The 104,473-nt window shown below is 68.4% G+C and carries 104 protein-coding genes and 1 riboswitch; of the genes, 51 read left to right on the top strand and 53 right to left on the bottom strand.

Annotated features, from left to right (window positions below):
- Nucleotides 1–379: 379 nt before the first annotated feature.
- Entirely contained in the window at nt 380–1,258 is an 879-nt protein-coding gene (locus HCC78_RS13510; protein WP_172329311.1) for a branched-chain amino acid aminotransferase, read from the bottom strand.
- A 260-nt stretch (nt 1,259–1,518) separates the two neighbouring features.
- Between HCC78_RS13510 and HCC78_RS13505 the strand changes: the two genes are divergently transcribed.
- Nucleotides 1,519–2,421: a hypothetical protein gene (locus tag HCC78_RS13505; RefSeq protein ID WP_172329310.1), complete on the top strand. Its 903-nt coding sequence runs from the start codon at nt 1,519–1,521 to the stop codon at nt 2,419–2,421.
- Between the two features lie 18 nt (nt 2,422–2,439).
- Here the strand turns inward: HCC78_RS13505 and trpS are convergent, their stop codons facing one another.
- On the bottom strand, nt 2,440–3,489 hold the full coding sequence (gene trpS / locus HCC78_RS13500) for a tryptophan--tRNA ligase (RefSeq protein WP_172329309.1): 1,050 nt from the start codon (nt 3,487–3,489) through the stop codon (nt 2,440–2,442).
- 89 nt (nt 3,490–3,578) lie between these two features.
- On the opposite strand from trpS, the gene HCC78_RS13495 reads away from it, so the two are divergent.
- Nucleotides 3,579–4,271 carry a rhomboid family intramembrane serine protease gene (locus HCC78_RS13495; protein ID WP_172329308.1) on the top strand — a complete coding sequence of 231 codons (693 nt, stop codon included), beginning with the start codon at nt 3,579–3,581 and terminating at the stop codon, nt 4,269–4,271.
- 16 nt (nt 4,272–4,287) lie between these two features.
- Here the strand turns inward: HCC78_RS13495 and HCC78_RS13490 are convergent, their stop codons facing one another.
- On the bottom strand, nt 4,288–5,886 hold the full coding sequence (locus HCC78_RS13490; protein WP_172329307.1) for a sulfotransferase: 1,599 nt from the start codon (nt 5,884–5,886) through the stop codon (nt 4,288–4,290).
- 194 nt (nt 5,887–6,080) lie between these two features.
- Between HCC78_RS13490 and HCC78_RS13485 the strand changes: the two genes are divergently transcribed.
- Genes HCC78_RS13485 through HCC78_RS13470 form a run of 4 tightly spaced genes read left to right on the top strand, consistent with a single transcriptional unit; the run spans nt 6,081 to nt 10,117 of the window.
- Entirely contained in the window at nt 6,081–7,496 is a 1,416-nt protein-coding gene (locus HCC78_RS13485) for a circularly permuted type 2 ATP-grasp protein (protein WP_172329306.1), read from the top strand.
- Between the two features lie 10 nt (nt 7,497–7,506).
- Nucleotides 7,507–8,460 carry an alpha-E domain-containing protein gene (locus HCC78_RS13480; RefSeq protein ID WP_172329305.1) on the top strand — a complete coding sequence of 318 codons (954 nt, stop codon included), beginning with the start codon at nt 7,507–7,509 and terminating at the stop codon, nt 8,458–8,460.
- Nucleotides 8,461–8,479: 19 nt separating this feature from the next.
- Entirely contained in the window at nt 8,480–9,343 is an 864-nt protein-coding gene (locus HCC78_RS13475; RefSeq protein ID WP_172329304.1) for a transglutaminase family protein, read from the top strand.
- Nucleotides 9,344–9,388: 45 nt separating this feature from the next.
- Complete coding sequence (locus HCC78_RS13470) at nt 9,389–10,117, top strand: proteasome-type protease (protein WP_172329303.1); 729 nt, start codon at nt 9,389–9,391, stop codon at nt 10,115–10,117.
- A gap of 38 nt (nt 10,118–10,155) precedes the next feature.
- Here the strand turns inward: HCC78_RS13470 and HCC78_RS13465 are convergent, their stop codons facing one another.
- Nucleotides 10,156–11,196: a CAP domain-containing protein gene (locus tag HCC78_RS13465; RefSeq protein ID WP_172329302.1), complete on the bottom strand. Its 1,041-nt coding sequence runs from the start codon at nt 11,194–11,196 to the stop codon at nt 10,156–10,158.
- Between the two features lie 203 nt (nt 11,197–11,399).
- Between HCC78_RS13465 and HCC78_RS13460 the strand changes: the two genes are divergently transcribed.
- Nucleotides 11,400–11,885, top strand: a complete 486-nt coding sequence (locus tag HCC78_RS13460) for a GNAT family N-acetyltransferase (RefSeq protein ID WP_172329301.1) — start codon at nt 11,400–11,402, stop codon at nt 11,883–11,885.
- Nucleotides 11,886–11,915: 30 nt separating this feature from the next.
- On the opposite strand, the gene HCC78_RS13455 is transcribed toward HCC78_RS13460, so the two are convergent.
- The 3 genes from HCC78_RS13455 to HCC78_RS13445 form a co-directional block, all read right to left on the bottom strand.
- Nucleotides 11,916–12,995, bottom strand: coding sequence for a 5-(carboxyamino)imidazole ribonucleotide synthase (locus tag HCC78_RS13455; RefSeq protein WP_172329300.1), 1,080 nt, complete (start codon nt 12,993–12,995; stop codon nt 11,916–11,918).
- On the bottom strand, nt 12,988–13,494 hold the full coding sequence (gene purE, locus HCC78_RS13450) for a 5-(carboxyamino)imidazole ribonucleotide mutase (RefSeq protein WP_172329318.1): 507 nt from the start codon (nt 13,492–13,494) through the stop codon (nt 12,988–12,990). Before purE ends, HCC78_RS13455 begins: the two co-directional genes overlap by 8 nt.
- A 125-nt stretch (nt 13,495–13,619) precedes the next feature.
- Complete coding sequence (locus tag HCC78_RS13445; protein WP_172329299.1) at nt 13,620–13,838, bottom strand: YdcH family protein; 219 nt, start codon at nt 13,836–13,838, stop codon at nt 13,620–13,622.
- A gap of 167 nt (nt 13,839–14,005) precedes the next feature.
- Between HCC78_RS13445 and HCC78_RS13440 the strand changes: the two genes are divergently transcribed.
- Both HCC78_RS13440 and HCC78_RS13435 read left to right on the top strand, forming a co-directional pair.
- Nucleotides 14,006–14,419, top strand: a complete 414-nt coding sequence (locus tag HCC78_RS13440; protein ID WP_172329298.1) for an Hsp20 family protein — start codon at nt 14,006–14,008, stop codon at nt 14,417–14,419.
- A gap of 5 nt (nt 14,420–14,424) precedes the next feature.
- Nucleotides 14,425–14,664 carry a DUF1150 family protein gene (locus HCC78_RS13435; RefSeq protein ID WP_172329297.1) on the top strand — a complete coding sequence of 80 codons (240 nt, stop codon included), beginning with the start codon at nt 14,425–14,427 and terminating at the stop codon, nt 14,662–14,664.
- Between the two features lie 29 nt (nt 14,665–14,693).
- On the opposite strand, the gene HCC78_RS13430 is transcribed toward HCC78_RS13435, so the two are convergent.
- Together HCC78_RS13430 and trxB are read right to left on the bottom strand one after the other, a co-directional pair.
- Complete coding sequence (locus tag HCC78_RS13430) at nt 14,694–14,909, bottom strand: hypothetical protein (RefSeq protein WP_172329296.1); 216 nt, start codon at nt 14,907–14,909, stop codon at nt 14,694–14,696.
- A 256-nt stretch (nt 14,910–15,165) separates the two neighbouring features.
- A complete protein-coding gene (trxB, locus tag HCC78_RS13425) occupies nt 15,166–16,110 on the bottom strand; it encodes a thioredoxin-disulfide reductase (RefSeq protein WP_172329295.1) in 945 nt (314 codons plus the stop codon).
- Nucleotides 16,111–16,326: 216 nt separating this feature from the next.
- On the opposite strand from trxB, the gene HCC78_RS13420 reads away from it, so the two are divergent.
- Complete coding sequence (locus tag HCC78_RS13420) at nt 16,327–16,827, top strand: Lrp/AsnC family transcriptional regulator (RefSeq protein WP_172329294.1); 501 nt, start codon at nt 16,327–16,329, stop codon at nt 16,825–16,827.
- Between the two features lie 166 nt (nt 16,828–16,993).
- Here the strand turns inward: HCC78_RS13420 and pgeF are convergent, their stop codons facing one another.
- From pgeF to lgt, 3 genes are read right to left on the bottom strand one after another with little or no spacing between them, the layout of a single operon-like run.
- Complete coding sequence (gene pgeF, locus HCC78_RS13415; protein WP_172329293.1) at nt 16,994–17,755, bottom strand: peptidoglycan editing factor PgeF; 762 nt, start codon at nt 17,753–17,755, stop codon at nt 16,994–16,996.
- Nucleotides 17,746–18,816 (bottom strand): class I SAM-dependent methyltransferase, encoded by a 1,071-nt coding sequence (locus HCC78_RS13410; protein ID WP_172329292.1) that lies wholly within the window; start codon nt 18,814–18,816, stop codon nt 17,746–17,748. The genes pgeF and HCC78_RS13410 overlap by 10 nt, the downstream gene beginning before the upstream one ends.
- Nucleotides 18,813–19,703: a prolipoprotein diacylglyceryl transferase gene (gene lgt / locus HCC78_RS13405; protein ID WP_172329291.1), complete on the bottom strand. Its 891-nt coding sequence runs from the start codon at nt 19,701–19,703 to the stop codon at nt 18,813–18,815. Before lgt ends, HCC78_RS13410 begins: the two co-directional genes overlap by 4 nt.
- A 150-nt stretch (nt 19,704–19,853) precedes the next feature.
- Here lgt and HCC78_RS13400 point away from each other — a divergent pair, with 150 nt between their 5' ends.
- Complete coding sequence (locus HCC78_RS13400; protein ID WP_172329290.1) at nt 19,854–20,099, top strand: accessory factor UbiK family protein; 246 nt, start codon at nt 19,854–19,856, stop codon at nt 20,097–20,099.
- Nucleotides 20,100–20,730: 631 nt separating this feature from the next.
- On the opposite strand, the gene HCC78_RS13395 is transcribed toward HCC78_RS13400, so the two are convergent.
- Complete coding sequence (locus HCC78_RS13395; protein WP_172329289.1) at nt 20,731–21,672, bottom strand: L-threonylcarbamoyladenylate synthase; 942 nt, start codon at nt 21,670–21,672, stop codon at nt 20,731–20,733.
- A 114-nt stretch (nt 21,673–21,786) separates the two neighbouring features.
- On the opposite strand from HCC78_RS13395, the gene HCC78_RS13390 reads away from it, so the two are divergent.
- The 4 genes from HCC78_RS13390 to HCC78_RS13375 all read left to right on the top strand — a co-directional run bounded on the left by HCC78_RS13390 (nt 21,787) and on the right by HCC78_RS13375 (nt 25,506).
- Nucleotides 21,787–23,481: an acyl-CoA dehydrogenase gene (locus HCC78_RS13390; RefSeq protein ID WP_172329288.1), complete on the top strand. Its 1,695-nt coding sequence runs from the start codon at nt 21,787–21,789 to the stop codon at nt 23,479–23,481.
- A gap of 104 nt (nt 23,482–23,585) precedes the next feature.
- Complete coding sequence (locus tag HCC78_RS13385; RefSeq protein ID WP_216671145.1) at nt 23,586–24,638, top strand: MBL fold metallo-hydrolase; 1,053 nt, start codon at nt 23,586–23,588, stop codon at nt 24,636–24,638.
- An 86-nt stretch (nt 24,639–24,724) separates the two neighbouring features.
- A complete protein-coding gene (locus tag HCC78_RS13380; protein ID WP_172329287.1) occupies nt 24,725–24,859 on the top strand; it encodes an aa3-type cytochrome c oxidase subunit IV in 135 nt (44 codons plus the stop codon).
- 65 nt (nt 24,860–24,924) lie between these two features.
- A complete protein-coding gene (locus tag HCC78_RS13375; protein ID WP_172329286.1) occupies nt 24,925–25,506 on the top strand; it encodes a hypothetical protein in 582 nt (193 codons plus the stop codon).
- Between the two features lie 27 nt (nt 25,507–25,533).
- Here the strand turns inward: HCC78_RS13375 and HCC78_RS13370 are convergent, their stop codons facing one another.
- Complete coding sequence (locus tag HCC78_RS13370; RefSeq protein WP_172329285.1) at nt 25,534–25,863, bottom strand: AzlD domain-containing protein; 330 nt, start codon at nt 25,861–25,863, stop codon at nt 25,534–25,536.
- Nucleotides 25,860–26,564 (bottom strand): AzlC family ABC transporter permease, encoded by a 705-nt coding sequence (locus HCC78_RS13365; protein WP_172329284.1) that lies wholly within the window; start codon nt 26,562–26,564, stop codon nt 25,860–25,862. Before HCC78_RS13365 ends, HCC78_RS13370 begins: the two co-directional genes overlap by 4 nt.
- A gap of 123 nt (nt 26,565–26,687) precedes the next feature.
- Between HCC78_RS13365 and mobA the strand changes: the two genes are divergently transcribed.
- Nucleotides 26,688–27,299: a molybdenum cofactor guanylyltransferase MobA gene (mobA, locus tag HCC78_RS13360; RefSeq protein ID WP_172329283.1), complete on the top strand. Its 612-nt coding sequence runs from the start codon at nt 26,688–26,690 to the stop codon at nt 27,297–27,299.
- A gap of 66 nt (nt 27,300–27,365) precedes the next feature.
- On the opposite strand, the gene HCC78_RS13355 is transcribed toward mobA, so the two are convergent.
- Together HCC78_RS13355 and greA are read right to left on the bottom strand one after the other, a co-directional pair.
- Nucleotides 27,366–28,337, bottom strand: a complete 972-nt coding sequence (locus tag HCC78_RS13355) for a hypothetical protein (RefSeq protein ID WP_172329282.1) — start codon at nt 28,335–28,337, stop codon at nt 27,366–27,368.
- Between the two features lie 158 nt (nt 28,338–28,495).
- The gene (gene greA / locus HCC78_RS13350) at nt 28,496–28,966 is read right to left on the bottom strand and encodes a transcription elongation factor GreA (RefSeq protein ID WP_172329281.1); all 471 of its coding nucleotides are present in this window, start codon (nt 28,964–28,966) and stop codon (nt 28,496–28,498) included.
- A gap of 387 nt (nt 28,967–29,353) precedes the next feature.
- On the opposite strand from greA, the gene HCC78_RS13345 reads away from it, so the two are divergent.
- Both HCC78_RS13345 and HCC78_RS13340 read left to right on the top strand, forming a co-directional pair.
- On the top strand, nt 29,354–30,997 hold the full coding sequence (locus HCC78_RS13345) for an electron transfer flavoprotein-ubiquinone oxidoreductase (protein ID WP_172329280.1): 1,644 nt from the start codon (nt 29,354–29,356) through the stop codon (nt 30,995–30,997).
- Nucleotides 30,998–31,112: 115 nt separating this feature from the next.
- Nucleotides 31,113–31,952, top strand: a complete 840-nt coding sequence (locus tag HCC78_RS13340; RefSeq protein ID WP_172329279.1) for a calcium-binding protein — start codon at nt 31,113–31,115, stop codon at nt 31,950–31,952.
- Between the two features lie 18 nt (nt 31,953–31,970).
- On the opposite strand, the gene HCC78_RS13335 is transcribed toward HCC78_RS13340, so the two are convergent.
- Nucleotides 31,971–32,249, bottom strand: coding sequence for a hypothetical protein (locus HCC78_RS13335; protein ID WP_172329278.1), 279 nt, complete (start codon nt 32,247–32,249; stop codon nt 31,971–31,973).
- Between the two features lie 178 nt (nt 32,250–32,427).
- Between HCC78_RS13335 and grxB the strand changes: the two genes are divergently transcribed.
- From grxB to HCC78_RS13320, 3 genes are all read left to right on the top strand, one after another.
- Nucleotides 32,428–33,072 carry a glutaredoxin 2 gene (gene grxB / locus HCC78_RS13330; protein WP_172329277.1) on the top strand — a complete coding sequence of 215 codons (645 nt, stop codon included), beginning with the start codon at nt 32,428–32,430 and terminating at the stop codon, nt 33,070–33,072.
- A gap of 94 nt (nt 33,073–33,166) precedes the next feature.
- Nucleotides 33,167–34,888 carry a tetratricopeptide repeat protein gene (locus HCC78_RS13325; RefSeq protein ID WP_371743830.1) on the top strand — a complete coding sequence of 574 codons (1,722 nt, stop codon included), beginning with the start codon at nt 33,167–33,169 and terminating at the stop codon, nt 34,886–34,888.
- On the top strand, nt 34,863–35,702 hold the full coding sequence (locus tag HCC78_RS13320) for a 4-(cytidine 5'-diphospho)-2-C-methyl-D-erythritol kinase (RefSeq protein ID WP_172329276.1): 840 nt from the start codon (nt 34,863–34,865) through the stop codon (nt 35,700–35,702). The genes HCC78_RS13325 and HCC78_RS13320 overlap by 26 nt, the downstream gene beginning before the upstream one ends.
- A gap of 74 nt (nt 35,703–35,776) precedes the next feature.
- Here the strand turns inward: HCC78_RS13320 and HCC78_RS13315 are convergent, their stop codons facing one another.
- Entirely contained in the window at nt 35,777–36,778 is a 1,002-nt protein-coding gene (locus tag HCC78_RS13315) for a polyprenyl synthetase family protein (protein ID WP_172329275.1), read from the bottom strand.
- A gap of 55 nt (nt 36,779–36,833) precedes the next feature.
- Between HCC78_RS13315 and HCC78_RS13310 the strand changes: the two genes are divergently transcribed.
- From HCC78_RS13310 to HCC78_RS13300, 3 genes are all read left to right on the top strand, one after another.
- Nucleotides 36,834–37,049 (top strand): DUF2007 domain-containing protein, encoded by a 216-nt coding sequence (locus HCC78_RS13310; protein ID WP_172329274.1) that lies wholly within the window; start codon nt 36,834–36,836, stop codon nt 37,047–37,049.
- A gap of 5 nt (nt 37,050–37,054) precedes the next feature.
- Nucleotides 37,055–37,816 (top strand): tRNA1(Val) (adenine(37)-N6)-methyltransferase, encoded by a 762-nt coding sequence (locus HCC78_RS13305; RefSeq protein WP_172329273.1) that lies wholly within the window; start codon nt 37,055–37,057, stop codon nt 37,814–37,816.
- A 118-nt stretch (nt 37,817–37,934) separates the two neighbouring features.
- Entirely contained in the window at nt 37,935–38,102 is a 168-nt protein-coding gene (locus HCC78_RS13300; RefSeq protein ID WP_172329272.1) for a YdcH family protein, read from the top strand.
- A gap of 447 nt (nt 38,103–38,549) precedes the next feature.
- Here HCC78_RS13300 and moaB read toward each other — a convergent pair whose 3' ends face one another.
- From moaB to HCC78_RS13270, 6 genes are all read right to left on the bottom strand, one after another.
- Entirely contained in the window at nt 38,550–39,080 is a 531-nt protein-coding gene (moaB, locus tag HCC78_RS13295) for a molybdenum cofactor biosynthesis protein B (protein WP_172329271.1), read from the bottom strand.
- A 1-nt stretch (nt 39,081) separates the two neighbouring features.
- Entirely contained in the window at nt 39,082–39,672 is a 591-nt protein-coding gene (locus HCC78_RS13290) for a metallophosphoesterase family protein (protein ID WP_172329270.1), read from the bottom strand.
- Nucleotides 39,669–40,466, bottom strand: coding sequence for a uracil-DNA glycosylase family protein (locus tag HCC78_RS13285; RefSeq protein WP_172329269.1), 798 nt, complete (start codon nt 40,464–40,466; stop codon nt 39,669–39,671). Before HCC78_RS13285 ends, HCC78_RS13290 begins: the two co-directional genes overlap by 4 nt.
- A 122-nt stretch (nt 40,467–40,588) precedes the next feature.
- Nucleotides 40,589–41,311, bottom strand: a complete 723-nt coding sequence (phbB, locus tag HCC78_RS13280) for an acetoacetyl-CoA reductase (RefSeq protein ID WP_172329268.1) — start codon at nt 41,309–41,311, stop codon at nt 40,589–40,591.
- A 116-nt stretch (nt 41,312–41,427) separates the two neighbouring features.
- On the bottom strand, nt 41,428–42,603 hold the full coding sequence (locus HCC78_RS13275; protein ID WP_172329267.1) for an acetyl-CoA C-acetyltransferase: 1,176 nt from the start codon (nt 42,601–42,603) through the stop codon (nt 41,428–41,430).
- Nucleotides 42,604–42,785: 182 nt separating this feature from the next.
- The gene (locus HCC78_RS13270; RefSeq protein WP_172329266.1) at nt 42,786–43,613 is read right to left on the bottom strand and encodes an EAL domain-containing protein; all 828 of its coding nucleotides are present in this window, start codon (nt 43,611–43,613) and stop codon (nt 42,786–42,788) included.
- Nucleotides 43,614–43,709: 96 nt separating this feature from the next.
- On the opposite strand from HCC78_RS13270, the gene HCC78_RS13265 reads away from it, so the two are divergent.
- Together HCC78_RS13265 and HCC78_RS13260 are read left to right on the top strand one after the other, a co-directional pair.
- Nucleotides 43,710–44,276, top strand: a complete 567-nt coding sequence (locus HCC78_RS13265) for a DNA-3-methyladenine glycosylase I (protein WP_172329265.1) — start codon at nt 43,710–43,712, stop codon at nt 44,274–44,276.
- 44 nt (nt 44,277–44,320) lie between these two features.
- Nucleotides 44,321–44,536: riboswitch (cobalamin riboswitch) on the top strand.
- Between the two features lie 45 nt (nt 44,537–44,581).
- On the top strand, nt 44,582–45,253 hold the full coding sequence (locus tag HCC78_RS13260) for an energy-coupling factor ABC transporter permease (protein ID WP_172329264.1): 672 nt from the start codon (nt 44,582–44,584) through the stop codon (nt 45,251–45,253).
- A 75-nt stretch (nt 45,254–45,328) separates the two neighbouring features.
- Here HCC78_RS13260 and HCC78_RS13255 read toward each other — a convergent pair whose 3' ends face one another.
- The 4 genes from HCC78_RS13255 to HCC78_RS13240 form a co-directional block, all read right to left on the bottom strand.
- Nucleotides 45,329–45,838 carry a helix-turn-helix transcriptional regulator gene (locus HCC78_RS13255; RefSeq protein ID WP_172329263.1) on the bottom strand — a complete coding sequence of 170 codons (510 nt, stop codon included), beginning with the start codon at nt 45,836–45,838 and terminating at the stop codon, nt 45,329–45,331.
- Nucleotides 45,835–46,407 carry a cytochrome b/b6 domain-containing protein gene (locus HCC78_RS13250; protein ID WP_172329262.1) on the bottom strand — a complete coding sequence of 191 codons (573 nt, stop codon included), beginning with the start codon at nt 46,405–46,407 and terminating at the stop codon, nt 45,835–45,837. Before HCC78_RS13250 ends, HCC78_RS13255 begins: the two co-directional genes overlap by 4 nt.
- 7 nt (nt 46,408–46,414) lie before the next feature.
- A complete protein-coding gene (locus HCC78_RS13245; protein WP_172329261.1) occupies nt 46,415–46,669 on the bottom strand; it encodes a PepSY domain-containing protein in 255 nt (84 codons plus the stop codon).
- 228 nt (nt 46,670–46,897) lie between these two features.
- A complete protein-coding gene (locus HCC78_RS13240) occupies nt 46,898–47,458 on the bottom strand; it encodes a TlpA disulfide reductase family protein (protein ID WP_172329260.1) in 561 nt (186 codons plus the stop codon).
- 31 nt (nt 47,459–47,489) lie between these two features.
- Between HCC78_RS13240 and argH the strand changes: the two genes are divergently transcribed.
- From argH to HCC78_RS13225, 3 genes are read left to right on the top strand one after another with little or no spacing between them, the layout of a single operon-like run.
- Nucleotides 47,490–48,881 carry an argininosuccinate lyase gene (gene argH / locus HCC78_RS13235; RefSeq protein ID WP_172329259.1) on the top strand — a complete coding sequence of 464 codons (1,392 nt, stop codon included), beginning with the start codon at nt 47,490–47,492 and terminating at the stop codon, nt 48,879–48,881.
- Complete coding sequence (locus HCC78_RS13230) at nt 48,878–49,171, top strand: hypothetical protein (RefSeq protein ID WP_172329258.1); 294 nt, start codon at nt 48,878–48,880, stop codon at nt 49,169–49,171. Before argH ends, HCC78_RS13230 begins: the two co-directional genes overlap by 4 nt.
- Nucleotides 49,171–49,341: a hypothetical protein gene (locus tag HCC78_RS13225; RefSeq protein ID WP_172329257.1), complete on the top strand. Its 171-nt coding sequence runs from the start codon at nt 49,171–49,173 to the stop codon at nt 49,339–49,341. Before HCC78_RS13230 ends, HCC78_RS13225 begins: the two co-directional genes overlap by 1 nt.
- On the opposite strand, the gene HCC78_RS13220 is transcribed toward HCC78_RS13225, so the two are convergent.
- Nucleotides 49,331–49,990: a hypothetical protein gene (locus HCC78_RS13220; RefSeq protein ID WP_172329256.1), complete on the bottom strand. Its 660-nt coding sequence runs from the start codon at nt 49,988–49,990 to the stop codon at nt 49,331–49,333. The two genes, HCC78_RS13225 and HCC78_RS13220, sit on opposite strands and share 11 nt — an antisense overlap.
- Nucleotides 49,991–50,177: 187 nt before the next feature.
- Here HCC78_RS13220 and HCC78_RS13215 point away from each other — a divergent pair, with 187 nt between their 5' ends.
- The 4 genes from HCC78_RS13215 to aspS all read left to right on the top strand — a co-directional run bounded on the left by HCC78_RS13215 (nt 50,178) and on the right by aspS (nt 57,650).
- Nucleotides 50,178–50,900, top strand: coding sequence for a peptidoglycan-binding protein (locus HCC78_RS13215; protein ID WP_172329255.1), 723 nt, complete (start codon nt 50,178–50,180; stop codon nt 50,898–50,900).
- A gap of 76 nt (nt 50,901–50,976) precedes the next feature.
- Entirely contained in the window at nt 50,977–52,254 is a 1,278-nt protein-coding gene (lysA, locus tag HCC78_RS13210) for a diaminopimelate decarboxylase (protein ID WP_172329254.1), read from the top strand.
- Between the two features lie 146 nt (nt 52,255–52,400).
- Nucleotides 52,401–54,935: a TIGR02302 family protein gene (locus HCC78_RS13205; RefSeq protein WP_253949161.1), complete on the top strand. Its 2,535-nt coding sequence runs from the start codon at nt 52,401–52,403 to the stop codon at nt 54,933–54,935.
- 939 nt (nt 54,936–55,874) lie between these two features.
- Nucleotides 55,875–57,650 carry an aspartate--tRNA ligase gene (aspS, locus tag HCC78_RS13200; protein ID WP_172329253.1) on the top strand — a complete coding sequence of 592 codons (1,776 nt, stop codon included), beginning with the start codon at nt 55,875–55,877 and terminating at the stop codon, nt 57,648–57,650.
- 127 nt (nt 57,651–57,777) lie between these two features.
- Here aspS and HCC78_RS13195 read toward each other — a convergent pair whose 3' ends face one another.
- The 5 genes from HCC78_RS13195 to HCC78_RS13175 all read right to left on the bottom strand — a co-directional run bounded on the left by HCC78_RS13195 (nt 57,778) and on the right by HCC78_RS13175 (nt 63,481).
- Nucleotides 57,778–60,141: a pentapeptide repeat-containing protein gene (locus HCC78_RS13195; RefSeq protein WP_172329252.1), complete on the bottom strand. Its 2,364-nt coding sequence runs from the start codon at nt 60,139–60,141 to the stop codon at nt 57,778–57,780.
- A gap of 68 nt (nt 60,142–60,209) precedes the next feature.
- Entirely contained in the window at nt 60,210–61,052 is an 843-nt protein-coding gene (locus HCC78_RS13190) for an NgoMIV family type II restriction endonuclease (RefSeq protein WP_172329251.1), read from the bottom strand.
- A gap of 1 nt (nt 61,053) precedes the next feature.
- On the bottom strand, nt 61,054–62,031 hold the full coding sequence (locus HCC78_RS13185) for a DNA cytosine methyltransferase (protein WP_253949160.1): 978 nt from the start codon (nt 62,029–62,031) through the stop codon (nt 61,054–61,056).
- A gap of 5 nt (nt 62,032–62,036) precedes the next feature.
- The gene (locus HCC78_RS13180; protein ID WP_172329250.1) at nt 62,037–62,669 is read right to left on the bottom strand and encodes an MT-A70 family methyltransferase; all 633 of its coding nucleotides are present in this window, start codon (nt 62,667–62,669) and stop codon (nt 62,037–62,039) included.
- Between the two features lie 92 nt (nt 62,670–62,761).
- Nucleotides 62,762–63,481, bottom strand: a complete 720-nt coding sequence (locus HCC78_RS13175; RefSeq protein ID WP_172329313.1) for a response regulator — start codon at nt 63,479–63,481, stop codon at nt 62,762–62,764.
- Between the two features lie 150 nt (nt 63,482–63,631).
- Here HCC78_RS13175 and mce point away from each other — a divergent pair, with 150 nt between their 5' ends.
- From mce to HCC78_RS13160, 3 genes are all read left to right on the top strand, one after another.
- Nucleotides 63,632–64,036 carry a methylmalonyl-CoA epimerase gene (mce, locus tag HCC78_RS13170; RefSeq protein WP_172329249.1) on the top strand — a complete coding sequence of 135 codons (405 nt, stop codon included), beginning with the start codon at nt 63,632–63,634 and terminating at the stop codon, nt 64,034–64,036.
- A gap of 3 nt (nt 64,037–64,039) precedes the next feature.
- Nucleotides 64,040–64,327 carry a DUF1467 family protein gene (locus HCC78_RS13165; protein ID WP_172329248.1) on the top strand — a complete coding sequence of 96 codons (288 nt, stop codon included), beginning with the start codon at nt 64,040–64,042 and terminating at the stop codon, nt 64,325–64,327.
- Nucleotides 64,328–64,450: 123 nt separating this feature from the next.
- On the top strand, nt 64,451–65,674 hold the full coding sequence (locus HCC78_RS13160; protein WP_172329247.1) for a M10 family metallopeptidase C-terminal domain-containing protein: 1,224 nt from the start codon (nt 64,451–64,453) through the stop codon (nt 65,672–65,674).
- Nucleotides 65,675–65,742: 68 nt separating this feature from the next.
- On the opposite strand, the gene HCC78_RS13155 is transcribed toward HCC78_RS13160, so the two are convergent.
- The 4 genes from HCC78_RS13155 to HCC78_RS13140 form a co-directional block, all read right to left on the bottom strand.
- Nucleotides 65,743–68,895, bottom strand: a complete 3,153-nt coding sequence (locus tag HCC78_RS13155; RefSeq protein WP_172329246.1) for an efflux RND transporter permease subunit — start codon at nt 68,893–68,895, stop codon at nt 65,743–65,745.
- A gap of 4 nt (nt 68,896–68,899) precedes the next feature.
- On the bottom strand, nt 68,900–70,036 hold the full coding sequence (locus tag HCC78_RS13150) for an efflux RND transporter periplasmic adaptor subunit (RefSeq protein WP_172329245.1): 1,137 nt from the start codon (nt 70,034–70,036) through the stop codon (nt 68,900–68,902).
- An 86-nt stretch (nt 70,037–70,122) separates the two neighbouring features.
- Nucleotides 70,123–70,368 carry a hypothetical protein gene (locus HCC78_RS13145; protein WP_172329244.1) on the bottom strand — a complete coding sequence of 82 codons (246 nt, stop codon included), beginning with the start codon at nt 70,366–70,368 and terminating at the stop codon, nt 70,123–70,125.
- Entirely contained in the window at nt 70,365–71,681 is a 1,317-nt protein-coding gene (locus HCC78_RS13140) for a hypothetical protein (RefSeq protein WP_172329243.1), read from the bottom strand. The genes HCC78_RS13145 and HCC78_RS13140 overlap by 4 nt, the downstream gene beginning before the upstream one ends.
- A gap of 377 nt (nt 71,682–72,058) precedes the next feature.
- Between HCC78_RS13140 and HCC78_RS13135 the strand changes: the two genes are divergently transcribed.
- On the top strand, nt 72,059–73,243 hold the full coding sequence (locus tag HCC78_RS13135; protein ID WP_172329242.1) for a DegT/DnrJ/EryC1/StrS aminotransferase family protein: 1,185 nt from the start codon (nt 72,059–72,061) through the stop codon (nt 73,241–73,243).
- 74 nt (nt 73,244–73,317) lie between these two features.
- On the opposite strand, the gene HCC78_RS13130 is transcribed toward HCC78_RS13135, so the two are convergent.
- Nucleotides 73,318–74,673, bottom strand: coding sequence for an ammonium transporter (locus HCC78_RS13130; protein WP_172329241.1), 1,356 nt, complete (start codon nt 74,671–74,673; stop codon nt 73,318–73,320).
- 31 nt (nt 74,674–74,704) lie between these two features.
- Nucleotides 74,705–75,043: a P-II family nitrogen regulator gene (locus HCC78_RS13125; protein ID WP_172329240.1), complete on the bottom strand. Its 339-nt coding sequence runs from the start codon at nt 75,041–75,043 to the stop codon at nt 74,705–74,707.
- A 287-nt stretch (nt 75,044–75,330) separates the two neighbouring features.
- On the opposite strand from HCC78_RS13125, the gene HCC78_RS13120 reads away from it, so the two are divergent.
- Nucleotides 75,331–77,568, top strand: a complete 2,238-nt coding sequence (locus tag HCC78_RS13120; protein ID WP_172329239.1) for a transglycosylase domain-containing protein — start codon at nt 75,331–75,333, stop codon at nt 77,566–77,568.
- A gap of 2,355 nt (nt 77,569–79,923) precedes the next feature.
- Here HCC78_RS13120 and HCC78_RS13115 read toward each other — a convergent pair.
- From HCC78_RS13115 to smpB, 3 genes are all read right to left on the bottom strand, one after another.
- On the bottom strand, nt 79,924–81,318 hold the full coding sequence (locus HCC78_RS13115; RefSeq protein ID WP_216671144.1) for an aminotransferase class I/II-fold pyridoxal phosphate-dependent enzyme: 1,395 nt from the start codon (nt 81,316–81,318) through the stop codon (nt 79,924–79,926).
- Nucleotides 81,319–81,434: 116 nt separating this feature from the next.
- Complete coding sequence (gene sseA, locus HCC78_RS13110; RefSeq protein WP_172329237.1) at nt 81,435–82,286, bottom strand: 3-mercaptopyruvate sulfurtransferase; 852 nt, start codon at nt 82,284–82,286, stop codon at nt 81,435–81,437.
- Between the two features lie 201 nt (nt 82,287–82,487).
- Nucleotides 82,488–82,961, bottom strand: coding sequence for an SsrA-binding protein SmpB (smpB, locus tag HCC78_RS13105; protein ID WP_172329236.1), 474 nt, complete (start codon nt 82,959–82,961; stop codon nt 82,488–82,490).
- A 199-nt stretch (nt 82,962–83,160) separates the two neighbouring features.
- On the opposite strand from smpB, the gene HCC78_RS13100 reads away from it, so the two are divergent.
- The gene (locus tag HCC78_RS13100) at nt 83,161–83,592 is read left to right on the top strand and encodes a hypothetical protein (RefSeq protein ID WP_172329235.1); all 432 of its coding nucleotides are present in this window, start codon (nt 83,161–83,163) and stop codon (nt 83,590–83,592) included.
- Nucleotides 83,593–83,680: 88 nt separating this feature from the next.
- Nucleotides 83,681–84,469, top strand: a complete 789-nt coding sequence (locus HCC78_RS13095) for a peptidoglycan-binding protein (protein WP_172329234.1) — start codon at nt 83,681–83,683, stop codon at nt 84,467–84,469.
- Between the two features lie 106 nt (nt 84,470–84,575).
- Here the strand turns inward: HCC78_RS13095 and HCC78_RS34470 are convergent, their stop codons facing one another.
- Entirely contained in the window at nt 84,576–85,067 is a 492-nt protein-coding gene (locus HCC78_RS34470; protein WP_172329233.1) for a TrmO family methyltransferase, read from the bottom strand.
- A complete protein-coding gene (dapA, locus tag HCC78_RS13085; protein ID WP_172329232.1) occupies nt 85,064–85,936 on the bottom strand; it encodes a 4-hydroxy-tetrahydrodipicolinate synthase in 873 nt (290 codons plus the stop codon). The genes HCC78_RS34470 and dapA overlap by 4 nt, the downstream gene beginning before the upstream one ends.
- Nucleotides 85,937–86,117: 181 nt before the next feature.
- Here dapA and HCC78_RS13080 point away from each other — a divergent pair, with 181 nt between their 5' ends.
- Nucleotides 86,118–88,055, top strand: coding sequence for a lytic transglycosylase domain-containing protein (locus tag HCC78_RS13080; RefSeq protein ID WP_172329231.1), 1,938 nt, complete (start codon nt 86,118–86,120; stop codon nt 88,053–88,055).
- A gap of 65 nt (nt 88,056–88,120) precedes the next feature.
- Here the strand turns inward: HCC78_RS13080 and HCC78_RS13075 are convergent, their stop codons facing one another.
- Nucleotides 88,121–89,002, bottom strand: a complete 882-nt coding sequence (locus tag HCC78_RS13075; protein ID WP_172329230.1) for a DMT family transporter — start codon at nt 89,000–89,002, stop codon at nt 88,121–88,123.
- Entirely contained in the window at nt 88,999–89,673 is a 675-nt protein-coding gene (gene mnmD, locus HCC78_RS13070; protein ID WP_172329229.1) for a tRNA (5-methylaminomethyl-2-thiouridine)(34)-methyltransferase MnmD, read from the bottom strand. The genes HCC78_RS13075 and mnmD overlap by 4 nt, the downstream gene beginning before the upstream one ends.
- 48 nt (nt 89,674–89,721) lie before the next feature.
- Here mnmD and HCC78_RS13065 point away from each other — a divergent pair, with 48 nt between their 5' ends.
- From HCC78_RS13065 to HCC78_RS13050, 4 genes are all read left to right on the top strand, one after another.
- Nucleotides 89,722–90,765 carry an FAD-binding oxidoreductase gene (locus tag HCC78_RS13065; protein ID WP_172329228.1) on the top strand — a complete coding sequence of 348 codons (1,044 nt, stop codon included), beginning with the start codon at nt 89,722–89,724 and terminating at the stop codon, nt 90,763–90,765.
- A 119-nt stretch (nt 90,766–90,884) separates the two neighbouring features.
- On the top strand, nt 90,885–91,841 hold the full coding sequence (gene ppk2 / locus HCC78_RS13060; protein ID WP_172329227.1) for a polyphosphate kinase 2: 957 nt from the start codon (nt 90,885–90,887) through the stop codon (nt 91,839–91,841).
- A 77-nt stretch (nt 91,842–91,918) separates the two neighbouring features.
- On the top strand, nt 91,919–93,265 hold the full coding sequence (locus HCC78_RS13055; protein ID WP_172329226.1) for an MATE family efflux transporter: 1,347 nt from the start codon (nt 91,919–91,921) through the stop codon (nt 93,263–93,265).
- A gap of 125 nt (nt 93,266–93,390) precedes the next feature.
- Nucleotides 93,391–93,957: a flavodoxin family protein gene (locus tag HCC78_RS13050; RefSeq protein WP_172329225.1), complete on the top strand. Its 567-nt coding sequence runs from the start codon at nt 93,391–93,393 to the stop codon at nt 93,955–93,957.
- A 106-nt stretch (nt 93,958–94,063) separates the two neighbouring features.
- Here the strand turns inward: HCC78_RS13050 and HCC78_RS13045 are convergent, their stop codons facing one another.
- The gene (locus HCC78_RS13045) at nt 94,064–95,266 is read right to left on the bottom strand and encodes a pyridoxal phosphate-dependent aminotransferase (protein ID WP_172329224.1); all 1,203 of its coding nucleotides are present in this window, start codon (nt 95,264–95,266) and stop codon (nt 94,064–94,066) included.
- 76 nt (nt 95,267–95,342) lie between these two features.
- Here HCC78_RS13045 and HCC78_RS13040 point away from each other — a divergent pair, with 76 nt between their 5' ends.
- From HCC78_RS13040 to HCC78_RS13030, 3 genes are all read left to right on the top strand, one after another.
- On the top strand, nt 95,343–95,744 hold the full coding sequence (locus HCC78_RS13040) for a helix-turn-helix transcriptional regulator (RefSeq protein WP_253949159.1): 402 nt from the start codon (nt 95,343–95,345) through the stop codon (nt 95,742–95,744).
- A gap of 4 nt (nt 95,745–95,748) precedes the next feature.
- On the top strand, nt 95,749–96,015 hold the full coding sequence (locus tag HCC78_RS13035; RefSeq protein WP_172329223.1) for a succinate dehydrogenase assembly factor 2: 267 nt from the start codon (nt 95,749–95,751) through the stop codon (nt 96,013–96,015).
- Between the two features lie 105 nt (nt 96,016–96,120).
- Nucleotides 96,121–96,618: a MarR family winged helix-turn-helix transcriptional regulator gene (locus HCC78_RS13030; protein WP_108258026.1), complete on the top strand. Its 498-nt coding sequence runs from the start codon at nt 96,121–96,123 to the stop codon at nt 96,616–96,618.
- 198 nt (nt 96,619–96,816) lie between these two features.
- Here the strand turns inward: HCC78_RS13030 and HCC78_RS13025 are convergent, their stop codons facing one another.
- Entirely contained in the window at nt 96,817–97,245 is a 429-nt protein-coding gene (locus HCC78_RS13025; RefSeq protein ID WP_172329222.1) for a VOC family protein, read from the bottom strand.
- Between the two features lie 197 nt (nt 97,246–97,442).
- Between HCC78_RS13025 and thyX the strand changes: the two genes are divergently transcribed.
- Nucleotides 97,443–98,360, top strand: a complete 918-nt coding sequence (thyX, locus tag HCC78_RS13020; RefSeq protein WP_172329221.1) for an FAD-dependent thymidylate synthase — start codon at nt 97,443–97,445, stop codon at nt 98,358–98,360.
- 26 nt (nt 98,361–98,386) lie between these two features.
- On the opposite strand, the gene HCC78_RS13015 is transcribed toward thyX, so the two are convergent.
- Nucleotides 98,387–98,593, bottom strand: coding sequence for a cold-shock protein (locus HCC78_RS13015; protein ID WP_108258023.1), 207 nt, complete (start codon nt 98,591–98,593; stop codon nt 98,387–98,389).
- Between the two features lie 184 nt (nt 98,594–98,777).
- Here HCC78_RS13015 and HCC78_RS13010 point away from each other — a divergent pair, with 184 nt between their 5' ends.
- On the top strand, nt 98,778–99,101 hold the full coding sequence (locus tag HCC78_RS13010) for an arsenate reductase family protein (RefSeq protein ID WP_172329220.1): 324 nt from the start codon (nt 98,778–98,780) through the stop codon (nt 99,099–99,101).
- Nucleotides 99,102–99,103: 2 nt separating this feature from the next.
- On the opposite strand, the gene HCC78_RS13005 is transcribed toward HCC78_RS13010, so the two are convergent.
- Both HCC78_RS13005 and thrS read right to left on the bottom strand, forming a co-directional pair.
- Nucleotides 99,104–99,643, bottom strand: coding sequence for a hypothetical protein (locus HCC78_RS13005; RefSeq protein WP_172329219.1), 540 nt, complete (start codon nt 99,641–99,643; stop codon nt 99,104–99,106).
- A complete protein-coding gene (gene thrS, locus HCC78_RS13000) occupies nt 99,640–101,586 on the bottom strand; it encodes a threonine--tRNA ligase (RefSeq protein WP_172329218.1) in 1,947 nt (648 codons plus the stop codon). Before thrS ends, HCC78_RS13005 begins: the two co-directional genes overlap by 4 nt.
- Before the next feature lie 243 nt (nt 101,587–101,829).
- Here thrS and HCC78_RS12995 point away from each other — a divergent pair, with 243 nt between their 5' ends.
- On the top strand, nt 101,830–103,557 hold the full coding sequence (locus tag HCC78_RS12995; protein WP_172329217.1) for a calcium-binding protein: 1,728 nt from the start codon (nt 101,830–101,832) through the stop codon (nt 103,555–103,557).
- The last annotated feature ends 916 nt before the right edge of the window (nt 103,558–104,473 follow it).

Here is a 104,473-nt window from a genome sequence, read left to right as displayed (position 1 = left end):
GCATAGTGCCCTCGGATATCGGGCGCCCGCGCCCGAGGTCTTCATTCCAGTAGATCGAAGGCCGACCATGCATTAGCATTTGACCCGGACCACTCGCTGGGGTCAGTTCATTCGGTGCGAAGGCGCCGCCCAGCATCAGGATGCAGAGCCCGGCCGGCCATCCCAGCAAGGGCGGCATTCAATCCGGCAGGGCCAGCACCGCCAGAAGCGCCCCGACCAAGCTGACGATCAGCGAGAAGGCCGTTCCGGCAAGGGCGGAGGCATCGGCCGCGCCGGGGGTGGCATTCACGGAAACGGGCTCGGGGCGGGAAATGGCGGGCTCCGGCGGACATCAGGCGGGATCAATGTCCCGCCACGTTAGCCGCGCCCGCCGCTCAGGTCACGCCGGAACGGTCGCCGCCGCGTCGGCCTTGGCCCAGTCCCAGTAGAGCTGCAGCACGCGCTTCGTCACCGGGCCGTGCTTGTAGAAGGTGCCGTCGAATTCGCTGACCGGGGTCACCTTGTTGAGGTTGCCCGAGAGGAACACCTCGTCGGCGCCGCGGATGTCGTCATAGGTCAGCACGGCCTCGCGGACCTTGACGCCGTCGGCGCGCAGGTTGGCGATGTGGCGGGCCCGCGTGATCCCCGACAGGAAGGTGCCGTTGGCGATCGGCGTGTAGACCTCGCCGTCCTTGACCATGAAGACGTTGGCGGTTGCGGTCTCGGCGACGTTGCCTGCGGCATCGGTCACCAGCGCGTTGTCGTAGCCCTTGGACCGCGCCTCGGCCAGCATCCGGCCGTTGTTCGGATAGAGGCAGCCCGCCTTGGCGTTGCAGACCGCGACCTCCAGCGTCGGGCGGCGGAAGCGCGTGGTGGTCAGGCGCTGCGCGGCTTCCGGCGGAGCCATCGGCACGGTCTCTAGGCAGATCGCGAAGCCCGCCGAGCCGTCGGGCTGGACTGCGGTCTCGTTGCCGTCGATGCCCCAGTACATCGGGCGGATGTAGATGGCGGAGCCTTCGGGGAACAGCGCGCAGCCTTCGAGCGCGAGGCGCATGATCTCCGCGGCGGAATGGGTCGGCTCCAGCAGCAGCGCCTTGGCCGAGCGGTTCACGCGCTCGCAATGCGCCAGCAGGTCGGGCGCCATGCCGTCCACGTAGCGCGCGCCGTCGAAGACGGTGGAGGCCAGCCAGGCGCCGTGATCCGCCGCGCGCATGACCGCGACATCGCCTTCGTGCCAGGTGCCGTTGAAATAGGTGCGGATCTCTTTGCTGATGGCCATGGGGGACTCCTGCGTCTGCCGCCGATACCCATGGACCCGGCTGCCGCGGGATGCAAGCCGCGGGCCGGGGCCGTCCCGGCAAGTTCGGCCTTTGTGGCGCCGGGCGTCCGGTGTAGCGTCGTCGGCGTGTCCGGCCGGATGCGGGGGCGGACGCCGCCCCGGCAGAGCGTGAGCGGTGTTCAGGAGCGGGCGGGCCCGGGGCGGGGGCCATGCGCCGGGACCGGCCCGCGGCTGCGGTCCGGCAGGAGGAGCGCAGGCAGATGCCGGGAAAACGCAGGCTGGACGATGCAGGGGAGGCGCCGGCCAAGCGCCGCAAGACCGCGCGCGAGCACATGGAGCCTAGTCCGGGGGCGGTCGTGCTGGCGGGCACGCTGCGCGAGGCGATCGTCGGCCACACCAAGGAGCGCATCCGGCATTTCTTCCTGTTCCTCTACACCTTCCGCATCCTGATGCACGTGCTGAAGCTGCCCGCGGGGGACTGGGCCGGGCTGGTGGCGGTCGCAGCCACCCACCAGGTCGATGCCGGGCTGCGCCGCGACGAGGGCTGGGACCAGGTCTTCGCCAAGACCGACGGCAGCATGCTGGACCTTCCCGCGACCGCCTTCCGCAAGGTGGATGCGGCGCATTACTGCAATCTCGGCCTGGCGCCGCGGCTGGCGGGCCTGTGCAGCGCCTCGGAGGATGTCCGGGCGGAGCCGCTGCTGAACGCGCTGAAGCTGATCTGCGGCAACACGCGGCTGATGCCGCAGCGGATCAACATCGGCCCGGACCGGGTTATCGACAAGCTGCACGGCGATCTGTGCATGGCCTATCTGAAGCAGATGGGGCAGGGCGCCGCTGCGATCAGCCCGGCCTTCTTCGACGGCTACCGCGCGGCGGCGCTGGAGCGGCTGGAAGAGTATGCCAAGGGGCAGGCGGAGGCCGGGAATGCGGCGGTGGCCGCGGCGGCCCGGCTCTATGCGGCGGTGCTGGCCGAGACGGACGCCCCGCAGGAGCTGCGGCAGGCGGGCACGGCCTCGCGGATGGTCAACCTGCGCCCGGCGCATTGCGACGAGGTCTGGACGACGCTGGCGGGGAATGCCTCGGCGGATTTCTTCGCGCTCGGCCTCCGGGAGGATCCGGAGGCGAGCCTCGGCATGCTCTGGACGCGCCGGGTCCATTGACGGACCCGGCGCGGCCGGTCAGCCGACCATGCCCACGATGTCGTAGACCTTCTTTAGGATCGGATGCGCGACCTCGCGGGCGCGGGCCGAGCCCTCGGCGAGGATGCGGTCGATCTCGCCCTTGTCCTGCATCAGCCGCGCCATCTCGCCGGAGATCGGCGAGAGTTTCGACACGGCCAGATCCGCGAGCTTCGGCTTGAATTCCGAGAACTGCAGCCCGCCGACTTCGGCCAGGACGGCCGCCGGGGTCGTGCCGGACAGCGCCGCGTAGATGTTGACCAGGTTCTTTGCCTCGGCGCGGCCGTCCAGCCCGCCGACCTCGGAGGGCAGGGCCTCGGGATCGGTCTTGGCCTTGCGGATCTTCTGGGCGATGGCGTCGGCGTCATCGGTCAGGTTGATCCGGCTCATGTCCGAGGGATCGCTCTTCGACATCTTCTTTGTGCCGTCGCGCAGGGACATGACGCGGGTCGCCGAGCCCTCGATCACCGGTTCCGGGATCGGGAAGAAGTCGACGCCATAGTCCGTGTTGAACTTGATCGCGGTATCGCGCGCCAGCTCGACATGCTGCTTCTGGTCCTCTCCCACCGGAACATGGGTGGCGTGGTAGACCAGGATGTCGGCGGACATCAGGTTCGGATAGACGAAGAGCCCGGTCGAGGCGCTGTCGCGGTTCTTGCCGGACTTGTCCTTGAACTGGGTCATGCGGTTCAGCCAGCCCATCCGCGCCACGCAGTTGAAGATCCAGGCCAGCTGGGTGTGCTCGGGCACCCCGGACTGGTTGAACAGGATCGACTTGGCAGGATCGACGCCGGTGGCGATGAAGCCCGCGGTCAGCATCCGCGTCGCGTCGCGCAGCTTGTCGGGATCCTGCCAGACGGTGATCGCGTGGAGGTCGACGATGCAGTAGATCGTCTCGTAGTCCTCCTCCTGCATCTCCCCGAAGCGCTTCAGCGCGCCCAGGTAGTTGCCGAGGGTCAGGTGTCCCGAGGGCTGGATGCCGGAAAACACGCGCGGGGTGAAGCCGGCGCTACCTGCAGGGCCTTCGGATGGCGTTTGGACCGCATCCATGGGATTTTGCCTCCTTTGGGCATGGAATGTTAGGCAGGGGTCGCTTATCCGTGGGCCTGCCCTTGGTCAATCGTTCCCGGAGTCCCTGCATGTCCTCCCGTCCGCGCCCGCCTTCCGCCGTCAACCCGCTGCCCGCCTCGGTGACTGCTCTGGCAGTGGTGATCTTCGGCATCGAGTGCCTGTTCAGCCTGGCGGACCGGGGCATCATCGGCGGCGGCGGGGCCGGCCTGGGGCTGCGCCTGCGGGCGCTGGAGCATTTCGCCTTCTACGGCCAGGCCTTCGACTGGATGCTGACCAACCACCGCTTCCCGCCGGAGCTGCTGTCGCAGTTCGTCACCTATCCGCTGCTGCATGTCAGCTTCGTGCAGGCGGTGATGGCCTGCGTCTTCATCCTGGCGATCGGCAAGATGGTGGGCGAGGCCTTCGGCAACATCGCGGTGCTGGCGATCTTCTTCGGCGCCTCGGTCGGCGGCGCGCTGGCCTACGGGCTCCTTCTGAACGAGACCTTCCCGCTGATCGGCGCCTTTCCGGGGGTCTACGGGCTGATCGGCGGCTTCACCTTCATGCAATGGGTGCGCCAGAAGGCGGTGGGCGAAAGCCAGATGCGGGCCTTCCAGCTGATCGCGTTCCTCCTGGGCGCGCAGCTGGTCTTCGGCGCGCTCTTCGGGGCGCGCAACGACTGGGTGGCGGATATCGCGGGCTTTGCCTGCGGCTTCGGTCTGTCCTTCCTCTTCGTGCCGGGCGGCTGGGCGCGGCTGCGCGACCGCCTGCGCAACCGCTGAGGGCCGCTGCCGGGGCTCAGGTCCCGGCAGCGGCCTGCAGCCGGGCCTCGTGCGCGCGGATCTCGGAGGCGAGCAGCTCCGCAAGGACGGCGAGCTCCGCCTCATGGACCCGCCAGGTGTCTGTTCCGCTGCTGCGGATCGGGCCGCGGGCCTGGCGCGCGGAGGCGGTGCGCACCGGCGCGCCGCTGTCGGCGCTGCCGAAGCAGGCGGGATCCGGGTCCAGTCCGCAGAAGTCCAGCAGCCGGGCGATCTGCGTGGCGGGGTCGGCGGCCAGCCGCTCGAACAGGCATTCATGGATGCGGCCGGGATGCGCGGCGCGCCAGCCGTCCATCGCGGTTTCGGTGGCGCGGAACTCCTCGGCGATCTCGGCGAGCCTGTAGGACCACGCCTGTTTCGCGCCGAAATGGGTGCGGAAGCAGGAGAAGCCCGCCGCCATCGGGTGGCGCCGCATCCAGATGACCCGGACCTCCGGCAGGGCGGCGAGCGCGTGGCCGGCGAGATAGGCGTTGGCCGGCATCTTGTCGGTGGCGGCGGACGCGTTCCCGGCCGCGGCGGCGATGGCGGCACGGTAGCTTGCGGCAAAGGCGGCCGAGGCCTCCGGTGGCCAGCGGCGCGGTTCCTTCAGCAGCGGCGCCAGCGCGGCCTCCATCGCGACCATCTCGCCGCCCGCGGCGACCTGAGGATGGCGCGCCAGGATCTGCTCGGCCAGCGAGGTGCCCGAGCGCGGCATGCCGACGATCAGCAGCGCCCGCGGCGCTCCGGGCGGCGGCGGCACCGGCTGCAGCTCCGCGGCGCGGGGCAGGGCGGCGGCGATGGCGGCGCGGCGGCGGGCCGGCAGCCCGGGCGGCAGGGCGGCGGCAATCGCGGCATTGGCGCGGGCGAGCATGGCGAAGCTTTCCTCCGCCTTGCCGCGGTCGGACAGCGCCTTGGAGAGCGCCAGGTCGAACATCGCCGCCTCGGAGGCCGGGGCGGCGGCACGGGCCGTGCCGAGCGCGGCAAGGCAGGCCCCGTCGCGGGCGAAATCGACATGGCCGGCGAGATTGTGCCATACCTGCCCGGGCGCGCCCGGAATGGCCGCGGCCTGCCGGAAGGCGGCCTCCGCCCCGGCGAGGTCGCCGGTCACTTCGCGGCAGCGGCCCAGCAGGTTGAGCGTATCGGCATCGCCGGCGCCCGCCGCCAGCGCCTCCGCCGCCTCGGCGAAGCGGCCCAGCCGGTGCAGCGCTGCGCCCTTGGCCGACATCAGCTCCGGCAGGCCGGGGCTGGTTTCCAGCGCGGCGCGGGCCAGTTCCAGCGCCGGGCCGGGCCGCCCGGAGAGGATCAGCGCCCGGGCGGCCATGGCGGCGGCCTCCGCATCGGTGGGGCGGGCATGGGCCAGGGGCAGCAGCAGCGCCAGCGCGGTGCCCAGATCGCCTGCGCCCGCCAGTGCCGCGGCCCGCGACCGGACCAGATTGCAGTCCGCGTCAGAAAGCGCGGCCAGCGCGGCCGCGGCGGGTCCGTCGGCGGGGTCGAGGGCCAGCGCCCGGCCGCAGCGCAGGACGGTTCCGGCCGGGTCCGGGCCCGGCGGCGGGCCATCCCGGAAGCGCCGCTTCGCCTTTTCCCTTGCCTTGCGAGCCATCCGCCGCGTCTCCTTTTCCCTGAAGCGTCTAGCCCGGAATGGTTAACGGGGGTTTTCCGCATGGCTTTTGCCGAGAGGGGCATCATGTGATGAAATATTGTGCAAAACCTGGGAATTGCCGACATGAGGCAATCTCGCAGCTTTTACTCCCCGGTCACGCGTGCCACGCATTGGGCGAGGGATAGAGGGTTCTGATGAGCACGACGTATTTCAACGAGATGTATGACGGCAGCGAAATCCGCCTGCCCTACGCCAATCTCGAATCCTGGCAGCGGGACATGCCGCAGGAACTGCGCAACCTCAAGCAGGCCGAGGCCGAGGCGCTGTTCCGGAGGATCGGGATCACCTTTGCCGTCTACGGCGAGGGCGGCGATCCGGACCGGCTGATTCCGTTCGACATGTTTCCGCGGGTCTTCACGCATGGCGAATGGGCGCGGCTGGAGCGCGGCATCAAGCAGCGGGCCCGCGCGCTCAACGCCTTCCTCTGCGATGTCTACAACCGCGGCGAGATCGTCCGAGCGGGCAAGATCCCGGCGCGGCTGGTCTACCAGAACGAAGCCTTCGAAAAGGCCGTCTGCGGCATCAAGCCCTCGAAGAACGTCTACAGCCACATCGTCGGCATCGACCTGGTCCGCACCGGGCCGGACGACTTCTACGTTCTCGAGGACAACTGCCGCACGCCGTCCGGCGTCTCCTACATGCTGGAGAACCGCGAGATCATGATGCGCATGTTCCCGGACCTGTTCCGCGGCAACCGCATCGCCCCGGTGGAGCGCTATCCCGACCTCCTGCGCAAGACGCTGGCCTCGGTGGCGCCGGCGAAATGCGACAGCGACCCGACCGTGGTCATCCTGACGCCCGGCCATTTCAACTCCGCCTATTACGAGCACAGCTTCCTCGCCGACCTGATGGGCGTGGAACTGGTCGAGGGCGCGGATCTGTATGTCGAGGGCGACTTCTGCTGGATGCGCACCACCCAGGGGCCGAAGAAGGTGGACGTGATCTACCGCCGGATCGACGACAGCTTCCTCGATCCGCTGTGCTTCCGGCCCGACTCCATGCTGGGCATCCCCGGCCTCATGAACGTCTACCGCTCGGGCGGCGTGCAGATCTGCTCCGCCCCCGGCGCGGGCGTGGCCGACGACAAGGCGATCTACACCTTCGTCCCCGAGATGGTGCGCTTCTATCTCGGCGAGGAGCCGATCCTGCAGAACGTGCCGACCTGGCAATGCGCGATCCCCGAGGATTTTGCCTATGTGATGGCCAATCTCGAGGATCTGGTGATCAAGGAAGTCCACGGCTCGGGCGGCTACGGCATGCTGATCGGCCCGCGCGCCTCCAAGGGCGAGATCGAGGCCTTCGCCCACAAGATACGCGAGCGGCCCGACAACTACATCGCGCAGCCGACGCTGTCGCTGTCGACCTGCCCGACCTTCGTCAAGGACGGGGTGGCGCCGCGCCATGTCGACCTGCGCCCCTACTGCCTGGTGGGCGACACGATCGAGCTGGTGCCGGGCGGGCTGACCCGCGTGGCGCTGACCGAGGGCTCGCTGGTGGTGAACTCGTCGCAGGGCGGCGGGGTCAAGGACACCTGGGTCCTGGCGGAGTGAGGAAAGACCAATGCTGAGCCGGACGGCAGAGAACCTTTACTGGATGGCGCGCTATCTCGAGCGCGCCGACACCATGGCGCGCCTGGTGGAGCTGGGCACGCGGATGCGGCTGATGCCCGACGCGGTGGACGGATACCGCAACGAATGGGACTCGATCCTGCAGGCCTCGGGCACGGCGGACGGGTTCGGGCGCAAGTACAAGGACACGGTGGAGCGCAACCTCGTCTCCTACCTGTTCTTCGACCAGGAGAACCCCTCCTCGGTCTTCTCCTGCCTGCTGCAGGCGCGGGAGAACGCGCGGATCGTGCGCACCGCACTGACCTCGCCTGTCTGGGACGCGCTGAACGTCGCCTACCAGGAGATGAAGGAATACCAGCGCCGCCCGCGCAGCGAGATGGACATCTCGGAAATGACCGAATGGACCACGCGGCAGACTGCGCTGGTGCAGGGCGCCATGGCGGCGACGATGCTGAGGAACGACGGCTACGACTTCCTCAACCTCGGCTACCTGATCGAGCGGGCCGACAACACCGCGCGCCTCCTCGACGTGAAATACTACGTGCTGCTGCCGGATGCGGGCTTCGTCGGCTCGGGTCTCGACAACTACCAGTGGACGGTGATCCTGCGCGCGATGCAGATGCACCGGGCCTTCCACTGGGCCTATGGCGGCGAGACGACCGCGGCCAAGATCCTCGACATGCTGATCCTCAACCCGCAATGCCCGCGGTCCATCCTGGCCGCGGTGCAGGGGGTCAACGACCATCTCGACCGCCTGGCCCGCAGCTACGGCAAGTCGACCGAGGCGCAGACCAAGGCGCGCGCCCTGCTGGCGGAGCTGCTGGAGACCCAGGTCACCGGCATCTTCGATGAGGGGCTCCACGAATTCCTCGAGCGCTACATGCGCGAGATGGCCGATCTGGGGAACGCCGTGCACAGCTGCTATCTCCGCGGCAGCGTGATGTGAGCGGAGAAAGGGACAAGACATGAAACTGACCGTTTCGCACCGGATCGTCACCCGCTTCGACCCGCCGCGCCGCCGCCTGCTGCAGAGCCTGCGCACCTACCCGACCGACTGCGCCAGCCAGAAGGTGCTGAGCTGGGACGTCTCGGTCGCCGATGCCATCACCGGCGCCGAATTCACCGACGGGGCGGGCGACCGCACCGTGACCTTCTCCTCGCCCGGCGAGGTGTCCGAGGTCGTGGTGGAGATCAAGGGCGAGGTCCAGACCTTCGACACTCTCGGCGTGGTGCGCGACCTGAAGGAGAAGGTCCCGCCGATCGCCTACCAGACCTCGACCCGCATGGTCCGCGCCGATGCCGCGATCAACGCGCTGGCCGCCGAGGCGGTGGCGGGCGTCGCCGAGGCGAAGGGGCTCGACCGGGCGCACAACCTGGCCCAGGCCGTCACCGGCGCGATGAGCAAGAACCGCGAGCCGGCCAGGGAGCTGATGACCGCGGCCGAGGCTTTGGAGGCCGGCAAGGGCGGGGCGGCGGATTACGCCCACCTGCTGATCGCCGCGGCCCATTCGCTCGGCCTGCCGGCCCGCTTCGTCTACGGCTACTACATGCGCAACAGCGCCGAGTTCGAGATCGAGGTCGAGGCCGAGGACCAGGTCGGCGCGACGGTGTCGGGCCTGTGGTCGGCGCATGCCTGGGCCGAGATCTGGGTCGATGGCATGGGCTGGGTCGGCTTCGATCCGATGGAGGAATGCTGCCCGGACGAAGCCTATGTGCGGCTGTGCTCGGGGCGCGACGGCCATGACGCCATGCCGGTCCGCGCGGTTGCGCTCGGCATGGGGGCCGGGGCGCATGCCGTGGCACTGGACGTAGCGGGAACGGAGCAGTAGAAGGCCTCCGATCAAAGGATCGGGATCACGATCTCCGGGGGTAACATGACTTACTGCGTGGGGCTGCTGCTGAAGGCGGGCATCGTCCTTCTGAGCGACACGAGAACGAATGCGGGGCTGGACAACATCGCCTGCTACCGCAAGAGCTTTGCCTTCGAGGTGCCCGGTGAGCGCGTGATCGCGATCCTCACGGCAGGCAGCCTGTCGGTGACCCAGACGGCCATCGCGCGGCTGCGCGAGATGGCGGACGACCCGGAGGCGGACGAGAAGTCCTCGATCCTGAAGGCGCGCACCATGCTCGACGTGGCCGAGATCGTCGGGCAGGTCCTATCGGACGTGCGCGCCGACATCACAGCCAAGCTGGAGCGGATGAGCCAGGCGACCGCCTCGGCCTCGATGATCGTCGCGGGGCAGCGCAAGGGCGGCGAGATGCGCCTGTTCCTGGTCTACCCCGAGGGAAATTTCATAGAGGCCACCGAGGACACGCCCTTCCTGCAGATCGGCGAGCACAAGTACGGCAAGCCGATCCTCGACCGGGTGGTGACGACGGACACGCCTTTGGCCGATGCCAAGAAGGCGGTGCTGCTGAGCATGGACTCGACGCTGCGCTCGAACCTGTCGGTGGGCATGCCGCTCGACATGATGGTGATCGAGACCGATGCCTGCCAGGTGACCGAGTACCGGCGCATCGAGGCGGATGATCCGACTTTCCGTGAGATGAGCACCGCCTGGTCGAACGCGCTGCGCCAGGCCTTCACCGAAGTGGTGATCTGAGCGCCGCGTCCCGCCCGGCGCGGGACGCCCTGCGCCGGTCAGGCGACGAACATGAGGTGGTCCGCGATTTCGGCGAAATCGTGGATGCCGCGCAGCGTGACGGCATCCTCGCCGAATTGCAGCACCAGCCCGGCGGCGCTGTCCGCAGCTGCCGCCGCGACTCCGGAGGCATCCGTTGCCAGCGCCGAGGCGAAGCGCAGCCGGTCCTCGGCGGTGAAATCGAGCACCAGGTCCCGGCCGAACCCGTCCTCGAAGATGAACGTGTCGGGCCCGTGGCCGCCCTTCAGCGTGTCCTCTCCGTCCCCGCCGATCAGCCGGTCGCCGCCGATCCCGCCGCGCAGGTAGTCGTCGCCGCTGCCGCCCTTCAGCTGGTCCCAGCCCGCGCCGCCGATCAGCAGGTCGTCGTCGCCATGGCCGAGCAGCCGGTCCGGACCGCGTCCGCCGGCCAGCGTGTCCTCGCCCCGTCCGCCGCGCAGCTCGTCGCCGCCATGGCCGCCGAGGAGTTCGTCGTCGCCGTGTCCGCCCGCGAGCGTGTCGAAGCCCGCGCCGCCGTCGAGGTAGTCGTCGCCGTTGCCGCCCGCGATGGTTTCCGAGGCGTCGCTTCCCATGACCTGCAGGGCGGCAGTGCCCTCGGTATAGCCGAAATGCTGCGTCACCATCAGAGAGACCCGGTCGTCGAACTGGGCATAGGGGGCGATCTCGATGCCGAGACCGATCAGCTCGAAATCCGGATCGAGGATGTTTTCGCGGTGGCTGGTGCTGGCCATCAGGGCGTCGAAGACCAGTTCCAGCACCTCCGAGAGGCTCTGGCCCTCCTCGTCGGCGGTGCGCACGCCCAGGTTCTCGCCGGTGCCCCAGGGCGCCGCCAGGTCGAAGTCGGCGGCGGCGATCCGCTCTCTCGGGGTGGTGCCGTCCGGGCCGGTATGGCTGAACGTGCCGGTTTCCAGCAGCACGCCGCTGTAGATCGCGGCGGATTCGTTGAGGTTGCGTTCCAGCGCCAGCGCGTCCAGCCCTTCGGCCAGCCGGGCGGCGTTCACGAGGCCGAAAAGCTCGAGTTCCAGCGTGTCGGCGATCTGCATCCGGGTCTCCCGCTCCTCCGCCGCGGGCCCGCGCGGCGCTCCACGTCCTTCCTAGCGCGATCGGTGCCCGCCCGTCAGCGGTATTCTGGTCGGGGCGGGGCAGGGACCCGGTGTCGCGGTCGCCGGAGCGGCGCTGCAGAACACTTGCTTTCGCAGGCAAACGCCGTGCACAACGGATCAGTAATTTTTCGAAAGGCCATACAGTGCTCCAGATCAGGCGGGTGCGGCCCGAGGATCGTACCGAAATCAGCGTGCTGGTCGTGTCGACCTTCGGCCAGAACAACGAGCACAGGCTCATCGAGGCGCTGCGCGATGCAGGCGCGGTGGCGCTGGAACTGGTGGGGATCATGGACGGCCGCATCGTGGGCCATGTGTGCTTCTCGCAGCTCGACGTGCCGACGGGGTGGTGGGCACTGGCGCCGGTCTCGGTGAGCAGCGCTCACCAGAACCAGGGAATCGGCAGCGAGCTGGTGCGCTACGGGCTGGACGAGGCGCGGCAGTCAAGGGCGGCGGCGGTCGTGGTGGTCGGCAATCCGCTCTATTACCGCCGCTTCGGCTTCGTCTTCGGCGGGCCCGCCCAGCTGGCGAGCCCCTATCCAGAGCAGTATACCGGCCTCTATCCGATCGATCCGGCAACCGCCTCGGCCTCGGTGGCGCTGCGCTATCCGCGGCCCTTCGAGGAGGTCTGACAGGGCCGCGGCGGCCCTGCCGGGCGCGCCTCAGCCCTGGGCGGGCAGGATGCGGTTCACATGGCCCATCTTGCGGCCCGGCCGGGCTTCGGCCTTGCCGTAGAGGTGGATTGCCGTCGCGCCGTCGGCGGCAAATTCCTGCACCTTCAGCACGTCGTCGCCGATCAGGTTCAGCATCTCGACATCGCTGTGGCGCTCGGCGCGGCCCAGCGGCCAGCCCGCGACGGCGCGGACGTGCTGCTCGAACTGGCAGATCGAACAGCCGGTCTGGGTCCAGTGGCCGGAATTGTGGACGCGCGGCGCGATCTCGTTGACGACAAGCCCCGAGGGCGTGGCGAAGAGCTCCACCCCCATGACGCCGACATAGTCGAGCGCCGACAGGATGCGGCCCGCCAGCAGAACCGCGTCGGTGCGCAGCCGCGCCGGGATCTTCGCGGGCACGGTGGTGGTGTGCAGGATGCCGTCGAGATGGACGTTCTCGCCGGGATCGTAGCAGGCGACGGCGCCGTCGGTGCCGCGCGCGCCGATCACCGAGATCTCGCAGGAGAATTTGACGAAGCCTTCGAGGATCGCGGGCGCGCCCTTCAGCGCGGCGAAGGCCTCGGCGGCCTCGGACGGGTCCTTGATGCGGACCTGGCCCTTGCCGTCATAGCCGAAGCGGCGTGTCTTCAGGATCGCGGGCGTGCCGATCTCCGCCAGCGCGGCTTCCAGCGCCGCCAGGTCGGGAATGTCGGCGAAGGGCGCGGTGGCGAGGCCGAGACCCTCCAGGAAGGACTTCTCGGTCAGCCGGTCCTGCGAGACTTCCAGCGCGCGGCGGCCGGGGCGGATCGGCGCCAGCCCGCCGAGCAGGTCGAGCGCCGCCGTCGGGATGTTCTCGAACTCGTAGGTGATGACGTCGACCGACTTGCCGAAGGCTTCCAGCGCGGCGGCGTCGTCATAGGACGCCGCGGTGTGGCGGTCGGCGACCTGCGCGGCAGGACAGTCCGCGGCCGGTTCGTAGATGTGGCATTTCAGGCCGAGACGGGCCGCGGCCAGGGCCAGCATGCGGCCGAGCTGGCCGCCGCCGAGGATGCCGATGGTCGATCCGGGGGCGAGGGGCGCGTCACTCATCGACCGGCACCTCCGGGATCGAAGCCGAGAGCGCCTCGCGCCAGGCGGTCAGCCGCTCGGCGATGCCGGGGTTCGAGGTGGCGAGGATGCCCGCCGCCATCAGCCCGGCATTGGCGCCGCCCGCCGCGCCGATCGCCATGGTCGCGACCGGGAAGCCCTTGGGCATCTGGACGATGGAATAGAGGCTGTCGACGCCCGAGAGCGCGCGGGTCTGGATCGGCACGCCGACCACCGGGACCCAGGTCTTGGAGGCCATCATGCCCGGCAGGTGCGCCGCGCCGCCGGCGCCCGCGATGATCACCTTCAGCCCGCGCCCGGCGGCTTCCTTGCCGTAGGCCCAGAGCCGGTCGGGGGTGCGGTGCGCCGAGACGATCCGGGTCTCGTAGGCGATGCCCAGCTCGTCGAGAATGTCCGCTGCCAGCTTCATGGTCGGCCAGTCCGACTGGCTGCCCATGATGATTCCGACCTCAACCTTGTCCGTCACCGCTCCACCTCGCATCGCCTGCTGCACGAAGCCCGGCATATAGCGGCTTCGCGGGAGGCTGAAAACAGGGAACTGCACCGCTCGGGCGGACGCTTGCGCCGGATCCGCGCTCCTCCCGCGTCCGGGGCGGTCAGGCGCGGTCAGGCGATGATGTCGGGGTAGAGCCGGTCCTCGATCCGCTGGATCTGGTCCTTCAGCGCGAGCTTCTGCTTCTTGAAGCGGCGCAGCGCCAGCTGGTCGGCCCGGCCGGTATCTTCGAGGGCGGCAATCGCATGGTCGAGATCGCGATGCTCGCGGCGCAGCACTTCGATCTTGACCTTCAGAACTTCCTCTTCGGTCATTTCAATGTGCGCGTTCATGCTAAACCCGTAATCCAGGAACTGGTAGCGTCCAATATAGCGGAGGAAACAGCGTCTGGGAAGCGCCTCGTGGCGGGCGCGCTTGCATGGGCCCCGTTCGTCCCCATATGATTCAGGCAGGCCGCCGCAAGGGGCCGCGCATCCGTCGCTTTATCCAAGGACGAGACATGACCAAGACGACACTGGGGACGCATCCGTTCCTGCTGGGCTTCGAGCAGCTGGAGCGGCTGGTGGAACGCACCGCCAAGAGCGGCAACGAGGGCTACCCGCCCTACAATATCGAACAGACTTCCGACCGGTCCTACCGCATCACCCTGGCCGTCGCCGGGTTCAGCGAGGACGACCTGTCGATCACCGTCGAGGACCGCCAGCTGGTGGTCCGCGGGCGGCTGAGCGACGATCCGAGCGAGCGGGTCTTCCTGCACCGCGGCATTGCCGGGCGCCAGTTCCAGCGCAGCTTCGTTCTGGCGGACGGCGTGGAGGTCCGCAGCGCCTCGATGGAGCACGGGCTTCTGCATATCGACCTGTCCCGGCCCGAGCTGGAGAACGTGATCCAGCGGATCGAGATCAACAAGGGGTGAGCATCATGGCCGAACCGAGGGAAATCCACGCACCGAAACCGGAGTTCCGGGGGCCGAAGACCGTCTATGTGCGGGCGGTCGACAAGTCGACCCTTCCGGCCGAGCTGCAGGACGCGACGGCGGACATTCCGGCGCCCTATTCCGTCCACGCGCCGAACGGCGACCGGCTGGCCATCGTCCGCGACCAGAAGCTCGCCTTCATCCTGGCGCGCCAGAACGACCTGACGCCGGTCTACGTCAACTGAGGCCGGAAGCCTGCGCCGCGGGGCCGGGGCTACTCGGGCTGCAGCGGCGCGGGCATGGCCGGAACCAGCTCGCCCGGCACCGGGCGGGGCTTGGGATCGGGGTCGAACGGGGCGGGCTGCGGAAGGTAGCTGTCCTGCGGAATGCCGAAGGTGCCGTCCATGATCGAGCTGCCGAGGCCCGGATCGCCGATGTCCGGCGAGATGTCTGCCTCTTCCTGGACGGGCGAGGGGGCGCAGCCGAACACGCATGTTCCGCCGCCTTGCCCCAGCGTTGCAGCCGCCGGGGGGCTGCACCAAAGGGCAAGCCACGCTGCAGCCGCCAGAAGCGGAGCAATATGCGTCGTCATGGCCGTCACGGATCTTCCCCTTCCCCGAGCATCCGCATAGCAGGTTAGGGCCAGGATTGCTTCGGAGAAGTTAGCATCCCCGCCATTCCGTTGCGGAAACTGCCGGGCCCTGCAGGCTCCGGAACCGCTGCCGGTTCCGGAGCGCGGGGCAGGATCAGCCCTCGTTTTCCGCGAGGAAGCGCTCGGCCTCCAGCGCGGCCATGCAGCCCATGCCGGCCGAGGTCACCGCCTGGCGGTAGACATGGTCGGTCAGGTCGCCCGCGGCGAAGACGCCGGGGATCGAGGTCGCGGCGCTGCCCGGAACGGTCTTCACGTAGCCGCCGTGATGGGTTTCCAGCTGGTTCTTGACCAGTTCGGAGGCCGGCGCATGGCCGATCGCCACGAAGAAGCCCGCGCAGGGGATTTCGGTGATCTCGCCGGTCTCCACGTGCTTGGCGCGCACCGCTTCGACGCCCAGCGGGTTCTCGGTGCCGGTCACTTCCTCGATCGAGTGGTTCCACAGGACCTCGACCTTGGGGTTCTTGAACAGCCGGTCCTGCAGGATCTTTTCCGCCCGCAGCGAGTCGCGGCGGTGCACCAGCGTCACCTTGGAGGCGAAATTGGTGAGGAACAGCGCCTCTTCCACGGCGGTGTTTCCGCCGCCGATCACCACGACCTCCTTGCCGCGGTAGAAGAACCCGTCGCAGGTCGCGCAGGCGGAGACACCGAAGCCCTTGAACTTCTCTTCCGAGGGCAGGCCCAGCCAGCGGGCCTGGGCGCCGGTCGCCAGGATCAGCGCGTCGGCGGTATAGACCGTGCCGCTGTCGGACTGGGCGGTGAAGGGGCGCTTGGACAGATCGAGCGAGGTGATGTAGTCCGAGACGATCTCGGCCCCCATCTCGCTTGCATGGGCTTCCATCTTGACCATCAGGTCGGGGCCCATGATCGAGGCTTCGCCGGGCCAGTTCTCGACATCGGTGGTGATGGTGAGCTGGCCGCCCGGCTGCAGGCCCTGCACCAGAACGGGGTTGAGCATGGCGCGCGCAGAATATACGGCTGCCGTGTAGCCGGCCGGTCCCGAGCCGATGATCAGTACCTTGCTGTGTTTCGTGTCGCCCATGGTCGGTCCACCCCGTTTTTCTGGCTGCGGCTGGCCATATAGGCGCGATGGAACCGCTAGGGAACCCCCGCCATTGCAGCCCTGTCATGTTAGCGTGCGAAGAAAAGATGGCGCGGAGATATTGGAATTAATCCATAGAATCTTCGCCCATGAAGAAATAATATTGCGCGCCTTCCCGGTTTTTTCTAGGTTGGCATCGCAAAGGAGAGTGACGAGATGGCCGGATCCAAGCTTGACCCGATCGACCGTAAGATACTTGCGGAGCTTCAGTCCGATGGACGCATGACAAACGTGGAGCTGGCCAAGCGGGTGGGCATCTCGGCGCCGCCCTGCCTGCGCCGGATGCGGACGCTGGAGGAGAGCGGCTACATCCGCGGCTACCATGCCCAGGTGGACAGCCGGGAACTCGGGTTCGAGGTCCAGGTCTTCGCCATGGTCGGGCTGGAGTCGCAGGCCGAGTCCGACCTGTCCGCCTTCGAGCAGAAATGCCGCGACTGGCCGCTGGTCCGCGAATGCCACATGCTCAACGGCGAGGTCGATTTCATCCTGAAATGCGTCGCGCCCGACCTGTCGACCTTCCACAGCTTCCTCATGAGCGATCTGACCGCGGCGGCGAACGTTGCCAGTGTAAAGACCTCGCTGGTGATCCGCTCCGCGAAGGAAGAGCCCGGCGTGCCCTTCGAAGTGCTGGAGGAGCGGCTGAGCAAGAGCGCCTGAGCACCGTAAAAACGAAAGGGCCGGCACCCTCAGGTACCGGCCCGAAACTCGTGACCACGTACTCGTCACCAACCACACTGTTTGTATGGTACGGATAATCGTTTCCATCAAGCGAAAATTTTCTGCGTTGCAGAATGGATTGCCCGGTGTGGTGGAAAACGTGACCCTAAAGTCGGATTCCGGCCGCCAGCCGCCCATAATCCGCTTCGCGCTGATGAAAGCTTCGGCGGAACGAGAAGAAGCGCGACGGGTCGCTGTAGGTGCAGTGGCGGGACCATTCCGCCTCGCCGATTCCCGCCTCGCGCAGCCGGTGCGCGGCAAAGCCCGGCAGGTCGAACTGGTACTTGTCCGCCGCTTTTCCGCCGGCAAAGAACCGCTGGTAGGCCGGGTCCTCGTCGAGGAAGCGTTCCAGGAATTCCTGCCCGACCTCGTAGGCGGCCTGGCTGATCGTCGGGCCGATCACCGCGCGGACGGAGCCGCGTTTCGCGCCGAGCGATTCCATCGCGTCCAGGGTCGCTTCCAGCACTCCGCCGATCGCGCCGCGCCAGCCCGCATGGGCCGCCGCGACCACGCCGGATTCTGCATCTGCGAAAAGAACCGGCGCGCAGTCGGCGGTCAGGATCATCAGCACCACGCCGGGCGTCGCGGTGGCGATCCCGTCCGCTTCGGCGAGCGGTTTCGAGGTCGGCGCGTCGACGGTGATGGCGGTGGCCGAATGCACCTGGCTGACCGCGGCGATGTCCTCGGCATGGGCGTCCAGCGCACCGGCGGCGCGCGTGCGGTTGATCTTCACGACCTCCGACTGGTCCGATGACCCGAATCCGCAGTTCAGCCCCGAATAGATGCCGGAGGAGGCGCCGCCCTTGCGGGTGAAGAAGCCGTGGCGGACGGGGGAGAGCAGATCGGAAGTGATTATTTCTAGGGCCATGGATGCAGTCCGGGGAGCGGGACGCTTCCTGCGGAAGCGATGCCGAGCGTCTTGAATACCGTTCCCATTTCGCCGGGATGGGTCAAGCGCCGATGTGCCGCGACATGGCTGTCCAGCCGCGCGCCGGAGAGGCCGCGGGCCAGTGCCTGCGCGCGTTCGGTGATGCCGAGCCGCTCCAGAAACACCCCCTGCGGCACAAGCGCCGAGACCGCGCAGCCCTCCGCGGCGCGCGCCAGCGCCTCGAAATCGACATGTGCGGTCAGGTCGGCCTCGCCGGGATCGTCCAGCGGATCGGCGCGGCCGTGGCGCCGCACCGCCTGCAGCGTGTCGCCGCGCGAATGCCAGCCGCCGTAGTCGACGAACAGGGCCGCGCCGCCATGGGCGCGGATGCGCCGGGCGACCTCGCCGGCGATGGCGGGCAGGGCGGGGCAGATCTCGACCACCTCGCCGGGGGCGGTGTCGTCCAGCCGGCGGTCCAGCGCGGCGATCGGCGCGGCGGGGCCGAGCCCGAAAGCCAGCCTGCCGTCCTGCGCTCCGACCTGGCGCTCCCGCCAGCCGCCCGGATCGCGGACGAACTGCCGGATCGGCAGCGCGTCGAAAAATTCGTTGGCGACGAGGAACAGCGGCAGGTCCGGCAGGTCCTCGGCCCGGTCCGCCCATCTTGGCGCGGCATCGGCGAGCGCCGCGGCCTGCAGGCGGCGCAGTTTCGGCGAGGCTTCCACCAGCAGGATCCGGGCCGCTTCGCGGAAGCCCGGCACCGCGCGGGCCACGCGCCAGATATCGGCCATCAGCGTGCCGCGTCCCGGCCCGAGCTCGGCCAGGCAGAACGGGGCGGGGCGGCCGCGGTCGATCCAGGCCTGGGCCAGCCAGAGCCCGGCCATCTCGCCGAAAAGCTGGCTGATTTCGGGGGCGGTGGTGAAATCGCCCTGCGCGCCGAAGGGCTCGCGCGCGGTATAGTAGCCGTGCTCGGGATGCAGCAGGCAGTCGGCCATGTACTCGGCCACCGAGATCGGCCCCCCGGCCGCGATGCGGCGCAGCAGGAGATCGCCCAGCGGCGTCATGCCTTCGGGCGGCGCAGCGTCACCGCGAGGATCGCGAGTCCGAGCAGGAGCATCGGCAGGGACAGCGTCTGGCCCTGGGTCAGGCCCCAGTCGCCGATCCGGATTACATGGCCCCAGGGATTGTCCGGGGTGATGAACTGGGCATCGGCCTGGCGGAAGTTCTCGACGAAGACCCGCGCCGCGCCGTAGCCGGTGAAGAACAGCCCCGCGACCCGGCCGGGCGAGCGCAGCCAGCGCAGCTTGACGGCGACGAACCAGATGGCTGTGCCGAGCAGCAGTCCCTCCAGCCCCGCCTCGTAGAGCTGCGAGGGATGGCGCGCGCAGGCCTCGGTGGCGGTGGCGCAGGACTGGGCCTCGTAGCCGGGGAAGATCACGCCCCACGGGACATCCGTCGGGCGGCCCCAGAGTTCGGCATTGATGAAATTCGCGATCCGCCCGAGGAACAGCCCCGGCGTCACGGCCAGCGCCATGCAGTCCGCGACCGAGGCGACCGGCACCTTGTAGCGTCGGCAGAACAGCAGCCCGGCGATGGCAACGCCGAGCAGCCCGCCATGGAAGGACATGCCGCCCTGCCAGAGCTTCAGGACCTCGGCCGGGTGGGCCAGGTACCAGGAAGGCTGGTAGAACAGCACGAAGCCCAGCCGGCCGCCGAGGATCACGCCGAGGATCACCCAGGTCAGCATCGCCTCGGCCAGGTCCGGCCCCATCGGCGGGCGGCCCTCCGGCCAGAGCGGCGGGCGGCTGACCGCGCGGCGGATGATGAACAGGCCGGCCAGGAGGCCGGCGATATAGGCGAGCGCGTACCAGCGGAGCGCAAAGGCAAAGCCGCCGATCTCGAAGGAGAAGATCTCGGGGGAGAGATCGGGAAAGGGAATCGCGAGCAGCATGGCCGCCTGATGGAAGCCCGCGCCCCCCAAGTCAACGCGGTTCCTCGCGCGCGGCGGCGCGGCGGCGGTGCGACGCCTTTTCCCCGCGGGCGGACTCCCCTACATGTGATGGGGAGTGTTCGTGCAAATCACCCGAGATCAGAGGTTCCCATGCAGACCCGCAACCGCATCTTCGACGACCTGTCCCAGCTGATGACCAACGCGATGGGCGTGGCCCAGGGCGCAAAGGACGAGGCCGAGACCGCCATGAAGGGCATGATCGACCGCTGGCTGGCCGACCGCGATTTCGTCACCCGCGAGGAATTCGATGCCGTCCGCGCCATGGCGCAGAAGGCCCGCGAGGAGAACGAGGCGCTGAAGGCCCGTCTCGACGCGCTGGAAGCCGCGAAGGGCTGATCCTTCGCCTGCGCCCGGCGGTGCGTCCGCCCGGCGTGCCGCCGCCCGGGCGCACGTTCGCGCCCGCGGTCGGCAATGCCCTGCCGTTGCGCCGGTGCCCGGATGGCGGTGCCGCCGGATGAGCCTGCGGACCCGGAGCGTGCTTTCGGGAGGTTGGACGGCGCGTTCCAGCCGACACCGTAGCGGGCGAGGCCGGGGCGCCGGGCAAAGCCGGTCTTTCCGGACCCTCGCAGAACGGAATGTCGCTGCGGCCCGGTGCGGGCCGCAGCGGCTGGTATCCGTCGCGGGCGCCGATGTCGTGGCCCCGTCAGGTGCTTGCCGTCGCATCCTGCCGACCGGACGAAGACAGCGCGGCCCCGGTCGCCGGGGATTTTCGGATGGAAGCCGCACGGCATGGCGGATTTCTGCACGGCAATCGCGCATCCGGCAGGCGAACCGGCGAGGGCGTTGCCCTGGCCGATCCGTGGCGCAGCCCGGCACGACGCAGGCGCAAGGTTCAGACCTTCCGGTCGCATATCGCGCGGCCCGGCCCGTTGGCCATGTTCCCGCTTTCCCCCGGCACATTGCCTTTCACGGCCGCTCCGGCGCCATGCCGTCCCTGTTGCTGCGGGGAAATGCGGCCAGTGCAGGGTCAGTCCCGCGGCGCGGCCGCTCTGGCCAGCCGGTCGTTGATGGCGAGGCCCAGCCCCTCGCCCGGGATCGGCGCGACGGCGATGGCGCGCACCCCGGCGGCATCCATCTGGTGCAGCCTGGTGAAGAGATTGGCCGCTGCCTCGTCCAGATCGCCGCTCTCCGACAGCGTCCAGTCCGACTTCACCGGCCCGAAGCCCAGCAGCGTCTCGCCCGGCAGCGGCTCGGTCACGTTCAGCCGCACGCCTGCGCGCGGCGCGTAATGGCTCGACAGCATGCCCGGCGCAACCGGGGCCTCGCTCACCTCGCCTTCGGCGCGGATCAGCGCCGTTCCCAGCGCCTCCTCCAGCGCCTCGGCGGGCACGCCGCCCGCGCGCAGCAGCCGCGGCGGCCCGGTCAGGTCGAGGATCGTCGACTCCACGCCCACCTGGCAGGGCCCGCCATCGAGCACGGCGGCGATCCGTCCGTCGAGCCCCTCCAGCACGTGCTGCGCCGTGGTCGGGCTGATCCGCCCGGAGGGATTGGCCGAGGGCGCCGCCAGCGGCAGCCCGGAGGCTTTCAGCAGCTTGCGGGCCAGCGGATGTGCGGGCACCCTCAGCGCGATGCTGCGATGCCCGGCCAGCACCCGCGGCGCGATCCCGGCATCGTCCCGCAAGGGCAGGACCAGAGTCAGCGGGCCGGGCCAGAACCGCTCCAGCCGTTCCGCCGCGGCCGGGACCTCGGCAAAGCGCGCGGCATCGGCGGCCCCGGCCAGATGGGTGATCAGCGGATTGAAGCTGGGCCGGCCCTTGGCAGCGTAGATGCCCGCAACGGCACCGTCGTCCAGCGCATTGGCGCCGAGCCCGTAGACGGTTTCCGTCGGGAAGGCCACGCAGGCGCCCTCCTGCAGCAGCCTGGCGGCTGCGGCGATGCCTGGTTCATCGGGAAGAAGCCGTTGCGTCATGGGCGGGATCCGTAACGTGGCGTTCCGGTTGCACGGCCGGAACGGGGCCGCAAGGGTGCTGTCACGCGGCCCTAGCGCCGGATGCGCCGCATGGCAAGCCAGAGGAGGACCCGCATGTCCTATCGCGCCCCCGTCTCCGACCACCTGTTCCTGCTGGAAAGTGTCCTGGGCTATGGCCGGGTGGCTGCCACGGAGCGCTATGCCGAGGCCGGGCCGGAGACTGCGCGGGCAGTGCTGGAGGAGGCGGGCAGGCTCTGTTCCGAGGTTCTGGCGCCGCTGCAGCGGGCCGGAGATGCGCATCCCGCCAGGCTGGCCGATGGCGCGGTAGAGCTGCCGCCGGGCTTTGCCGAAGGCTATCGCGCGATCGCGGAGGGCGGCTGGGTCGGCATCTCGGCCGGTCCGGCGCATGGCGGCATGGGTCTGCCGGTGGCGCTGGCCATGGCGGTCAACGAGATGATGTCGGGCGCCTGCCTGTCGCTGCAGCTCTGCCCGCTGCTGAGCCAGGGCCAGATCGAGGCGCTGGAGCACCATGCCCCGGCGGAGCTGAAGGCGCAGTACCTGCCGAAGCTGGTCTCCGGCGAGTGGACCGGGACGATGTGCCTGACCGAGCCGCAGGCCGGGTCGGATGTCGGCGCGCTGGCCGCCAAGGCGGAGCCGGCGGGGGACGGCATCTACCGCATATCGGGGCAAAAGATCTTCATCACCTGGGGCGACCATCCGATGACGGAGAACATCAGCCACCTGGTGCTGGCGCGGCTGCCCGGCGCGGCACCGGGGACCAAGGGGATCAGCCTGTTCCTGGTGCCGAAGATCCTGCCCGGCGGCACGGCCAATTCGGTGCGCACCGTCAGCCTGGAGCACAAGCTGGGGCTGCACGGCTCGCCCACCGCCATGCTGCAGTTCGAGGGCGCCTCCGGCTGGCTGGTCGGCGCGCCGCACAAGGGCATGGCGGCGATGTTCACCATGATGAACAACGCGCGGCTGGGCGTCGCCATGCAGGGGATCGGCGTCGCCGAGGCAGCTTGCCAGAAGGCGGCGGCCTTCGCGTCGGAGCGGCGGCAGGGCGCTACGCCGGAGCCGGGCCAGGCGGCGATCATCGACCATGCCGACGTGCGGCGGATGCTGCTGGAGACCCGCGCCGACATCTTCGCGGCGCGGGCCATCGCGCTCGGCTGCGCCATCGCCATCGACATGGCCGCGGCGACCGGGGATCCGGCCTGGGCGGCGCGCGCGGCGCTGCTCACGCCCATCGCCAAGGCCTTCGGCACTGAGACCGGCATCCGCGCGGCGGAAACCGGCGTGCAGATCCATGGCGGCATGGGGGTGATCGAGGAGACCGGTGCCGCGCAGTTCTGCCGCGACGTGCGCGTGACGGCGATCTACGAGGGCACCAACGGCATCCAGGCGATGGATCTCGCCGGGCGCAAGCTTGCCGATGGCGGGGCCGCGGCCTTCGCGCTGATCGACGAGATGCAGGACGGGCTGCGCGGCCTGCGCGGAGCGCATGCCGATCTGGCCGACCGGGTCTGGGACGCGGCGGAGGCGCTGCGCGAGGCGACCGAGCGGCTGCTGGCGGCGCGGGAGCCGAATGACCGGTTTGCCGTGGCGGCGCCCTATCTCGCGGGCTTCGCGCGGGTGCTGGGCGGCTGGCACCACCTGCAGGCGGCGGCCGCGGGGGACGAGGGGCGGGCCGCGCTGGCGCGGGTCTACATCCTGCGGATGCTGCCGCTTTCGGCGCCGCTGCTGGCCCAGGCCGGACTGGGCGCGGCCGATCTCTACGCGGTTCCGGCCGCGGCGCTCGTCCCCTGAGCACCGCAGCCCGCCGGAGGGGACAGGCCGCCGCCCCGAGGCCGCGGGGCGTTGAACTGCGCGCCGATCCGGGGCAGGAGCGGGGCAACCCGGAGGCACGCGCGATGACCGCACCCGAGACGATCCCGGCGCAGCTGCGCCATCCCTTTCCCGAGCCGCCCGCCGAGGGCGAGGCTGCCGAGCTGGCCGAGGGCATCCTGTGGATGCGCCTGCCGCTGCCGATGGCGCTGGACCACGTGAATGTCTATGCGCTGGCGGATGGCGACGGCTGGACCATCGTCGATACCGGCATGGACACGCGCCGCACCCGCGGGCTCTGGCAGCGGCTGCTCGATGGCCCGCTGGCCGGGCGCCCGGTGGCGCGGGTCCTCGTCACCCATCACCATCCCGACCATGTCGGGCTGGCCGGCTGGTTCCAGGCCGCGCATGGCGCCGAGCTGGTCATGACCCGCACCGCCTGGCTCTTCGCGCGGATGCTGAGGCTCGACGAACAGGAGGTTCCGCCCGCCGAGACGCTGGCCTTCTGGCGCCGCGCGGGGATGGATCCGGCGGTTCTGGAGGAACGCCGCACGTCGCGGCCGCTGAACTACTGCGATGCGGTGGCCGCCATGCCGCTCGGCTTCCGCCAGATCCGCGAGGGCAGCGAGCTGCGCCTCGGCGGGCGCAGCTGGACGGTGCGGCTGGGCGGCGGCCATGCGCCCGACCAGGCGACGCTCTGGTGCCATGACGAACCGCTGGTGATCGCGGGCGACCAGATCCTGCCCTCGATCTCGCCCAATATCGGCGTCTACGCCACCGAACCGGACGCGAATCCGCTGGCCGACTGGATCGAGAGCTGCACGCGGCTGCTGTCGCATGCGGCGCCGGACCAGCTGGTCCTGCCGGGCCACAAGCTGCCCTTCACCGGGCTGCCCTTCCGGCTGCGGTCGCTGATCGACAGCCATCACGGCGCGCTGGAGCGGCTGCGCGCGCATCTCAGGCTGCCGCATTCGGCGGCAGAATGCTTTCCCGCGCTCTACCGGCGCGACATCTCGGCAGGGGAATACGGGCTCGCCCTTGTGGAAGCCATCGCGCATGTGAACTATCTGAACGCGGCCGGGGAGGTCTCCGGCCTTTTGCGTGACGATGGCGCCATCGCCTGGAAACTTCGGGACTGACGAAATGAGCAAGCTGGCATCCGGCCGCGTGACTTCTTCCGGATTCTGCCGTACCAATTTCGGCAGGCCAGAGGAGGAGGAGACTGATGGCGGAATTCAAGCATGGCACGATGGACATCGCGGATCACGAGAAGACCTTCTCGGGCTTCGTGAAATTCGTGACGCGGGCGGTGATCGGAATCTTCGTGGTCCTGATCTTCCTGGCGCTCGTGGGGGCCTGAGGCTCAGCCGCCGTGCCTTCGGGGCGGGGCTTGCCTCGTCCCTGCTGGCCGCCTGCGCCGAACCGGTGCGCGATCCGCCCGAGGCGGTGGCCCGCGCCCATTACCGCAGCAGCAATCCGCCGTCGCTGACCCTCTACACCAACGTCCGCATCCAGACCGGCAAGGGCGCACATACCGCGCTGGTGATCGACGGGCCGGAACGCGTGGTGTTCAACCCCGCAGGCACGTGGCACCACCCCAAGGCGCCGCGGATCGACGACGTGCATTACGGCTTCACCACGCCGATGGAGGCCTGGTTCATCGACTACCACGCGCGCGAGACCTACTACGTGCGCCAGCAGAAGCTCGAAGTGCCGATGGAGACCGCGTCGGAGGCCCTGCGCCGCGCCGAGGGGATCGGGCCGGTCCTGGCCTCGTTCTGCACCCTGCGGACAACCGACGTGATCAAGCCGCTGCCGGGCTTCGAGAGCTTCCCGCACACGTTCTTCCCGGACGTCGCCAGCGAAGCCTTCGCGCAGTATCCCGGCGTGGTGACGCGGACCTTCTACGACGACAGTCCCGACGACCGCAGCGATATCGGCGGGATCGGCGGCTACGGCTATGTCGGCCAGGGAACCCGTGTCGTCGAGGGCGGCGGACCGATCTAGGCGGGCCGCCGACGCAAGCGGCAGGGCTCAGCCGAAGAGCGCGAGCCCGCCATAGAGCGCGGCCAGCCCGGCGGCGACCGACCAGAGCACCGAGCGGGTCAGGACCCCTGCGGCGGCCGCGGCCAGCGCGGCCAGCAGGCGCGCCGCGTCGGGTTCTCCGCCGGTCGCCTGCGGCCAGAGCACCAGCGGCGCGACCAGCCCCGGCAGCACGGCCACCGGCGTGTAGCGCAGCATCCGCAGCGCCCATTCCGGGAAGCTGCGCTGTCCCAGCAGGCCGAGGAAGGAGAACCGGATCAGGAAGGTTCCGACGGCCAGCCCGGCGATCACGGTCCATACGGCGGTTGCGTTGCCGGTCATCTGCGCTTCTCCATCCAGAGTTCGGTCTGCGCCCCGACGGCCATCGCCGCCAGCGCCGCGACGATCAGGCCGAGGCTGAAGGGGATCCAACTCAGCGCCAGGGCCAGCGCCACCGAGGTTGCCGCCGCCGCGACATGGGCCAGCGTCCGCAGGGCGGGGGCGACCAGCGCGAGGAAGGTGATCGGCACTGCGAAATCCAGCGCGAATCCCTCGGGCACGGCGGCGCCCACCCGCGCGCCGACATAGGTGGCGGCGTACCAGCTGGGCGCGATCATCACCATCGTCGCCAGGAAATACGCCAGCTTCCGCCCGATCGGCGCGTTCCGGTCGGCCTCGAAGGCCGGATGCGCCAGCGCATAGCTCTGGTCGACCAGCAGATAGGCGACGAGCCCGCGCTGCCAGAGCTTTGCCTGCCCCAGATGCGGCGCCAGCGAGGCCGAATACATCGCCATCCGCAGGTTCACCGCCAGCGAAGTCAGCAGGATGATCACCACCGGCGCATTGTCCTGTAGCAGCTGCAGCGCGGTGAACTGCGCCGCTCCGGCGATCACCAGCATGGTGAAGGCCATGGTCTGCGCGATCGGCAGCCCGGCTTCGGTTCCGGCCACCCCGAAGAGCAGGCCGAAGGGCACGATCACCAGCAGGAAGGGCAGGCTGTCCAGCAGGCCCCGCCGGATGGCGGCGTTCGTACTGGTTAACATTGGCAGAACATCCTATTTACGCATGCCCTCCGCTACGCCACTGTTGCCGCCGATGCAATTGCGCAGGCGCCCGGCCGGAGGCGGGGCGGCGGAATGCGCGGGAACCGGAACGGAGCCGGGACGATGACAGCGCCATTGGGCGTGATCCTAGCGGGAGGGCCGGCGGCGCGCATGGGCGGCGCCGACAAGGGGGCGCTGCTGCTCGGCGGGCGCTGCCTCTACGACCGTGCGGTCGACCGGCTGGGGCTGCAGGTGGCGGGGCTGGCGATCAACGCCAACGGCCAGGCCGGGCGGCTCGGGGAATTCGGCCTGCCGGTCCTCTCCGACAGCGTGCCGGGCCATCCGGGACCGCTGGCGGGGGTGCTGGCCGGGCTGGACTGGGCCGCCTCGCGCGGGGCCGCGTCCATCGTGACCGTCGCCGTCGACACGCCCTTCTTCCCGGCGGATCTGGCCGAGCGGCTGGTCCGCGGCGCGGCCCGGGCGGGCACGCCGATCGCGATGGCCGCCACCGAGGAGGACGGGCGGCTGCAGCGCCATCCGGATTTCGGATTCTGGCCGGTCAGCCTCCGCGAGGACCTGCGCAGCGCACTTTCCCAGGGGGTGCGCAAGATGACCTATTGGGCCAGCTCCCATGGGGCGGCGAGCGTGTTCTTCGCCTCGGAGGGGTTCTTCGGCATCGACGGTCCCGGAGATCTGGCCCGTGCCGAGGCGATGCTGCCCGAGATGGACAGCTGACGCGGGGCGTTTCGCGGCCATTGGAGACGGCAGCGGAGCTGCGCAGCCCGGCGGCCGGGCCGCGGCTCAGTCGAACATGCCGACGCAGCGGCCGAGCAGCATGAAGGCGCGGGCCGTGCGGGTTTCGGCCAGGCGGACCAGCGCGGCATCCTCCAGCGCTCCTGCGCGGGCCACGAGCATGAGGTCGAAATGGCGCAGGAAATGGTGCACCGCATCGCGGAAGACCGGGTCCTCGCGCAGCGCGGCGGCGCAGTTGGCCAGCGCTTCCGCATCCCGAACCCCGCCGAGCGCTCCGATTGCACCGCCTCGCTCGCCGGCCGCGAAGCGGCGCCACAGTTCGGGCTTGGGATGGTCGGGCTCCAGGTCATCCATGTAGAGCCCGTTCTGCGACAGCAGCGTCAGCACGTCCTGCGCGGCCTGGATCAGCGGTGCGGCCTGCGGCGCCTTCAGCGCCAGGCGCAGCGCGCGGAACCCGTCGGTATCGTCGGGGTCCTGCGGAAAATTCAGCGCCAGGATGAAATCGCCGACGGTCAGGGGCGGCGGCGTCGGCGCGGTGTCCAGCGCCAGGCTGCCCTGGCTGCCGGGCGCGGCGCCGGGCTGCAGCGGGTCGCGGCGCGAGGCGAAGGACGGGGCAGGGCCGCCGGTCTCCTGCATCCGCTCGGCCGCGCTGGCGGAGCGCACGCCGAAGACCGTGGTCGCGGGCCGGTCGCCGTCGGACGGCTCCTGCCGGGCGGGGGCGGGCGTGTCGCGCCGCGGCGGGACGGCGGCGGCGCGGTGTTCGGCGGTCATCGCCCCGAGCGCATCGCGCAGGGCCGCGGCCTCTTGCCGGGTCAGCCGCAGCGCACGCGACTGGTGCCAGAGCAGCCCGAACAGCACCAGCGGCGCGATCAGGCCGCCCGGGCCGATCGTGCCGGGGGCATAGCGGAACGCTGCGGCGCCGAGGCAGAGCCAGAGCAGGCCGAAGGACGCGGCCAGCTTCTCGGCCGTTCCGGCGCGGGTCGGGGCGGAATTCGGAAAGAGCGGATCCGTTTTCTTCACGGGGCCTTCCTGTGGCGGGCCTTGCCCGGGGAATGGTCGGTCCGGGGCCACCGTCCTGGGCCGCCCCGCCTGTTCCGAGATCTACCCTGATGCCGCGGCTCCGTCAAACCGCGGCGTCGTCCGCCGCGGTGCAGCAGCGGAGCCTTGCCGTCCGTGCCTCAGACGTAGCGGATTGCGAGGATCTCGTAGGATTTCCCGCCGCCCGGAGTGTGGACCTCGACGCTGTCGCCGATGTCCTTGCCGATCAGCGCGCGCGCCAGGGGCGATTTCATGTTCAGCTTGCCGCGCTCGATATCGGCCTCGGGCTCGCCGACGATCTGGTAGGACTTCTCCTCGTCGGTATCCTCGTCCACCAGATCCACCGTGGCGCCGAACTTGATCGTGCCGGAGAGCTTCTTGGGGTCGATGATGTCGGAGCGGCCGAGGATCGCCTCGACTTCCTTGATGCGGCCCTCGATGAAGCTCTGCTTCTCGCGCGCGGAATGGTATTCGGCGTTCTCCGAGAGATCCCCGTGTTCGCGCGCCTCGGCGATGGCCTTGATGATCGCAGGCCGTTCCACCGATTTCAGCTGCTTGAGCTCTTCGTCTAGCCGGGCATAGCCGGCCGGGGTCATTGGTATCTTTTCCATAGGTCTCTACGGTCGAGTTTGGGCGGCCATAGGGCCGGAGCGCATCTGCGCGGTGTCGAGCGACTTTGACATCAGCTTGGGGCGGCGTGCAAGCGGGTCCGTGGCATTGTTTTTGCGGGGCGGGGGATGCCGCCGGACGCAAGCCTACCGCCTGTCTGTCGCTATTCGCCCTTGCGGCGACGGCAGGGGCGGGTAAGGCTCCCGATCGGGCGCGGATGACGGGATCTGCTGCCTCCGGGGTTCTATTGTTGCGCAAACCTTGCGATTGCCGCAAGGAGATTGCGCATGCTTGACGTGCTGCACTGCAGAGCGGTATGCACGGCGCCGGAGCCCGGGAACGGGCAAGAGGATAACCGACCGAAGACAGACAGGGGTCAGGGTAGGCAGATGAGCGAAGTGACGCGCGAAGCGATGGAATATGATGTCGTGATCGTCGGGGCGGGGCCTGCGGGCCTGTCGGCGGCGATCCGGCTGAAGCAGCTGGATGCCGAGCTGCAGGTCGTCGTGCTGGAGAAGGGCTCCGAGGTCGGCGCGCACATCCTCTCCGGCGCGGTGCTCGACCCCTGCGGAATCGACAAGCTCATTCCCGACTGGAAGGAGAAGGGCGCGCCGCTCACCGTGCCGGTGAAGAAGGACAACTTCTACATCCTCGGCGAGGGCGGCCAGATCCGCATGCCGAACTTCGCCATGCCGCCGCTGATGGACAACCATGGCAACTACATCGTGTCGATGGGCAATGTCTGCCGCTGGATGGCCGAGCAGGCCGAGGAGCTGGGCGTCGAGATCTTCCCCGGAATGTCCTGTTCGGAGCTGGTCATGGACGGCGACCGGGTCGCGGGCGTCGTGGCGGGCGAGTTCGGCAAGGAAGCCGACGGCACGCCGGGCCCGGCCTACGAACCGGGCATGGAGCTGCTCGGCAAGTACGTCTTCCTCGCCGAAGGCGTGCGCGGCTCGCTGTCCAAGCAGGTCATCGCCAAGTACGAGCTGGGCAAGGGCAAGTGCCCGCAGAAATACGGCATCGGCATGAAGGAGATCTGGGAGATCGACCCGGAGAAGCATGCCGAGGGCACCGTCACCCACACGATGGGCTGGCCTCTGGGCTCGAACGCGGGCGGCGGGTCGTTCATCTACCACCTGGACAACAACCAGGTCTATGTCGGCTTCGTGGTCCATCTGAACTACGAGAACCCGCATCTCTTCCCCTACATGGAGTTCCAGCGCTTCAAGCACCACCCGATGGTCGCCGAGCTGCTGAAGGGCGGCAAGCGCGTGGCCTATGGCGCGCGGGCGATCACCGAGGGCGGCTGGCAGTCGCTGCCGAAGCTGACCTTCCCGGGGGGCGCGCTGCTGGGCTGCTCGGCGGGCATGGTCAACGTGCCGCGGATCAAGGGCAACCACAACGCGATGCTTTCGGGCATGGCGGCCGCCGAGGCGGCCTTCGACGCGATCCAGGCGGGCCGGTCCGGCGACGAGCTGACCGGGTACGAGACCGAAGTGCGCGAGGGCGCGATCGGCAAGGATCTGAAGCCGGTGCGCAACGTCAAGCCGCTCTGGTCGAAATACGGCCTCGCCGCGTCCCTGACGCTGGGCGGGCTCGACATGTGGACCAACACCTGGGGCTTCTCGCTCTTGGGCACGATCGGCCACGGCAAGTCGGACGCGGCCGCGACCGGCAAGGCGGCGGACCACAAGGTGATAGAGTATCCGAAGCCCGACGGCGTGCTCAGCTTCGACCGGCTGACGAACGTGAGCTTCTCCTTCACCAACCACGAGGAAAGCCAGCCGGCCCACCTAAAGCTGGCCGATCCCGATCTGCCGGTGAAGGTGAACCTGCCGCAATATGGCGGGCCGTCGGCGCGCTACTGCCCGGCGGGGGTGTACGAGTTCGTGGGCGAGGGTGCGGACGTGAAGTTCCAGGTGAACTTCCAGAACTGCGTCCACTGCAAGACCTGCGACATCAAGGATCCGTCGCAAAACATCACGTGGACGACGCCCCAGGGCGGCGACGGGCCCAACTATCCAAATATGTGAACATGTGACGGATTTCCGCCGATGAGGCGGGTTTCCGTTGCGGCAGCAGTTGTTGCGAATATGAGGAGGTGGTTCCCTGCCGGGGCCCACCTCTTTCATTTTCAGGACCTTGCCCATGCTTCCCGGCACCAACGTAACGCTCGAGATCTTTTCCCCGGTCCTCTCCAACCCGATCGCCAGCACCGGCGTGGCGGAGATTTCCGCGCTCGTGGTCGAATTCAACGACACCGAATACTACGACCTGAACGGCGATCCCTACTACGTCGTCCCGGCCGTCCTCGACATCCGCGGCAGCTTCATCGACTATCGCGTGAAAGCCTCCGGCTCCTTCACCAATGTCCCCGATGACGGGTTCAACGGCTACAAGCTGAGCTTCGACGGGCTGGGCGGTGACAGCGGCGTCACCATCCGCGACGTCCGCCTGCTCGGCGACTTCAACTCTCTCGACGTCCCCGAAGAGAATCTCAGCTTCACCGCGACCTCGGCCATGCTCAATGTCGACGGCCTCCGCTACGCGACGGGCGAGGGCGTCACGGCCGTGGTCGACTTCAAGATCGAAGGCACCGAGGGCTGGGATGTCCGCGCGGGCGGCGAGGGCGACGACAAGGTGCTGGGGCGCCAGGGGCGGGATATCCTCGCCGGCGGCGAAGGCGACGACACGCTGGTCGGCGGCATGGGCATGGACACGCTCGACGGCGGCCCCGGCAAGGACCGGCTGATCGGCGGCTACGGGCCGGACACCTTCGTCATGAGCGCGGGCAGCGGCCGCAGCCAGGTGATGGATTTCGCCGAGGGCGACCGCATCCTGGTTCAGACCGGCGCCGAAGGCATCGATGACCTGGAGATCAGCGCGCGCAACGGCAAGGTCGTGATCGAGGACGGCGACGCCGTGGTCATTCTGGAGGGAACGTCGCCCGGGGACATCGGCGAGGAGGATTTCGTCTTCGCCTTCTGAGCCCGCCCGGGGCGCCCGTCACTTGGCGGCGGCGGCCGCTTCCTTCGCGGCCTTCATGTAGGCCTGGGTCTTCTGGAAGAATTCCTCTGCCGCGGCGCGCTGGTCGCCGAGAATGGCGACGCGTTCCGATTCGCGGCGAATCTTGGTCGCGGACTCGTCGTTCGACAGCTGTTGCTGGCGCAGCTGCTGCGTCGTCTGAAGGGCCTTCATGAATGCGAAGGAATTCAATGCCGGATTGAGTTTCACCATGGTGCCTTCCCCACTTTCCCGTTCTGCCCCTCGGGTAAAATAGCGCAAATTTAAGTCTTCGTGTGATGAAGATGCTGAGAATTTTAGGAAAATCTGGCCGACCCTTCCGGGGCGTCCCTCGGCGGGGAGCGGAACCGGGCCCGGGCGCCTTGCGTTCGCCTGCCAGACGGGCCAGCCTAGCGCCCGGAATCCGGTAACAGGCCGGCGCGAGCCGGGGAGCGTAACGATGAAACTCTACCAATACGACCACTGCCCCTTCTGCGTGCGCGCCGACATGGTGGCGAGCTGGCGGAAGGTCCCGCACGAGAAGGTCTACCTGCTCAACGATGACGAGCAGGCCCATTACGACCTGATCGGCGCGAAGATGGTCCCGATCCTGCAATTCGACGACGGCAAGGCGATGGGCGAGAGCCTCGACATCGTGGCCGAGCTCGACGGCATCGAGACCGGCGCGCCGACGCTCGATCCCTGGGACGAGGTCGCCCCGCAGATGCAGGCGCTGGCCTCGGCCAACCGCGCGGTGAACTGCCTGCTCTTCCCGCGCAATGTCCGGCTCGGCCTGCCCGAATTCGAAACGCGGACGGCCATCGGCTATTTCACCGAGCGCAAGGAGGACATCATCGGCATCTCCTTCGGCCAGGCGCTCGAGGAAACCGCGGCGCACAAGGCCGAGGTCGAGGCGATGCTGGCCGCCATGCCGCCGTTGGATCTGCCCGGCGACCGGCTGCGCATGGGCGACGTGCTGATCTATCCGCAGCTGCGCAACCTGACGATGGTCAAGGATCTGGCCTTCCCGGACTGGGTGCGCGCCTATGTCGACCATGTCACCGCGCTTTGCGGCACCCATTCCTATGACGATCGCGCGATCTGATCCCGCACCGGCCCCGGGCCTGCCTGCGCGGATGGACACGCGCTGCAGCGGGCTCTAGGGTCGGGGCAACACGTCCAGACGGAGACATTCGAAGGTGTTCCGAAACAAATCCCGCCTCCTCGCCGCCGCCCTCTGCCTCGGGCTGGCGCCTGCCGCCGTAATGGGCGGAAATGCCGGAACCTATCTGGCGGGGCGGGTGGCCGGCATGGAAGCCGACCATGCCCGTGCAGCCGAATATTTCACCCGCGCGCTGGCGCTGGATGCGCAGAACCCGGAGCTGATGGAACTGGCGCTGACCGCGCAGGTCAACCTGGGCAATTTCGACAGCGCCTCGGCGATCATGCGGCGGATGCAGGGGGCCGGGCTGCAGGCCAGCCTGATGGACATCGTCCAGCTGGTCGACTGGATGGAGGCGGGCGACTACGCCGCGCTGCGCGGCGCGCTCGGCAGCGGGTTCTCGCTGGGTGACCTGCTGGAAGGCTTCCTCGACCAGCTGGCAGGCGGCTGGGCCGATCTGGGCGCGGGCGACACCGAGGCGGCCATGGCCGCCTTCGACAAGCTGGCCGAGGCGCCGATGCTGCGCGGCGTGGTGCTCTACCACAAGGCGCTGGCGCTGGCGGTTTCGGGCGATTACGCGGCCGCCGAGGCGCTGCTCTCGGGCGAGAGCGATGGGCCGCTGCCGCTGTCGGGCCGCGGGCTGCGGCTGCGCGCCGAGGTGCAGAGCCAGCTCGGCCATTTCGACCAGGCGCTGCAGCTGCTCGACGAAGCCTATGGCGGCTCGGTCGCGCCGCAGATGGCCGACATCGTTGCCAAGCTCGAGGCCGGAGAGGCCATTCCCCTGAGCGTTCCGGACGCCAAGGCGGGGATTGCCGAGGCGTTCTACACCATGGCGCAGGTGCTCTACGGCCAGGCCGGCAACAGCCTGTCGCTGGTCTATGCCCAGGCTGCGCGCCAGCTGAACCCCGGCCATGTCGATGCGCTGCTGATGGTGGCGAGCATCTATGACGAGCAGGGCAACTACGCGCTGGCGAGCGAACTCTACGACCAGGTGCCGCGCGAGCATCCCGCCTATCTGCAGGCCGAGTTCGGCCGCGCCAACGCGCTGCGCTATGCGGGGCGCAAGGATGCGGCGATCGAGGTGCTGAACCAGCTGTCGAAATCCTATCCGGATCTCGTCGAGGTCCAGGTTTCGCTGGGTGACGCGCTGACCTCCGATGACCGCTGGGAAGCAGCCCGCGCGGCCTATGACAAGGCGGTCGCGCTGCTCGACGATCCCGCCCAGGACGACTGGCAGATCTTCTATGCCCGCGGCATCACGCTGGAGCGGCTGGGCATCTGGCCGGAGGCCGAGGCCGATTTCCGCCGCGCGCTGGAACTGTCGCCGGACGAACCCAGGGTGCTGAACTATCTCGGCTATTCGCTGGTCGAGAAGAACGAGAGCCTCGACGAGGCGCTCGACATGATCCGCAAGGCCTCCGCGCAGCGCCCGGATGACGGCTATATCTCCGACAGCCTCGGCTGGGTGTACTACCGCCTCGGCCGCTACGAGGAGGCGGTTCCGCCGATGGAGCATGCCGCCGAGATCATGGCGATCGACCCGGTGATCAACGATCATCTGGGCGATGTCTACTGGGCGGTCGGGCGCAAGCTCGAGGCGCAGTTCATGTGGCGCCGCGCGCTCAGCTTTACCGATTACGGCAGTTCCAACGAGGAAGTCGATCCGGACCGCATCCGCCGCAAGCTGGAGGTCGGGCTGGACAAGGTGCTGGCCGAGGAAGGGGCGGAGCCGCTTGGAACCAACAGCGAAGGCAACTGAGGCCGCTCCGGCCAAGATCAACCTCGCCCTGCATGTGACCGGACGGCGCGAGGACGGCTACCACCTTCTCGACAGCCTGGTGGCCTTTGCCGACATTTCCGACAGCGTGACGGTGGCGCCTGCAGGAGCGTTGTCGCTGCAGGTCACCGGTCCACGCGCGGCCGGCGTGCCCGAAGACGCGCGCAACCTCGTCTGGAAGGCTGCGGAGCTGGCCGGGGCGCCGCCCGTCGCGATCACCCTGGAAAAGCGCCTGCCGGCCGCGGCCGGGATCGGCGGCGGCTCGTCCGACGCCGCGGCCACGCTGCGGGCGCTGGCGCGGCTGGGGCTGGCGGAGCTGCCCGATCCGGGCGCGCTCCTGCCGCTGGGCGCCGATGTCCCGGTCTGCCTGGAGCCGCGCACGGTGCGCATGGAAGGCGTGGGCGAGGAGATCTCTCCGCTGCCCGCCCTGCCGCCGATCTGGGTCGTGCTGGCCAATCCCGGTGTCGAGGTGCCGACGCCCGATGTGTTCCGGGCGCTGGAATGCCGCGAGAACCTGCCGATCCGCGGCCACATGCCGGTGGGGGCCGGGGCGTTCTGTGCGTGGCTCGGCGGCCAGCGCAACGATCTGGAGCCGCCCGCCCGCGCGATCGCGCCGGTGATCGGCGACGTTCTGGCGGCACTGGCGCGACAGCCGGGCTGCATGCTGTCGCGGATGTCGGGATCGGGGGCGACCTGCTTCGGCCTGTTCCTGTCCTGCGAGGCGGCGCAGGGCGCGGCTGCGCTGCTGGCGCGGGCCGAGCCCCGCTGGTGGGTGGAGAGTGGCAAGATCCTCTAGCTTAACGGTTTTCAGTTCCTGAAACGCGAAACGCGCCCCTGAGGGCGCGCTTCGGCATTCAGCTGAGCGACGGGTCAGATGACCCGTTCCACCACGTAATCGGCCAGATCGTGCAGCACGTCGCGCAGCTCCGACGGCGGCAGTTCCAGGATCGCGGCCTTGGCCTTGGCGGCCCAGCCGATCGCGGTCTCGCGGGTCGACTCCATCGTGCCGTGCTTGGCCAGCAGCGCCAGGGCCTGGTCGAGATCGCCCTCTTCCTGGCGGCCGCGCTCGATCGTGCGCTTCCAGAAGTCGCGCTCCGTGCCGTCCGCTGCGGCTATGGCCCGAATCACGGGAAGCGTGAGCTTGCGCTCGCGGAAGTCGTCGCCGATGTTCTTGCCGATCTCCGTGCCCGCGCCGCCGTAATCCAGAAAATCATCGACGATCTGGAAGCAGATTCCCAGCGCGTCGCCATAGCCGTAGAGCGCCTTGACATGCGCCTCGGGCGCGCCCGCGATCACGCCGCCGACCTCGCAGGCCGCGGAGAACAGCGCCGCGGTTTTGCCGCGGATCACGTTCAGGTAGACATCCTCTCCGGTCGAGAGGTTCGAGGCGGCGGTCAGCTGCAGCACCTCGCCCTCGGCGATGACCGCGGAGGCGTCGGAGAGGATCTCCAGCACGCGCAGGTTGCCGGGCTCCACCATCAGCCGGAACGAGCGGGCGAACAGGTAGTCGCCCACCAGCACCGAGGACTTGTTGTCCCACAGCAGGTTCGCCGTCGGCCGCCCGCGGCGCTGGCGGCTCTCGTCCACCACGTCGTCATGCAGGAGCGTCGCGGTGTGGATGAATTCGACCGTCGCGGCCAGCTTGACATGGTCGGTCCCGCCGTACCCGCAGAGCCGTGCAGCGGCGAGCGTCAGCATCGGCCTCAGCCGCTTGCCGCCCGCTTCGACCAGATGCGCGGTGACTTCGGGAATGCGCGGCGCATGTTCCGAGGCCATCCGCTCGCGGATCAGCACCCCGACCGCATCCATGTCGCCGGCCAGAATCTGCGCCAGCTTCTCGTGTGGTTTAACTGCTGCCTCGTCCAATCCCATCACGCTTCCGTCAATACTCTCGACATCTTTGCCGGGTAATTTTTAACTGCCTGACATGAGAGAGCTTTTGCGCACGACCGATCCGACAATCATCGCCTTCGCCACCGCCCTTCTCGATGGAGAGGGTATAGACTGCTTCCCGATGGACGTCCACATGAGCGTTCTCGAAGGGTCGATCGGGGTCTTGCCAAGACGCCTCATGGTGCGGGACGGGGAATACGCGCATGCCGCCATCGTGTTGAGGGACAACGGGATAGTGCCGAGCGAATGAGAGACATGGACGACATCGAGCTGACACATGACGCGTTTCTCGGGGGGCAGGTCTATGCCTGGCAGCCGAAGACGGGGTTCCGCACCGGCGTGGATGCCGTGCTGCTGGCGGCGTCGGTTCCGGCGCGGCCCGGACAGTTCGTGCTGGAGCTCGGCTGCGGCGCAGCCGTCGCCTCGCTGTGCCTGCACCGCCGGGTGAAGGAGCTCTGGCTCTGCGGCGTCGAGGTCCAGGCGGACTATGCCGACCTGGCGCGGCGCAACTCTGCGGAGAGCGCGACCGAGCTGGTGGTGGTGCAGGCCGACCTGATGAGCCTGCCCGAAGAGGTGCGCAATCTCGATTTCGACCATGTCATGATGAACCCGCCCTATTTCAGCCGCGAGGAAGGCAGCGCGTCGGAAAATGCCGGTCGCGACATCGCCCGCGCGGGCGAGACGCGGCTGGCGGACTGGGTCGAGGTCGCGACGCGCCGCCTGCGCCCGGGCGGGGTGCTGACCATGATCCAGCGGATCGAGCGGCTGCCCGAAGTGCTCCGCGCGCTGGACCACCGCCTCGGGGCGGTGCAGGTCCTGCCGATCTCGCCGCGCGGCGGGGCGCCCGCAGGATTGTTTCTCCTGAGGGCGGTAAAAGGACGGAAAACGCCGTTTCAGCTGCGCCCTTCTTTGGTAATGCACAAAGGCATGCGGCATGGTGACGCAGGCGATGGCTATGCGCCGCTCATCGAGGCGGTGCTCCGCGACGGTCAGGCGCTTGTGGGCTTTGCAGATTAAAGGTTTTGTAACGCCTCGGCGCCAGCGTGCTCACCCGGGGCCCTCACAAAGCCGGGACGTGACATGAATCGTTCCCTGTGCTGGGCTGTCCAAGTGTAGTCAAGAGAGGAGACGACATATGAGCCTGACGATCCATATCGAGGAACTTCAGAAGAAGCACCGAACTCTCTCGGCAATGGTGGAAGAGGCGCAGCGCAGCCCCGGTGTCGCCGACCACGAAATCGCCCGCATGAAGAAGCAGAAGCTCCACCTCAAGGAGGAAATCGAGCGACTGAGCCGCGTCTGACCGCGATCCCGGTTCCGGCAGGTCCGGACCAGACACGACGTCAGGGATCCGTGCAGCGCCCCCGTCAGGCAGAGCATGGGTCCCAGCATGGTCCGGAAAGCGGACCGCCATTTTCCCGGAAATCCATTCGACATTCGCCGCGCCACCAGCTCGCCGCAGCCGGGCCATGTTCCCGCTCCGGCCTGCTGATGCGGGGACCCGGCCAGGGTCCGGCGCCGGGCACGGCGTGCCTCCCGGGAGGCCATGGAAAAGGGGTCCGTCGGTTTAGACGGACCCCACCCACCTGGCCTTGCGTGGACCATACTCGCTACGTGCCAATCATCCTTGGCAGACCGAGATTAGCCTTGCAGTGATTGCATGAGGGTTAAGCCACCCTCCCGAAGAGATGAGAGATGTAGAGGGTTTGGCAACGCTTCGATAACGCTTGCCGGGCGGCGCGGCGCGCGGTCACTTCCGCCGGAGGTGCTCATCCAGCCGCGGCAGGATCTCCACGAAGTTGCAGGGCATGTGGCGGTAGTCGAGCTGGCGCTCCAGGATCTCGTCCCAGGCATCGCGGCAGGCGCCGGTGCTGCCGGGCAGGGCGAACAGATAGGTGCCGTTCGCCACCCCGCCGGTGGCGCGGCTCTGCACCGCCGACGTGCCGATCTTCTGCATGGACACCATCGTGAAGACCGTGGCGAAGGCGTCGATCTCCTTCTCGTAGACGTCGCGGTGCGCCTCGACGGTCACGTCCCGCCCGGTCAGCCCGGTGCCGCCGGTCGAGATCGCCACGTCGATTTCGGGATCGGCGCACCAGGCGCGCAGCTGCGCGGCGATCTCGTGGCGCTCGTCGCGCAGGATAGTCCGGGCAGCGAGCACATGACCCGCCTTGCGGATCCGCTCCTCCAGCAGGTCGCCCGAGCGGTCCTCGGCCAGGGAGCGCGTGTCGCTGACGGTCAGCAGCGCGATGCGCACCGGGATGAAGCTGCGGTCGGCCATGTCACACCTCGAACCAGTTGACGCCGGGACCCAGGTTGCAGACCCGCGATGCGCCGATTTCGCCGCTTTCGCCCCAGCAGCCATGGATATGGCCGCAGAAGACCAGCGCCGGCTGGATCCGTTCGATCGCTGTCCTGACCGCAGTGGAGCCGATCCGCCGTCCGTCATCCAGCTTGTCGGCAATGCCGAAGGGGGGCGAATGGCTGATGAGGACGTCGGCGCTGGAGATCGGCGCGAGCATCGCCTCGGCCTTTTCCTCGGTCAGGTCGTAGGACTGCCAGGGCAGGGGCGGCAGCGGCGGGATGGCCGCACCGATCCCGGCGAATGTGACGCCGCCGATCTCCATCGTCTCGCCATGCAGGACCGGCGCCCGGGTCGCCGCGCGCAGCGCCTCCAGCGTCTCGTTGTTGCCGGGCACGTAGAGCGCCTTGTCCTCGAAGGCGCGGATCGATTCCATCGTCCGGTCCAATCCGCGATGCACCGAGGCGAAATCGCCCGCGCCGACCACCAGATCGGCCTCCGCCGAGGCCTCGACCAGCCGCTGGGCGGCGATCCGGTCGCAATGCAGGTCGGAAAAGGCGAGGATCTTCATCGCTTGGTCTCCAGATGGGCGGCGAGGTCCAGGAGGTCGGCCCAGGCCTCGCGCTTGGCATGGGGGTTCCGCAGCAGGTAGGCCGGATGGAACATCGGCAGCACCGGCAGGCCGAATCCCTGGGTCCATGTCCCGCGCAGCCGGGTGATGCCGCGGGCCTGCAGCACGCATTGGCAGGCAGCATTGCCCATCAGCACCAGGACCTCCGGCTTCGCCAGTTCGACGTGGCGCTCCAGGAAGGGCAGCAGCATCGCGATCTCGTCCGGCTTGGGGTCGCGGTTCTGCGGCGGGCGCCAGGGCAGGACATTGGTGATGTAGACGGCGCTGCCGATGTCGGGCGCGGCGCGGGACAGGCCGATCGCGCCCAGCATCCGGTCGAGCAGCTGCCCGGCGCGTCCGACGAAGGGGCGGCCCATCCGGTCCTCGTCGCGGCCGGGGGCCTCGCCTATGATCATCACCCGCGCGCCCGGACGGCCGTCGGCGAAGACCAGGCTCTTGGCGCCCTTCTTCAGCTCGCAATGCTCGTAGGCGGCCAGCGCGGCGCGCAGCGATTCCAGGTCGGGGGCGGCGGCCGCGGCGGCGCGGGCGGTCTCTGCCGGTCCGGCTCCGGTCCCGGCGGAGGCGGATTCGGCCCGCGCGGCAGGGGCCGGGGCAGCGGGCGCGGCGGGGCGCGGTGCCTGCGCGGCCAGCTCGTAGCGGTTGACCGGGGTCTCGGAGATTGCCTCGTCGATGCCGAGTTCGACCTGCCATTCCAGGCAGAGGCGCAGCTCATGATAGGTCAGGGACTCGGTCATGGCACAGAGCTAGGCGAGCCGGGCCGCGGGGTAAATCCCCTGCGGAGCCGCAGGCGGGGTCGGGCCGCGAAAAAGGCCAGCCCGAAGGCTGGCCCTGTGGGTTCCGCTGCGGCGGAAGGCGGTCAGACGAAGAACTGCGCGCCGTTCGCCGAGATGGTCGAGCCGCTGATGAAGCCCGCATCGTCGGAGGCGAGGAAGCAGACGCAGCGCGCGATTTCCTCGGGCGTGCCGAGGCGGCCGACCGGGATGCCGGCGATGATCTTCTCGCGGATCTTCTCGTCGATCGCCATGACCATGTCGGTGCCGATGTAGCCGGGGCAGACCGCGTTGGCGGTGATGCCCTTGGAGGCGCCTTCCTGGGCGAGCGACTTGATGATGCCGAGGTCGCCGGCCTTGGTGGCGGCGTAGTTCACCTGGCCGAACTGGCCCTTCTGGCCGTTGATCGAGGAGATCACGATGACCCGGCCGAAGCCGCGCTCGCGCATGCCCGGCCAGACCGGATGGACGGTGTTGAACACGCCGGTCAGGTTGGTGTCGATCACCTGCTGCCATTGTTCCGGGGTCATCTTGTGGAACGGCGCATCCTTGGTGATGCCCGCGTTGGCGACGACCACGTCGATCGGGCCCAGCTCGGATTCGACCTGCTCGATGCCGGTCTTGGAATCCTCGTAGTCGCGGACGTTCCACTTGTAGACCGCGATGCCGGTCTCTTCCTTGAATTCCTTGGCTGCGGCGTCATTGCCCGCATAGGTGGCGGCCACGGTGTATCCTTCGGCGGTCAGCGCCTTGCAGATTGCCGCGCCGATGCCGCGCACGCCGCCGGTGACCAGTGCTACACGTCCCATATTCGTCCCTCTCTCCTCGGGGTTGTATGTCCCGCGCCCCGGTCGCGTCTTGTCCGGTTGGCGGCAGCCCGGCGCACCCGCTGTCCAGCGGGTGCGCCGGGGTCTTGCTGTTCAGGTCAGGGGCGCTCGACGCAGAGCGCGACGCCCATGCCGCCGCCGATGCACAGCGTGGCAAGGCCCTTCTTGGCGTTCTGGCGCTTCATCTCGAACAGCAGCGTGTTCAGGACGCGGCAGCCGGAGGCGCCGATCGGGTGGCCGATGGCGATGGCGCCGCCGTTGACGTTCACCTTCGCCGGATCCCAGCCCATGTCCTTGTTCACCGCGCAGGCCTGGGCGGCAAAGGCCTCGTTGGCCTCGATCAGGTCGAGATCGTCGACCTTCCAGCCTGCCTTGTCCAGCGCCTTGCGCGACGCGTAGATCGGGCCGACGCCCATGATCGACGGGTCGAGGCCGGCGGTGGCGTAGGACTTGATGTGGGCGAGCGGCTCGATCCCGCGCTTCTCGGCCTCGGCGGCGGTCATCAGCAGGACGGCGGCCGCGCCGTCATTGATGCCCGAGGCGTTGGCCGCGGTCACGGTGCCGTCCTTGATGAAGGCCGGGCGCAGCTTCTGCATGGCCTCGATCGTGGCGCCCTTGCGGATGTACTCGTCCGCATCGACGGTGATGTCGCCCTTGCGGGTCTTGATCAGGAACGGGATGATCTCGTCGGCGAACTTGCCGGCGGCCTGCGCGGCCTCGGCCTTGTTCTGCGAGGCGACCGCGAACTCGTCCTGCATCTCGCGGCTGATCTGCCACTTCTCGGCGACGTTCTCGGCGGTCTGGCCCATGTGGTAGTTGTTGAACGCGTCCCACAGGCCGTCATTGATCATCGTGTCGATGTATTTCATGTCGCCCATCTTCTGGCCCTGGCGCAGCGTGGCGGCATGGGGGCTCAGCGACATGCTTTCCTGGCCGCCGGCGACGACGACCGAGGCATCGCCCAGCATGATGTGCTGTGCGCCGAGCGCGACGGCGCGCAGGCCCGAGCCGCAGACCTGGTTGATGCCCCAGGCGGCGGATTCCTGCGGCAGGCCGGCCTTGATATGGGCCTGGCGCGCCGGGTTCTGGCCGGTGGCGGCGGTCAGGACCTGGCCGAGGATGGTCTCGGACACGTCGGCCTTGTCGATGCCCGCGCGGGCGACGACGGCCTCGATCACGGCAGCGCCGAGGTCACTGGCCGGGGTGTTGGCGAAAGACCCCAGGAAGCTGCCGACGGCGGTGCGGGCAGCCGATGCGATTACGATACCGGTCATGAGTAGGTCTCCCCCTTCTCCGATTGAGCCCGGGCCAAGCCCGGACCGACACATTCTGATTAGGGAGAGAGGCGGGGGAGGGGCAACGGACAGATGGTCTCATGTCGCGTCACAATGGCTTGCGCATGGCGGATATTCCGCCTCGGCAACGTGGTTAACGCCGTCTGGCGCGGTTTGCGGGTTCAGCCCGCCGCCGCGCGCTCCAGATCCGGGCGCCAGGGCGGGCGCACGGTGGGCGCGCCGAAATGGTATCCCTGCAGGCAATCCACCCCGGCCGCGGCGAGGAATGCGGCATCGGTGCTGCTCTCCACCGCTTCGCAGACGGTGAACATGTCGAAATGCTGCGCGACCGATACCATGGCCTGGATCACCACCTGGTTGTCGGGGCTTTCGGCGACGCCGCGGACGAAATCGCCGCTGATCTTCGCCAGGTCGAAGTAGAAATCCCGAAGGTAGCGGAAATTCGTGTAGCCCTCACCGAAATCGTCCAGCGCGAAGGCGATGCCCTTGGCCTGGATCTCGCCCATGAAGGCGGCGATCAGATCGGGCATCAGCATGGCGGAGCTTTCGCTGATCTCCAGGATCAGCCGCTCCGCCACGGTGGGATGGGCGGTCAGCCCGCGTTCCAGCGTCTCGATCCAGGGCCGGTAGCCGATGGAGCGGGCCGACATGTTGATCGACAGCCGCAGCGAGGGTTCGTTGGCCAGTTCCTGCAGGCCCAGATCCAGCGCCAGCGTGTCGATCTTGCGGCCCAGTTCCTGGCTGTCCACCACCTCGATGAAGTCCCGCGCAGGAATGATCCGCCCGGTTTCGTCGAGGATGCGGATCAGCCCCTCGTAGAAGGCGGGCTTGTCCGGCTGCCGGGCCTGCACCACCGGCTGGAAGGCGAGCAGCGCATTGCGCCGCTCCAGCGCCTGGCGGACCATCGCCAGCGTGTTGCGGTCTCGTTCGGCCGCGGCAATGGCCAGCGGGTCCTGCCCCTGTGCCTGTCCCCTGTTCTTCTGAGCCATGACGCGCTCCTTCCGCGCAAAAGCCTGCGCCCGTGTCTTTAATTTTGACTTAAGTTCCGCGAATGTTCTAATCCTTCCGCAGCTATGGAGGCGCGGATGGACGGAAGATGCGGCTGGTGCGGCGAGGATCCGCTCTACGTGGCCTATCACGACACGGAATGGGGCGTGCCCGAACGCGACGGCCGCGCGCTGTGGGAGAAGCTGGTCCTCGACGGCTTCCAGGCCGGGCTGAGCTGGATCACCATCCTGCGGAAGCGCGACGCGTTCCGCGAGGCCTTCGAGGGGTTCCATCCCGGAACCATCGCGCATTGGGGCGAACCGGAGGTGCAGCGGCTCCTCAGCAATGCCGGGATCGTGCGGCACCGCGGCAAGATCGAGGCGACGATCGGCAATGCCCGCGCCTGGCTGGAGTTCGGAAGCGCAGAGGCCTTCTCGGACCATTGCTGGAGCTTCACCGGCGGGCAGGTGCTGCAGCCGGGGCGGGCGACGATGGCCGATGTCCCTGCCGAGACGGCCGAGTCCCGCGCGCTGTCCAAGGACCTGAAGAAGCGCGGATTCCGCTTCTGCGGGCCGACCATCACCTATGCCTGGATGCAGGCCTGCGGGCTGGTGAACGACCATGTCGCCACCTGTCCGCGCCACCGCGACCTGGGCGGACGCTGACGCGCTGCGGCGCAGAGACAGCTTTACTCCGCGGCCGGATTCGCGCAATTATACGCCCCGATGGTTCCCGCGCGCCCCAGGCAAGCGGGATGAGAAAGGGAACACGGTCAGGCGTACCCATCAGGGACCGAATCCGTGACTGCCCCCGCAACTGTAGGCGGCGGCCGACCCCATGAAGCCACTGGACCCGCGGAGGTCCGGGAAGGCGGGGAAGGCGAGTGCCGCGAGTCAGGAGACCTGCCATCGGAAGGCCCCGCGAGGGGCGCAAACTCAAGCCGCACGGGTGGTGCGGAAAGGACAGAGACATGCATATCGAACCTGGCGTCGTGACCGGCGCGAAACTCGGTCTTTCGGTGGTGACGGCCCTCGGCGGCCTCGGCCTGACGGCGAAGATGGCCTGGCAGACCGCGAAGGAAAGCGGCGCCGCCGCGCTGGCGGGCCGTTCGGCTGCGACCACCGCGCTGGCCTTCTCCTTCTTCCAGATCCTGCCGCATTTTCCGGTCGGCGTTTCCGAGGTCCATTTCATCCTCGGCTCCACGCTGTTCCTGATGTTCGGCGGCGGCGCTGCCTCGATCGGCCTCGCCATGGCGCTGCTGCTGCAGGGGATGTTCTTCGCGCAGTTCGACCTGCCGCAATACGGCATGAACGTGACGACGCTGCTGGTGCCGCTCTGGGCCGTCTCGGCGCTGGCCAAGCGCATCATCGCGCCGGATACCGCCTATGTCGACCTGACCTACGGCCAGGCGCTGAAGCTCTCGACCGCCTACCAGGGCGGCGTGGTCGCCTGGGTCGCCTTCTGGGCCTTCTACGGCCAGGGCTTCGGCGCGGCGAACATCGCCAATGTCGCCTCCTTCGGCGTCGCCTACATGTCGGTCATCCTGCTCGAGCCGCTGGCCGACCTGGCCGTGCTGGGCGCCGCGAAATCGGCACGGGGCGCTGCCTCGACCCCGCTCTTCAACAAGCGCCTCTTCGCCTGAGCGCAGGCGGACGGACGGAAACCGGGGCCGCGCGGAGGAAACTCCGGGCGGCCCTTTCCGTTTCCGGCCGGCGGTTCACTCCGCCATCAGCTCTTCCATGAAATGGCAGAACAGGTCGGCGCGTCCCTCGACCCCGGCCTTGGAATAGATCGCCGCCGTCTGGGCGCGGACCGTGCCGGGGGCGGTGCCGCGCATCTCGGCGATCGCCTTGTTGTCGAGCCCCTTGAGCAGCAGCAGCGCCACGTCGCGCTCGGACTTGGTCAGCGTCCAGCGGTCGAAATGCGAATCCACCAGCTGGGCGACCTCGCCGCGGGCCATGCGGATGCCGCGGTCGAGCGCGTCGAGCTCGGCCAGAAGCCGCTTCAGCTGCAGCCAAAGCGCCGTCACCCCGGCGCACATCGCCAGCGAGGCAATGGTTTCCAGCGCCATCTGCACCGGTTCGCGCGATTCCTCGGTGCCGGTCAGCAGGTCGATGACCACGTCGCTGAGGAAGTAGGCGGCGCAGAGCGCCTGCAGGATGATGATCGCGGCGAGCGTTGCCGCCCGCCGGTCGCTGCCGAGCCTGGTGACTAGGGCGCGGATCATTCGGCCTCGATCCCGTGGGGAATCGATTTCCGGCCGGTGATCATGGCGCGGATCAGCGGCACGCGCGTGCGCCAGCTGTCGAAGGCGACGCCCGCGAGATGCAGGATCACCGAGAAGATCAGCCAGTCGAAGGCCAGCTCGTGCATTTCCTTCACCCAGTCCATGCCGAAGAAGCGGAGCATGCCCATCATGTAGCCGGTGACGGCCAGCGCGGCCAGCGTGAACCACAGGTTGTAGACCATGAAGGCGCCCAGCGGATTGTGGGACAGGTGGGTGTCGCGGCTGCCCTGGCGGAGGTCGCGCAGGTGGCGCAGCGCACGGCCGGGGCTTGGCGGGAAGGACGAGAGCCTGGCATGGCGGGTGCCGACCAGCCCCCAGACCAGCCGCAGCGCGACCAGCCCCGCGGCCGTGTAGCCCAGCCAGTGGTGGAGGTCCTTCTCGGGATTGTCGAGATAGCCGTTCGCGAGGACGATCAGCGCGACGCTCCAGTGCACGATCCGAACCAGCGGATCCCACACCTTCACGTCGCGGGCGCCGGAGCGCCCGAGAGTTGTGCCTGTCGCGGCCATGGCCGGATCACTTCATGCTGAGCTTGGAGACCACGCCGGAGGCCGGGTCGACATAGACCTCGCCCATCTGCTTGTCCTTGACGATGTAGGCTTCGATCTTGCCGTCTTCGTCCTCGATCTTGCGGACTTCGTAGCCCATCGACACGAGCGTGGCCTTCACCTCGTCCTCGGTGTGGCCCAGCATCGATTGCGGGGTCAGGTCCCCGGCGAAGGCTGCACCGGCGGCGAGAGTGGCTAGGAGGGCGGCTGCGTAGACTTTCATGGGAAGCTCCGGTTTTGAAATCGGTAAGAGCCGAAGCGGACATCGCTGTCGGCTGCAGCCCATCTGCCGGTGCCGGGGCAGGTTTCCCATTGGCTTGCCGCTTAAGCCGGGGCTTATAAGCGCGCGCTTATGCCTGCGGAGGCAAGTTTCCGGCCGAATGCGCCCGCCCGGCGCTGGCCAGGCCGGTCCGGCACAATGGTTTTCAGAGGCTTGAGGAAGCGGAGGGAGTCAGCTTTCTCCGTCGCCGGTTGCCGCGGCGATGATGGCGCGGGCGCTCTCGCCGTCCCATTCGGCATCGCCCTGCAGGCGGGCGATCTCGTTGCCGCCGCGGTCCAGCAGCACCGTCACCGGCAGGCCCAGCACCGCCATGTCGCGGGCCAGCGCCATCTTCGGGTCGCGGTGCATCGGCAGCGACGTCGCCCCGGTTTCCTCGAAGAACCGCCGGATCGCCGCCGGGGGCTGCCGGCCGGTGGCCACGGTCACCACCTGGAAGTCCTCGCCGCCCAGGTCCTTCTGCAGCGCGTCGAGCGCGGGCATTTCCTTGCGGCAGGGCGCGCACCAGGTCGCCCAGAAGTTCAGCAGGACCACCTGGCCGCGGTAGTCCTCCAGCGAGACCGGCGCGCCGTCGAAGGTCTCGAAGGCGGTCAGCGAGGCGGGCTTGGGCTCCGAATGCACGACCAGCTTCTTGAGGCTGCCCTCGCGCAGCGCCTCGATACCCGGATCGGCGAGACCCGGATTTGCGCTGGCGGCAAGCGCGGTGTAGAGGGCGACGGACCAGACGAGCTTCATTGCGACCTTATTCTCCCGAGGGACGGACCCGATGACTGACAAGACCCAGAACGCCATGTGGGGCGGACGCTTCGCCGCCGGACCGGATGCGATCATGGAGGCGATCAACGCCTCGATCGGTTTCGACCAGCGGCTGGCGTCCCAGGACATCGAAGGGTCGCGCGCCCATGCGGCCATGCTGGCGGCCACGGGCATCGTGGACCCTAGCGAGGCCGAGGCCATGCGGGAAGGCCTGCTCACCGTCTTGTCAGAAATCGAGGCCGGGAAACTGGTGTTTTCCACCGCGCTGGAAGACATCCACATGAATGTTGAAAGCCGCCTGACCGAGATCGTCGGTCCGGCTGCCGGCCGGCTGCACACCGCGCGCAGCCGCAACGACCAGGTCGCGACCGACTTCCGTCTCTGGGTCCGCGACCAGTGCGACGCCGCCGAAATCGGGCTGCTGGCGCTCATGAAGGCGCTCGTCGCCCAGGCCGAGGCCGGGGCGGGCTGGGTGATGCCGGGCTTCACCCACCTCCAGACCGCGCAGCCGGTGACCTGGGGCCATCACATGATGGCCTATGTGGAAATGTTCGCCCGCGACCTCAGCCGGTTCCGCGACGCGCGCAAGCGGATGAACGAATGCCCGCTGGGCGCCGCCGCGCTGGCCGGGACGTCCTTCCCGATCGACCGCCACATGACCGCCGAGGCGCTGCGCTTCGACCGGCCGATGGCGAACTCGCTCGACGCCGTGTCGGACCGCGACTTCGCGCTGGAATTCCTGGCGGCCTCGTCGATCTGCGCGACGCACCTGTCGCGCTTCGCCGAAGAGCTGGTCATCTGGTCCTCGGCGCAGTTCCGGTTCGTCAAGCTGTCCGACCGCTTCTCCACCGGGTCCTCGATCATGCCGCAGAAGCGCAACCCGGACGCGGCCGAGCTGATCCGTGCCAAGGTCGCGCGGATCACCGGCGCGATGGTCGCCCTGCTGACCGTCATGAAGGGCCTGCCGCTGGCCTATTCGAAGGACATGCAGGAGGACAAGGAACAGGTCTTCGATGCCGCCGACACGCTGATGCTGGCGCTGGCCGCGATGGAGGGCATGGTCCGCGACATGACCGCGAACACGCCCGCGCTGGAAAAGGCCGCCTCGGCGGGCTTCTCGACCGCGACCGATCTGGCCGACTGGCTGGTGCGCGAGCTGGGCCTGCCCTTCCGCGAGGCGCATCATGTCACCGGCAGCCTCGTCGCGCTTGCCGAAAACGCGGGCATCGACCTGCCGGAGCTGAGCCTCGAGCAGATGCACTCGGTCCATCCGGGCATCACGGAGGCGGTTTTCGGCGTCCTCGGGGTTCACAACTCGGTTGCCAGCCGCCAGAGTTACGGCGGGACCGCGCCTGACCAGGTGCGGATCCAGATCGCCCGCTGGAAGGAGATTCTGGGATGAGAGCAATCCTGGCGGCCCTGCTGCTGGCAGCGACGGCCGCCTGTGCGCCGGTGCATCCGGATGTCGGCGGCTCGGTCGGCTCCGGCGGCGCCTCGGCGCGGGCCGGAGTGGAATCGGGACGCGTCAATGCGGGCGTCTCGACCAACGGCGCCTATGCCTCGGTCGACGTGATCGACACCCGCAATGTCGATGTCTCCGTCGGCACCGGCGGTCCTTCGGCCTCGGTGCATGTCGGCAACACGCCGGTCCGGGTCGGCATCGGCCGCGGCGGCTGGCGGGTGGGCTTCTGATGCGGCTCCTGGCGCTTGCCGCGCTGGCGCTGCTGGCCGCCTGCGGCGTCGACGGCCCGCCGCTGAAGCCGCAGCCGCAGCAGCAGGAAGAGACCGCGGCCAGGCGCCCGGGCGTGACCGTCAGCGGCAGCGCCTCGATGGGCGTTGCCGGCAGCAGCTTCAGTCGCTGAACAGCTTCTGGAGATAGCCGCGCATGGCCTCCCAGGCCTTGCCGGACGACTCCGCGGCCGCATCGTACATCAGACCCGCGGCCGCCGTCAGATCCGGCAGGCCGCCATACGCCGCCTGCGCGGCCTCCCAGGCTTTGCCCGGGGCAGCTGCGGCACCTGCCATCAGCTCGGACGCCGAGGGCAGGTCTTCGGCCTCGGGGATCAGATCCGCGCAGGAGAAGGCCACCGTTGCCGGATCGACCGCCGGATCGTCGAGCTGCGCTTCCAGAACCGCCATGTCACGCGCCATGGCGCAGGCATCGGAAATCTCCCAGGCCAGCGCGGCCGCCACCACCGCTGCGCCTGCCACGGGGATCGCCTCGCCGAAGGCCGAGGCGGAGCTGCGCGCCGCCGTGCGGGCAAGCCGTTTGGTGACGGTTCGGCTCGTGCGCTTCACGGCCTGCCGCCGTGCCTGCCGCTCGGCAGCGGCCCGGGCCGCCACGGTCGAGACCCCGCTCACCGCCGAAACCGCCCCCGAAACCGCGGTGAACACCGCCGTCGATGTGACGGTGGCGACGTTGAGCGCCAGCGACAGGAGCAGCAGGCAGAGCAGGACCATCCGGCGGAGGCTGCCGAGGAGGCGGAAGGGCAGGGACAGAAGGCGGGGCATCGGCAGGCTCCGGATCGGGGCAACGGGACAGGGATGCCTGCCAATATGGGCGCCGCGCGGTCCGTCCGCCATGGAGGCGTTCCCGTCCCTTCCCAAGGTCGACGAAGGGAAAATCTGACTGGCCCGGTGCTCCCCCGGCTGGCAGACTGGGTTCACGCGGACGGAATGCCGCGGAAAGGGGGAGAAGATGAACTTCATCGAATGGTCCCAGCGCCGCCTCGTGGCCCATGGGTTCGATCCGGGACAGCCGGACGGGCTCTGGGGGCGCAACACCCGCCGGGCGGTGGTTGCCTTCCAGAACGCGCGGGGGCTGCCCGCGACCGGAACGCTGAACGCAGCGACGGTCGCGATGCTGCGCGGCGGGCCGGGCGGCGCGGCGGCGGCGGCCGAGGGCCCCAAGGAGCCGAGCCCGGAATTGCTGGACCGGTTCCCTTGGATGGAGCTGGCGCTGCGCAAGCGCGGGCTGCACGAGGGGCTGGACAATGCCGAGCTGCGCAAGTTCCTGAAATCGGACGGGAAGACCTTGGGAGATCCGGCGCAGCTGCCCTGGTGCGGCGATTTCGTGGAGACATGCATCGCGGTCGCGCTGCCCGAGGCCGGCCTGCCGGCGAACCCGTATCTGGCGCGCAACTGGATGAAATTCGGCCATGACGTCGATCCCTGCTTCGGATCGGTCCTGGTCTTCTGGCGCGGCACGCGCTCGGGCACCTCGGGCCATGTCGGGTTCTACTATTCCGAGGACGCCGACACCTATCACGTGCTGGGGGGCAACCAGTCCAACAAGGTTAGCGTGTCGTCGATCAAGAAGGACCGGCTGCTCGGCGCGCGGCTACCGCTGGAGGACGGGCCCTATCCGCGCAAGGTCGTGACCTCGGCGGCGGATTTCAAGCTGACCACCAACGAAGCCTGACGCCCGGGACGGCGGCGATTGCATCCGCCGCCGTCCCTGCTATCAAGCGCGCGGCTTGGACAACGAGGGCGCGCCCATGGACCATTTTCTCTACCGCGACGGCAGGCTTCATGCCGAAGACGTGCCGCTGGAAGCGATCGCGGCCGAGGTCGGCACGCCCTTCTACTGCTATTCCGCGGCGACGCTGCTGCGCCATTACCGGCTGTTCGACGAGGCGCTGTCGGGCATGCCGCACCTTGTCTGCTTCGCGGTGAAGTCGAATTCCAACCAGGCGATCCTGCGGCTGCTGGGCCAGGCGGGCGCGGGCATGGACGTGGTTTCGGGCGGCGAATACGCGCGCGCCAGGGCGGCGGGTGTTTCCGGAGACCGGATCGTGTTTTCCGGCGTCGGCAAGACCCGCGGCGAGATGCGCACCGCCCTCGAGGGCGGCATCCGCCAGTTCAACGTCGAGAGCGAGCCCGAGATGCGCGCGCTGTCCGAGGTGGCCGTCTCGCTGGGCGTGACCGCGCCGATCGCCGTGCGGGTGAATCCCGACGTGGACGCCAAGACCCATGCCAAGATCGCGACCGGCAAGTCGGAGAACAAGTTCGGCATCCCGATCTCCCGCGCGAAGGAGGTCTATGCGCTGGCCGCCTCGCTGCCGGGGCTGGAGGTGGTCGGCATCGACGTCCATATCGGCAGCCAGCTGACCGACCTGGAGCCGTTCCGCCTGGCCTACCGCAAGGTTGCCGCGCTGACGGAGGAGCTGCGCGCCGCGGGCCACGACATCCGGCGGCTCGACCTGGGCGGGGGCCTGGGCATTCCCTACACCCGCTCGAACGCCGCGCCGCCGCTGCCGCTCGACTACGGCGCGATGGTGCAGGAGGAGGTCGGCCATCTCGGCTGCGAGGTGGAGATCGAGCCCGGCCGGCTGATCTCCGGCAATGCCGGGGTGCTGGTCTCCGAGGTGATCTACGTGAAGGAGGGCGAGGACCGCACCTTCCTGATTCTCGACGCCGCGATGAACGACCTCGTGCGGCCGTCGATGTATGACGCCCATCACGACATCGTGCCGCTGGCGGAGCCGGCGCCGGCCTCCGAGCAGGCGCGCTACGACGTGGTGGGTCCGGTCTGCGAGACCGGCGACACCTTCGCCCGCGGCCGCGACCTCGCGCCCTGCGCGCCGGGCGACCTGGTCGCCTTCCGCTCGGCGGGTGCCTATGGCGCCGTCATGGCCTCGGAATACAACACCAGGCCGCTGATTCCCGAAGTCCTGGTCCAGGGCAGCGACTGGGCGGTGATCCGCCGCCGCCCCAGCTTCGAGGAGATCATCGCCCGCGACGCGGTGCCGGCGTGGCTGGACGGCGACGCCTGAATTCAGGGCGGCGGGCGGATCACCGCCCGTTCACGCGCCTGTCAGAGGGGGCGGCCAAGCGGCCTCTTTGACGGTGGACAAATCCGCGTTATCGTTTCCGGAACCTCTTGCCCGAACTCTGGGCAGGACAGACCGGAGCATGTGCCTTGTCCGACGACAGACCCGAATCCGAGCCGATCCCGGACCGCCTGCGGGGAACGCTGGCGCTGACCCGCGCGGGGCTGCTGGCGGAGCGCATCCTGCGCTGCTTCTGGCCGTTCTGGGCGGTCTGCCTCGCGGCCAGCGCGGTCGTGATGCTGGGGCTGCACGACGTCGCGGCGATCGAAGTCGTCTGGGTCGGGCTGGTCGCGGCGCCGCTGGCGGCGGTCGCGGCGCTGGTCAACGGCCTGCGCAAGTTCCGCATTCCGACGGCGGCCGAGGCCCGGGCGCGGCTCGATTCGACCCTGCCCGGGCGTCCGCTGGCCGCGCTGCGCGACACCCAGGCGATCGGGGCGGACGACGAATCCTCCCGCGCGGTCTGGGAGGCCCACCGCGCCCGCATGTCCGAACGGCTGCGCGGCGCGAAGCCGGTCCGTCCGGACGTCAATCTCAACCGCTTCGACCCGTTCGGCCTGCGCTATGTCGCTCTGATGCTCTTCGCGACCGGGCTGCTCTTCGGCTCCATCTGGAAGGCCGACACGATCGCGGGGATGGCGCCGGGCCAGGCCGACGCGCTGGCGGTCGGGCCGACCTGGGAAGGCTGGATCGAGCCGCCGCGCTATACCGGCCAGCCGAGCCTGTATCTCTCCGACCTGCCCGAAGAGGGCGTGTCGGTGCCGCGCGGCTCCAAGGTGATGGTCCGGCTCTATGGCGAAGTCGGTGCGCTGACCCTGTCCGAGACCGTCTCGGGCCGCACCGACGGCATCGGCAGCGTCACCGATCCGGTACAGGATTTCGAGGTCGCCCAGTCCGGGGCCATCGCCATCGACGGTCCCGGCGGCCGCCGCTGGCATTTCGAGGTGACGCCCGACGCGCCGCCCGCGGTGTCGGTGCGCGGCGCGCTGGACGCCGATGCGGCCGGCGAGATGTCGCTGCCCTTCGCCGCCTCCGACGATTTCGGCGTGGAGCGCGGCCGTGCGCTGGTGACGCTGGATCTGGGCGCGGTCGACCGCCGCTACGGCCGCGCGGTGGACCCGGAGCCGCGCGAGCCCCTGGTGATCGACCTGCCGATGCCGATTTCCGGCAACCGCGCGGATTTCGAGGAGGTTCTCGCCGAGAACCTGTCGAAGCATCCCTGGGCCAACCTGCCCGTCGCGCTGCGGCTGGAGGTCGAGGACGCTGTCGGCCAGGCCGGCCGGTCCGAGCCGCTCTCGGCCGTGCTGCCGGGCCGCCGCTTCTTCGTGCCGCTGGCCAAGGCGATCATCGAGCAGCGCCAGGCGCTGCTGTGGAACCGCTCCAATGCCGCCGAGGTGGCGATGGTGCTGCGGGCGATCTCGCACCGGCCCGAGGGGCTGTTCAAGGCCGAGACCGACTACCTGCGGCTGCGCTTCGCGGTGCGCGGGCTCGAGGCCTCGCTGCGGCACGGGCCGGGCCTGTCGGCCGAGACCCGCGACGAGATTGCCGACGCGCTGTGGGATCTGGCGCTGAGGATCGAGGATGGCGACCTGTCCAACGCCATGGACCGTCTGCGCCGCGCGCAGGAGCGCCTGAGCGAGGCGATGAAGAACGGCGCCTCCGAGGAGGAAATCGCCGACCTGATGAAGGAACTGCGCGAGGCGATGCAGGACTACATGCGCCAGCTTGCCGAGCAGCAGCAGGACCAGGGCCAGCAGCAGGCGCAGAACCAGGAGTCGATGGAGATCACCGGCGACCAGCTGCAGGACATGCTGGACCGGCTGCAGCAGCTGATGGAGGAAGGCCGGATGGCCGAGGCGCAGCAGCTCCTCGACATGCTGAGCCGGATGATGGAGAACATGCAGATCGCGCAGGGCCAGGGGCAGGGCCAGCCGAGCCCCGGCCAGCAGGCGATGAACGACCTGCAGGAGATGCTGCGCGACCAGCAGGACCTTTCGGACGAGAGCTTCCGCGAGCTGCAGGACCAGTTCAACCAGGACGGACAGCAGGGCCAGTCCGGCCAGCAGGGGCAAGGCGAATCCGGCCAGCAGGGCCAGGGTCCGTCGGGCGAGCAGGGCCAGGGCCAGCCGGGCGGGCAGGGCGGCAGCCAGGGGCTTGCCGACCGCCAGCAGGCGCTGCGCGACGAGCTGAACCGCCAGCAGCAGAACATGCCCGGCAGCGGTTCGGCCGACGAGGCGCTGGACCGCGCGGGCCGGGCCATGGAGGGCGCCGAGCAGGCGCTGCGTGACAACGACATGGCCGGCGCGCTCGACCAGCAGGCCGAGGCGATGGACGCGCTGCGCGACGGCATGCAGGCGATGCAGGAGGAAATGGCCCAGAACCAGATGAACGGCGAGGGCCAGCCGGGCGGGCAGCAGGGACAGTCGGCGGAAGGTTCGGGCCGCGATCCGCTGGGCCGCCTGACCGGCGAGGACGGCAATCCGCAGACGTCGCGCGGGCTGCTGCCCGAGGAGACGCCCGCAGGCCGCGCCCGCGACCTTCAGGACGAGATCCGCCGCCGCTCCACCGAGCAGGACCGCCCCGAGTCCGAGCGCGACTACCTCAACCGCCTGCTCGACCGGTTCTGACCGGGCCTGCTGCGGCTGCGGCGGGCCTGCGCCCGGCAGCAGCGCTTAGCTGGATGATGTCCGGCGAGTCTGGCCATCCGGCTCCGGTGATGCGCCTGCGGGCTCTTGCGTTCGGAGTGGCTGGCTTGCGGCGGAACGCGCGTGCCGCCGGGACCGGCCATCCGGTGGCTCCGTGCCGGGCAGGGGCGCGCCAGAGGGATTGGCATTGGTCCCGGGGACACGCCGGGCGGCCCGGGTCGCCGGAACTCCGGCAATGCCGTGGCGGGGATCCTCCAGAATCTCTGCAGCCGGCTGGACGTGGATCGCAGTTGCCACTGCCTCGGCGATGGGCGCGTGACGGGCATTCGGCGATCCGCTGAGCCGCGCGGTAGCTCTGCCGCACCGGCAAGGCCGGCCCGCGGGGTTTGCCGGCCACCCTGTTCCCGACCCGTCCTCTCCCCGTGACGCTCATTGGGGCAGCCTTCGGATGGCTGGGTCGCCGGAGGTCTATCCCGTTCGCCGCCCGGATGTGCGGTGCGTCCCGACGGCTCCGGCATGCTGAACCCTTTGCGGCGCAATCTTGGAGGCGGCATCCGGACGAAGCGGACGGCTGAGCCGCTGGCCGCGCCGCGACCCGCCCATGGCCTTTCCGCCGGGAACGAGCAATGCAGGGTCCGGGCCATCACCTTGCGCACAAGCAGCGGGGCCGCCTGAGAGCCTCCATGTGCTAGCTCCCGAGACACAGCGCGGCCGCCGCTCCCTCCCGGATGTCCGCAATCGGTCGAAGGCGGCTGCGTTTCCTCCGGTGCCAGGCAGAAGCTGTCGCCGCGGCGCTGCGCAAGGCGCCGCTGGCCGAGGCTGCAAAGGCCCTGCGGAACGGGCAAGGCTTGACACCGGGGCGCTGGCGGGCTTGAACGCCGCGAACCCAGAATTCCTGCCTCCAATCCGCCCGAGGATCACATGCACGCCTTTCGCACCCATACCTGTGCCGCCCTGACCTCTGCCGAGGTCGGTCAGACCGTTCGCCTTGCCGGGTGGGTGCACCGGGTGCGCGACCATGGCGGCATCCTCTTCATCGACCTGCGCGACCATTACGGCATGACCCAGGTCCTCGCCGACCCGGACAGCCCGGCCTTCAAGGACGTGGAAAAGGTCCGCTCGGAGTGGTGCATCCGCATCGACGGCACCGTTAAGGCGCGCGATGCCGAGCTGGTGAACCCCAAGATCCCGACCGGCGAGATCGAGGTCTTCGTCCGCGACCTCGAAGTCCTGGGCGCCGCCGAAGAACTGCCGCTGATGGTCTTCGGCGAGCAGGAATACCCGGAGGAAACCCGCCTCAAGTACCGCTATCTCGACCTGCGCCGCGAAAAGATGCAGGAGAACATGAAGATGCGCTCGGACGTGGTCGCCTCGATCCGCCGCCGCATGTGGGACAAGGACTTCCGCGAGCACCAGACGCCGATCATCACCGCGTCCTCGCCGGAAGGCGCGCGCGACTTCCTCGTGCCGTCGCGCCTGCATCCGGGCAAGTTCTATGCGCTGCCGCAGGCGCCGCAGCAGTTCAAGCAGCTGCTGATGGTGTCGGGCTTCGACAAGTACTTCCAGATCGCGCCCTGCTTCCGCGACGAGGACCCGCGCGCCGACCGTTCGCCGACCGATTTCTACCAGCTCGACATGGAGATGAGCTTCGTCACCCAGCAGGACGTGTTCGACACGATCCAGCCGGTGATCCAGGGCATCTTCGAGGAATTCGGCAAGGGCCGCGCGGTCGACAGCGAGTGGCCGCAGATCGGCTACCGCGACGCGATGAAATGGTACGGCACCGACAAGCCGGACCTGCGCTGCCCGATCAAGATGGAAGAGGTCTCCGAGCATTTCCGCGGCTCGGGCTTCGCGATCTTCGCCAAGCTGCTGGAGCAGGAGGGCACCGAGATCCGCGCGATCCCGGCGCCGAAGGGCGGCAGCCGCAAATTCTGCGACCGGATGAACGCCTTCGCCCAGAAGGAAGGCCTGCCGGGCATGGGCTACATCTTCTGGCGCGAAGCGAATGGCGAGATGGAGGCCGCGGGCCCGCTCGCGAAGAACATCGGCCCCGAGCGCACCGAGGCTATCCGCCAGCAGCTGGGCCTCGGCATCGGCGATGCGGCCTTCTTCCTCGGCGGCAAGCCGGAGAGCTTCGTCAAGGTCGCGGGCAAGGCGCGCACCGTGATCGGCGAGGAGCTCGGCCTGACCGAGACGGATCGCTTCGCCTTCGCCTGGATCGTCGACTTCCCGGTCTACGAGAAGGACGAGGAAACCGGCAAGATCGACTTCGAGCACAACCCCTTCTCCATGCCGCAGGGCGGGATGGACGCGCTGAACGGCAACCCGCTGGACGTGCTCGGCTACCAGTACGACCTGGCCTGCAACGGCTACGAGCTGGTTTCTGGCGCGATCCGGAACCACAAGCCGGAGATCATGTTCAAGGCCTTCGAAATCGCCGGCTACGGCGAGGACGAGGTGCGCAAGCGCTTCGGCGGCATGGTCAACGCCTTCCGTTTCGGCGCCCCGCCCCACGGCGGCTGCGCGGCGGGGATTGACCGGATCGTGATGCTTCTGGCGGACGAGCAGAACATCCGCGAGGTGATGCTCTTCCCGATGAACCAGCGCGCCGAGGACGTGATGATGGGCGCCCCGAACGAGCCCACCAACGAGCAGCTGCGCGAGCTGAACATTCGGGTCGTGCCGCAGGAGTGATCCTGCGGCAATACCGCGGGAAAGGTTCTTTCGGGGACGCTTTCATTAGTGTTGGACTGTCGCCAAGTTTTGGCAAGAATGCGTGTCTGCCGCGGGAACGGCATCTGGCTTTGCGTCGTGAAGGCCGTCACTTTGCAGCACCAGAAAGCGGAGAGGTGTCCCAGTCGCATCCGGGAGGCGGTGGAATGGCCGGCGCGTCGCGCCAGGCGTCAGGGGCGAAAAGATCCCACCAGATACGCGAAAGCGGTCCAGCCTCATGCCATCCCCGCCATTTGCCGTAAAACTCGAGATCGTCTTCAATTGCCTGCGTGATCCAGCCGCAAGCGCGTACTATCGGGATAGGGAAGCCGCTTGGAAGGTCAACAGAACCGTCAATGAAAGCGTTCCTCCAATCCGTCCGATCATTGAATGCCGCCCGAGACAAGTCGGCGAACCTTGCCGCGCCTCCTTGGTTCACACTCGACTTCAAGTTTGCGGAATGCAGCGAACTACTGGTCTCGCCGGTTCCTGTCAGCAAGGAGCGGCTTAGGTCAGCTCTTTCCAACTCGGCTTCGCGGAGTTTTGCATTCTGAATGTTTGCCTCGCTGAGATCTGCTTCTTGCATCCGAACGCCTTCGAGCACTGCGCCCTGCAGGTGCGCGCTATCGAGCACTGCTTCCTTTAGGTGCGCTCCACTGAGCACTGCACCTTGCAGATAAGCTCCTGTGAGCACTGCTCCCTCCAAGAAAGCTCCTTCCATTACGGCCCCTTGCAGGTGCGTATGTCTGAGCGCTGCTCCCTGCAGGTAGGCTCCTTTGAGCACTGCACCCTGCAGCTTTGCATCTTCCAACCTTGCGCCATCCAGTCTCGCGCGGCGAAGGATTGCCCCACGCATTTCCGTGTCGCGCAGGTCGGCTCCCTCCATGTCCGCGGAATAGAGGTTCGTCCACGGCATAGAGGCTTGACGGATATCTGAGCCCTTCATTTGCGCGCTTTGCAGTCTTGCTCCCTGCATTCTTGCGTCGCGGAGGATGGCTCCATCCAATTCAGCAAAGTCGAGGCGTGCGCCTTCCAGGTATGCGCCGCGCAGGTCTGCTCCCGGCATTCGTGCGAGGGAAAAGATTGCGCCTTGCAGACGCGCTTCGGCTAAGTCGGCATTTTCCAATGATGCCCTGTAGAGGATCGCCCCCTCCATCTGGGCGTTGGACAGGTTCACCCCGACAAGGGCGGCAGAACGCAAATCTGCGCCACGCAAGTCCATCGACCCTAAGTTCGGCTTGTCGAGGGCATCAGTGATGCGACGCCTCAAGTCAGACCACTCGGCGTCGAATGCGTCATCTAGATCGGCAAACCAAGTTTCGCAGCTTCGATTTCTTTTGATGCCGTGCGCTTCGCACCACGTGTTACGGTCGGTCCATTGGGATGGGATCTGCGCGACCTTTGATCCACGCGAACGCCCGCAGACATCGGGGGAAAGCCCGTGCCGTTTGCACCATTCCTCTCGGAACCGGTGGCGGGCTGCAGAGAGATCGGCGGCCTCAGGTGGCAAGGCGGAGAACTGGACTCCAGCTAGGTTTGCGGCAACAAGCCAGCGATCGCTGCGCAACCAGGATGCAGTGATATGAGGGTCGAATGTGGCCAACGCCTTTTCTATCCATGGCGACTTAGACCAATCTGGTCGATTGTCGCTGACGACCGTTGTTTCCAGCTTGTCCGCCGCGCGTGCGAAAGTGAATTTGCTTTGTCCGGTCAGGCGGTCCATACCGCCCTCGGTGGTCAGGACGGTCAAGACCAGATGGGCGGAGAGCAATAGCGCGGAGACGACGAAGACTCCGGAAGTAGCCGCTTGGTCAAGCAGCCACGGGTGGCGGAGGTCGCCCCACATCTTCACCCAGCTCGACAGGCTGGCATAGATCACGAAGAAGGTGCAGACCGCGATGAGCGCGGACATCGCCTCGTCATGGGCAGGCAGCGAGCGGATCCACGTGTAGATCAGGATCAGCGGCGCCGCCCACCAGACCAGCAGCATCGCGGTGACGCCGGAGAGCCAGTCCATCGGGCGGCGGGCGATCGTTTCCTCGCCGTAACGGCGGCGGGCGCGCAGGATCAGGTCGTTCACCAGCCAGGGATGGATGGCGCGCTCCAGCGGGTCGCCCTTGTATCGGGCGGGGGCATGGGCAAGCTCCTCGGAGCATTTGCGCAGGAAGAGATGCAGGTAGACATGCAGCGCGGCGGCGAGGATCGGGGCGAAGGCAAAGAAGCTGGCTGTCGGAATGGAAACGCCGACCAGCGGCAGCTGGGTCTGGCGGGAGGGGATGAAGAAATCCGCGTCCTCGACGCCCAGCACGGTGATCATCATGAAAGTCAAGTAGGCCAGCAGGCTGAACCAATTTGTCCGGCCTGCCTGTGTCAGCTCGTTGATCCGGGCGATGCGCTGCTCGGCGCTCCTTTCCTCCGGGGCTGGTGGCCCTGGGCGGTGGCGGGTGCGGCGGAGATTCAGGTCGCGGGACATGGCCTTGTCCGTCAACGCAGGGTTGCACCCAGTGTGACGCAAGGCCAGAATAGGTCAAGTCCGGAAGATCAGGCCACCAGGTCGAGCGGCAGGTCCGAGATGTCCTTCAGCCGCTTGCCCTCGACCATCATGTCGAGCGTGTCGAGATAGCCCTCGTCGCCGGTGTCCTCCAGGGTGTCCCGCAGCTCCGGCAGGGCGAAATGGTAGACGCAGTCGATGTCACCGGTCCCCAGAGCCAGCGAGGCGATGCGCGAAGGCAGGGGCTCTCCGGTGACCACCGCGATATGCGGCAGGCGGCCCTTGCGGTTGCGCACCAGGTTCAGCCCTTCTGAGCGGGCATTCTGCGCCCGGTCCGAGCGCAGGGTCCATTTGCAGCTGATCGAGGCGTGGAGCAGGTCCAGCGGCTGCGCCCAGGCGCGGATCGAGGCGTAGCGGGCGACGCTCTGGTCGACCAGCTCCTCCTTCGCGTTGATCACCCGGTCGGATTCCGGGCGGCGGGCGATCACGATGTCGGGCTTGATCAGGTAGTCGGAGCCGAGCGCCGTGGCGATGTCGCGGTTCGAGCGCGCGATCGCCTCCAGCTCGTCGAGATGGGCGTATTGCTCGAAGCGCGCGATGGCGCCGCCCTTGGCGATCTCGAACCGCCCCGGGCGCAGATGCGAGAGACGCGGCAGGATGTCCTCGAGAAAGCCCGCGCAGAGCGTCTCGAAATTCGCCCCCGCGGTCTGGCCGGGCAGCTTGACCGCGGTGCGGGAGGGTCCCAGCCGGATCAGGATGCCGTTGGCAATGCGCTTGCTCGGGGCGGAGGAGCTGTCGGCATTCGAGGGAATGCCGCGCTCGGAGACGGTCAGCGGACCGGCGAGAAGCGCCGCGTGGAACGCGGTGCGCGCCTGGGCCAGCAGGGCGGCCATGTCAGGCGATCAGGATGCTGGTGCGGATCAGCGCCTCGGCGATGCGGCGGCCGACTGCGGCCGATACGGGGGGCGGGAAGGCATTGCCGACCTGGCGGTAGGCGGGAGTCTTGCGCCCGACGAAGGTCCAGTCGTCCGGGAAGCCCTGGACGCGCGCCACCATCGGCACGGTCAGCCGAGGCATGCCGTTGAAGCCGGGCGCGGGCGGGGCGTCGGCAAGGCTGCGGCCGTCGACGCCTAGCTTGGCCCAGGCGGCACGGGCGCGGGTCGGGCCGAGATCGGGGCCGCCATGCTTCAGCGAGCCGCCGACGATGGTCGGCGCGATCTGGTCGGCCTTCTCCGCCCAGGCAGCGGCGCCTTCCCAGCCGCCTTCGGCCATCTGGTCGCGCAGCAGTTCGCCCACCGAGGGCGGGGTTTCCTGCTGCGGCTCGGGCCAGTCGAACTCCGCGCCCTTGGACATGCCGACAATCACCACGCGCGGGCGCAGCTGGCTGACGCCGAAATCCGAGGCCGAGTAGAGCCGCCAGCCGACGGTATAGCCCAGCTTTTCCAGCGCCTTGCGGAAGCCGTTGCGGAACTCTTCGAAGGTCGGGTCGAGGAAGCCGCGGACGTTCTCCACCATGATCGCGCGCGGGCGGCATTCGTCCACGGCGCGCAGGAAATCGGGGAAGAGGTTGCGCTCGTCATTCTCGCCGAGCTGCTTTCCGGCCTTGGAGAAGGGCGGGCAGGGCAGCCCGCCGGCCAGCAGGTCGATGCCGCGATAGGGGCGGGCGTCGAAGGTCTTCAGGTTCGACTGGTCGCCGGACAGCACCCGCCAGTCCGGCCGGTTGAAGCTGAGCGTCTTGCGGCAGACGGCCTCGACCTCCACCAGCGCTTCGTGGGCGAAGCCCGCGCGTTCCAGGCCGAGCGCCTGTCCGCCGGCTCCGGCGCAGACCTCTACAGAGGCGATGTCGCAATGCATCGGGGGGCTGCCATCCATCTCCGTCACTCCGCCGCGATCGCCGAATTATGGGCGTAGGTCTTCCAGTCCGGCTTGTAGTCTGCATCGGCCTGGTTGCCCCAGACCGTCCAGCCATTCCGGACGCCGCGGCCGAAGAGTTCCAGATACGGCCCCCGGGAGCAGGATTCAATCAGTTCGTACTGCTCGTCGGGCTTGCGCGAATGTTCGCGCTTGCGGGTCTGCAGCATGTTCACCTGGCTGCGCGCCGGGGGCAGGGTGCGGGCATTGCTGCCGCGGGTGCCGAACAGCAGCAGTTCGGTCACGTTGCGGAAGTAGAATCCGACGCCGCGCCCGTCCGAGCCGCCATCCTTGCGCACCTTGTGCCAGACGATGTTGGACTTGTACTCGAAGCCCCAGGCCGCCAGCACCTGCAGCCCCTCGGGCAGCAGCGCGTTGGGCACCCACATGTAGCAATGCGCCGTGTCCGCGAGGAAGTCTGCCACCGGCAGCGCGCAGATGTCCTTCAGCTCCATCGTGGGATAGCGGGTCAGGCGCCGGTGTTCGGGCGCGACCTTCCCGGTGCGGTTCGCAAAGCGCCAGGGAGGATCCGCGAGAACGGTGCCGAAGCGGTCATTCCCGAGAAATTTGCATAAATCTAGGGCCGCTTCGTTGGTCATGCGCCAGATATCGTCCTGCCTGTTCGTGGGTCTTCACGAACACTAAGCGAACATCGGATCCAAGGCAACGCTTTCATCCCGCCCGGGCGGCCTCAGATGGCGATCTGCTGGTCGAGACGGCTCTGCACCATGTTGCGCAGCCGCGCAAGCGCCGTGGGATTTGCCGCGCCGCGGGCTTCGGCGCGCAGGATCGCCTCTGCCGCGGCGCAGAGCGGGCCGTCTTCGGCCGAGCGGGCGACGCCCGAGATGAACTGCGCGATATAGTCGATCGGCTGCTCGGATTCCGCCACCGTCATCAGTTCGGCGACATGCGCGAGGTCGTCGCGGAAGGCCAGCATGTCGGGGTCGACGCGGTCCTCCGGCATGGGGCGCAGGCCCAGCGGGCGGGATTCGGCCGGCAAGTGGCGCAGGATGGCCTGCTGGAATTCGCCGAGCGATCGGACCGGCTTTTCCAGGAAATCCTGCGCCCCGGCGGCGAAGGCGCGTTCCGCCCCGTCCGGATCGCCCGAGGTGGCCAGCACGACCTGCACCGGGCTGGTGCCGGTGCGCAATTCGCGGATCAGGTCCTCGCCATGGCCGTCGGGCAGGCCGAGATCGACGATCGCGACCGAGGGCCGGTAGGTGCACAGGTGCTTGTGGGCGGAGGCCAGGCAGTCGGCGCGGCGGATGCGGGCGCCGGATCGCAGGCACATCAGGCGCACGGCCTCGGACGCGAAGCGGCTGTCCTCCACCAGCAGGATGGTCAGGCCGAGAAGCGGGCGCGAAGCGGTGGGCTGGCGCCGTATCAGATAGGACTCCACCGGATCGGTCATGGTCTCCTCCTCCTCCAGTTGCCCGACATTTCCGCAGGGAAGGGTGAAGGAGCCGTAAACGCCTGCCTCGAATTCGGGATGCGCCATGGGTCTCATTGCCAGGCTGCGGCGCAGCGGCTAGGCAGCCTTGAATCGACAGGAGGAGTTGCCATGATCGGCCGTCTGAATCACGTTGCCATCGCCGTTCCGGATCTGGAGGCGGCCAGCGAGCAGTACCGCAGCGCGCTCGGCGCGAAGGTGGGCGCGCCGCAGGACGAGCCGGACCACGGCGTCACCGTCGTCTTCATCGAGCTGCCCAACACCAAGATCGAGCTGCTCTATCCGCTGGGGGAAGACAGCCCGATCAAGGGCTTCCTCGACAAGAATCCCTCGGGCGGGATCCACCATGTCTGCTACGAGGTCGACGACATCATCGCCGCGCGCGACCATCTGAAGGAAACCGGCGCGCGGGTGCTGGGCTCGGGCGAGCCGAAGATCGGCGCACATGGCAAGCCGGTCCTGTTCCTGCATCCGAAGGATTTCAACGGCTGCCTCGTGGAGCTGGAGCAGGTCTGAGCCATGGGCATCACATCTGCCATCGTGCTTTATGCGGTGCTGTGGTGGCTGACCTTCTTCGTGGTGCTTCCCCTGCGGCTGAAGACCCAGGGAGAGACCGGCCACGTGGTCGAGGGCACCCCGCAATCGGCCCCGGCGAATCCCCAGCTGAAGAAGAAGGCGCTGATCACCACCGGCGTCGCCTTCGCGCTCTGGGCGGTGATCGCCGGGATCATCCTGTCGGGCATGATCACGGTGCGGGACATCGACGTCATGCACCGGATGGGCCCGCCCCCGGCATCGGCCGAGTAGGGCGGAGTGTTGCAGGTTTCACTACGCCTCGTGAAAATGCGTTAATTTAATGAAACACGACAAGGGCTTAGGTGGGGTGTGGGCGGCGAAAGACGCGCCGCCGGCAACCAAAAGGTTCTCCACATGCCCACTACCCTTGTCGGTACCGCCTACCGCATAGACGGCGTCGAGTTCGGCCCGAACGACGTCATTTCCGCCGGCACGGCGCTGACCGCGGTCGAATTCACTTCGGTCGATCCGGATGCGAGCGATTTCATCGTCACCCCGCGCTCGGTGATCTTCGAGGGCACGGTCAACGAAACCGTGCTGTCCGAGGCCGAGGAAATCGCCTTCTTCGCCGATGGCGTGCAGATCGCCGACCGCTCGCCCAGCTACGAATTCGTCAGCCTCGAAACGGATGTCGGCATCGTCTTCGGCATCACCTTCTCGGCCGGGGGCGACACCTACTTCCTGCCGCGCAACGATTTCCCCTCCGCTGGGCTGGGCGAGGTCACCGGCGACTCCCAGATCCGCGCCAATGGCGTCTCCTTCGACCAGCTCGATTTCGGCCTGCTGCCGCCCGGGGCGACCGCTTTCGAGGGGCTTGTCTTCGGCAGCGGGGCGATCGATGCGCCGGGGCTAGGGCTGACCCGAACGGTGATCGACAGCGACGGCATCGCGTTCAATCCCGGCGAAAGCACCGAGATCGACCCGTTCAATGCCGAGGTTCTGGTGACGGTCAGCTTCTCCGACGGGACCACGCTGCGCGGCGTCGAGGCCTATCAGACCGGCGGGATTTCCTTCGTCAACAACCAGGTGATCGACACCCGCGCCTTTGCGGTCGAAGTGGCGGCGGTCGAGGCTTCGGGACACACGCTGGGCGATATCGCCGGGGCCGAGTTCCAGGCGCTCGCCAGCCATGACCTGAGCTATGCCGAAGTCGGGTTCGAGCCGGTCAGGAGCGCTGCGCAGGGCGGCGATCCGGTGCCAGTGCCCGCGCCGGAAGAGATCGCGAACGTGATCTCCGGGACGGCGGGTCGGGACTTCCTGGAGGGGACCGGGGGCGAGGACATCTTCTTCGGCGGGGCAGGCAACGATGTGCTCACCGGCAAAGGCGGCGCGGATGTGTTCGTCTTCGGCGCAGAGGCCGGGAACGGCAGCCGCGAGCGCGACGTGATCACCGATTTCGACCTGGCGGAGGACGTGATCGCGCTGGAGCAGGGCATCGGCATCCGGCGCACGGCGCAGGACGGCGACGATTTCCGGATCGTGCTGGATGGCGGCGACCGCGACCAGATCATCATCCGCGACGCGGACGGGCGCGTGCTCGACTCGCTGGTCTTCGTGGCCGAGGACTTCCTGGTCTGACGCTCCCCGCGCGCTTGCGGGCGGCACGGAAAAAAGCCCCGCCGGTTTTCCGGCGGGGCGTTCGGGGATCATTCGGCCTGCGGCGCCTTCCTGGCAGGCGTCATCCCCAGCTTGGCCTTCGCCCATTCCCGCGCGGTCTGGAAGATCACGTAGAGCGACGGGATCAAGAAGATGCCGATCAGCGCCGCCGCCAGCATGCCGCCGAAGACCCCGGTGCCGACGCCGCGGCGCGTGAGCTGCGCCGCGCCGGTGGCGTTGACCAGCGGCCAGAGCCCGACGATGAAGGCGATCGAGGTCATCATCACCGCCCGGAACCGGGTGCGGGCGCCGGTGACCGCCGCCTCGAGGATCGGCATGCCGTCGTTTTCGCGCCGCTCCTTGGCGAATTCGACGATCAGAATCGCGTTCTTGGCCGCCAGCGCGATCAGCACGACAAGCCCGATCTGTCCGTAGACATCCAATGGCAGGCCGGTCACCAGCAGCGCCGCCATCGCGCCGAAGACGCCGACCGAGACCGACAGCAGCACCGGCACCGGGATGGTCCAGCTTTCGTAGAGCGCGACCAGGAACAGGTAGGCGAAGAGCAGCGCCAGCACGAGGATCGCCGTGGTCTGGCCCGCGGCCTCCTTTTCCTGCAGTGCGGTGCCGGTCCAGTCGTAGCTGTAGCCCTGCGGGAGGGTCTGCGCGGAGATCTCCTCCATCGCGGCCAGCGCCTCGCCCGAGGAGACATCCGCGGCCGGCCCGCCGTTCATCGTCAGCGCGCGGAAGTTGTTGTAGCGCACGATGGCGGCGGGGCCGGTGATGTATTCGGCGCGCGCCACGGCGGCCACCGGCACCATCCCGCCCGAGCTGTTGCGGACGTGGATCTTGCCGATGTCGGCCACGCTGGCGCGGTTGCCTTCCTGCGCCTGCATCGTCACCTGCCAGGACCGGCCGAACAGGGTGAAGTCGTTCACGTAGACCGAGCCCAGCGTGCCCTGCAGCGCCGAGAACAGGTCGGAGACCGAGACCCCGAGGGACTGCAGCTTCTCGCGGTCGATATTGAGGAAGAGCTGCGGGGTGTTGGCCGAGAAGGTCGTGTAGGTCGCCCCCAGCCGCGGGTCCTGCGCGGCGGCCAGCGTCAGGCCGGTGGCGACCTGCGCCAGTTCCTGCGGGGTTCTCCCCTGCGTGTCGAGCAGCATGTATTCGAAGCCGGAACCGGTGCCGAGCCCGATGATGGGGGGCAGGTTGAAGGCGAAGACCTGCGCCTCGCGGATCGGATAGCTCTGCACCATCGCCGACTGGATCGCCGCGAAGACGCTCTGCGACGGATCGGGCCGTTCCGCGAAGGGCGCCATCCGGGCGATCAGGAAGCCCGAGGAGGATTTCGCCGCGCCGTCGAGCATCGAATAGCCGCCGATCGAGATCACGTCCTTCACGCCGGGCAGGCCGGACAGGATTTCCTGCACTTCGGCCAGCGCCACCTCGGTGCGGTTCAGCGAGGCGCCCTCTGGCAGGCGGACCTCGGCGAAGAACGCGCCCTGGTCCTCTGCCGGAAGGAAGCCGCCCGGCACCTTGGTCATGATCCAGCCCGTGCCGGCGAGGGCGGCCGCCAGCAGGATCAGCCCCAGCACTGCGCGCCGCGCGATGGCATGGGCGACCTTGGCATAGCCGTCGCGCGCATTGTCGATCCTCGCCGAGATCCAGGCCATCACGCCCCGCTTCGGCCCCTTGTGCGGCTTCAGCAGGATCGCGGCGAGGGCCGGGGAGAGCGTCAGCGCGTTCACCGCCGAGATCACCATCGAGACCGAGACCGCCACGGCGAATTGCTGGAACAGCGCGCCGGTTATGCCGGGGATGAAGGCCACCGGCACGAAGACCGAGAGCAGCACCGCCGCCGTCGCCAGGATCGGCCCGGTGATCTGCCGCATCGCGATGGAAGCGGCGTCATGCCCGGACATGCCGGGGTTTTCCTCCATGATCCGCTCGACGTTCTCCACCACCACGATGGCGTCGTCGACCACGATGCCGATTGCCAGCACCAGCGCCAGCAGCGACACGGTGTTCAGCGTGAAGCCCATCGCCAGCATCACCGCGAAGGTGGCGACCAGCGAGACCGGCACCGCGACGATCGGGATCAGCGTCGCGCGCCAATTGCCCAGGAAGACGAAGACCACCAGCACGACCAGCACGAAGGCTTCGAACAGCGTCTTCTGCACCTCGTGGACCGAGTCCTTGATGAACTCGGTCGTGTCGTAGGTGACGTTGTAGGCGACGTCGTCGGGGAAATCCTGCGCGGCGCGCTCCATCACGGCGATCACCGCCTCGGCCGCCGAAAGCGCGTTGGCGCCCGGGCTCTGGTAGATGCCGATCATCACGGTCTGGGCGCCGTTCAGCCGCGCCGAGGTGTCGTAGCTCTGCGCGCCGAGGCTGACCGTCGCGACGTCGCGCACCCGCAGGAAGGACCCGTCCTGGTTGGCGCGCAGCACGATGTTGCCGAACTCGTCCGGATCGGCGAGCCGCCCCTTGGTGGTCAGGTTCAGCTGGAACAGCGGATCGTCGGTCATCGGCTGGGCGCCGATCCGGCCGATCGCCGCCTGGGTGTTCTGCGCCCGGATCGCCGCGGTGACGTCGGCGGGGGTCAGCCCCAGCTGGGTCAGGCGGTCGACATCCAGGCTGATCCGCATGGAATAGTCGCGCGTGCCGAACAGCGTCGCGTCGCCCACCCCCGGCACGCGCTTGACCGCGTCGAGGATGTTGATCGTGGTGTAGTTCGACAGGAAGAGGTCGTCATAGGTGCCGTTCGGCGAATAGACCGACAGCGCCAGCAGCATGCCGTTGGAGGCTTTCTTGACGCTCACGCCGCTGCGGGTCACCTCGTCGGGCAGCGAGCTTTCGGCCAGCGAGACGCGGTTCTGCACGTTGACCGTGTTCAGGTCCGGATCGGTGCCGACCGCGAAGGTCACGGCCAGCGAATAGGACCCGTCCGAGCCGCTTGTCGATTTCATGTAGAGCATGTTCTCGACGCCGTTGACCTGTTCCTCGATCGCCTGGGCGACGGTGGCCTCGACGGTCTCGGCATCGGCGCCGGGGTAGTAGGCGGAGACGCTGACCATCGGCGGCACGATGTCGGGGAACTGCTCGATCGGCAGCCGCGTCAGCGAGATCAGGCCCGCCAGCGTCAGCACGATGGAGATCACGGCGGCGAAGCGCGGCCGATCGATGAAGACCTGGGAGATCATCGCCTCAGCCTTCCTTGCCGGGGGCGGCAGCGGCCGGGGCGGCATCGACCTTGATGCCCGGGCGGACCTTGTTCAGCCCCTCGGTGACTACCATCTCGCCTTCCTTCAGCCCTCCGGTGATCTCGGTCACGCCCTGGCGGGTGCCGCCGGCCTGGACGCTGCGCTGCTCGACGGTGCCGTCCTGGTCCACCACCATGACGAAGCTGCCCGCCAGGTTGCGGCTGATGGCCTGGGCGGGCACGGTCAGCACCTGGTCGGCCTCGGTGGACATCAGCGTCACCACCACGAATTCGCCGTCGCGCAGGCGGCCCTGCGGGTTGTCGAAGCGCGCCCGGGCCAGCACGGTGTCAGTGCCCTCGGAGATGCGGCTGTCGAGATAGGTCACCGTGCCCTGGTCCTCGGGCGTGCTGCCGTTGGCGAGGGTCAGGCTGACCACGGCCTCGGTCGGCGCGGTGCCGCGGTCGACCGCCTCGCGGTAATCCTGCAGCACCCGCGAGGGCACCGAGAACTCGGCATAGATCGGGTCGCTCCGCGTCAGCGTCATCAGCGATCCCGAGTCGGGGCCGACCAGCGCGCCGATGTCGAATTGCGACAGGCCGGTGATGCCGTCGAACGGGGCGGTGATCACGGTGTAGCCGAGGTTCAGCTCGGCATCGCGCTTCTGCGCCTGCAGGGTGACCAGCTGGCCCTCGGCCTTGCCGAGCGAGGCCTCCGCCTGGTCGAGATTGCGCTGCGGGGTGGCCTGGCGCTTGACCAGCTCGGCCTGGCGGTCGCGCTCCAGCGCGGCGAGGTCGCGGTCGGCCTGGGCCGACTGGATCTGCCCGTCGATCTGCTGCAGCGCCGCCTGGTAGCTGTCATCCTCGATATGGAACAGCGGATCTCCCACGGAGACGCGCTTGCCCTCGGTGAAATCGACCGATTTGAGGAACCCCGTGGCGCGGGCGCGGATATCCACGACCTGCGCGGCGACCAGCCGCCCGGTGAAGCTGACCTCGTCTGCGCGGGACTGCATCGTCGCCGGGGCCACGACCACGGCCGGGGCAGGGCGCTGCTGCTGCTGTGCCGGGGCGATCCCTGCGGCAAGTGTCACGAAGAGCCCCGCGAGCGCTGCCCGGGAGGCCATGGAAAACGTCTTGGTCATCGGTCTCGCCGTCTTGAACTGAATTGTTGCCATCTAAACATGGAAAAAGGTTCACGGCCTGCCCGCAATTGGCCGCACCGTCCGGTTCAGATCGAGCTGGCGGGCGGGATCTGGCCGAGGCGCTGCGCGATCCACTCGAAGAACCGGCGGTACCAGTCGAGTGCGTCCGGCGCGAGATGCCAGATGAGGGCTCCCAGGCCGATCACGGCGACGGCGAAGAACCAGACCGACAGGGTCCAGATCGCCGTGACGCCGCCGAGGAACTTTGCCCTGGCGTGGAAGTCGAGGTCGCGCTCTTCGGCCTGATCCGCCAGCCAATGGCGCAGCTTCATGGGGCCCAAGCCTGCAGGCTGGTGGCGGCGATCAGGTAATGCACCAGCGTCGGGATCGCGGTGGTGAACAGGACGAAGGGCAGCCAGGCATGGGCGCGCATCCCTTCACCGCTTCCTATTTCGGCAAAAAAGCCTTCGACGTCATATACATCTTGATTGAAATTACCGATCTCCATGGTGGAGACGGTGTTTACGGCAGAGATGGATAGGAGCAGCAACACGCCGAGACCGGTGAAGAGAAACAGCGCAACCACAAGGTCGAGAATTGCAAGAATGTAGGGCCAAGCGCGACCCCATTTCATGCCGCGGCGTATCAGGCTGAGCGTACAGCCATAGGAGAGAAAATCGAATAGCCCATTGCAGAGCGGCAGGATCGCGAGCCCCAGAACTATGCCGGAGGGCTGTTCGCCAAGCTGCCTTTCCGAAAAAGGGTTCCCGGCTGCCATTATTGCAATGGCGAGGAAGGTGACGGTCAGCACGCCATATCCCACGCTGCCGAAACCGCGTCTTGCACTGGCAGCAAAGGCAACTGCCCCAAGCACAGCGCCCGCGACTGTAACAAAGATCGCGATGGCGAAGATTGTCGCATAGGAGACAGCCAAATTGACGAAATTCCTGTTGTTCTGTTCGCGGGCATAATCGGCTATACCGTCCAAGCTGTCGCTTGGCAGGGCCGTTACGTCTCCAACTGCGGCAGGAAGTGAAAATGCTATTGCCGTTAGTGCAACCGTGCTTGCGACCGCGGCAGCGAGGGTCGAACTGCCTGCGATCGCGACCGCACCTGCGAAAGACAATGCAAATGCGATCGAATACGCGACGCCGCCAGTTCCCGCAAAGGCCGCTTCTATCCCGGACGACCCCGCGAAGGCAAAGATCAGAGCGGATGGAAATGCGATCGCGAACGCAGCTGTTGCGGCGCAAATGCCCAACAAGTTCCAATACTTGCCTATGGCTCCCGTCACGCGGACCGATATCTTTCTGAAAGTCGGGAAAGCAAGAATTGTGAGAACAATGATGCCTATCGCCAAGGTGCGCCTCGACGAGCTGTCTTCGCCTGGCAGGATCAATGCGTCTGCCATGCCTCCGTCTTCGCCTGAAAAGGTCCAGTACACCAGGACCGTTATCAGCGGATAGATCATGGCGAGCAGAAGGGCCCGGTCAAAGATCGGCCAGCCGAACGAGCGCGAGGCTGCAAGCCGGGCTGCCTCGAGATTCGCCGATCGGGGCGTCATGTGCCACCTGAGTGAGGGCCATTTCCCGCACGGATATCGTTCAATGTCCTGCGGTGTAAGCCAGCGCTCCAGCGCTTTCATGATCCCCTTCAGCCGCGCCCTGTAAAGCTCCGAGGCCCGATCGGTGCGCAAACTGTCCAGTACCCGCTGCCGAGAGCGTTCCTTCGAAAGGCAGCCCGTCAGCCAAGTGCCGCAAAGGATGAAACTTATTGCAAGCAAGTTCGCCGCTGCCATCCAGACTTCGCGCGACCCGGGGTCCCCAAACAACGCGGCAATATTCTCCGGAATATTGCATAGTGAATCGCAGAGCTCCAGCAAGGCGAACCCATGAAATGCTGTGGAATATACCTTTAGCTAACCATACGGCAGGTGATTTGGCCAGCCCTGCAGCGGTGCGGCTTGTCGTTGACCTCCTGCGCAGCGTGAGTCACCCAAGCGCAAACAGGCGGAGCCCCGGCATGACCACGCGTTTCACAGGCAGTTTCACCCAGCAGGAGCCGATCCCGGAGGACGCCATCGAGGCGGCCGTTGCCGTGATGCGCTCGGGGCGGCTGCACCGCTACAACCTCGCCGATGGCGAGGAAGGCGAGGTCTCGGCGCTGGAACGCGAATTCGCGGACTACATGGGATCGCGCTACTGCCTCGCGGTGGCCTCGGGCGGGTACGCGATCTGCACCGCGCTGCGGGCCATGGGCGTGGGCCATGGCGACAGGGTGCTGACCAATGCCTTCACCCTGGCCCCGGTGCCCGGCGCCATCGCCTCGGTCGGTGCCGTGCCGGTGCTGGTCGAGGTGACCGAAGATCTTGTGATCGACCTCGACGATCTGGCGGCCAAGGCAGGGGAGGCGGATGTGCTGGTGCTGTCGCACATGCGCGGGCATCTCTGCGACATGGACCGGCTGATGGAGATCTGCGACGGCGCGGGCATCGGGGTGATCGAGGACTGCGCCCATACGATGGGCGCGCGCTGGCGCGGGGTGCTGTCGGGGCGGCACGGGGCGATGGCATGCTACTCGACCCAGACCTACAAGCACATGAATTCGGGCGAAGGCGGTCTGCTGGTCTCGGACGATGCCGATCTGATGGCGAAGGCGGTGCTGCTGTCGGGCAGCTACATGCTGTACCCCCGCCACGGCGCGGCGCCGGGGCCGGAGGCCTTCGAGGGGATCGTGCTCGACACGCCGAACATCTCGGGCCGGATGGACCACCTGCGCGCGGCGATCCTGCGTCCGCAGCTTGCGCGGCTGGATGCGCAATGCGCGGCCTGGACCGAACGCTACCGCGAGGTGGAGCGCTGCCTCGCCGGCATCCCCGGCCTCGTCCTGCCCGGGCGGCCGCAGGCGGAGGCCTTCGTCGGATCGTCGATCCAGTTCCTTCTGCCGGATCGCAGCGGGGCGGAGCTGCAGGCTTTCGTGGCCGCCTGCGCGGCGCGCGGCGTGGAGCTGAAATGGTTCGGCGCCGACAAGCCTGCGGGCTTCACCTCGCGCTACGACCACTGGCGCTATGCCGCGCCGGGGGCGCTGCCGCGGACCGACCGGGTTCTGGCGGGGCTGCTGGACATGCGGCTGCCGCTGACCTTCAGCCTGGAGGACTGCCGGGTGATCGGCGGCATCCTGGCGGAGGAGGTGCGCCGCCTCGCCTGAACCGCCGCAGGCACGAACGGAAAAGGGCCGCCCCATGGGCGGCCCTTTCCATTTCGGGTGGCATTGCCTTGCGCTTACGCGCCGGCGCGGCCGAATTCCGGATAGGCTTCCATGCCCAGTTCCGCCATGTCGAGGCCCTCGATCTCGTCCTCTTCCGGCGCGCGGATGCCCATCACGCCCTTCAGGATCAGCCAGACGATGCCGGAGGACACGAAGGTGAAGACGGTGATGCAGAGGAAGCCGATGATCTGGGTCACGTAGTTGGCGTCGCCGTTGGTGAACGGAACGACCAGGGTGCCCCAGAAGCCGCAGCAGAAGTGCACCGGGATGGCGCCGACCACGTCGTCGATCTTCATCTTGTCGAGCATCGGAACGACCAGCGTACAGATGATGCCGCCGACGGCGCCGATCAGGGTGGCGGTGCCCAGGCCCGGGGCCAGCGGTTCCGCGGTGATCGACACCAGGCCTGCCAGCGCGCCGTTCAGCACCATGGTGAGGTCCGGCTTGCGGTACAGGATCGTGGTCAGGAACAGGGCCGCCAGGGCGCCGCCCGCTGCCGCGGTGTTGGTGTTCGAGAAGATGCGCGACACGTCGGCGACGTCGGAGACGGTGCCCATCGCCAGCTGCGAGCCGCCGTTGAAGCCGAACCAGCCGAGCCACAGGATGAAGGTGCCGAGGGTCGCCAGGGTCAGGTTGTTGCCCGGCATCGGGATCACGCGGCCGGCGGAGTCGTACTTGCCGATGCGCGGGCCGAGGATCAGGACGCCCGCCAGGGCTGCCGCACCGCCGCAGGCGTGCACGACGGTCGAACCGGCGAAGTCGGAGAAGCCCATCTCGGACAGGAAGCCGCCGCCCCACTGCCAGGACGCGGTCAGCGGGTAGATGAAGCCGGTCAGGACTGCGGTGAAGATCAGGAAGGGCCACAGCTTGATGCGCTCGGCCAGGGTGCCGGAGACGATCGACGCGGTGGTGGCGCAGAACATCAGCTGGAAGTAGTAGTCCGAGCCGGTCGCCGCGTAGGACAGGTCGTCCACGGCATCGACTGCGACGCCGACGGGCTCGAGCACGGCAACGGCCGGGAACAGCGCCGAGAAGTAGCCCTCGATGGCCCAGGAGCCGAGCGGGTACATCAGGTTGTAGCCGATCAGGTAGTACATGACCGCGGCGATTGCGAAGAGCGCCACGTTCTTGAGGCACTGCATCGTCACGTTCTTCGAACGCACGAGGCCGGCCTCGAGCATCGCGAAGCCCGCTGCCATGAACATCACCAGGAAGCCGCCGACCAGGAAGAGGACGGAGGTCAGGATGAACTTGACCTGGTCGGTCGCTTCGCCGGTCGGAGCCGCAACCTCGGCCTCCTGGGCGTAACCGAGCGCGGGCAGGACGAGCGCGACAGCGGCCGCCGCCAGCAGGGTCTTGTTGAGTTTCATGTTGTAAAGGTCCCTCACTTCACTCTTACCGTCAGAGCGCGTCTTCGTTTTCTTCGCCGGTCCGCACGCGCACGGCCTGCGCGACATCGAGGACGAAAATCTTGCCGTCGCCGATTTTCTCGGTGCGGGCGGTTTCCTCGATGGTCTTCACCACCTGGTCCGCCATGTCTGCCTTGACGACGATCTCGAGCTTCACCTTCGGGACGAAGTTCACCGCGTATTCCGCGCCGCGGTAGATCTCCGTGTGGCCCGACTGCGAGCCGAAGCCCTTGATTTCGGTGACCATCATGCCGCGAACGCCGATGGCGGTCAGCGCCTCGCGGACCTCCTCCAGCTTGAACGGCTTGATTGCAGCAATGATCAGTTTCACGATTGTCCCCTTCCAGTATGCGTGCCCGCGATCGGCATGGATCAGCCGAAGGCAGGTCCGAGACGCTGATGGCCGGATCTGCCGCTCTTGCGGTAGGTGACACAAGCGATCACCTGTGGATTCAGCGTCTTTCCGATGGGGTGTATGCCTGTTTTGTGTGCAAAAAACAGAATAGCGATATATTTTAGGCGATATGAAAACTCCGGGAGCGCCTTGGGGCGGGGTACCGCTGCGCCTGCGAAAAGGCTAAAAAGGCAGCGAATGCCCGAAGACAGAGCGAGCAGAACATGAGCAGGCCAACCACGCCGCGGCGCCCCGTGCGCGCCACGGGAGAGCGCCCCGCGGCCAAGCGGGCCAAGCCCGGAGCAGCGCAGAAGAAACCCGGTCCGAAGAAGGCGGCTCCGGCCCGCAAGCGCAGCAGCGGAGGCGGCGGCGGCCGCAGGCGCGCGCCCTGGCCGGTGCGGCTGGTGCGGGGCGTCTTCGGCGCCATCTGGGGCGTCGGCTGGCGCCTGGCGGTGTTCGCGGGTCTGATTCTCGCGGGCTGGGTGGCCGTGGTCTATTCCACCCTTCCGCCGGTCTCGCAGCTGATGGACGGCCGGGTGCGAGGGTCCGTCACGCTGCTCGACCGCGAGGGCGAGACCTTCGCCTGGCGCGGAGACCAGTATGGCGGCGGGGTCCATGCCGACTCGGTGTCGCCGGATCTGAAGCACGCGATCGTCGCCACCGAGGACCGCCGCTTCTACATGCATCCCGGGGTCGATCCGATCGGCATCATCGGCGCGATGCGGATCAACATGTCCGAGGGGCGCTCGCCGCTCTCGGGCAACGGCGGCTCTACCATCACCCAGCAGACCGCCAAGCTGCTCTGCGTCGGGCGTGCCTACGATCCGACCTCGGGCCAGACCGAGGCGCAGTACGAGGCCGAGTGCCGCGAAAGCTCGCTGGCGCGCAAGGCGCGCGAGGCGATCTACGCGCTGGCGATGGAAGTGAAATACTCCAAGGACGAGATCCTGACGATCTACATGAACCGGGCCTATCTGGGCGCGGGCACGCGCGGCTTCGAGGCCGCCAGCCAGCTCTATTTCGGCAAGCCCGCCAGCGAGGTCGACCCGGCCGAGGCGGCGATGCTGGCCGGTCTGCTGAAGGCGCCGAGCCGCTTCGCGCCGACCGCCAACCTCGCCCGCAGCCAGGAGCGCGCCAACGTGATCGTCGGCCTGATGGAGGAGCAGGGCTATCTCTCCCGCGAGGAGGCCGAGGATGCCCGCGCGCATCCCGCCACGCTTTCGGCCGCAGCGGCCAACCGGACGGGCGGCTATTTCGCCGACTGGGTGATGGGCGTCGTGCCGGAATACTACGGCAAGGGCACCACCGAGGACGTGACGATCCGCACCACGCTCGACATGAAGATGCAGCAGCAGGCCGAGTCCGCGCTGGCCGAGGTGTTCCGCACCAAGGTGAAGGCCGGGTCCGAGGCCGAGGCGGCGATCGTGGTGATGGGCGCCGACGGTGCGGTGCGCGCCATGGTCGGCGGCCGCGATGCCGACGTGCCGGGCGGGTTCAACCGCGCGGTTCAGGCCAAGCGCCAGACCGGCTCGGCCTTCAAGCCTTTCGTCTACGCCACCGCGCTGGATCTGGGCTACAGCTACAACGACATGGTCGAGGACGCGCCGCTGACGATCAACGTGCCGGGCTCGGGACCGTGGACGCCGCAGAACTATTCGCGCAACTTCCATGGCTGGGTCAGTCTCACCACGGCGCTGGAGGACAGCCTCAACATCCCGGCGGTGAAGGTCTCCGAAGCGGTGGGGCGCAAGAACGTGATCCGCGTGGCGACCGACTTCGGCATCGATTCGACGCTGTTCGACGGGCCGTCCCTGGCGCTCGGCGTGTCCGAGGCCTCGCTGCTGGAGCTGACCGGCGCCTATGCCGGCATCCTCAACGGCGGCCAGTCGGTGGCGCCCTACGGGCTGACCTCGCTGGCGGTGCGCGGCGAGAGCGCGCCGGTCATGCAGAAGGAGGGCGGCATCGGCGAGCGGGTGATCTCGCGCGATGCGTCGCGGCAGCTGGTCTACATGATGAACCAGGTGATCGAGCACGGCACCGGCCACCGGGCCAAGCTCGACGGCCGTCCGGCAGCGGGCAAGACCGGCACCACGACCTCGGCGCGGGATGCCTGGTTCATGGGCTTCACCGGCGATTTCGTGGTCGGCGTCTGGATGGGCTATGACGACAACACGCCGCTGACCGGGGTGACCGGGGGCGGGCTCCCGGCCGAGATCTGGCACGAGGTCATGGTGCGGATCAACGACGGCCGTCCGGTGACGCCGCTGCCGATGATCACGCCGAGCGACCAGCCGTCCGAGCGCATGGTCTCCAATGACGGCCCGCGCAGCACGCAGGGGCAGGGCAGCGGGCAGCCGGGCCTGAAGGTTCCGGTGCCCGACCTTTCCGACCTGCCGGAGAAGGCCCAGGGCATCGCCGAGCGCATCATGCGCGACGTGCGCGGCCTGTTCGGCCGGAACTGACCGCGGCTCTGCGGGCGGGGCCGGAAACGGCGCCGCCCGCAGCGGCGGCCTCCGGCGGAGGCCGGTCCCGAAGGGCAGCGCGCGATTTGCCGGAGGCGCGCGCGGTCTCTGCCGCCATCCTGCGGCCGCCTCGCGGCGGCGGCGCCTTTCCCGCCTTCAGCCAGATGCCATGCCTTAAGAGCGGGCCGCCCGAACGTGCGGGGAGGGGGGCGTTCCGGACGTTGCCACCGGCAAGCGGTGCGTCTGGCGGTCTTCGGGAGCAAGGACAGCCGTTGCCCCTTTCCCAGCCATGCGGACCGCCGAAGGGCGCCGACGCTCCCCACTGTCGGCAAGGGCATCTTGTCCGCAGGACCTGGCGTCCGGAATCGATTCTGTGTCCCCTGATCCTCGCCGCCCGGAACGGTTGGGGGAACCTGCCATGCGCCTGACCGCGCATCCTCCCGGATGTTTCGGCATGGGCGCGGAAAAAGCACCGTGAACGAGCCCTGCTGCCGCGAAGCCTGCGCGCCTTCCAGCGGTTCTCTGCCACTCGCGCGAAGTGCCGGGTCCTGGAGAGCTGGCGGCTGTCACCGGGCCTGGCGTCTGGGGCGGATCGCTGGGCCAGCCTGACCCCGGGACGGCGCCCCGTCTCTAGCTTCATTACGGCGCTGCGAGCGCTCGCAGAGACGGCGCGACGGCGGCCCGCCGGGCGGGGTGGCCGCCCCATGCGGCCGACGCCTTGCCGCTGGGCGCCCGACGGACTCCGGCCTTTCCCGGCTGGTCCGGCTGGTCCGGCTGGTCCGGCTGGTCCGGCTGGTCCGGCTGGTCCGGCGGATCGGCGGCGAGGCACCGGTGCCGGTTGAGGCGGAACGGCGGCTGCGGCAGGGACCGGCAGGCCCGGACAGGCTGCGCTCGGCGCCGCATCCCGCGCCTGCGTCCGGGCCAGTCCGCCCCCGGGCCGCGGCGCGCCGCAGGGCATGCGTCTGCGGCCGCCACGGGATCGGCAAGGCAGGCGGCCTCCCGCGGCGGGGATCCGCGAGGCCTGAGCTCATGGCTTCGCGGCGCGCGCGGTGGCCCGGTCCGGGCCATGGGCGGGACCGTGATCCCGGAGATCCGGGCCAGCTGCCTGTGCGGGAACCGGGCCATCCTCCGCCGTCGGCCCGGAAGAATGGCTCATGGCGGGTGCACCGGCGCGGTTGACCGAAGGCGGAGGATTCGGCCACGGATCGGCGCCGCCCATATCGAGCTGTGCCGGAGCAGCCGGAGCGCGAGCGTCGCCGCTGCGCTGGTGGCGGGCGCTGACAGGAATAGTTGGCGCGGGGTGCCGGGCATGGCCGTCGGCGCTTCCGAAGCTGGGCCCCTGCAGAACCTTCGCGGCGCCACTGGCACCTCGGTCCCAGTTCCCTCCTGCGCGATCTCCGCAGCCGCGGTCCGGCGTGCAAACTGGCGACGTCCGCCGCCCGCGAGGGCATCAGGCCGGCGGCGCGCATGCTCTCCGCGACTTTGCAGCGCTGCAGCGGGCCTTGGTCCGGGACCGGTGGTGGCCATGCGCCACTGCATATTCTGCGCAATGCCCCGGCATATGCCGGCGGGAACCGCCACCGTGGCGGCCGGAAGAGGGAACCCTTGGATCGCTTCCCGGCCCTTGCCGCCTTCGCCCGGCCGGACCGCGGCACGGCAAGGGCCCGGCTGCTGGCGGACGACCGGATGCGCCCGAATCTGGCCGTACTCAGGGACGCGGCGGGGGAGGATGTGTCGGCCCGCAAGGCTATCCCGGCTCGGCAGCGGCCAAGGCTGCGGGGCGCAAGCCTGGCTGCGTGCGCGGACGGCACGGCGACGCTGCCTGCGTCCGGAGCGCCCTTCGCGCCCCGGCCGTCCTGCCCTAGCTCTCCGGTGTGGCGGCGGTCCGTCGGCCAGCCGGAGCGATCCCGATGGCGCAGGCCGGGACCGGACGGTCCGGCGCGCCCGACCCCTTTGCGCTGGCCAGCGAGCCGCGCCGTCCTGCCTGCCGCGCAGCGGGTCCGGCCGGCGCAGCCAGACAGCCAGCGCGGGACATATCATGAGCTGCTCCACGGCCGCGGACGCCACCATCATCTGCAACGTCGCCGCGCCCTGCATATCGATTGCCCGTGCGGGCAGGCGTGCAGAAAGGTCCATGGGTCGGCCGGACAGGTCTTCCCGTGCCAAGCGTGATCCCGGCTCATCGCAGTGGCTCTGGGCTGGGCGCCATGCCGGTGATTGCACATGCCGCTTGTCTTCCGGTGGACGCCAGCGGCGTCCCATCCGGGTCCGAGTGGGGCTGCTCCGGGCGCCTCGCCCCCGCAGGCGACCTCCGCCGGCGGGTCCTGCCAATTTCACCGGTCCGGCGGTTTCGCGTCAGGCGCTCTTCTTGCGGCCGCCGCGGAATCCGGGCAGCCATCGCGGCCGGAGGCGGAAGCCGCGCTTTGCCTCCGGTTCGGGCGCGCCATCGGCCCCGCTCTCCGGTGCAGCTTCGTCTTCCGGCAAGGGCTCCTCAACGAGCAAGGCGTCGAGCTCCGGGATCCCTGTTTCCCCGCCGCTTTCCAGCTCCTCTTCCGCGGCGGCGAGGCAGTCGGCGACCGCGGCCGCGATCCGGTCTATGGCTGCCGCGTCCAGTCCCGAGAGATTGATCCTCCCGTCCTCCGCGATCATGATCCCGTGGCCGGTCCACATCCGCAGCCGCCGCGGACCGGCCAGGGGGAGCTGGGCATGGAGCCCCCTGCCGGTGGCCAGCGCGCCCCAGCGGTCCTCGCCGGTCGCACCGGCCAGCGCGTCGGCAAGCCTTGCCCGGGTCTCTCCCAGCGACATCCGCAGCTTCCTTGCCTCGGCCTCCCAGCCGGCGCGCAGCTCGATGCTGAAGAGCAGGTCGGTCACGATCAGCTCGCCGCCCCGCGGCGGGGCGCCGATCGCGGCGGCATTCAGCTCGGCCATCAACGCCTGCGCCTCCTCCGCCTCGGAGGGCGTCTCCGCCTGGACCAGCAGCATCCCCGTCCGGTCGCCATGCAGCGCGAAGCTCCAGGAGCAGCTGACCGCCAGGAAGGCCTCGGGCACCGCCATCAGCATGCCCTGCAGCCCGTCCACGTCCTTTTCCGGCCCGGCGGCGAGGCCCGCATAGGCGAGGTCGATCAGCGGCACCGTTCCGGTTTCGATGCACAGCGCCGTCAGCGCGGCCCAGAGCTCCTCCGTCAGGTCGAGGCCGGTCGGGTCGTGGCCGCAGGCCTGCAGCAGCAGCACGTCGCCCGGCGCGGCCGCCTCCAGCACCTGCAGCATCCGCTCGCGCAGCAGCGTGCTGCCGTCTGAATAGGGGTAGAAGCGCAGGTTCAGCTCCGCCCGGCGCACCATGTCGGCCTGCCAGCGGCGTCCCTGATCCGGCAGCCAGATCGTGGTCTCGGGATGCAGGCGGCGGAGCATCTCCAGGGCAAGGCCGATCGCGCCGCGCCCGCCCGCTGTGGTCGCGGTTGCGCTGCGCGGCGTTTCCAGCAGGTTGTCTGTCATCAGGTAGTCATGGAGCGCGACATGGAAGGCCCCGTCGCCCAGAGGGTCGTCAGCCCGGCGCAGGAAGCCGTCCCGCCGGGCAAGCCGCCGCCGCATCTCGGCCACGGAATCGAAGCCGCGCAGCTGGCGGGCCTCCGTCAGGACATGGGCGCCGGACAGGTCGAGCGCGTCCTTGCGGAACCCGCCGTCGAAGGCGATCCGCACGGGATCGTCCAAATGCCTGTAGGGACCGTTCCAGGTCCCCAGCAACCTGCCCATTCAAGACCAACCGCTTACTGCCACAATACGGCCGCAATCTGGCGGGCGGGCGTTAAGGGCGGGTGTAGCCCCGCCCCGATGCCTAGAAGTCTAAGGATTTTGCCCGGACAGCCGGATCAGCCGGTGGCCGCGGCGAGCCCGTCATACATGCCCCATTCGGCCCAGGAACCGTCATAGAGCGCATGGTCGGTCTTGCCCATCCGTTCCATCGCCAGGCTGAGGATCGCGGCGGTGACGCCCGAGCCGCAGGTGGTGATCGCGGGCTTCGACAGGTCCACCCCGGCCGCCTCGAAGGCGGCGCGCAGCGCGGCCGGGTCCTTCATGGTGCCGTCCTCGTTGAGGACGAGGCGGTAGTGCAGGTTCTTCGAATTCGGGATGTGCCCGGAGCGCAGGCCGGGCCTGGGCTCGGGCTCCTTGCCCTCGAACCGCGCGGGCGCGCGGGCATCGACGATCTCGTAATCGCCGAGCTTGGAGGCCGCGGCCACCTGGGTCACGTCCTTGATCAGGTGGTTCTGGCGGCTGACGGTCATGTGGCGGTCGCGCACGATCGGCGGCAGGTCCTCAACCTCGCGGCCCTCTGCCAGCCATTTCGGGAAGCCGCCGTCCAGCACCGCGATGTCGGACTTGCCCATCAGCCGGAACAGCCACCAGACGCGGGCCGCCGAGAACAGGCCGGAGCCGTCATAGACCACGATCTGATGCCCGTCGCCGACGCCCATCTTGCGCATCCGCGACATGAATTTCTCGATCGGCGGCGCCATGTGCGGCATCTCCGAACGCAGGTCGGAGACCTCGTCGATGTCGAAGAACCGCGCCCCGGGAATATGCGCCTTCTCGTATTCGGCGCGGCCGTTGCGCTCGTCGCCGGGCAGGTACCAGGAAGCGTCCAGAATCCTCAGATCCGGATCGCGCAGATGGTCCTCCAGCCAGTCCGTGGTCACCAGGGTCTTGGGGTCGCTCTCAGCCATGTCCGCCTTCCACACTCCGCCTCTCGCAAAGGGGTACCGGCATGGCCCGCCGCGCACAAGGCCCCGGAGTCGCTGCATCGCAGAAACGGACCGCTATCCTGCGGCACGGCGGCCATTCCCGGGCAGAGCGCCGAACTTGCGGGCATTTTTCCGGCCGGACCGGTCTGCCGTGCCGCACCGGCCGGTCCCGCGCGTCGGGGCCTAGCCGTGGCGCAGCAGCCGCTGCTTCTGGCGGTCCCAGTCGCGCTTGGCCTCGGTGGCGCGCTTGTCCTGGGTCTTCTTGCCCTTGGCGATGCCGATCTTCATCTTCACGATGCCCTTGTGGTTGAAATACATCACGAGGGGCACCAGCGTCATGCCTTCGCGCTGGGTCGCCGACCAGAGCCGCGCCAGCTCGCGCTTGGAGACCAGCAGCTTGCGCTTGCGGCGCTCCTCGTGGCCCCAGGTCTTGGCCTGCTCGTAGGGGGCGATGTAGCCGTTGATCAGCCACAGCTCGCCGTCCTCGACATTGGCATAGCTGTCGGCGATGTTCGACCCGCCCTGGCGCAGCGACTTGACCTCGGAGCCGAGCAGCATGATGCCGACCTCGATGTCGTCCTCGATCGCATAGTCGTAGCGCGCGCGGCGGTTCTCCGCGATCACCTTGTAGTTCGGGTCTGATTTCGGTTTTGCCATGGGAAGCGGGATATAGGCTGCCCGGGGCCGGTTGAAAAGGAGTCTCGCGCGCCGCGGCCGCCGCATTTCCGCCGGCATTCCGCCATGGTTCGGTAAAATCCGCCATGTTTCGGCCTAGGTGAGGCCCGAGAAATTGAGCTATTCTCAACCTTGTCCTGCGATAGCCCCCATGTCTCATGACGATTGAGCGAGGCTGGACATGATTGATCAGGTATACGGGCGCGAGCTTCCGCCCATGGAGGACTGGCCCCAGCGGCTCCTCGACGAAGCCATCAGGTGCAAGGTCCAATTCGGCGTGCTTGTCCTGGGCCAGGGCATGGTCACCGGCCACATGGTCAAGGCCGTGCGCCAGGCTAAGCTTGCCACGATCCATATCGACCACGATCCGCGCGACATGCTGGTCGGCGTCGATTACCCTGCGGAAATGCGCTACATCAGCGAGATCCGGCATCCGTGCAAGCAATTCTCGCTGATGCGGCCGCCAGCCTCGGCGCGGTCCGAAGCCGCCCGCATGGCGGCCCGCCGCCTGCTGCAGACCGCAAAGCCGGGCGCGGAAGGCGCTGCCGCCGCCGCAGCGGCCGGGGCCAGGCCGCGCCAGCCGGTCAAGCGGATCCTGCGCGTCAGCGGCTGACGCTGGCGCTTGGGCTGACGCCGGCGCTTGATTTCCGCCCGGGCCTGGCGTCCTCTGGCTCCCGGACAGGGAGGCGGAGGAGCAGGCCATGATCCCGGTGGACGGAGATTTCATCCTGGAGGTCGCCCCGAACTTCTCGGGGCGATTCGCGCAGCGCCAGAAGGAGATCGTCGGCGCGATCTCCGGGGATTTCGAATCCGTGCTGCGGGACTATGCCATCGACACCCCGTTGCGCATCGCGCATTTCATGGGGCAGGTGACGCATGAATGCGCCGGCTTCCGCACGACCGAGGAATTCGCCTCAGGCGCGGCCTATGAGGGGCGCAAGGATCTGGGCAATTCCGAAAAGGGCGACGGCCGCCGCTACAAGGGGCGGGGGCTGATCCAGCTGACCGGGCGGGCGAACTACCGCCAGATGGGCGAGCGCCTGGGGCTGCCGCTGGAAGACGAACCGCATGTCGCGGCACGGCCGGTGACCTCGCTGCGGATCGCCTGCGAATACTGGAAGAGCCGGGACATCAACGCCCGCTGCGACGCGGACGACCTGATCGCGGTGACCGAACTGGTCAACGGCGGCAGGCGCGGGCTGCAGGACCGGGCGGGCTACCTGCGCAAGGCGAAGACGGCGCTGGCGAAGCGGCAGGCGATCATGGTGGCTGCACGGCAGGGCGGAACCGATCCGGTGCTGCGCCGCGGCTCCTTCGGCTCGCCGGTGATAGAACTTCAGCAGCTGCTGATCGCGCAGGGCGCTGCGATCACCATCGACGCCGAATTCGGCCCGGCCACCGAGACGGCGCTGAAGGCCTTCCAGCGGACTGCGGGCCTGGACACGGACGGCATCGCGGGCGCGCTGACATGGGCGGCGCTGCGGGGCTGATGCTGCAGGGGCAGGCGGCCGGTGGAGCGGTCCGCCACGCCGCGGGACGCCGCAGCCGCGTCTCCGCCGGTCCTTCCGAGCGCAAGCGGGCGCTGTCCTGCCGGTGTCAGGTGTCCGGTGTCCAGCCCGGCGGCAGGTCGACGGTGGACAGCCAGGGCTTCAGGTCGATCAGCGGCGTGCCGTCGAAGACGTCGATCGCGTCGATGCCGATCACGCCCGCTTCGGCGTCAAGGCTGGTGATCATCACCGTGGACATGGCCAGCGGGTTCGGCCGCACCGGCGAGCGCAGCGCGAAGGTGCCGCGCGGGCCGTCGGCATGGCCCGGGGCCTGCACCGCCAGATCGCGGCGCGAGCGGTGCATCCAGTAGACCGCGATCACCGGCTGGCCGACTTTCAGGCCGAGAAGCGCGCGCCCGTAGCCCGGGCACAGCTCGATCCGCGCGCCCTTGCCGGTTTCGCGGGCGCGCGAGATGTTGCGCGGACAGCCGCCCTTGGACCAGGGCGAGCGGATCGTCCCGACGAAGCTAAGCCCCGCCTCGATCCGGTCGGCCGGATCGAAGGGAAGCTGTTCCTCGCCGGGGCGGATCTCGTCGCTCACAGCAGCCCCGCATGCTCCAGCGCGGCGTCGATCTTCGCGCGCACGCCGCCGGTCACCGGGACCAGCGGCAGGCGGACCTCCTCGCTGCAGAGGCCGAGCCGGTGCATCGCGTATTTCGCCCCGGCCACGCCCGGCTCCAGGAAGATCGCGATATGCAGCGGCATCAGCAGATCCTGCAGCTCCAGCGCGCGGGCATAGTCGCCCGCCAGCGTCGCCGCCTGGAACTCGGCGCAGAGCTTCGGCGCCACGTTCGCGGTGACCGAGATGCAGCCGGTCCCGCCATGGGCGTTGAAGCCGAGCGCGGTCGCGTCCTCGCCCGAGAGCTGGACGAAGTCCTTGCCGCAGGTGATGCGCTGTTTCGGCACGCGGCTGAGATCGCCGGTCGCGTCCTTGACGCCGATGATCCGCGGCAGCTTGGCCAGCTCGCCCATCGTCTCGGGCGTCATGTCCACGGCCGAACGGCCGGGGATGTTGTAGATGATGATCGGCAGGCCGCAGGCGTCGTGGATCGCCGCGAAATGCGCGATCATGCCCGCCTGGGTCGGCTTGTTGTAGTAGGGCGTGACGATCAGCAGGTGGCTGGCGCCGACCTTCTCGGCATGGCGCGAGAACTCGATCGCCTCGTCGGTGCTGTTCGAGCCTGCGCCCGCAATCACCGGCACGCGCCCGGCGGCGGCCCTGGTGACCTCCTCGACGACGGTGTAGTGCTCGTCATAGCTGAGCGTCGGGCTTTCCCCGGTGGTGCCCACGGGAACGATGCCCGAAGAGCCTTCGGCGATATGCCACTCGACCAGCTTCTTCAGCGCATCCAGATCCAGTTTGCCGTCCTTGAACGGCGTCACCAGGGCTGGAATGGACCCTTTGATCATGATGCGCTCCTTTGCGTTGCGGTGTGTCGAATCCGCCCGTGCTTTAGCCGTCCCGTCCGCCAATGCCAAGGCGGGCGGCAGAGGAACATGTCCGGGCGCGGCAGGAATGAAACGTGACTTGCCTCCGGCACCGGGCGCGGTAGGGTGCGCGCGGAAGGAAATCACGGACAGGGGTGCAGAAATGGCACGGGCATGGGCGCTGGCGCTGGCCCTGGTCGCGGCTGTGGCGACGGCAGGGCCGGGCTGGGCATCGTTCAAGGATGCGCTGGACGCGTCCGCAAGGGGCCAGTGGGACGAGGCGGCGCGGCTTGCGCGCGGCGAGGGCACCTATGCGCCGGCGGTGATCGAATGGCAGAAGCTGCGCTCCCCGACCTCGGGGGCCAGCTTCGGGGAATACCGCAGCTTCCTGGAGCAGCATGCCGACTGGCCCGGCATCCCGTTCCTGCGGGCGCGCGGCGAGACGGCGATCGATGCGCAGGTGCCGCAGGCGCAGGTGCTGGAATATTTCGCCAGCGAGGATCCCCAGACCGCGAACGGCTCCTACTGGCTGGCACTGGCGCTGGCCGGGGCCGGGCGCGAGCAGGGAGCCGAGGACACGCTGGTGCGGGCCTGGACGGAGCTCAGCTTCTCGAAGGAGCAGGAGGCGCTCTGGCTCGGGCGGTTCCGGTCGCTGCTGGCGCCGCATCACGCCGAGCGTCTCGACTCGCTGCTGTGGCGCGGGTCCTGGGGCGAGGCGGAACGGATGATGCCGCTGGTCGGGCCCGGCTGGCAGCGGCTGGCCGAGGCGCGCAAGGGGCTGCGCCAGGACGTGCCGGGGGTGGACGGGCTGATCGCGCGGGTGCCGGACGAGCTGCAATCCGATCCCGGCCTCGCCTTCGAGCGGATGGCCTGGCGGATGCGGCGCGGGCGCTATGCCGAGACGGCCGAACTGATGCGGGCGCAGTCTAAGACCGCCGCCACCCTGGGCCATCCCGACGAATGGGCGGATTACCGGCGGCGGCTGGCGCGGCAGCTGATGCGCGACAAGGATTACCGCGACGCCTATCTGGTCGCCTCCGGCCACCAGCTGAAGGCGGGCGGGGACTATGCCGATCTCGAATGGCTCTCGGGCTATATCGCGCTGCGCTATCTTGATTCGGCCGGCGCGGCGCTCGACCATTTCCAGCGACTGAAGGCGGCGGTCTCGACGCCGATCTCGCTCGGCCGCGCGGGGTACTGGGAAGGCCGTGCCTACGAAGCGCTGGGCGAGCCGGACCAGGCGAAGGAGGCCTATGCCTTCGGCGCGCAGTACCAGACGACCTTCTACGGCCAGCTCGCCGCCGAGCGCGGCGGCATCGCGCCCGATCCGCGCCTGGCGGGGGGCGAGGCGTTTCCCGACGGGGTGCGCGCGCCCTTCCGCGCCTCGCCGGTCTACCAGGCCGGGGTGACGATCTTCGAGGCTGGCGACTTGCGGCTGGCGGCGCGGTTCTTCTCGCATCTGGCCGAGAGCCTGAGCCGCGAGGATATCGGGTCGATGGCCGCGCGGCTGGAACTCCTGCGTTCGCCGCATGTCGAGCTGGAGATCGGCAAGCGGGCCCAGACCATGGGCTACGACCTGCACAAGGCGCTGTTCCCGGTGATGCGGCTCGACACGCGGCGCACGCCGGACGTGGAGCCCGAGCTGGCACTGTCGATCGCGCGGCGGGAAAGCGAGTTCAACCATACCGTGATCAGCCATGCCGGCGCGCGCGGGCTGATGCAGCTGATGCCGGGCACGGCGAAGATGATGGCGCCCGAGGCGGGCGAGCAGTACCAGCCCGCGCGGCTGACCACCGATCCGGTCTACAACGCCAAGCTCGGCAGCGCCTATCTGCAGCACCTGCGCGACGAGTTCGGCGGCAATACCGCGCTGGTCGCGGCGGGCTACAATGCCGGGCCGGGGCGGCCGCGGGAATGGATGGAGCGTTACGGCGATCCGCGCGACCCGTCGGTCGATGCCGTGGACTGGATCGAGCACATTCCGTTCCGCGAGACCCGCAACTACGTGATGCGGGTGATGGAGGCGATGGCGCCCTACCGCGCGCGGCTGTCGGGCAAGGCGCAGCCGCTGGGCCTTGCCGAGGCGCTGAAGGCGCGCTGACGGCCGGGCGGGGAGGGGGATGCCCCCTCCCCGGGCCCCTCCCCCGTGCGGGCGGAGAGGCCGGGTCAGAGGCGGCGGGGCAGGGCGGCGCGCTGGCGTTCGCGCCACCAGGTGAAGATGCCCGCGCCCACCACGACCGCCGCGCCCAGCACCTGCCGCGGCACCAGCGGGTCGGCGAAGAAGACGATGCCGACGATCGAGGCAAAGAGCAGGTGGAAATAGGCGAAGGGCTGGATCGCGCTGGCTTCCGCCACCTCGTAGCAGCGGATGTACAGCCAGTGGCCGAGGATCGCCGTGCAGCACAGCACCGCCATGACCGCCCAGCCGGCCGCATCCATCGGCTGCCACGCCCAGAGCCCGATCGGCGTCATCACCGCCGCGCCGGTGATCCCGGTCCAGAAGAAGCTGGTATCGGTGTTGTCCTGCCGCGCGACATAGCGGTTCATCACGCCGTAGAGCGCGAAGAGGAAGGCCGAGCCCAGGGGCATCAGCGCCAGCGGCCCGAACATTTCGCTGCCCGGGCCGATGATCACCAGGATGCCGCACATGCCGACGGCCACGGCGGTCCAGCGCCGCCAGCCGATCTTCTCGCCGAGGATCGGCCCCGACAGCGCGGTGACCAGCAGCGGCCCGGCGGAGAACAGCGCGGTATGCGTGACGAGCCCCACAAGGGTGAAGCTGGCGATGGCGAGGCAGATCTCGGCGGTCAGCACGGAACTGCGCAGGATCTGCATCCCGGGCTGGCGGGTGCGGGCCACGGCGCGGATGCCGCCGGGCTGGCGCGCGGCGCGGACCAGCACATAGGCGGCATGCGCCCAGTAGCGGATCATTACGATCATCAGCACGCTGTACTGGCTGGCCAGCAGCCGAGAGAAGCCGTCCTGCGTCGAGAAGACGAAGCAGGCGGCGATCATGATCCCGATGCCAAGGGCGGTGTTCTGGTTCATGCGAGCGTTCCGACCGTCATGTGGCGCTTGCGGCCGAAGCCCTGGACGCGTTCCACTGCGAAGCCTGCCTCCGCCAGCGCGGCGCGCACGGCACCTGCCGCGGTGTAGGTGGCGAAACTGCCGCCCGGCGCGGTATGGCGCGCGACCTCCGCCAGCAGCGCCGGTTCCCAGAGCTCGGGATTGCGCGCCGGAGCGAAGCCGTCGAGGAACCAGGCATCGGCCCTGCCGTTCCAGTCCGGCACGGTCCCGCGCGCATCGCCGAGGATCAGCTCGACTTCGACCTCGCCCATGGTCCAGACCCGCATGTCCTGCTCGCGCGCGGCAATCATCGGCGCGGCCAGTTCCGCCGCCTCCGGGAAATGCGCCAGTGCCTTGACCATGTCGTCTGCGGACATCGGGAACAGCTCGAAGCTGGCATAGCGCACCGGACCGGCAAGGTTCGCCTCGGCCGCCATCCGGCAGAAGGCCAGCAGGTTCAGCCCGGTGCCGAAACCCAGTTCCGCCACCTGGAAACCGGGGCGGAGCCGCTCCGGCAGGCCGTTTCCGGCCAGGAACACATGCGCGGTCTCGGCCCAGCCGTTTTCCAGCGAGTAATACGGGTCGTCGAAACGGCGCGAGACCGGGATGGCGCCGTCGCGCCAGGTGATCTCCGCCTGCTGGTGATCAGTCATCGGATGTCCTAAGGGTCGACCCGGCTGCAATCGCGAAAGGTGCCATCCATGTCCGGAATCGACGTCACCATCCGCGGGGCCGGGATCTTCGGCTTGTCCATCGCCTATGCCTGCGCGCGGCGTGGCGCAAGGGTGCGCGTGATCGATCCCGGCGGGATCGGCGCGGGCAGCTCGGGCGGGATCGTCGGCGCGCTGGCCCCGCATGTGCCCGAACGCTGGAACCCGAAGAAAGCGTTCCAGTTCGAGAGCCTGCGCATGGCGCCGGAGTTCTGGGCAGGCGTGGCCGAGGCGGGCGGCCGCGATCCGGGCTACCTGCGCTCGGGGCGGCTGCAGCCGGTGGCGGACGGGGCGGCGCTGGCGCTCGCGCGGGAGCGCGCGGTCGAGGCGGAGACGCTGTGGCAGGGCTTCGCCGCCTGGCGCGTTGTCCAGGCGGAGGCCCATCGCGGCTGGGCGCCGCCGACGCGGACGGGGCTCTTGATCGAGGACACGCTGACGGCCCGCCTGCATCCGCGCATGGCCGGGCAGGCGCTGGCCGCTGCCGTGACGGCGCTGGGCGGCGAGGTCTTGGCGGAGGGCGCCGAGGCGGGGCGGCTGGTGCTGGCGACCGGGTGGCGCGGGCTTCTCGACCTGAACGCGGAGCTGGGCCAGCCGGTCGGCGCCGGGATCAAGGGCCAGGCGGCGCTGTTCCGGGCGGAGGCGCGGGCGCTGCCGCAGCTTTTCGCCGAGGCGCTGCATGTCGTGCCGCATGCCGACGGGACCGTCGCGGTCGGCTCCACTTCCGAGCGGGAGTTCGAGGATCCTGCGGCGACGGATGCGCAATGCGGGGAACTGATCGCAGCGGCGCGCCGGCTCTGCCCGCTTCTTGCGGAGGCACCGGTGATCGAACGCTGGGCAGGCGTCCGGCCGCGGGCGCGCAGCCGGGCGCCGATGCTGGGGCCGCATCCGGGGCGGGACGGCGCCTTCATCGCCAATGGCGGCTTCAAGATCGGCTTCGGCATGGCGCCTGCCGTGGCCGGGGTGATGGCCGATCTGGTGCTCGACGGCCACGACCGCATTCCCGAGGGCTTCCGCGTGTCGGACAATCTGAAGTGACCCGCGCGCTTGGCGGTTGACGCTTGGCAGGACATGACGGTTTCATGACAGGGATCAAGGCAGAGCCGCTGCCCGGCCGCTAGGTCCGGGACGAGCGCCATGCAGAGAGGACCCTGCCGATGAGTTTCGACGACCGCCCCGATGCGGCGCAAGCCGCTCCGGCTCCCGTTCCCGCCGGTCCGCCGCTGGTGCGCGGCTTTCCCCGCGTGCAGGCCGACGCGATCCGCCATGCCTTCGAGACCGGCGCCTATCCCTATGCCCGCAAGCTGGCCCGCAAGGCCTACGAGGCCGACAAGGGGGCGCTGCAGGCGGAGCTGCTGAAGGTGCAGCTCTGGGCGCAGCAGTCGGGACAGAAATTCGTCATCCTGTTCGAGGGGCGCGACGCGGCCGGCAAGGGCGGCACGATCAAGCGCTTCATGGAGCACCTGAACCCCCGCGGCGCGCGGGTCGTGGCGCTGAACAAGCCCACCGAGGAAGAGAAGGGCCAGTGGTTCTTCCAGCGCTATGTTGAGCATCTGCCGACCAGCGGCGAAATGGTGTTCTACGACCGCTCCTGGTACAACCGCGCGGGCGTGGAGCGGGTGATGGGCTTCTGCACGCCGAACGAGTACCTGGAATTCATGCGCCAGACGCCGGAATTGGAGCGGATGCTGGTGCGCTCGGGCATCCGGCTCTACAAGTACTGGTTCTCGGTGACCCGCAAGGAGCAGCGGGTGCGCTTCGCCGCGCGCAGGACCGATCCGCTGAAGCAGTGGAAGCTGTCGCCGATGGACCTCGCCAGCCTCGACAAGTGGGACGACTATACCGAGGCGAAGGAGGCGATGTTCTTCTACACCGACACCGCCGACGCGCCCTGGGTGATCGTGAAGTCCGACGACAAGAAGCGCGCGCGGCTGAACTGCATGCGGCATTTCCTGTCCGGGCTGGACTATCCCGGCAAGGACGAGACGGTCGTCGGGCGGCCCGATCCGCTGATCGTCGGCCATGCCTCGCATGTAGTCGACCGCTCCGAGCACATCCTCGGCACCTCGCTGCATCCCGATCACCGCCGGGCGGAAGCGCCGGGCCCGGGCTGAGGCCCGGGGGCAACCACCTGCCGGGGCGCGGGCGGCAGGGCATTCCCGTTTGCGCGCGAATGGTCTAAGCGGCCTGCATGGTCCAGATTGCCGCACTCCGCCCCCATGTCCGCTCCCTTCTCGTGCTCGGCCTGCCGCTCGTCGGCGGGCAGATCGCGCAGGTCTCGATCCAGATCATCGACACGCTGATGCTGGGCCGCTACGACCTCGAGGTGCTGGCGGCCGTGGTGCTGGCGACCTCGCTGTTCTTCTCGGTCTTCATCGTCGGCGCGGGATTCTCCTGGGCGGTGACCCCGCTGGTGGCGGCGGCCGCGGCCGGGGGCGACCTGGTGCGGGTGCGCCGGGTGACCCGGATGGGGTTCTGGGCCTCGATGGGCTACGGCGCGCTGGCGCTGCCGGTCTTCCTCAAGGCCGACCTCGTCTTCGTCTGGCTCGGCCAGACGCCCGAGATGGCGCGGATCGCGGGCGAATATCTCGACGTGGCGGGCTGGGGCGTGTTCCCGGCGCTGGCCGTCATGACCCTGCGCGCCTACCTGGCGGGACAGTCGAAGACCCAGGTCGTGATGTGGGTCACGGTCGCGGCGGTGTTCCTCAATGCCGGGCTGAACTGGCTGCTGATCTTCGGCAACTGGGGCTTCCCGGAACTCGGCGGCCGCGGCGCAGCGGCGGCCTCGGTGGCGGTGAACGCGGCCTCGGCCGTGGCGCTGGCGCTCTATGCCGAGCGCAGCTTCCGCGGCCAGCAGCTGTTCGTGCGGATCTGGAAGCCCGACTGGGCGGAACTGCGCCAGGTCTTCCATCTGGGCTGGCCGATCGGCATGGCGACGCTGGCAGAAACGGCGCTGTTCTCGGCGGCGGCGATCATGGTCGGCTGGATCGGCGTGGCGGAGCTGGCCGCGCATGGCATCGCGCTGCAGCTCGCCACCGTCACCTTCATGATGCATCTGGGCATCTCGCAGGCTGCCACCGTGCTGATGGGCCGGGCGCATGGCCAGCGCGACATGGAGGCCAAGCGCGGCGTCTCGCTGGCCTCGCTGGCCGTGACGCTGGGCATCGCGCTGGTGACGGTCGCCATCCTGGCGGCGATTCCGCGGCCGCTGATCCGGCTGTTCGTCGACGCGGCCGACCCGATGCGCGACGCGATCCTCGCCACCGGCGTGGGGCTGGTCTACATGGCGGCGATCTTCCAGCTGGCCGACGGCGCGCAGGTGATCGCCATCAGCCTCCTGCGCGGGGTGCAGGACACCCGCGTGCCGATGTGGATGGCGGCCTTCTCCTACTGGATCGTCGGCGCGCCGCTGGGATTCCTCCTGGGCATCGCGGCAGGCGTCGGCGCGGCGGGCGTCTGGGCGGGGCTGGCAGGCGGGCTGAGCTGCGCGGCGGCGCTGCTGTGGCGCAGGCTCTGGCGGGTGCAGCTCGCCGCCTGAGCGCGGCTCTCCGCGCCTGTGCACAGCTGCCGTGCGCCGGCGGCCTGTCTTTGCACCTGCAAACCTTCCGCGGTTGGACTATCTGTTTCCGCAACGAAGCAACATCCAATTGTAAGAGGTATGACATGGCCAAGACTGTCGTCGTCTACTACTCCGGCTACGGCCACACGAAACTGGTTGCAGAGACCGTCGCCGAGGGTGCCGGTGCCGAGCTGATCGCCGTCGATGCCGAGGGCAACATCGCCGAGGGCGACTGGGATGCGCTGGCTGCCGCCGACGCCATCATCTTCGGCGCGCCGACCTACATGGGCGGGGTTCCGTGGCAGTTCAAGAAATTCGCCGACGCGACCTCCAAGGTGTGGTTCGGCGGCGGCTGGAAAGACAAGATCTTCGGCGGCTTCACCAACTCCGCATCGCTGAACGGCGACAAGCAGATCACCCTGACCTACCTGCAGACCCTGGCGTCGCAGCATGGCGGCATCTGGGTCTCTCTGGGCATGCTGCCGGCCAACACCCTCGCCTCCACCCGCGAGGACATGAACAATCTCGGCGGTTCGGTCGGCGTGCTGGTGCAGTCGCCGTCGGATGCCGGCAATGACGCGATCCCGTCGGGCGACCTGGCAACCGCCAAGGCCTACGGCGCGCGCGTCGCCGAGATCGCGGGCCGCTTCGCTCCGGCCGCTGCCGCCTGATGACCGTCCCGTCCTGAATCGGAAACGCCCGGCCGAAAGGCCGGGCGTTTTCCGTTTGCGCCATGCCTTGCGCCGGGCGGCCCGATGGCGGCCCGGCGGGTGCGGCTCAGCGCAGCCCGGCGCAGAATTCGCCGATGCGGGTGCAGGCGTCCTTCAGCGCCTCGTCCGAGGTCGCGTAGCTGACGCGGACGGCCGGGCTGAGCCCGAAGGCCGCGCCGAAGACCACCGCCACGCCGGTCTCGTCGAGCAGCGCGTTGCAGAAATCCTCGTCCGTCGACAGCAGCTTGCCGCCCTTGGAGGTCTTGCCGAGGCAGCCGCCGATCTGCGGGTAGACGTAGAACGCGCCTTCCGGGGTGGGGCAGTCGATGCCCTCGGCCTGGTTCAGCATCGACACGACCAGATCGCGGCGGCGCTTGAAGGCGATGTTGTTGGTCGCGATGAAATCCTGCGTGCCGTTCAGCGCCTCGACCGAGGCCCACTGGCTGATCGTGCAGGGGTTCGAGGTGGTCTGCGACTGGATCTTGCGCATCGCCGAGATCAGCTCCACCGGGCCGCCGGCATAGCCGATCCGCCAGCCGGTCATCGCATAGGCCTTCGAGACGCCGTTCATGGTCAGCGTCCGCGGATAGAGCGCGGGCTCCACCTCGGCGGGGGTGCAGAACTTGAAATCGTCGTAGACGAGGTGCTCGTACATGTCGTCGGTCAGGATCCAGACATGCGGGTGGCGCAGCAGCACCTCGGTCAGCTTCTTCAGCTCGTCCCAGGTGTAGCCTGCGCCGGTCGGGTTCGAGGGCGAGTTGAAGATCAGCCACTTGGTCTTCGGCGTGATCGCGGCCTCCAGCGCCTCGGGCGTCAGCTTGTAGCCGGTCTCGGGGCCGCAGGGCAGGGGCTTCGGCTCGCCGCCCGAAAGCAGCACCATGTCGGGATAGCTGACCCAGAAGGGCGCGGGGATGATCACCTCGTCGCCGGGGTTCAGCGTCGCCATCAGCGCGTTGATCAGGATCTGCTTGCCGCCGGTGCCGACGCTGATCTGCGCGGGCTCGTAGGACAGGCTGTTTTCCCGCGCGAACTTGGCGCAGATCGCCTGCTTCAGTTCGGGCATGCCGTCGGGGGCGGTGTATTTCGTCTTGCCGGCGCGGATCGCGGCGATGGCCGCTTCCTTGATGTTGTCCGGCGTGTCGAAATCGGGCTCGCCCGCCGAAAGGCCGATGACCGACTTGCCGGCCGCCTTCAGCTCCTGCGCCTTGGTGGTCATCGCGATGGTCGGGGACGGCTTCACGCGGGACAGGGTGTCGGACAGGAAGGACATAGGCGGAACCTCATGTTGAAAGCGCACGCCGACCTCTCTAGGTTGGCGCCGAACCCGGCGCAAGAAGGAGCGGAACATGGCGGGCGATATGCCTGACGCCGACTGGTACGGCGCCGAGGCCAGCACCTTCGGCGACCGCCTGGCAGCCGCGCGCGAACATCGCGGCCTGTCGCGCCAGGACCTGGCGGGCCGGCTGCGGGTCAAGGCGGCGACCGTGGAATCCTGGGAGGACGACCTGGCCGAGCCGCGGGCCAACCGGCTGAACATGCTGGCGGAGCTTCTGGGCGTGTCGCTGCCCTGGCTGCTGACCGGCGAAGGCGAGGGGGTCGCGCCGCCCGGCGAAGAGGCCTTCGGACCCGACGACATCGAACCGATGCTGGCCGAGATGCGGCAGATACGCGCCGAGATGCTGCGCTTCGCGAACCGCGTGAGCGTGCTGGAGAAACGGCTGCGCCAGGCGGCGCAGGAACTGGGATAGGACCATGGAAACCCACGAGAACCGACTGAAGCGCCTGCACATGCGCTCGATCCGCCGCGGCATCAAGGAGATGGACATCATCCTCGGCCGCTTCGCCGAAACCGGCCTGCGGGAGCTCCCGGAGGAGGATCTGACGCTGTACGACACGATGCTGGCCGAGAACGACCACGACCTCTACCAGTGGGTGTCGGGGCAGCAGCCGACGCCGCCGCGCTATCTGGACCTCGTCAGCCGGATCGCCGAGTTGAATCGAATTGCGGCGGAAAAGTAACCAAGTTCAAGAAAATAACGGAATAAGCTACCGTATCCATTAAAGCTTTTTTTCCGTATTCTGATCACATTCCCTTCATGTGAAGTTCATCATGGAGGGAAATGTATGAGTGTACACCCCGGACTTGGCGAGACGCAGGAGAGGGGATTCATATCCGCCTATCTCGACTCGCTGGCCCTGGTGGAGCGTCTGCACCGGCTTTTGCTGGATGTGATCAAGGACGAATTCGAACGCGTCGGCATCCTGGAGATCAATGCTGTCCAGGCGCTCCTGCTGTTCAATATCGGCGAAAACGAGGTCACGGCGGGAGAACTGAAATCCCGCGGCTACTACCAGGGCTCGAATGTATCCTACAATCTCAAGAAGCTCGTCGAGATGGGATACATGCATCACAACCGCTGCGAAATCGACCGGCGGTCGGTGCGCGTGCGCCTGACCGAGAAGGGCAAGCAGATCCGCGACATCGTCGAGGACCTGTTCCAGCGCCACGCAGAAGGGCTGGAAGCCCGCGGCATCCTGGGCCCCGACGGCATCAACGACATCAACACGTCGCTCCGAAGGGTGGAGCGGTACTGGACCGACCAGATCCGCTACATCTACTGAAAAGCTCTGGAAGCGATACGCGCTTCAGGCACGACCGCCATCGGGGACAATCTCCGGTGTCGAACATGGCAGAAGGCCATCGGGCGCAGACCCGGCAGCGACGGAAGATCGCGACAGCCCCCTCCCACATTCCCGAAGATCCGCTTGGCACCGACGACCATCCGCAGGGATGACCGCCGGCTTCCGCACGAGTCCGGCTCACCAGTGGCCGGTATTCCCCATGCTCGCCCAGGGCTCGGCAGGCGGCAGCGCGTCGCCGATCTGCAGCAGCTCGATCGAGACGTTGTCCGGCGATCGGACAAAGGCCATGTGCCCGTCGCGCGGCGGCCGGTTGATGGTCACGCCCGCGGCCTGCATAGCCGCGCACATGTCGTAGATGTTCTCCACGCCATAGGCGAGATGGCCGAAATGGCGGCTGTCCGAGGGCAGGCCGTCGTCGCCGTCCCAGTTGTAGGTCAGTTCCACCGGGCATTCCGGCTGGCCCGGAGGCGCCAGGAAGACCAGGGTGAAGCGGCCCTTCTCGCTTTCGGTCCGGCGGGTCTCTTCGAGCCCGAGGAGCTTGTAGAAGGCGATGGATTTGTCGAGGTCCTTAACGCGGACCATCGTGTGCAGATACTTGACTTGCATGCGCGTCTTCCCGTTTCGCGGTGTTGGCGTTCCCAACAGGTAACGGTCCGGCCGGAAAATGCCAGCCCTCCGCAGGGGGAAACCGGCAGGGGAAGAAATCCCCCGGAACCTGCGCTATAAGGTTGCGACTCCCCGCCATCCTACTGCATATAGTGTTTGTGCGGTAGTGATCCGCCAGATGCTGAAGGGGGCGCCAGATGAAGGACCATGCCGTGACCGATCCGATTTCGGAAGCCATCGCCGAAAGCCGCGCGACCCCGCGCCAGACGCTGCGTGCCACCGTCCCCGCGATGGAGGACCGGCTCTACCACATCCATCCGGTGCTGGACCATGGCTTCGTGCGGGTCGTCGACTACATGGGAGACGACAGCGCGATCGTGCAGGCCGCCCGGGTCAGCTACGGCGCAGGCACCAAGAAGGCGCGCGACGATGCGGGTCTCATCCGCTACCTGATGCGGCACTGGCACTCGACCCCGTTCGAGATGTGCGAGCTGAAGCTGCACGTCAAGCTGCCGGTCTTCGTCGCCCGCCAGTGGATCCGCCACCGCACTGCCAACGTCAACGAATACTCCGCCCGCTACTCGATCCTCGACCGGGAGTTCTACATCCCGGCGCCCGATCATCTCGCAGCGCAGTCGACCACCAACAACCAGGGCCGCGGCCAGGTTCTTGAGGGCGAGGAGGCGCAGCGCGTGCTGGAGACCCTGCGCCATGACGCGATGCGGTCCTACGACAGCTACGAGGCGATGCTGAGCCAGGACGGCCAGCAGGGGCTGGCGCGCGAGCTGGCGCGGATGAACCTGCCCGCGAACATCTACACCCAGTGGTACTGGAAGGTGGATCTCCACAACCTGTTCCACTTCCTGCGCCTGCGCGCGGACGCCCATGCGCAATACGAGATCCGCGTCTACGCGGACATCATCTGCGAGATCGTCAAGGACTGGGTGCCCGCCGCCTATGCCGCCTTCGAGGACTACCGGATGAACGGCGCGCATCTCTCGGGCAAGGGTCTGGACTGCCTGCGCCGCATGCTGAAGGGCGAGGACGTGTCCCAGGAAGGCTCCGGCATGAGTGCCGGGGAATGGCGGGAGTTTCAGGCGCTGATCAGGGACTGACGCGCCTGAAGCGGAAGGCCCGGGGGTCAGGCGTTCTTGAGTTCGGTGGCCGAGGCCCGGCCGTCGCGGCCTTCTCGCAGCTCGTATTCGAGCCGCTGGTTGTCGGCCAGGCCGGTCATGCCGGCCCTTTCGACGGCTGAAATATGGACGAAAATGTCCTTCCCGCCGTCATCTGGGGCGATGAAGCCGTATCCTTTGGTGGTGTTGAACCATTTCACGGTGCCAGTGGGCATCCGGTATCTCCTTGCACTTGTGGGGCCGCGCGGACTGGCCCCGCTGTCGAGGACCCGGTGGTCGCGCTTACCGGGCCAGGGATGGTGCTCCCTGCATCTCAGGGTTAAGCAAGGGTGAAAAAAGGCAAGGAATATTGGAAAATCTTTCGCCGCAAGGCAGCAAAAGTGAAGGAATCTGCCGAACATGATCCTGTATGGGTTGAAGACCTGCGATACCTGCCGAAAAGCTAGGCGCGCCCTGTCCGAGGCCGGGCGGGAGCCCGCCTTCGTGGATCTGCGCGAAACGCCGCCCGATCGCGCGCAGATCGCGGCCTGGCTGGACCGCCTCGGTCCGGCGCTGATGAACACCCGCTCCACCACGTGGCGCGGCCTGTCCGAGGCCGAACGCGCGGGCGCGCCGGTCGATCTGATGCTGGCCCATCCCGCGCTGGTCAAGCGCCCCGTCATCGAGGACGGCGAGGCGCTCCATCTGGGCTGGGACAAGGCCGTGCAGGCCGCGCTGCTCTGAGCTCAGCGCTCCGGCTTGCCGATCCCGGGTTTCGGACCGGGATCGTCCGGGCCGATCATCTCGGCCGTGACCTCGGGCGGGGCCAGGCAGGCGACGTCGATCGTGGCATCCAGCGTGCAGACCGCGAAATGCAGGATCGGCACGTCGAGGACGTCCCCGGCCCGCGTGGACTGCTCGACATAGTCGAGAAAGGGCGAGCTGTCGTGCTGCCGCAGCAGCGGCGCGCCGGCCTCGGGCCCGCCATCCTCGAACTCGTCCTCCGGCAGGGCATGGCCCTCGTCGCGCCAGGCGTAGGACAGGCAGTCCCGGAAGGTGATGCAGTAGCGCAGGCAGCCCGGGCCGGTCTCGATGGTCTTCGGGATGCCGACGATCCGGTCGAACAGCGGATTGCCGCTGCCCGTGCTGTCCGCGTCGTCCGAGATCTCGGCGGATTCCACCCAGAGCGTGACGGTGTCGTATTCCGGCCCTGCCTCGAGCCCGCCGAAGCGCAGGAAGCGCTCGGCGGTCAGCAGGTCGGTGGCGCCGCTTCCCAGCATGTTCATCGCAGGTCCGGCGCCGTCGCTTCCGCGGCCAGGTCGGCCACGATCTGCCCGAGCGTCGCCTGCGCGGTCTGCTTCTCGCCGAGGCGGCGGACGGTCACGGTGCGCTCCTCGACTTCCTTCATGCCGCAGGCGAGGATCACCGGCACCTTGCCCACGGAATGTTCGCGGACCTTGTAGTTGATCTTCTCGTTGCGGGTGTCGGCCTCGGCACGGATGCCCTTCGCGTTCAGCGCGGCCACAACTTCGTTCACGTAGCCGTCCGCGTCCGAGACGATGGAGGCGACGACCACCTGGCGCGGGGCCAGCCAGAAGGGCAGCTTGCCGGCGTGTTCCTCGATCAGGATGCCGATGAAGCGCTCGAACGATCCCAGCACGGCGCGGTGCAGCATCACCGGGCGGTGCTTGGCGCCGTCCGCCGCGACGAAGTTGGCGTCCAGCCGCTCCGGCAGGTTCGGGTCGACCTGCAGCGTGCCGCACTGCCACTGCCGCCCGATCGCGTCGGTCAGCACGAATTCCAGCTTCGGCCCGTAGAAGGCGCCTTCGCCTTCCTGGATCTCGAAATCGTAGCCGGCCGCCTTGCAGGCATTGCCCAGCGATTCCTCGGCATGGTCCCAGCTTTCCTCGGTCCCGATCCGCTTCTCGGGGCGGGTGGAGAGCTTGATCGACCAGGCGTGAAAGCCGAGATCGGCATAGATCCCCGCGAGGAACTCGATGAACTTCTTCGTCTCGGACTCGATCTGCTCCTCGGTGCAGAAGATATGCGCGTCATCCTGGGTGAAGCCGCGCACCCGCATGATCCCGTGCAGCGCGCCCGAGGGTTCGTAGCGGTTGCACGAGCCGAACTCGGCCATGCGCAGCGGCAGGTCGCGGTAGGACTTGAGGCCCTGGTTGAACACCTGCACGTGGCAGGGGCAGTTCATCGGCTTCAGCGCGTTGACGGTCTTCTCGCGGGCATGGTCCTCGTCGACTTCGACGATGAACATGTTTTCCTGGTAGTTGTCCCAGTGCCCGGATTTCTCCCAGAGCACGCGGTTGACGACCTGGGGCGTATTGACCTCGACATAGCCGTCGACGCGCTGCTTGCGGCGCATGTAGTCCTGCAGCGTCGTGTAGATGGTCCAGCCGTTCGGATGCCAGAAGATCTGGCCCGGCGCCTCTTCCTGCATGTGGAACAGGTCCATCTCGCGGCCCAGCTTGCGGTGGTCGCGCTTGGCGGCCTCCTCCAGCATCTGCATGTGGGCCTTCAGGTCGTTGCGGTTCTTGAACGCCACGCCGTAGATCCGCTGCAGCATCGGCCGCGTGGAATCGCCCAGCCAGTAGGCGCCGGCCACATGGGTCAGCTTGAACGCGTCGGCCGGGACCTGCCCGGTATTCTGCAGGTGCGGGCCGCGGCACAGATCCTGCCAGTCGCCGTGCCAGTACATCCGGATCGGCTCGTTGCCGGGGATGCGGTTGATCAGCTCGACCTTGTAGGGCTCGCCGGTCTTCTCGTAATGCGCGATGGCGTCCTCGCGCGGCCAGACCTCGGTGCGCACGGCATCGCGGGCGTTGATGATCTCCTTCATCTTCGCCTCGATGGCGCCCAGATCCTCCGGCGTGAAGGGCTCGGTGCGGTCGAAATCGTAGAACCAGCCCTGGTCGCGGACCGGGCCGATGGTGACCTTGGTGTCGGGGTACAGCTCCTGCACGGCGCGGGCCATGATATGCGCCAGGTCATGGCGGATCAGCTCCAGCGCCGGGGCGTCGTCCTTCAGCGTGTTGATCGCGATGGCCGCGTCGGCCTCGATCGGCCAGGCCAGATCCCAGTGCGCGCCGTCGAGCTGCGCCGAGATCGCCTTCTTGGCGAGGGAGGGGGAAATGTCGGCAGCGACGTCGGCGGCGGTGATGCCTGCCGGAAACGCGCGCGTATTGCCATCGGGGAAGGTGAGGGTGATCTGGGACATCTAGGTCCTCCTCGTCGGTCTGGCGCCCACGGAACGCCCGGTTGCGGGTATTGGTCGTATGCCGGGCCATGCCCGATGCAGCCGGCGGGGTCAAGCCGTGCCGCCGCGGCTGAGCGCCCCGCGCCGGATCGGCCGCATTAATCATAAATGCAAAACATTCAGCGGGGCGGCGTTAAGCCGGTTATGGTGAATTCGCCGTATACCACCGCCCGTGCGCGCAAACCGATGCGAATGAGGTCCTAGATGCCAGTGTTCCTGTCCACGGATGACGGCCGCGTGCTGCTGGCCGATCTGGCGCAGCGCCGGACCGTGGAGATGGCGGATTTCCGGACGCCGCTGACCGGGCTGGCCATCGCCTCGGGCGAACGGGTCTACGGCAGCACCGGAACCGGGGTCTTCCTTCTCGACATGACCGGCAGGGACGGCGACGACAGGCGGCTGACCCAGGTGGCGTCGGTCACCGCCGGCGGCGGGATCGCCGGGATCGATGTCGACGGGTCGGACCGCATCCTGATCGGCACGGTCTCGGGGCTGGTCTGGCGGCAGGAGCGGGACGAAAGCCTGACCCGGATCGGCCAGTTCCCGGACGGCATAGAGGGCGGCATCGCCCGGATCGGCGGCTTCGCCTTCGCAGTGGGCCAGACCGGCGTGCTGTCGGTGATGAGCATCCGCACCGGCGAGGTCAGCGAGCTGATCTATCTCGGCCTAGGCAGGGTGGAGGCGATCTGCGCCCAGGACCGCGTGCTGCGCCTCACCGTCATCCAGGGCTCGGGCCAGACGCAGTTCTTCCTCTACGATGCCGATGCCGGAACGCTGGTCCACGAGACCGGGCTGCTCGGTTCCTACGACCGCATCACCGGCTCCGCCTCGGGCGATCTGGGGAATTTCGGCTTCATCGGCACGGTTCAGGACGACCCCTTCGTCGGCACGCCCTATGGCGACACCATGTCCGGCAACGGCGGCGACGACCGGCTCTACGGGCGGGACGGCAACGACCTGCTGATGGGCGGCGACAATGACGACCTGCTGATGGGCGAGGATGGCGACGACACGCTCGACGGCGGTGCCGGGGACGACGCCTTCTACGGCGGGCCGGGCTCGGACTGGGCGGTGCTCGGCGGCGCGCCGCTGCGGGTCGACCTGTTCGACGACACGCCGCAGCAGACCGGCCAGGGACGGGATTTCTTCGAGGAGATCGAGAACCTGCGCGGCGGCGCCTTCGCCGACTGGTTCGCCGGTACCTCCTGGGACAACATCCTCGAAGGGCAGGGCGGCGACGACACGCTGCTGGGCCGCGACGGCAACGACACGCTGCGCGGCGGCGGCGGCGACGACTACCTGCGCGGCGGCGATGGCGACGACGTCATGGATGGCGGCGACGGCTTCGACATGGTCTCCTATGCCGGTGACATCGGCGTCACCGTCTCGCTCAACCGGCTCTACGCGCAGGATACCGGCCGCGGCATGGATGTGCTGCGCAATGTCGAAGGGGTCAGCGGCTCCAGCGGCAACGACCGGCTGATCGGCAATGACGCGGACAACCGGCTGGAGGGAAATTCAGGCTTCGACACGCTCTGCGGCGGCGGCAACGACTCGCTTTTCGGGCTGCGCGGCTTCGACAGCCTCTCGGGCGGGGCGGGGTCGGACTATCTCGACGGCGGCGGCGGCGACGACACGCTGGATGGCGGAACCGGTCCGGGCATCGATACCGCCTGGGGCGGGCTCGGCGCCGACACCTTCGTCTTCACCGTGCAGGACCCCGACGGCAGCACCGGAACGCGGCTGATCATCCTCGATTTCGCGCCGGGCGACGGCGACGTGATCCAGCTCGTCGGCGGCTCTCCGGAAGACTTCTCCGGTTGGACGCTGCTCTCGACGGCTGGCGGCACGCTGGTAGGCTTCGGCAACGGCACCGAGCTCTTCATCGCGGGCACGGCCCCGGCCGAGGTCGAGTCCGCCTGGTTCGCATGACGCGGCGCAGGCAGCGGCGGCACGCCACCGGGCGGGGTCTATTCTGCGGCTGACAGCGGCTTGCCCCAGGTTCCGGGGATGCCGGAGGCCGGTTCCGCTGGGAGCAGCATCGGCGCCCCCCAGCGGACGGAAGGACGGCACTTCCGTGCAGGCCGGATGGGCACGTCCCTCTGCCTGACCCGTTCGCGGTTCGGCTGGCTGAGCCCGAAGGCCGCGCCGGAGGGCCTCGCCGGCCAAAATGCGCTGCAACAGACGGCGCGAGCCCGGACCTCTTGGCCGGGGATGCTGGGTGCGGCGGTTAGGGCACACGCATCTGAGGCATGGGTCGATTTCTGCTGCATGCCATTAGGTTCCGCGGCGGGTCTCGGACGAGCTGGGGCCGCGGATGATGGTTCCGCCTTGGCAGGGCGGGAGCGGGAGAACCGGGCGGAAAGAGCCCCTGGCCGAGATTGTGGGATGTTGCGCGTCCCGAAGGGCGCGGGAGCGTGCCGAAGCTTCCCTCGGACCGGTCTGCGTCCCGCCGCTTGAGTGCGCCCCCGCGGGTGGGCATTGCCGGGCGGCGGTTTTGACCATGGCGCGTGCGGGGCGGCCTGCGAACTTGGCAGGGCTGAGATGGACCGGTGCCGGATGCAGGCGGCGGTTGTCGCAGGCCTCGATGACCCGGGGCAGGCCGGTGGCGGCGCCGCCGGAAAACTCCTGCTCCGCCAGGCAAGCGTCCTCGACCTCCAGTGTCTTCATGAAGCTCCCGGCCCTTGCGTTCGGCGCCTTCGAACGCTCCGCCGGCGCGGACCGGCTTGAACTCGCACGGGTTGCCGCTGCGGCCCATGGATCCGGAGAAGCCGCGTTCGGCAGGAATGCCTCGATGCGGCTCCGGCGCGCCCCGGGATCCGCGGTCCGCGCGGAACGCGCCGCCGGG

The sequence above is a fragment of the Mangrovicoccus sp. HB161399 genome, from assembly GCF_013184745.1.
Classification (GTDB): Bacteria; Pseudomonadota; Alphaproteobacteria; order Rhodobacterales; family Rhodobacteraceae; genus Mangrovicoccus.
This window is presented reverse-complemented; position numbering and strand designations above follow the sequence as displayed.

Bases quoted from the DNA above. Each gene is read 5' to 3' on its own strand.
- HCC78_RS13115 (WP_216671144.1), bottom strand. From the start codon at position 81,318: ATGGGCAGGTTGCTGGGGACCTGGAACGGTCCCTACAGGCATTTGGAC.
- HCC78_RS13045 (WP_172329224.1), bottom strand. From the start codon at position 95,266: ATGTCCTTCCTGTCCGACACCCTGTCCCGCGTGAAGCCGTCCCCGACC.
- HCC78_RS13305 (WP_172329273.1), top strand. From the start codon at position 37,055: ATGGACGACATCGAGCTGACACATGACGCGTTTCTCGGGGGGCAGGTC.
- HCC78_RS13255 (WP_172329263.1), bottom strand. From the start codon at position 45,838: ATGATCCGCGCCCTAGTCACCAGGCTCGGCAGCGACCGGCGGGCGGCA.
- HCC78_RS13505 (WP_172329310.1), top strand. From the start codon at position 1,519: ATGCCGGGAAAACGCAGGCTGGACGATGCAGGGGAGGCGCCGGCCAAG.
- greA (WP_172329281.1), bottom strand. From the start codon at position 28,966: ATGGAAAAGATACCAATGACCCCGGCCGGCTATGCCCGGCTAGACGAA.
- lysA (WP_172329254.1), top strand. From the start codon at position 50,977: ATGGACCATTTTCTCTACCGCGACGGCAGGCTTCATGCCGAAGACGTG.
- HCC78_RS13390 (WP_172329288.1), top strand. From the start codon at position 21,787: ATGTCCTATCGCGCCCCCGTCTCCGACCACCTGTTCCTGCTGGAAAGT.
- phbB (WP_172329268.1), bottom strand. From the start codon at position 41,311: ATGGGACGTGTAGCACTGGTCACCGGCGGCGTGCGCGGCATCGGCGCG.
- HCC78_RS13270 (WP_172329266.1), bottom strand. From the start codon at position 43,613: ATGGCTCAGAAGAACAGGGGACAGGCACAGGGGCAGGACCCGCTGGCC.
- HCC78_RS13250 (WP_172329262.1), bottom strand. From the start codon at position 46,407: ATGGCCGCGACAGGCACAACTCTCGGGCGCTCCGGCGCCCGCGACGTG.
- HCC78_RS13455 (WP_172329300.1), bottom strand. From the start codon at position 12,995: ATGAGTGACGCGCCCCTCGCCCCCGGATCGACCATCGGCATCCTCGGC.
- HCC78_RS13265 (WP_172329265.1), top strand. From the start codon at position 43,710: ATGGACGGAAGATGCGGCTGGTGCGGCGAGGATCCGCTCTACGTGGCC.
- argH (WP_172329259.1), top strand. From the start codon at position 47,490: ATGACTGACAAGACCCAGAACGCCATGTGGGGCGGACGCTTCGCCGCC.
- HCC78_RS13190 (WP_172329251.1), bottom strand. From the start codon at position 61,052: ATGGCCGCCCTGCTGGCCCAGGCGCGCACCGCGTTCCACGCGGCGCTT.
- smpB (WP_172329236.1), bottom strand. From the start codon at position 82,961: ATGGCAAAACCGAAATCAGACCCGAACTACAAGGTGATCGCGGAGAAC.
- HCC78_RS13445 (WP_172329299.1), bottom strand. From the start codon at position 13,838: ATGAACGCGCACATTGAAATGACCGAAGAGGAAGTTCTGAAGGTCAAG.
- HCC78_RS13490 (WP_172329307.1), bottom strand. From the start codon at position 5,886: ATGGCTCGCAAGGCAAGGGAAAAGGCGAAGCGGCGCTTCCGGGATGGC.
- HCC78_RS13005 (WP_172329219.1), bottom strand. From the start codon at position 99,643: ATGAACATGCTGGGAAGCGGCGCCACCGACCTGCTGACCGCCGAGCGC.
- HCC78_RS13340 (WP_172329279.1), top strand. From the start codon at position 31,113: ATGCTTCCCGGCACCAACGTAACGCTCGAGATCTTTTCCCCGGTCCTC.
- HCC78_RS13410 (WP_172329292.1), bottom strand. From the start codon at position 18,816: ATGACGCCGCTGGGCGATCTCCTGCTGCGCCGCATCGCGGCCGGGGGG.
- sseA (WP_172329237.1), bottom strand. From the start codon at position 82,286: ATGGCTGAGAGCGACCCCAAGACCCTGGTGACCACGGACTGGCTGGAG.
- HCC78_RS13345 (WP_172329280.1), top strand. From the start codon at position 29,354: ATGAGCGAAGTGACGCGCGAAGCGATGGAATATGATGTCGTGATCGTC.
- HCC78_RS13195 (WP_172329252.1), bottom strand. From the start codon at position 60,141: ATGTCCCGCGACCTGAATCTCCGCCGCACCCGCCACCGCCCAGGGCCA.
- HCC78_RS13495 (WP_172329308.1), top strand. From the start codon at position 3,579: ATGTCCTCCCGTCCGCGCCCGCCTTCCGCCGTCAACCCGCTGCCCGCC.
- HCC78_RS13260 (WP_172329264.1), top strand. From the start codon at position 44,582: ATGCATATCGAACCTGGCGTCGTGACCGGCGCGAAACTCGGTCTTTCG.
- mobA (WP_172329283.1), top strand. From the start codon at position 26,688: ATGACAGCGCCATTGGGCGTGATCCTAGCGGGAGGGCCGGCGGCGCGC.
- HCC78_RS13420 (WP_172329294.1), top strand. From the start codon at position 16,327: ATGGCCGGATCCAAGCTTGACCCGATCGACCGTAAGATACTTGCGGAG.
- HCC78_RS13475 (WP_172329304.1), top strand. From the start codon at position 8,480: ATGAAACTGACCGTTTCGCACCGGATCGTCACCCGCTTCGACCCGCCG.
- HCC78_RS13435 (WP_172329297.1), top strand. From the start codon at position 14,425: ATGGCCGAACCGAGGGAAATCCACGCACCGAAACCGGAGTTCCGGGGG.
- HCC78_RS13145 (WP_172329244.1), bottom strand. From the start codon at position 70,368: ATGAAGCTGCGCCATTGGCTGGCGGATCAGGCCGAAGAGCGCGACCTC.
- HCC78_RS13220 (WP_172329256.1), bottom strand. From the start codon at position 49,990: ATGCCCCGCCTTCTGTCCCTGCCCTTCCGCCTCCTCGGCAGCCTCCGC.
- HCC78_RS13120 (WP_172329239.1), top strand. From the start codon at position 75,331: ATGAGCAGGCCAACCACGCCGCGGCGCCCCGTGCGCGCCACGGGAGAG.
- mnmD (WP_172329229.1), bottom strand. From the start codon at position 89,673: ATGACTGATCACCAGCAGGCGGAGATCACCTGGCGCGACGGCGCCATC.
- HCC78_RS13035 (WP_172329223.1), top strand. From the start codon at position 95,749: ATGGAAACCCACGAGAACCGACTGAAGCGCCTGCACATGCGCTCGATC.
- HCC78_RS13230 (WP_172329258.1), top strand. From the start codon at position 48,878: ATGAGAGCAATCCTGGCGGCCCTGCTGCTGGCAGCGACGGCCGCCTGT.
- HCC78_RS13245 (WP_172329261.1), bottom strand. From the start codon at position 46,669: ATGAAAGTCTACGCAGCCGCCCTCCTAGCCACTCTCGCCGCCGGTGCA.
- HCC78_RS13140 (WP_172329243.1), bottom strand. From the start codon at position 71,681: ATGAAAGCGCTGGAGCGCTGGCTTACACCGCAGGACATTGAACGATAT.
- HCC78_RS13370 (WP_172329285.1), bottom strand. From the start codon at position 25,863: ATGACCGGCAACGCAACCGCCGTATGGACCGTGATCGCCGGGCTGGCC.
- HCC78_RS13040 (WP_253949159.1), top strand. From the start codon at position 95,343: ATGGCGGGCGATATGCCTGACGCCGACTGGTACGGCGCCGAGGCCAGC.
- purE (WP_172329318.1), bottom strand. From the start codon at position 13,494: ATGCGAGGTGGAGCGGTGACGGACAAGGTTGAGGTCGGAATCATCATG.
- HCC78_RS13395 (WP_172329289.1), bottom strand. From the start codon at position 21,672: ATGACGCAACGGCTTCTTCCCGATGAACCAGGCATCGCCGCAGCCGCC.
- HCC78_RS13485 (WP_172329306.1), top strand. From the start codon at position 6,081: ATGAGCACGACGTATTTCAACGAGATGTATGACGGCAGCGAAATCCGC.
- grxB (WP_172329277.1), top strand. From the start codon at position 32,428: ATGAAACTCTACCAATACGACCACTGCCCCTTCTGCGTGCGCGCCGAC.
- pgeF (WP_172329293.1), bottom strand. From the start codon at position 17,755: ATGGCCCTAGAAATAATCACTTCCGATCTGCTCTCCCCCGTCCGCCAC.
- HCC78_RS13365 (WP_172329284.1), bottom strand. From the start codon at position 26,564: ATGTTAACCAGTACGAACGCCGCCATCCGGCGGGGCCTGCTGGACAGC.
- thyX (WP_172329221.1), top strand. From the start codon at position 97,443: ATGAAGGACCATGCCGTGACCGATCCGATTTCGGAAGCCATCGCCGAA.
- HCC78_RS13240 (WP_172329260.1), bottom strand. From the start codon at position 47,458: ATGAAGCTCGTCTGGTCCGTCGCCCTCTACACCGCGCTTGCCGCCAGC.
- HCC78_RS13215 (WP_172329255.1), top strand. From the start codon at position 50,178: ATGAACTTCATCGAATGGTCCCAGCGCCGCCTCGTGGCCCATGGGTTC.
- HCC78_RS13135 (WP_172329242.1), top strand. From the start codon at position 72,059: ATGACCACGCGTTTCACAGGCAGTTTCACCCAGCAGGAGCCGATCCCG.
- mce (WP_172329249.1), top strand. From the start codon at position 63,632: ATGATCGGCCGTCTGAATCACGTTGCCATCGCCGTTCCGGATCTGGAG.
- HCC78_RS13380 (WP_172329287.1), top strand. From the start codon at position 24,725: ATGGCGGAATTCAAGCATGGCACGATGGACATCGCGGATCACGAGAAG.
- HCC78_RS13180 (WP_172329250.1), bottom strand. From the start codon at position 62,669: ATGACCAACGAAGCGGCCCTAGATTTATGCAAATTTCTCGGGAATGAC.
- thrS (WP_172329218.1), bottom strand. From the start codon at position 101,586: ATGTCCCAGATCACCCTCACCTTCCCCGATGGCAATACGCGCGCGTTT.
- HCC78_RS13050 (WP_172329225.1), top strand. From the start codon at position 93,391: ATGGCCAAGACTGTCGTCGTCTACTACTCCGGCTACGGCCACACGAAA.
- HCC78_RS13440 (WP_172329298.1), top strand. From the start codon at position 14,006: ATGACCAAGACGACACTGGGGACGCATCCGTTCCTGCTGGGCTTCGAG.
- aspS (WP_172329253.1), top strand. From the start codon at position 55,875: ATGCACGCCTTTCGCACCCATACCTGTGCCGCCCTGACCTCTGCCGAG.
- HCC78_RS13290 (WP_172329270.1), bottom strand. From the start codon at position 39,672: ATGAAGATCCTCGCCTTTTCCGACCTGCATTGCGACCGGATCGCCGCC.
- HCC78_RS13055 (WP_172329226.1), top strand. From the start codon at position 91,919: ATGGTCCAGATTGCCGCACTCCGCCCCCATGTCCGCTCCCTTCTCGTG.
- HCC78_RS13510 (WP_172329311.1), bottom strand. From the start codon at position 1,258: ATGGCCATCAGCAAAGAGATCCGCACCTATTTCAACGGCACCTGGCAC.
- HCC78_RS13100 (WP_172329235.1), top strand. From the start codon at position 83,161: ATGATTGATCAGGTATACGGGCGCGAGCTTCCGCCCATGGAGGACTGG.
- HCC78_RS13385 (WP_216671145.1), top strand. From the start codon at position 23,586: ATGACCGCACCCGAGACGATCCCGGCGCAGCTGCGCCATCCCTTTCCC.
- HCC78_RS13080 (WP_172329231.1), top strand. From the start codon at position 86,118: ATGGCACGGGCATGGGCGCTGGCGCTGGCCCTGGTCGCGGCTGTGGCG.
- trxB (WP_172329295.1), bottom strand. From the start codon at position 16,110: ATGGGCGACACGAAACACAGCAAGGTACTGATCATCGGCTCGGGACCG.
- HCC78_RS13095 (WP_172329234.1), top strand. From the start codon at position 83,681: ATGATCCCGGTGGACGGAGATTTCATCCTGGAGGTCGCCCCGAACTTC.
- HCC78_RS13160 (WP_172329247.1), top strand. From the start codon at position 64,451: ATGCCCACTACCCTTGTCGGTACCGCCTACCGCATAGACGGCGTCGAG.
- HCC78_RS13285 (WP_172329269.1), bottom strand. From the start codon at position 40,466: ATGACCGAGTCCCTGACCTATCATGAGCTGCGCCTCTGCCTGGAATGG.
- HCC78_RS13030 (WP_108258026.1), top strand. From the start codon at position 96,121: ATGAGTGTACACCCCGGACTTGGCGAGACGCAGGAGAGGGGATTCATA.
- HCC78_RS13015 (WP_108258023.1), bottom strand. From the start codon at position 98,593: ATGCCCACTGGCACCGTGAAATGGTTCAACACCACCAAAGGATACGGC.
- HCC78_RS13010 (WP_172329220.1), top strand. From the start codon at position 98,778: ATGATCCTGTATGGGTTGAAGACCTGCGATACCTGCCGAAAAGCTAGG.
- HCC78_RS13165 (WP_172329248.1), top strand. From the start codon at position 64,040: ATGGGCATCACATCTGCCATCGTGCTTTATGCGGTGCTGTGGTGGCTG.
- HCC78_RS13155 (WP_172329246.1), bottom strand. From the start codon at position 68,895: ATGATCTCCCAGGTCTTCATCGATCGGCCGCGCTTCGCCGCCGTGATC.
- HCC78_RS13025 (WP_172329222.1), bottom strand. From the start codon at position 97,245: ATGCAAGTCAAGTATCTGCACACGATGGTCCGCGTTAAGGACCTCGAC.
- lgt (WP_172329291.1), bottom strand. From the start codon at position 19,703: ATGCTGCTCGCGATTCCCTTTCCCGATCTCTCCCCCGAGATCTTCTCC.
- HCC78_RS13480 (WP_172329305.1), top strand. From the start codon at position 7,507: ATGCTGAGCCGGACGGCAGAGAACCTTTACTGGATGGCGCGCTATCTC.
- trpS (WP_172329309.1), bottom strand. From the start codon at position 3,489: ATGGATGCGGTCCAAACGCCATCCGAAGGCCCTGCAGGTAGCGCCGGC.
- HCC78_RS12995 (WP_172329217.1), top strand. From the start codon at position 101,830: ATGCCAGTGTTCCTGTCCACGGATGACGGCCGCGTGCTGCTGGCCGAT.
- HCC78_RS13300 (WP_172329272.1), top strand. From the start codon at position 37,935: ATGAGCCTGACGATCCATATCGAGGAACTTCAGAAGAAGCACCGAACT.
- moaB (WP_172329271.1), bottom strand. From the start codon at position 39,080: ATGGCCGACCGCAGCTTCATCCCGGTGCGCATCGCGCTGCTGACCGTC.
- HCC78_RS13470 (WP_172329303.1), top strand. From the start codon at position 9,389: ATGACTTACTGCGTGGGGCTGCTGCTGAAGGCGGGCATCGTCCTTCTG.
- HCC78_RS13175 (WP_172329313.1), bottom strand. From the start codon at position 63,481: ATGACCGATCCGGTGGAGTCCTATCTGATACGGCGCCAGCCCACCGCT.
- ppk2 (WP_172329227.1), top strand. From the start codon at position 90,885: ATGAGTTTCGACGACCGCCCCGATGCGGCGCAAGCCGCTCCGGCTCCC.
- HCC78_RS13275 (WP_172329267.1), bottom strand. From the start codon at position 42,603: ATGACCGGTATCGTAATCGCATCGGCTGCCCGCACCGCCGTCGGCAGC.
- HCC78_RS13310 (WP_172329274.1), top strand. From the start codon at position 36,834: ATGAGAGAGCTTTTGCGCACGACCGATCCGACAATCATCGCCTTCGCC.
- HCC78_RS13465 (WP_172329302.1), bottom strand. From the start codon at position 11,196: ATGCAGATCGCCGACACGCTGGAACTCGAGCTTTTCGGCCTCGTGAAC.
- HCC78_RS13400 (WP_172329290.1), top strand. From the start codon at position 19,854: ATGCAGACCCGCAACCGCATCTTCGACGACCTGTCCCAGCTGATGACC.
- HCC78_RS13075 (WP_172329230.1), bottom strand. From the start codon at position 89,002: ATGAACCAGAACACCGCCCTTGGCATCGGGATCATGATCGCCGCCTGC.
- HCC78_RS13130 (WP_172329241.1), bottom strand. From the start codon at position 74,673: ATGAAACTCAACAAGACCCTGCTGGCGGCGGCCGCTGTCGCGCTCGTC.
- HCC78_RS13065 (WP_172329228.1), top strand. From the start codon at position 89,722: ATGTCCGGAATCGACGTCACCATCCGCGGGGCCGGGATCTTCGGCTTG.
- HCC78_RS13185 (WP_253949160.1), bottom strand. From the start codon at position 62,031: ATGGATGGCAGCCCCCCGATGCATTGCGACATCGCCTCTGTAGAGGTC.
- HCC78_RS13150 (WP_172329245.1), bottom strand. From the start codon at position 70,036: ATGACCAAGACGTTTTCCATGGCCTCCCGGGCAGCGCTCGCGGGGCTC.
- HCC78_RS13225 (WP_172329257.1), top strand. From the start codon at position 49,171: ATGCGGCTCCTGGCGCTTGCCGCGCTGGCGCTGCTGGCCGCCTGCGGC.
- HCC78_RS13315 (WP_172329275.1), bottom strand. From the start codon at position 36,778: ATGGGATTGGACGAGGCAGCAGTTAAACCACACGAGAAGCTGGCGCAG.
- dapA (WP_172329232.1), bottom strand. From the start codon at position 85,936: ATGATCAAAGGGTCCATTCCAGCCCTGGTGACGCCGTTCAAGGACGGC.